The sequence below is a fragment of the Paenibacillus sp. sgz302191 genome (assembly GCF_057749925.1).
The window spans coordinates 1-115,343 of record NZ_JBYLHY010000016.1 but is presented as its reverse complement, the minus strand read 5'-3'; the positions used below and the strand labels follow the sequence as shown (position 1 = coordinate 115,343).

The window sequence follows — 115,343 nt, the reverse complement described above, 5'->3', positions numbered from 1 at the left end:
CAGGCGGCTGGTGGAGATGGCGATCGCCACTTTGCTGACCGACCGGGCGCTGCTGCTCATCGGGGAGCCCGGAACGGCGAAATCGTGGCTTTCCGAAAATCTCACGGCAGCGATCCACGGGGAATCTTCCAAGGTCATTCAGGGCACGGCGGGGACGAGCGAGGAGCAAATCCGCTACTCCTGGAACTACGCGATGCTGCTCGCTCAAGGACCGTCGGATCAGGCGCTGATCAAGAGCCCGATTTTCCGCGCTATGGAAACGGGCGGCATTGCCCGGTTCGAAGAAATTTCGCGCTGCGCCTCGGAGGTGCAGGATGCGTTAATCTCGATCTTGTCGGAGAAGACGATCTCGATTCCCGAGCTGGGCAGGGAAGTGTCGGCAGCACGCGGCTTTTCCGTTATTGCTACGGCTAATACGCGCGACCGCGGCGTGAACGAGATGTCGGCGGCGCTCAAACGGCGCTTCAACATTATCGTTCTGCCGTCGCCTTCGGATATCGATACGGAGGTGGAGATCGTCCGCAAGCGCGTCGGTGAAATCTCCGCGAGCTACGAGCTCCGGGCCGCACTGCCGGACGAGGAAGCCGTGCGCAAGGTGGTTACGGTTTTCCGCGAGCTGCGGAGCGGGATGACTTTGGACGGCAAGGAGAAGGTGAAAGGGCCGAGCGGGGTTATTTCGACGGCGGAAGCCATTTCGCTGTTAACCGGCAGCATGGCGCTTGCGGGCAGCTTCGGCAGCGGGCAGATCAGCGAGGAGGATATCGCCGCCGGGCTGCAAGGGGCTATTGTGAAGGATGAAGAGAAGGACCGCCTCGTCTGGAAGGAATATTTGGAAAATGTAATGAAAAAGCGGGGATCGACATGGAGAAATCTGTACTACGCGTGCTCGGAGATGAACAATTAAGCCGCGGGCAGGGGTTCCACGTATTCGGGATACGGCATTTATCTCCTGCGGGCGCTTATCATTTGCTCGCCTTTCTGGACGAAGTGAAGCCGACGGCCGTCCTCGTTGAAGGGCCCGCCGATGCGAGCGGGTACATCGGTCAACTGACAGCGCGGGGCGTCGTGCCGCCGGTGGCCATTTTGGCTTATACGGACCAACTGCCGGTACGGACGCTTCTGTATCCTTTTGCCGATTATTCGCCGGAATATCAGGCTTTTCAGTGGGCGGCGCGAAACAAGGCGCACGCGGCTTTCATCGATCTGCCGTCGGAGACTTCACTGGCGCTTTATGAGCAAAGAAAAAGGCGTTCGGCAGGGGACGATGCAGCGGCGGACGAGAGCGGCGGTGATTTCAGCTTTGCCCGGTACCAGAACGGGCTCTACCGGCAGCTTGCCGAACTGGAGGATGAACCGGATTACGAATCGTTCTGGGAGCGGCATTTTGAACATAACGCGAACAAGGATGCGTACCGCAAAGCGGTGTACCAATTTTCGGCGCAGATGCGCGGCTTGACCGAACGGGAGGAATGGCGGTCCGTACCGGCCGATGCCGCCTACAACGAGATTCGCGAAGCTTATATGAGGCGCAAAATAAAGGATGTCATCGAGTCCGGGCACAAGCCCGAGAACATTGTTGTCATTACGGGCGCTCATCACGCTTCGGCGATGGATTTCCGGCTCCCGTGCATGAGCGATGAAGAGATGGCAAGCCTGCCCAAAGCTTCAACCAAGCTGACCTTGATGCCTTACTCGTACTATAAGTTGTCCACACACTCCGGTTATGGAGCCGGGAATCAGGCCCCCGCTTATTTTGAGCTGTTTTGGCAGTGCTTGCGGCAGGGGGATTTGAACAGGCTGCCCTCTTTGTACTTTTCCCAGGTAGCGGCGCACCTTCGGGAGCACGGAACTTTCCGGTCGACGGCTTCGCTGATCGAAGGCGTGCGGCTGGCCGAGGCGCTTGCCGCTCTGCATGACGGCAGTTTGCCGACCTGGAAAGACTTGCGCGATGCGGCGACCGTCACGCTTGGCTACGGAGAGTTCTCCGCCATCGCGGAGGCTCTGGCCAGGACGGACGTCGGCACGGCAATCGGAAGCTTGCCGGAAGGAGTCAGCCAAACGCCGGTTCAGGATGATTTGAACCGGGAACTGAAGCGGCTCAAGCTGGAGAAGTACAAATCGGCGGTAGCAGCGGCGCTGGAGCTGGATTTGCGCGAAAATCGCAGAGTGCAGTCCGGGGAGGCGGCGTATCTCGATTTGCACCGCTCGGTTCTGCTGCACCGCCTGGAGCTGCTGGGCATCAGCTTTGCCCGGAAGCAGAAGGTCAACCAGGACTCGGCGTCCTGGGCCGAGCACTGGGTACTGTATTGGACGCCGGAAGCGGAAATTCAAGCGGTGGAATCCACGTTGAAAGGCGAAACGATCGAGCTTGCGGCCGCGTTCGTGCTGAAGGAGCGGCTCGAAGGCTGCAGCGATATCGCGGAGGCTTCCCGCATGATCCGTCTGGCCTGCGATTGCGGTTTGACGGAGCTGATGGAGCAGGCCAAAGCCGCGCTGCAGCGGCTCGCCGTGGATGCCGGAAGCTTCGAGCAGATCGCTTCCGCGGCCTACGAGCTGTCCGTATTGATCCGCTACGGATCGGTGCGGCGCATTGAGACGGAGACGCTGGTTCCGCTGCTTCAGCAGTTGTTTTTGCGGGGAACGCTGCTGTTGGTCGATGCTGCGGCATGCAACGATGACGCGGCCCATGGCATGGTCAAAGCGATTCAGGCGCTGCACGGCATTTCCCAAGACCATTATGAAGCGGTCGACGATGAGCTTTGGCTGAAAAAGCTGCTGGAGCTTTCCTCACGGGACGACCGCAATGCGAAGCTGTCGGGGTTCGCTTTTGCCATCCTGCTGGAGCGGAACGTGATTTCCGATGAAAAGTGCGCGCAGGAAGTTTCGCGCAGGCTGTCGCCCGGCATCCCGGTCGATCTGGGAGCGGGTTGGTTCGAGGGGCTGTCGATGCGCAACCGGTATGCGCTGTTGTCCCGGGTCTCGCTGTGGCAGCAGCTCGACACCTACATCGCATCGCTGGAGAAGGAGCCTTTCCAGCGTTCCCTCGTGTTTCTCCGCCGGGCTTTCGGCGCGTTTGAGCCGAGGGAGAAAGCGGCCGTCGCCGAAATGATGGGCGACATTTGGGGCGTCAGCCCGGACGAGACGGGCGCCGTGCTGCAGCGTCCGCTGAGCGAGGAAGAAAAGGAGACGCTGGATGAGCTCAACGATTTCGATTTTGGAGACTTGTAGCCTATGAAAAAAGCAGACGAAGAACAATTGAAACGGTGGCGGCTGATTCTGGGCGCCGCTTCCGAAGAGAAGCTGCAGTCGTACGGCGGCTGTAAGCTTGACGACGAGGCGGCGATGATGGATGAGGCGCTTGCCGCCATTTACGACGATACGGCGGGATCTTTCGCCGCTGACGCTGCCGGAAGCGGAGGATCGCGAGCGGCGGGATTGGGGCCGTCATCGCCCAGGCTGGCGAAATGGCTGGGCGATATCCGCACCTTTTTCCCCTCGGACATCGTTTCGATCATCCAATCCGACGCGATTGAACGCAAAGGGTTGAAGCAACTGCTGTTCGAGCCGGAGCTGCTGTCCCAGGTCAAGCCGGACATTCAAATGGTCGCTACGCTTATGGCGCTCAAAGGGAAAATCCCCGAGAAGACGAAGGAAACGGCCAGGCAATTGGTCAAGGCGGTCGTGGACGAGATCGTCAAACGGCTGTCCCAGGATTTGCGGCGGGCGGTGACGGGGGCGCTGAACCGCAGACAGCATAGCCCGCTGCCTTCGGTTACGGGGCTTGACTGGAATACGACGATCCGCAAAAATCTGAAGCACTACGACAGAGAGCGCAATCTGCTGCTGCCGGAAAAAGTGTATTTCTACGACCGTGCCCGCAGAAGCAAGGAATGGACGGTCATTCTGGATATCGACCAAAGCGGCTCGATGGCGGGCTCGGTCATTTACGCCTCGATTATAGGCTCGATCTTTGCGAGCATGCCGGCTTTGGATACGCGGGTGGTCGCTTTTGACACCGAGGTTGTCGATTTGAGCGAGCAATGTGCGGAGGACCCCGTCGACATGCTGTTCGGCATTCAGCTCGGCGGAGGAACGGATATCAACAAATCGATCGCGTATTGCGAACAATTTGTGGCTGAGCCGAAGAAAACGCTGTTCATTCTCGTATCCGATCTGTATGAAGGCGGCAATCGCAGCGAAATGCTGGCGCGCCTCGCAGATATGCACCAGGCCGGTGTGAAGGTCATTTGTTTGCTTGCATTATCCGATCAAGGCGTACCTTCTTATGACGATGCGGTAGCGAAGAAGCTGTCCCAATTCGGCATTCCTTGCTTCGGCTGTTCCCCTGACAGGCTTCCGGAACTGATCGAAGGCGCTTTGAAAGGGCACGATTTGAACACTTTGGCGGACAGGGTCAAGGCACAGCCGTCAGTCTAACACCAGGGTACTTCCAAGCGGCACCGCCGCATGCGGAAGTATCCTTTTTTTACCTAAGACGGAAGAACATAAAAAATGAACACAAATGATCTTAAAAATTGACATTACGCAAGCTCCGAAAACAAATTATGATTATAGCACAAACTTGATTTTGTAATCGCTTTATTTGGAAGGAGAAGCTGGAATGGCAGTAAGCTCAAAAACGCTCGTCAAAAAAGAGAGCTACAGGACGGGGCTGGGCGTGAGGTTCCCGAACAAGTACAAATTATTTTTCATGGCGCTACCTTTTCTTGTGTTGACCTTTCTATTTAGCTATTTGCCTTTGACCGGCTGGATTTATGCGTTCTATGATTATTTCCCCGGCATACCCTTGTCGAAGACGCCGTTTGTGGGGTTGAAATGGTTCCAATCCATCGTGTCCAATCCTACGCAGGCGGGAGAAGTGATGCGCGTCATGAAAAATACGATGGCGATGAGCACGCTCGGCATGGCGGTCTCTTTTTTGCCGGCTGTGTTTGCGATTATGCTGTCGGAAGTGAAGTCGCCCGGATACCGGAAGCTCGTTCAGACGCTCACGACGATCCCCAATTTTATCAGCTGGATTCTCGTCTATTCCCTGGCGTTCGCGCTGTTGTCGGTCGATAACGGGCTGGTCAATCATCTCCTGATCGAGCTCGGCATCACGGATAAGGGCATTAATTTCCTCGCCTCCAACGAGAACGTATGGTTTCCTATGATTCTCTGGTATCTGTGGAAAAGTCTCGGCTGGGGGGCGATCCTGTATTTGGCGGCGATCATGGGCATCGACCAGGAGCTTTACGAAGCCGCGGAAGTGGATGGCGCCAGCCGCTTTCAGAAGATTTGGAACATTACGGTACCGGGCATATTGCCGACCTTTTTTGTGCTCCTGCTGCTTTCCATCGGCAATTTTATCAATAATGGCATTGAGCAGTACTTCGCTTTCCAGAATCCGATCAATAAAAATTCGATTGAAGTGCTGGATTTGTACGTGTACAACATCGCGTTCAGCAATAATTTCCCTTTTGCAACCGCTGTCAGTATGTTGAAATCGATCATCAGCGTCATTTTGCTGTTTTTGGCAAACGGGTTATCCAAACTGTTCCGCGACGAATCTATTATTTAGTTGACGAGGGATGAGCATATGGCAATCAAAAGAAAGACGGCGGGGCACATTTCGTTCCATGTGATCAATTATGCGCTGCTGGGCATTTTTACGCTGCTTTGCGTGTTTCCGTTTTATTACTTGTTTATCAATACGATCAGCGGCAATGATTTGAGCGCTATGGGCTACATTACATTTTATCCGCAGCAGATTCATTTCGACAATTATGTTCAGGTTTTGAAAATCAAGGGATTAGGACGCGCTGCGCTTGTTTCCGTCGCCAGGACGGTGATTGGAACTATTTTGACCGTAGGGGCTTCGGCATTTTTGGGCTACCTGTTTACGAAGAAGGAAATGTGGGGGAGGCGGGTTTCCTACCGTTTGGTCGTGATCACCATGTATTTCAACGCAGGCCTCATCCCGTGGTTTATTACGATGAATAATTTGCACTTGACCAACAACTTTCTCGGATACGTGCTGCCGACGATCATTTCACCGTTTAACATCATTTTGGTAAAAACGTTCATCGAGTCGCTCCCGCCTTCGCTGGAGGAGTCCGCGTCGATCGACGGGGCGGGCTATCTGCGATTGTTCCGCAGCATCGTGTTCCCATTGATTACGCCGATTATCGCGACGATTACGATTTTTTCCGCGGTGGCGCAGTGGAATTCGTTTGTCGACACGGCTTTTCTCGTTACCGATTCGAAGCTGTATACGCTGCAATTCATCCTGTACCGCTACTTGAACGAATCGGCCTCGCTGGTCGCGCTGCTCAAGAGCACCCAGGATTTGTCCAGCATCAACTTGCAAAATATGCAGACGACGACATCGGTCAGAACGACCGTTACGATGATTGTGGTTTTGCCGATTTTGTTCGTGTACCCGTATTTCCAGCGGTTTTTCGTGAAAGGTATTTTGATCGGCGCCGTTAAAGGTTAATGGCGATAAAAGCTTGGGGCAGGGTTCTCCTCCGTGGAAAACCGGAGTTTTATTTAGATGATTAACGATCATAGGGAGGAAAGAAATGAAGATCAAGTCATTGAAAAAGGCAGCGCTGTTCACACTTGCGAACGTATGCGTCTTCAGCATGGCTGCCTGCAGTTCGGATACGGCGAGTCTAGCGCCGTCCAGCTCGGCAAGCTCCGGCGCCTCGTCCGGTTCGTCGGCTCAAAAGGAGCTGTACAAGATCGACGTTTTCTCGGAGACGGCGAATTTCGCAGGGCAGCAGACCGGATGGTTTGCCAAGGTGGTGAAGGACAAATTCAATATCGAGCTTAACATTATCGCCTCGAACCTGGACGGCGGAAGCAACAAATTTGCCACGCTGATGGCGTCCGGCAATTTGGGAGACCTGATCATTTTCGGCGATGACAAGGGGGATTTCCCCAATGCGATTAAAGCGGGTCTGGTGTATGACTGGACTAAAGACGGTTTGCTGGACAAATACGGCAAAGATATCGTGGCCGGCTATCCGAAGGCGATTGAGAAGAACAAGGTTTCCTTCGGCGGCGGCAAAGCCGTTTACGGCATCGGGAACCAGGCGGCCGTGAAGCAGGCCGGACCGTCCGAAGGCAAGGAACTGACATGGGGGCCCGATTTGCGCTGGGATTTGTATCAAAAAATCGGCGCGCCTCCGATCAATTCGCCGCAGGATTATCTCCCCGTGCTGAAAAAAATGCAGGAGCTTGAACCGAAAAACGAAAAGGGCAAGCCGACGTACGGCTTCTCTTTGTGGGCGGATTGGGACACCAACTACAAAATGACGCTGGCCAAGCAGTTTGCGGCGATGAACGGCTATGACGAGATCGTGAATACGAATATTTTGATCGCTGCCGACGAAGACAAATACTATGACATGCTCTCTGAAGACAGCTGGTATATGAAATCGCTTAAATTGTATTTTGACGCCAATCAGATGGGGCTGGTCGATCCTGACTCGCTGTCGCAAAAATTCGACGATGTCGCAGGCAAGTACAAGGACGGCCGCGTTTTGTTCTCCTGGTTCCCTTGGTTAGGCGCCGCCAACTACAACACGCAAGAGCGGATCGATCAAGGCAAAGGCTTCGCGCTGGTGCCTTTCAAGGGCGAGAAGGTTTACTCCTACGGCTTCAATCAGTACGGGAATAGCTGGGTGATGTCGATCGGGGCCAAAGCCAAATACCCTGAGCGCATCATGGAGTTCATCAACTGGATGTACACGCCGGAGGGCGCGATGCTGTCTGCGGGCGGCGGCACATCTGTGCCTAACGGACCGAAAGGGCTTACTTGGGATGTCAAAGACGGCAAGCCTTTTGTCACCGATTTCGGCTGGAAAGCTTACCAGGACCCCTCGACGCAAGTTCCCGCCGAATATGGCGGCGGCACGTTCAAAGACGGCATGAATCAGATCAACTTCGCTGCGGTGGCTCCGACATTGATCAATCCGGAGTTCAACGAGCCTTACGACCACGGTCTGTGGTCGACTACGCTGAGCAGGAATCCGAGCAAGCTGGACAGCGACTGGAGAGCCAAGATGGGTGCGCTCACGGCGAAGGAATATTTGCTTAAAAACAATATGATCGCCGTTGCGCCGCAAGGCTTTACCGGCAAACCGCCGCTTGTCATGGACAAAACGCTGGAGCAAAAAAATACGCAAATCGGTACCGTCATCCAGCAGTATTCCTGGAAGATGGTATTCGCCAAGGATGAGGCGGAGTACAGCAGGCTGAAGCAGGAAATGATCAGCAAGGTCAAGGGCCTCGGTTACGACGAAGTGACGGCGTTCTCGATCAAGAAGGCGCAGGAACTGTTTGAGGCGAGGAAGACGGCAAAATAGCTTGCAATGACTGGCAGATGGGATCGACAAGACTCATCTGCCAGAATAATGTTTGTACCGCGCAGCCCCGGCGTGCGGTGCTTCGCTGCATGACGGCGGCCGGTCGGCCGCATCAAGGGAAGTTTTTTTGAAAGCGCGTACATGATATGAAAGGAGGTGAATGGCATTCAAGCGAGTGCGGGTAAGCCCGATCCAGTAAATCTATTTTGAAGGAGGCTGAAATTAATGGTGAAAAAGTATGCAAGTGCAGGTCTGGTTGTCATGTCGCTGATTGCATGTTTGGGTGCGGCGCTTGTGAGCGCGCCGTCCAAGGCCGAGGCTGCGGGCAGCGAGCCGTATCAATGGCGCAATGTCGTTACCGGCGCCGGAGGCGGATTTGTTCCGGGTATTATTTTTAATGCGAAGCAAAAAGATTTGATTTATGCCCGCACGGACATCGGCGGGGCTTACCGCTGGAATGCGGCCACAAGCAGTTGGGTATCGATTTCCGACTCGGTAGGCTGGGACGATTGGAACAAGAACGGCGTGGACGCGCTGGCGACGGATCCGGTCGATCCGAACCGCGTGTATATGGCTACGGGCACTTATACGAATGCCTGGGACACGAACGGCCAAATTATGCGTTCTACCGATCAGGGGAACACCTGGCAGTCTACGGCGCTGCCTTTCAAGGTCGGCGGCAACATGCCCGGGCGCTCCATGGGCGAACGGCTTGTGATCGACCCTAACAAGAACAGCATTCTTTTCTTCGGGGCCAGAAGCGGGAACGGTCTCTGGAAAAGTACGGACTACGGGGTCACCTGGTCCAAAGTGACGAGCTTCACTAACCCCGGTACTTATATTCAGAACCCGGGCCAGGAATACGGCAGCGATATCGTCGGATTGTCCTGGATCACCTTCGACCCGAGAACGGGTTCTTCCGGCAATGCTACCCAGACGATTTACGTTGGCGTGGCGGATAAAGCGAACAGCGTTTACCGCAGTACGGACGGAGGCGCTACGTGGACGGCGCTTGCCGGACAGCCGACAGGGTATTTGCCGCATCACGGCGTGCTTTCCTCCACAGGCAAGCTGTACATTACTTACAGCGACGGCGTCGGTCCGTACGACGGCGCGAAGGGCGAGGTATGGAAGTTCGACACGGCGACAAGCACGTGGACGAATATCAGCCCTGTTGCCAGCAGCAGCAGCGACGATTACTACGGCTACGGCGGCCTTGCCGTGGATGCTCAGCATCCGGATACGCTCATGGTGGCGACCCTGAATTCGTGGTGGCCGGATGCGATCATTTACCGCAGCACGAACGGCGGCTCCAACTGGACCCGGATTTGGGATTGGAACGGCTACCCGAGCCGTACGCTGCGCTATACCCAGGATATTACCGCAGCGCCTTGGCTGACTTTTGGCCTCGCGCCTAATCCGCCGATTCCTTCTCCGAAGCTCGGCTGGATGATCGGCGATCTGGAGATCGATCCGTTTAACTCCGACCGCATGATGTACGGCACCGGCGCGACGATTTACGGCACGAACAATTTGACGACGTGGGACAGCGGCGGCACGGTGAATATATCGGTCATGGCCAAAGGCATCGAAGAGATGGCCGTGCTTGGATTGATCAGTCCGCCGTCGGGGGCCAATCTGGTCAGCGCGATCGGCGATGTGTCCGGCTTCCGCCACAATGACCTGACCGCGGCGCCGTCGACGATCTTTACGAGCCCGACGTATGCGACCTCGACCAGCATCGACTATGCGGAGCTGAGCCCGAACATCATGGTGAGGGTCGGCAATATCGACAGGGTGAAAGAGACGGCGGCTAAGGCGCTTGGCATTTCGCAGGACGGCGGCTCGAACTGGTATACGGTGAATTCGGAGCCGGCCACGACGCTAGGCGGCGGTACCGTAGCTTTGGCGGCGGACGGCGGCTCCATCGTGTGGAGCACATCGGATGCCGGCGTGTTTTATTCGAAAAACGGCGGCAATTCCTGGACGGCCAGCAGCGGTGTTCCAGCCAAATCCATCGTGATTTCCGACCGTGTGAACAAGAATAAGTTTTATGCTTTCTCCGTCGGCAAGTTTTATATCAGTACGGATGGCGGAGCGACCTTCACGCAGACGGCGACGACGGTGCTGCCGACCAACAATGTGGCGGGCATGCAGCCGAACGAAGCCTCGATTAACTTCAAAGCGGTTCCGGGGCGCGAAGGAGACATCTGGTTTGTCGGCGGCAACAACACTGAAGGCAAGTACGGCATGTGGCACTCGACCGACTCCGGCGCCAGCTTTACCAAGCTGACGAATGTGCAGGAAGCGGATGTCATCGGTTTCGGCAAAGCGGCGGCCGGGCAAAGCTACATGGCTTTGTACGCGGTAGCCAAAATCGACGGTGTACGCGGCGTGTTCCGCTCGGACGATGCTGGAACGACCTGGGTGCGGATTAACGATGACCAGCACCAGTATGCGCGGATCAATATGTGCATTACCGGGGATCCGAGGGTGTACGGACGCGTGTATTTAGGCACGAACGGCCGGGGAATTCTGGTCGCCGATCCGATTGGCACGAGCAATAACAATTCCACGATATCGCCGACGACGGCGACGTTTGACAAAAAGACCGCCAACCAGGCGAACATTCAGGTGACGATGACCTTAAACGGCAATACGCTGTCCGCGATCAAAAACGGAACGACGGCTCTTGTCGCGGGAACCGACTATACCGTATCCGGCTCGACGGTTACGATCTCGAAGACGTATTTGGCTGCGCAGCCTGTAGGCACGACGAACTTGACGTTCCAGTTCAGTGCGGGGGCTACGCAAACTTTGGCGGTAACGGTAGTCGATACGACGACGACCGCCGGTTCCACGATATCGCCGACGACGGCGACGTTTGACAAAAAGACCGCCAACCAGGCGGACATTCCGGTGACGCTGACCTTAAACGGTAACACGTTGTCCGCGATCAAGAACGGAACGACGGCTCTTGTCGCGGGAACCGACTATACCGTATCCGGATCGACGGTTACGATCTCGAAGACGTATTTGGCTGCGCAGCCTGTAGGCACGACGAATTTAACGTTCCAGTTCAGCGCGGGGGCAGCGCAATCTTTGGCGGTAACGGTCGTCGATACGACGGGCGCAGCATCGGGGTCGATCAAGGTTCAGACGTTTAACGGAACCTTGGGCGCCTCAACCGTTTCAATCAATCCACGATTGAAGCTCGTCAACACAGGCACGACGGCGGTCAATCTGGCCGACGTCAAAATCAGGTACTACTACACGATTAACGGGGATATCGCGCAAAACTTTTTCTGCGACTGGTCGACGGTCGGGGGCTCCAACGTTACGGGAACTTTTGTTAAGCTCGCATCAGCCAAAGCTACCGCCGACTACTACTTGGAAGTAGGCTTTACAAGCGGAGCGGGAAGCCTCGCAGCCGGGCAGAGCATCGAAATCCAGGCGAGATTTTCCAAGACCGATTGGAGCAATTACACGCAAACCGACGACTATTCCTTGAACTCGGCGGCCACCGCATATGCGGACTGGAACAAAGTGACAGGATACGTAGCGGGCAGCCTGCAGTGGGGCATCGAGCCGTAACTGCAAGCACGGCGCGGAGCGACAGAGCCATAGCTGCAAGCATGGCGCGGAGATAAGGGGCTGGCCCACGTGCAGCATAAGCTGCCGAGGGCCAGCCCCTCGCGCTTTGCAGAGCGCTGGCCCGGGCCCGGAGCCGTGAGCCCGGGGGCAAGGCCCCGTGGCCTCCGCCCGGGACGCTGTGGAGAATTGTACCAGCGGGCCTGGAGCAAGGCCTCCCTCGGTTCTCTGCCCGTAACGCTGTGATACATCGTTACAGTGGGTGCGGAGGCAAGGCCTCCCGTGGCTCACCGCCGTGACGCTGAGAAACACCGTTGCAGTGGGCCCGGAAGCAAGACCCTCCGCTGCTTCCCGCCCTAACGCTGTGACACATCGTTAGCGCTTGTGCCCGTAGGCGCAAACTTGTCTGGAAGTGCTGGCTACACGCAGAAAGCCTGCAAAAGTGCATCTTTTTGCTCCTGGATGAGCCGGATTTTAATAATTCCTGCAAATCTGCAGTTTTTTCGCAGGAATTTGGGGTTTAGGCCTGTCCCGAGCGGAAATTCCTGCACATTTGCAGGCTTTTCCTCCACATGGGCCGTTACCTTGGAAAAAGCCTGCACTTTTGCAGTTTTTGCGGGCTGTTCAGCTGCTTCACCAGCGGTTGCATCGACTTTGGGGGCGGCTCACCTTGAGGAGAGTTAGCCATGACCTGCAAGGCCAACGATGGTGGAGGAACGAAAGTTGTTGCTGAGTGATTTGACGGCCTCGAAAACATCTTTATAGCAGTCGTGCGCCCCCCAGTTCTGCTGAAATTCAGCAAACTAGTGGGCTCGCAGCCTTTTCGTGTATGCTCTCGCTTATACGAGAGAGGGACTACCGGGGGTTTCTGAGACTACTGGGTGTTTCTGAGACTATTGGGGGTTTCCGTGCCTACCGGGGGCTTCCGAGACTATTGGGTGTTTCCGAGACTATTGGGTGTTTCCGTGCCTACCGGTGGCAATCGTGACCACCAGAGGCTTCCGCGATTAGCGGCGCCCTAGCCGCTCACGCAGCATATTTCCGCCATTCCGCATCTCCTACATCAGACTCCCTAGCCGCAGCACGACGCCAGTTTCGCAGGCGTCTTTCTTTGGCCGATTCCCTTATGGGATAGCGGCGTGTTTATGCTATACTAAATGGGTAGCGCTTACATAATTTTGAAAAAGAGGCGGGGTGATCGGCGCGATGATCAGCATGATGAACGGTCGACGTTTAAGGAACGCGCCAGCTTGTTTGATGATTTTGCTGCTGGTCGCTCTATTTTCATCGGCGTGCAGAAGCGCGGATCCGAAAGATGCGGGCCAGGAAGCTTTGGCCGCGTCCAAGCAGGCGGCGGTTCGCGCTGCCGAGCCTGTCGAAATCAGCATGTTCGTTGATTTCCCATGGTGGCCCTTCAAGGATTGGAGCGGTCCGATTCCCGAGGAAATTACCCGCAGAACGGGCGTGAAGCTGAAAATTTCCGTCGCCTCGGATGACCGGGAGCTGCCGTTCCTGATCGCTTCGGACAATTTGCCCGAGCTGGTGTTTACGGATAAGGAATTGTCGCGGCTGTCCAACAATAAAATGAGCTATGACTGGAACAGTCTGATTGCGCAATATGCGCCGGACTTTACGATAGATAAACGGCAAAGTGCGCTTTACACGCAAGCTAACGGACGGTTTTATACGCTGCTAAGCGGCCATTCGTTTCAGCAGGACATGGAGGCGAACGAGGCGGCGCTGCCCGACGGGCCGGGGCTGGCGATCCGCAAAGATTTATGGGCGGCGTTGGGTTCGCCTCCGTTGGAGACGCTGGACGATTTGGAGCGCGTGCTCGCTCTCGTCAAGCAGACTTGGCCGGACATGATTCCGCTGGTGTCGGACGATGTACGGACATTCGGCTATTTCAACGCCCAGTTCGGGCAGGTGAGCGCCGATGACGAATTTTATAAAGATGAGAACGGAAGCGTCAATTACTACATCAAACAGCCCGGCAGGCTCGACTACTATACCTACATCAATAAGCTTTACCGGGAAGGGCTGCTAAGCGCGGATAATTTTACGTTCGGGGAGCGCAGCGGCAAGGCTTTGAATTTGGTGGAAGACGGCAGGGCCTTCGCGATCATCGGCAATGCGCTTCTCGCCGACACGATCAACGATCGTTTGGCCGGACAAAAGAAACGTTACGAAATGACGATGGTGACGGGCCCGCTCAGCAGCAAAGTGCGGTATTATGCCTATTCGCCTGGCTGGGCGGGGGTATTTATCACGCAGAAGAACAGCCATCTGCAGGAGTCGATTCGACTCATGAAGTTTCTTTTTTCCGAGGAAGGGCAGAAGCTGGCGGGGTGGGGGCTGGAGGGAAGAGATTGGAAACCGGGTCCGGCCGGATACCCGCAGTTCAACTACAATATATGGGATGAGGATCTTTTGGCGCGGGACGGTTTATATTGGTGGGGCAAAATGGCCGGCAGCGCCGTAACCGAGGGGCTCAGAAACGGTTCGCCGCAGCTCGCGGCCGCTCCTTTGAAGGCGGTGTTCAGGAAATACACGGTTTACGACCCGGCAATGGGCATGTTGAAGCCTACGGTATACTCGGATGAGCGAACGCTGCAGACGAAGCTGAACAGCATGGTTGCGGGCGAACAGTTGAAAATTTACCTGGCCAAGTCGGAGCAAGGGGTACAGGACGCGTATCATGACATGCTGAAAAAAGCGAACGAAATCGGCGTGCAAAAATACGAGTTTTGGGCCAACAAGCAGTACCAACTGGCATTATCCAAGTTGAAGGAATGAACATATGAAGCGTAAATTTCGCGGGTTTTCCAACGTCGGGATATTAAAAAAGGTCATTATCGGCTACATATGCATCGTTTTCGTTCCGATCTGCGTATTCGGGGCGGTCATTTACCATTTGTTCAACGCGGAGGTTCTGAAAGATTACGTGGTCGGGCGCCAGCAAATGCTGCAGCATGCATATACGAACCTACGGGTCAGCATGACGCAAATCGAAGGGCTGTACAATGTGATCGAATACGATCAGAACATGATTCAATATTTGAGCGGATTTTACGATTCGGACTCGGAGCGCATTTACAATTATGTCAACAACATCGGGCCGCTGCTTACTTATATCCGCAACAGCAATCCTTCGGTCGATTCGATCAAAATATACAAAAGCGACATCAAGTTCATCTCCTTTAAACCTGACATTATGAACATCAGCGAAATGCAGGAGGAATCGCAAATTTTGCCCAAGCTCGCATTCACAGGCCAATGGGTCTACGAAAAGTCGGACGGCGTTCAAGTGCCAAGGCTGAAATTTTATCAAAAAATTTATGATCACGAATATGTAAATGTGCTCGGAATTTTGGAAATTACGATGAAGGACAGCATGATCGCTCAATTCCTCGAAAGCGTGAAGGCGGGTAGCTCCAATTACCAATGCTTGCTGGGCAAAGATAACGGTGCGGTCTACTGCAGCGATGACTTTCAAAACCATGTAAGCGCGAGCGAAATGAAAGCGATTACGGAAGAGATCGCGCGCAATGGCGCCAATTATTATAATGTGTCGGACAACAGCCGGGTTGTCAACACGTTGGTCATTGAGGAATTGGGCATGAAAGTGCTGGTACTGAGCAATGCCAGGGAAGAGTTCGGGCGGATCAAAAACGAGCTGACCTACACGGTCGTTATCATCGTTTTTCTGCTGTTCGTGCTGTCGGCGGTTTATTATTTTACGGCAACTTCCATTACGCGGCGGATTTTGAAATTGGCGAAGCATATGCGGAAAGTGGGGGACAACAACTTTTCCCCGTATGATGACCGGGCGGGCGGCGATGAAATCGGCGTGCTCGTCTTCTCGTACAATTCGATGATCCGCCGTATCGACGAGTTGGTGAACACCGTGCACCGCTCGGAAATTCTCCGCAAGGAGGCGGCTTACGCGGCCCTGCAGGCGCAGATCAAGCCGCATTTTCTCTACAACACGCTGGAGTCGCTGCGCATGATGGCGGAGCTGAACCAGGATATGGAAGTCGCGGATATGTGCTACGCATTCGGCAGGCTGATCCGCTACTGCTTGTCCACGGACAATGAGCATACCCTGCTGCAGCATGAAATGGTCAACCTGGACAACTATTTGAAAATTTGCAAAATCCGCATGGGCGACAGGCTCAACTACGAATTTGAAATCCGGGCGAATATCGATCAGGTGATGTGTCCGAAGTTCATTTTGCAGCCGCTCGTCGAGAACAGCATTATGCACGGTATGTCCAAAAGCCGTAAGGGCAGTTTTTTAAAAGTGACAATGTTCGAGGAAGCGGGCTATTTGCTGATCATGATTGCAGACAATGGCCTGGGGATGAATGAAGCGCGGCTGAAGCAGATCCAAGACTTGCTGAACAATAAAACCGATCCGAAAAGCTTGCAAACGAACGAAGGCGGATTCGGCATTTGCAATGTGCATGAGCGGATCAAGGCTTACTACGGCGCGGGTTCGGGGCTGTTTTTGGAAAGCCGCGAAGGCGAAGGAACGACGTGCACCGTCAAACTGAAGATGCGGGAACGCCAGGCGTCGTAAAGCGAATGAAAGGGAGCGAATACGCTGAACATTCTGATAGTGGACGATGAACCGCTGATTGTCAAAGGATTGACGAACATCATCAAGCAAGGCTGCGGATTTGTGGGCGAAATCGGAACTGCGATGGATGGGCTTGAAGCGCTTGAGCAAATGGATGCGCTGCAGCCCGATCTTGTCATCACCGATATTTATATGCCCGAGATGAACGGTTTTGAGCTGATCGAAAGCATTTTGAACAAAGGAACGTGCAAAAGGTTCGTCATTTTGACCGGATACGACGATTTCGAATTGGCGCGCAAGGCGATTCGCCTGCAGACGATCGACTATTTATTAAAGCCGGTCAATAAGACCGAGCTGATGACGATTTTGGAAAAAGTATTCAGGGACATCCGCGAGGAGAAGCTCAGGCAGCGAAACCGGGAGCTGTCCAAAATACGGGAAATGATTTTGTACAACGTTCCGCTGGAAGAGGTTGCGCTCCAGGGCTTCGCGGCGGACGAATGGTTTCCGCATCCTTATTTTTTCATGCTTGTGCTGCAGTTCAAGGATGTTGCGGACCCTGACGTTTGCCTTGGAGCCGTTCATGAAACGCTGCCGGACAACGGGATCAGATACGAGTTCGTTTCCGCTTACAAAAATCAATTCATTCTTCTGTGCAACATGGCCTCCGGACTGCAGGAGCAAGAATTGGCGGCGCTCGGCCGGACATTGTCGGAGCAATCGCAAGAGGGCGGCCGCTTTGATATCGGCATGGTTCAAGCTGAATCGTGTTTTCCTCATTTGTATCCTTTATACGCGCAGGCGGAGAGGAGCTTGTTTTACAGCATGCACGCGCCTTCGGGCGCACCCGGCCGGCTGCCTGGCGACAGGCTGCAATTCGATGCGGCCGACCTGCATCATGTGATGGATGCGCTGACCGGCGCGAGCGGTTCCGCCGACTTTGCCGACCCCGCCGACTCCGGCGGCTTGCTTCAAGCTTATATGGGCAAACTCGCTTCCGACGCGAAGGACGATGCCGGGCTGCTCGGGAGCATTTACGCCGTCTTGGCATCCGAGATGAGCGTCTACATGCAAAATCACGGCATCGCCATGGAGTCCGTCCTGCCCGCCCGGACGGCGCCAACGGCCGCCACGATGAATGCGCGGCAGTTCGAAAGCCGTGTGTCGGCATTGTTTGACGCCGCGGTCCAAGCTTTGCGCCAGGCGAACGCCAAATCCAAATACTCCGAAAGCATAGAGAAAATACTGGACTACATCGCCGGCCATTACAAAAGCGACATGTCGCTCGAAAGCATCGCCGATCTGGTCTACCTGCATCCGACCTATGTAAGCATTTTGTTCAAAAAAGAAACCGGCGTTTCGTTCATCCGCTATTTGCACACGTACCGGACGAACAAAGCCAAGGAGATTATGATCCGGGACAAGGATATCGCCGTCAGCAAAGTTGCCGGCATGGTCGGATACGAGAATCCGGGCCATTTCTTTAAAATTTTTAAAAAGCTGACGGGCGTAACGCCGGGCCAATTCCGGGATTCGCCGTAATGAAAAGTTCCCTTCAGGGGACTTTTTTTTCGTTGTAGAAGGGAACTATGGTTTTTGCCTTTTACGGACAAAAGCGGCCAAGATTGGCCGCCATTCCGACTTACCGGAAATGTTCCAGTACGATTTTGCCGATTGTTTTTCCGGATTCGATTCTGGCATGGGCAAGTTTTAAGTTATCAGCGTTTATCGGCGACATTCGCTCAGTAACGGCAGTTCGAATGTTCCCTTCATCTATAAGCTCTGCTAACCGGTTCAGCAAAAGATGCTGCTCTTCGATATCCTCTGTTTGAAAAGTCGACCTTGTAAACATCGTCTCCCAAACAATTGTAACGCTTTTACTCTTCAATAAGCCCAGCGCAACAGGGTTTTCGTTTTCCACGATGAGACAGATCTTGCCTTGAGGGGCGATAACTTGCGTCATGTTGTTCCAATGTTGATCCGTGTTATTTAGGCACAAAATATAATCTGCATGGTCGAAGCCGATCTTCTGCAATTGCGGCAAAAATGCCTCGTAATGATTGATTGCAAAATCTGCGCCAAACTCCTTAACCCATTGAACCGATTCGGGTCTGGATGCCGTTCCGATAACAGTTAGTCCTGCCAAATTAGCAAGTTGCAGAGCTATCGACCCAACGCCTCCTGCGGCACCGATAATCAAAATCGATTTGTTTTTGTTAGCTTCGGGAGTCCAAGAAATGCCGAGCCTATCAAATAGGCTTTCCCAAGCAGTAATCGCCGTTAAAGGCAACGATGCAGCATTTGCAAAATCTAGCGTCGAAGGCTTTTTACCGACGATCCGTTCATCCACTAAATGAAATTCACTGTTGCCCCCTGGCTGAATGAGACTTCCTGCATAAAATACCTCATCTCCCGGCTTAAAAAACGTGCAATCCGGTCCCACCTGTTCGACAACTCCAGCTACATCCCATCCAAGTATATAAGGAGGCTCCCCAACTTTATTGTCGTAGGCACGTACGATTGGATCAGCCGGGTTGACAGAGATAGCTTTTACCTCGACCAGAATATCGCGCCCTGTTGGGAAAGGCTTCGGTACTTCTACATCTAACAGACTTTCCGGATGTTCGATTGGCAGATACTCATATAAACCGACGGCCCTCATCATTTCAGACTTTGTACTCAAATTTATCATCCCTTCTAAATATGGATTGCTCTTAACAACATCATTATATTAAAATTAGTAACATACAAAAAGTACGCAAATAATTGATATTAAGTATCAAAAAAAATACCTAGAGGGGATGTTCTGGATGTTAAATCCTTCAAGAAAACAATGTCCGGTTGAAACAACCTTGGATGTTATCGGCGGAAAATGGAAGGGAGTTATTATCTATCACCTGTTAAGCGGGACAAAGCGATTCAATGAGCTTCGAAGGATTTACCCCCAAGTCACTCATCATACGCTTACATTGCAATTGAGGGATCTTGAACGTGAAGGAATCGTTACGCGAAAGAGCTATAACCAAGTGCCCCCGAAGGTGGAGTATTCGTTAACGGAGTTTGGGAAAACGCTGGAGCCTATTATTTTGTTGATGAAAGAGTGGGGAGATCAATACGATCAAAGAGTAAATCAAAGTCATCAAGCGGAGAGGAATGAGGCTGAACAACTTGATTTATTAACCTGAGCCGTGTTTCACCGGGTTCCTTGAACAGCTCCGTATGTCACAAAAAATTCATGAAAGCGCGTAACATGAGGAGGACAATGGAAGCAAATTTTTAGTATGATTGATCGTATTACAACGGACTAAAGACTTAGTCTCCAAGGGGGAGTGACGTGTTGAAAAAGGGAGAATTTTGGCGATTGACGATCCGTAAAAAACTGCTGTTTACTTCGCTGTTTATGCTGCTGCTGCCCGTTTCCGTTTTGGGTTTTGTCAGCTACGAAGTATCTTCCACCGAATCGGACGCATTGATCCGCAGCAACTTGCAAAACATGGTTAAAATGGGTCTGGAACTGACGACGTCTTTTGAACAAGCCTCGAAAACGGGAATGATTTCGAAAGAGGAAGCCCAGGAGAAAGTCAAGGAAATGCTGGTCGGAGTAAAGAAAGACGGAAAGCGTACGATTAACAGCACGGTGAATCTCGGTCCGAACGGTTACTTTTTCGTTTTGAATTCGCAGGGCGATTTGCTGGCTCATCCTTCCCTGGAAGGCCAAAATATTTTAAACAAACAAACGTCCGACGGCTTTTATTACATAAAAGATATGGTTCAAAAAGCGCAGTCCGGCGGAGGTTATACGATCTACAACTGGCCTTTGCCCAATTCCTCCAAGGAAGCGGAGAAAATCGCCTATTCCGCAGTCAGTCCGGATTGGGGTTGGGTCATTTCGGCCGGCTCCTATATGCAGGACTACACTTCGGGAGAAACGCACATTCTGAACTCGATTCTCATTACGTTAATCGTCTGCTGGGTGGTCGGCGGAGTCATAATGACGCTGTTCGCGCTTCATATTTCGAGGCCGCTTACGCGTCTGGCGCGTCAGGCCGAGCGGATAGCCGATGGGGATTTGAGGCAGGCCGATTTTAAAGTCAAAAATAAAGACGAGATTGGCGAGCTCGCCGCTTCTTTTGAAGGGATGTACAATCACTTCCGGGAAATGGTGGCGGGCCTCTTGTCCAACTCCGACAAGCTGGCCGACTCGTCCCATGAGCTGAGCCAGTCCATCGGAGAGACGTCCAAGGCCAGCAATCAAATTTCGGCGTCCGTTCAGGAAATGGCTTCCAGCAACGAGGTTCAGGCACGCAGTGTGAATGAAAGCTCGACAGCGATGGAAGAAATGGCCGTCGGCATTCAGCGGATCGCGATGACGTCGGCAACGGCTTACGAAGCGTCCGAAATGACGCTGAAGGAAGCGGAGCAAGGCAATCTGCTCATTACCCAGTCCTCCGAGCAGATGAACGCCGTCAGCCAGACGGTCAATCATTTGGCGGAGATTGTCTCCAAGCTAACGGAGCGCTCCCAGTACATAGGCGATATCGTCAAGGTGATTACGGATATTTCGGCGCAGACGAACTTGCTCGCTCTGAATGCGTCGATTGAAGCGGCACGCGCGGGAGCGGAAGGCAAAGGGTTCGCCGTCGTTGCCGGCGAGGTGAAGAAGCTGGCGGAACGGTCGACGGCGTCGGCCTCAGAGATCGCCGAGCTGATCGAGGCGATTCTCGAAGATGTCAGCCAGGCGGGTGCGGCGATGGATCAAGGCGAGCAGGAAGTGGCGGCCGGCGTTCAGGCGATCCGGCATACGGGTGAGGCTTTCGTCCGCATTCTGGACGCCACGCGGAGCGTCGTGAACCAGGTTCAGGAGGCTTCGGCCGCCGCCGAGCAAATGTCGGCCAGCTCGCAGGAAATTTCCGCCTCCTTGCAGGAGATCGAGCGGATGGCGAATCAGGCGAACAATTTGGCGCATGTGATTTCCTCTTCCACGGAAGAGCAGCTGGCGGCGATGGAGGAGCTGACTTCTTCGGGAGAATCGCTCAGCATCATGTCGTCCGAATTGCAAATGATGGCGCATCGGTTCAAGACGTAAGGGAACACCCAAGCGAAAACCCAAACGAAAACCCGAGCGAAAACCTATGCGGAATCTAAGCGAAACCTAAGCGAAACCTAAGCGAAAACCCAAACGAAAACCCAAACGAAAACCCAAGCAAAAAACCCAAGCCTCGGGCTCTCTGCCTGATGCTTGGTTTTTTTTGCACGCGAGCGGTGGGGCTGCCGCATGACGGCGGTTAGGTCAATCACATGCTGCCAGGGCCGCTATCCCATGTCGTTTTGCAGCCGCTTCATGAAGTCTTCCGCTGCGCTGTAGCCTTGCTGACGAAGGTACCAGTTGTTGGCGGCGGCTTCCACGAGACCGGCCACATCCCTGCCGGGCTGGAGCTGAATTTCGATATGGGGGATTTTGATATCCATATATTCCGTGAACTTTTCTTCCAACTCCAGGTCGTTGTTCAAGGTGTTGTCCTGCCATTTGGTCAGCTCGATATCGAGCACGATGCGGGTTTCGTCCTGAAACGCCTTTCTTCCGTAAAGGCGGGATACGTTGATCAGTCCGATGCTGCGCAGCGCAAGGAATTCCTTCGTCTTTCCGTTGTGGGTGCCGAGAATCGTCTCCGGGCTGATTTTTTTCAGCACGACGACGTCGTCGGCGACAAGCCGGTGCCCGCGGCGGATCAGCGTATGCGCGGTTTCGCTCTTGCCCACGCCCGATTTGCCGCGCAGCAAAATGCCGATGCCCGACACGTTGACGCAAACGCCGTGAATCGCGATTTCCTGCGCGAGCGATTTGCTTAAATAGATGTCAACCAGTTCTTGGAATTTGGATGTCGGGGCCGCCGTCCGCAGCAGAGGGATTTTTTCCTCCTCGCAGTATTTGGTTAAATATTTGAGACCTTCCTGATTCCTCGTCACGACAAAACAAGGCGGATGGTACTTGACGATATTGCCGATATGCAAATTTCGTTCCTGTTCGCTTAATGTATGCAAGTAGGTGATTTCTTTTCTGCCGAGAAGCTGCACATGCTCCTGTGGAAAGAAGTCGAAATAGCCGACAAACTCCAGACCGGGGCGGTGCGCCCGCGTTCTGACAATCGTCCGGTGCAGCTCCGAGTGCCCGGTGAGAATTTCCAGCGAAAAGCGATCGACCAAATCTTTAACGGTAACAGGCTTCAACATTCGTTCCTCCTATAGACGATAACTTCTACCTTCTAAATAATTCGCTCATTTGCAGAGCGAATCCTTTTTTTTTGAAACCGCTTTACTTATGGTCCTGCTGCCCGACTCGCCGGCTCGGGGGACTCGTCGCGACGTTCTGTTGGCGCAGCCGGAAACAAATTTCGGGGTAGGGAAGTCTTCCGCTCCGGTTGAGTTTTCGGTAAGCTTAAGATATGTAGACGAACATATTTTTTATAGCTGAGGAGATGTAGAATTGATGAAATTAAATAGTGATTTTTACAGCAGATTTAATGAAAAGTTTGTCACCAAGATAAAGAATACGCCTCAATTAATGAAAGAATTAATGGAAACTGATTTTCCGGATGAAGAGACGCCCATCGATCACTGGGGATCCGATTCATTAGGGGGAGCCGAATTTTTTGTCGATAATACGAATCAAATAGTTAGAATGATCAGCCTCGATTACGAGGATTCCGAGCGGTTTGGCGAAGATGATGAAGAATTGCTTAAAGATGAAGACAGACGCCGGGAGCAATACGAAATGACGATAAAACAACATAAAGAGAGCAATTCTCAGTTTTTTGTTGATATTGTTGATTTGATAAAGGATGAACTGAAGTTTACCGAACCTCCATACATTGCAGGGGACGATAGACAAGTTTTTTGTGATTTTATGCCCGAGCCTACCAGCCAGGATAATTCTATATTCGATGCTGCGGAATCCTTTTTTAGCAGTGATGCGAACATCAGTGCTTATTGGATGCTTCATGATCGAATCGCCTTTGTTCAATATGCGGAATCCGATGGGGACGGGGACATTCAGATTTATGTTACGATAGGCGTTATCTGTAAATTGTAAGGTTCAGGGCGAAACATGGGAACCTGGGCTTGGCGGGGTGAAAAACTGCAAAAGTGCAGGAATTTTCCGTGAAAGGGGCTCGTTTTGGCAAAAAGCCTGCAAAAGTGCAGGAATTTTCGCTGAAAGTGAGTCTGAGCCCATGTATTCGCTGAAAAACCTGCACATTTGCAGGAATTCTTCGTGGCCAGCGATCAAGGACGTAAATTCATGTATTTTTACAGGTTTTCTACGTGCAGGCAGGCAAATTGTGATGGATTCGGCTCAGGCGTGCGGGTTTCAGGGTGGTCAGACGTTTGCAGGTTTTCTACGTGCGGGCAGGCAAATTGTGGTGGATTCGGCTCAGGCGTGCGGGTTTCAGGGTGGTCTGACGTTTGCAGGTTTTCTTCGTACAGGAAGGCAAATTGTGGTGGATTCGGCTCTGGCGTACGGGATTCTGGGTGGTCAGACTTTTGCAGGTATTTACCGCGCTGCCAAGCAGGTATGCCGATACCGGCAGGCGAGTTTTTCCACAGTCCGACTTCCGCAGCTTTCCGCGCAGGCCGGGCTAAACGGATCAGGGAACGGTCGGGCGATGATTTTGCGCAGATCGCGGTTTCTTTTTGTGAATTTTGCTCGGTTTTTGTCGTTTTTTCTTGTTCGGGTTCGCGAGGGATGCTAAGCTAAAAAGATAAAGAAGCGGCATGTGGAGATTGAACGATGAGAGGATTCTTTTTGCTGACGGTTGCGCTTGGACTGTTCCTGTTTGCGTGTCCGGCAAGCGCCAAGGATGAGCCCGTCCGGTCGACCGGCACGGTGGACCTGTCCGGCACGGACGTCGCTCGCATGAGCAATATGGCGCTTGAAGGCGACTGGGAGTTTTATTGGGAACGGCTTTTGAGCCCCAAAGATTTGCAAAGCGGCGACCGCCCGCAGCCCGTGTACGCCCATGTTCCGTCCCAATGGGGGGCTTACCGGATCGGGGGCAAGGTTTTGCCCAATCAAGGCTATGCGACTTACAGGCTGATCGTCAAAATGCCGGAGTCCGGGGAGCAACCATCGATGGGGCTGTACGTGCGCGGCGTTGCAACCGCCTACCGGCTGTGGATCAACGGGCATGAAGAAACGGGCAACGGTGTCGTCGGAACGTCTCGGGAATCGATGGTGCCCGTCAATTACCCGAAAGTCGTCTATTTTCAACCGAAACCCGGCGATAACGAGCTGGTGATCCAGGTGTCCAACTTTGTTCAGCGCAAGGGAGGCATTTGGGAATCGATCCGTCTCGGCAATGCGGACTCTATCGGCCGCGAGCGCACCACCCGGTTTTCTTCGGAACTGTTCGTTGTGGGCGGCCTCCTCGTGATGGGCCTTTACCATGTCAGCCTATACTTGTTCCGCAAAAAGGATTGGTCGCCGCTCTACTTTGCCGGGCTGTGCTTTGCCGTATCGGCCAGAATCGTGCTGCTGGGCGAAGCGACGGGGCTTTACCTGTTCCCCGGCATCGGCTGGGAGACCGCCGTGAAAGCCGAATATATTTCCGCATTTTGCGGGCTGCTGATGCTCGTCTTATTTATCCACAACGAATATGAGAGAGGCAAGCGTTCGTTTGCGGTAACGGCCTCGTATGTCGTGCAGGGGTTGTTCATCGCCCTTGTTTTGTTGACACCGGCCCGAGTTTATACGCTGCTGATGCTGCCGTATCATTTGTTGGTGGCGGTGCCCATCCTCGTTTATACATTGGTCATATACGTGCGGGCTTTTATGCAAAAGAAAGAAGGCTCCGCGTATAATTTGGTCGGATTTGCCGCATTCGGCCTGTCCGCCGGCCTTGATATTTTGTTTTTCAATCAGGTGACGGCGATCGGAGATTTTACACCGTACGGAATTTCGCTCTTCCTGTTTACGCAATCGCTCAATATTTCGTCCAAATTTTCAAGAACGTACCGTCATGCGGAATCGTTGACCGTACAGCTGCAATCGATCAACGAATCGCTGGAGCGGACGGTGGAAGCGCGGACATTGGATTTGCAGCTGACGAACCGCCACCTCGAAGAGGCGAACGAAGAGCTTTCCCGCATGGCCAAATTCAGGCAGCGTCTGCTATCCGATATTTCGCATGAGCTGGGGACGCCGCTTACGACCATCAGGGGGTACTCCAGCGCCATGCTGGACGGTGTCATTACGGACGATTATTTGAAATATATCCGGCGCATTTACGAACGGACGTATCTCATGGAACGGCTGATCCATAACGTCACGGAATTGATGAAGCTGGAAACGCGGCAAGTCCGCTTCGATTTCCAGCAGATGGAGGCGGTGCCCTTTTTGCGCAAGCTGTATCATCTGTATGAATCGGAGCTGCCGGATCATGCGGTGCACGGGGAGTTCCGGGAATCCGGCGAAGCGGCCGATCGGGGGCTTGCGGCTGTCATCGCCGCCGATCCGATCCGTATCGAGCAGGTGATCGCCAATCTCCTGTCCAATGCGCGCAAGTATACGCCGGCCGGAGGGCGGATCACTTTTGAAGTCGAGGCTCATTATGCCGGCCGGCCGGAAGGGGAGGTCACGGTGCGGGTGATCGATACCGGGCCGGGTATTCCTGCGGAAGCGCAGGATCTTGTATTCGACCGGTTTTACCGCGTGAACGAAGGGAAGACGGCGGGATCGCGGGGGAGCGGCCTGGGGCTTTCCATCAGCAAGGAAATTATTTTATATCATAACGGCCAAATGGGGCTGGCACATGCGCCGGAAGGCGGGAGCATCTTTTATCTCACGCTTCCGGTGCAGTGGATGGATCAAGCGCAGGCTGACACGTTGAGAGGAGGCGCAGGAGATGGGAGATCAGGTTCTGTTCGTGGAGGATGACGCCGATATTCGGGAAATCGTAACGATGTATTTGCACAAAAACGGCCTTGCCGTGGATGTTGCGGGCGACGGCGCATCGGCTTTGCGGCTGTTTCATGAGAAATCGTACGATCTGCTGCTGACGGACATTTTGCTGCCCGACCTGCTTGGAACCGAGTTGGCGCAGCGCATTCGCAAGCAATCCAGCCTGCCGATCATTTTCATCAGCTGCAAGCAGGATCCGCAGGATGTCGTGGACGGGCTTGAGCTCGGAGCCGACGACTACATCACCAAGCCGTTCGAGCCGAATGTCGTCGTCGCCCGCGTGAAGGCGCAGCTGCGGCGATTCCGCGCCGGGATGCAGGAATCCGGTCAAAGAACGAGGCTGGCCTGGCAGGACCAATGGCTGCGGATCGATCCGGACAATTACGACATTTACGTGGACCGGCAGCGCATCACCCTGTTCGCCAAGGAGCGGCAGCTGTTGTTGTTTTTGGCCAACCGGCCCAATCAGGTGTTCAGCGTCGAGCATTTGTACGGGCAGATTTGGGGCTGGGACAAAGCCAGCGATTTGCGGACGGTCATGGTTCACATTCGGATGCTCCGCAAAAAAATCGAGCGGGACCCGGCGGATCCCCGGTACATTGTGACCGTACGGGGCTTCGGCTACAAATTCGTATGGGCAAATCCTTAATCGGAACGGGAGATGGGCGAATGGAGCGCCGGACTGGCGGGAGGCTATGCATCATGCTTTGCGGAGCCAAAAAAATATGGGATAAGGACGGCGCCGGTACAGGCCCCTACCCTGCGGAACAAGTGTACATCGGGGCTTTGCACAAGAAGTGCCAGGCGTACGCCAAGCTGTTTTTCCCGCAGTGGGCCATACTTTCGGCGAAGCACGGCTTTCTTTTTCCGGAGGACCGGGTTCCCGCCAATTATGACACGGCGTTCGGCACGGAGAGTCCCGATCTTATTACTATGGCTGAGCTGCGGTCCCAGGCGGAGGAGAAGGGGCTAGATCAGTACGGAGAAATTGTGATGCTGGGCGGCAAAAAGTTCACAAAAATCATTCCGGAAGTGTTCGGAACGAACATAACGGTCACCTATCCGCTCCTCGGCAGCAAAGGTATCGGCCATATGCTGCAAAAGCTTGATCAGGCCCTTGAAGCCGGGCGGGAGTTGTAGCTTGTCTTGTGTTTTTGCCGTGCGCCCCGCCCCGGCCCTACGGCACAAATAACGCCCCGCGCGGTGCGCAGAGCGTTGGGCATTCTCCAGATATGTAGAGAAAGCTATTTGTGAACGCCGCATTTTTTTGCCAGCGTCGGCCAGGTCGAAACGAACATGTTTTCCCACTTGTCTTCGGGCAAAACTTTGATCCATCTTGCGATTTGATCCAAACCCATTTCGCACAGTGTGTCCATGACTTCCTGCTTCTCTTCGATTCCCCGTGTTGCCAACATGTTAAACCACCTCAATCGCATAGTTTCAAACAAATTATGTATATGCGGGATAGGATGCATATGTGACGAATTGCAGAAAAAATCCAACAAAATGATAAGTTTACCGCGCTGAAAAGCGGAGCGCTTTCCGTTATCGTAGTTAGTGAGAAAGGGAAGGGCTTTGGAGGCCTGACCCGCTAACAAAGGAGCGGAACGCGATGCAGCGGCATACGGAAACTTATGAACAAACTCTTGCGCATGTAAATACACACTCGGCGCCTTCGCAGCTGCGCATTACCGATATTCGCTTCGCCGATATCACAGATGCGCCCATGCACTGCAGTCTGATCAAGGTGTACACCAATCAGGGAATTGTCGGTTTCGGAGAGGTGCGCGACGGCGCGGACAAAGTGTATGCCCAAATGCTCAAAAGCAGGCTGCTCGGCGAGAACCCGTGCCAGATCGACAAGCTGTTCCGGCGCATCAAGCAGTTCGGCGGCCATGCCCGGCAGGGCGGAGGCGTGAGCGGCCTGGAAATTGCGCTGTGGGATATCGCCGGCAAAGCTTACGGCATCCCCGTGTACCAGATGCTGGGCGGCAAATTCCGCGACCGCATCCGTATGTACTGCGACACGGACGCAGGCGCCAAAGACAGCGGAACGGCAATGGGCCAAGCGCTGAAGCTGCGGATGGAGCGGGGCTTTACGTTCCTGAAAATGGACCTCGGCATCGGCCAGATCATCCACGAGCCCGGAACGCTCAGCGCTCCGCTGGGCTATTTGCAGGAGATGCAGGAAGCGGCGCGGGCTTATTACGCCGCCAGAAAAGCCGGCGGCGAGGCGGATGACGAGTACCGCAGGCTGCGCAGCCGGAATTACGATGCGTTCAACGTCGCGCATCCGTTTACGGGCATCCACGTCACGGAGAAAGGACTGGAGCTGCTGGAGCAGTACGTGGCCGAAGTCAGAGCCGTTATCGGGTACGAAGTGCCGCTGGCGATCGATCATTTCGGCCACATCGGCGTGGAGGACTGCATCAAGCTCGCCCGCCGGATCGAGAAGTACAATCTCGCCTGGCTCGAGGATATGATTCCGTGGCAGTATACGGATCAGTACGTGCGGCTGGCGCGCGAGAGCCGCATCCCGATTTGCACGGGCGAGGATATTTTTTTGAAAGAGAATTTCAGGCCGCTGCTGGAAGCGGGCGGAGTTTCCGTCATTCATCCCGACCTGCTTACGTCCGGCGGCATCCTTGAGAACAAAAAGATCGGCGATATGGCGCAGGAGTACGGCGTGGCGATGGCCGTGCATATGGCCGAAAGCCCTATCGCCTGCATGGCCGCCGTCCACAGCGTAGCGGCGACGGAAAATTTCCTCGCGCTCGAATATCACTCCGTCGACGTGCCCTGGTGGGACGACCTTGTGAACGGGCTGCCCAAGCCGATAGTGAACCAGGGCTACATCGTCGTGCCGGACAGCCCGGGGCTCGGCATTGAATCGCTCAATGACGAGGTCATCCGCGAGCATCTGCACCCGCGCATCCCGGGCCTCTGGGAGCCGACCCCGGAATGGGACCACTACTGGGGGAACGACCGTTTGTGGAGCTGACGGGCTCCGCGGGGACGATGCGAAGGAATCGGAACGAGACGGGCCGTCTTGCAGGCGGCCTTTTTTTTGCTATTCACTTTTGGAAGCCTCATGCCGATATACCATGTAAAGATATACCATTTTTATGATGTTAACTTGGAGGTACGCGTAGGATGAGGCTCAGACTCAGCAGATGGTTATTGATCGCACTTATTTTCATGGTGGCAAGCAATTCGTGGTTAACATGGACTGCAGAAGCCGCGGATAGTATTTCCAAACTGGTGCTCAGCAAAAACGAACTGACGCTGCAGGTCGGAGATACTGCGACTCTCACAGCGACTGCGGTGTATACCAGTGGAACGACGGAAACGGCAACGGTCAAAACGGACTGGAATTCCGGCTCTTCGGACATTGCTACCGTATACGCCGGCGTAGTGACCGCCAAGAGCGAAGGAAAGGCCGTCATTACCGCGACATATTTGGGCAAAACGGAAATCGTCAACGTTACGGTTACGAAAAAAGTAAAATCGCTCACCAAAGATAAGCAATCGCTGGATTTGCGGCTCGGCAAAAGCGAACAGCTGCTGATTACGGCGTATTACGACGACGGCACAACGGAAGATGTGACGAGCAAAGCCGACTATTCGATTAGCGAAAGTTCGATTGTCACCGTGACGAACGGTCTGGTGAAAGGGCAAAGCCCTGGCTCGACGCTGGTTACGATTAAATATGCGAACCAGACGTTGACCCTGCCGGTTGACGTTGAGATCGTAAAGCGCGTCGATGCGGAAAAATCGAACGTGTCCCTGCTTTTGAACGGCACCCAGAAAATCAAGCTGATGGCGACTTATCCGGACGGCACGGTTGCCGACGTATCGGCTGACGCCGAGTGGACCTCGGACAAAGAATCGGTTGCCGACGCCCTCAAAGGCACGATTACCGGCTATGGAGCCGGTACGGCGACGATTACGGCCAGCTACGGCACGAAGTCGACGACAATCAAGGTCGATGTCGATGCTACGCTGAAGCTGGATTTGGACAAACAGGACTTGCTGCTCAAGAAAGGTACGACAGGGAAGCTTAAATTGACCGCAACTTATGCGGACGGCACGATAAAAGACGTAACGGATATCGCGGAATGGACTTCGAGCAACAGCAACGTGTATGTGACCAAAGGTATTCTTAGCGCAAATAGCATAGGCGAAGCGGTGATCACCGCCAAATACGGGGACAAAAGTGTAACGGCCAACGTTGACGTCGAAGTTCCTCGCAGACTGGAAGTGAACCAGGATCAGGTATCCATGCAGGCGGGCAAAACGCAGCAGTTGACTTTGACCGCAACTTTTGCCGACGGAACGACCAAGGATGTAACGAACGATGCTGCGTGGACGGTGGACAACGATTCCGTCGCTTATGTCAACAAAGGGAAAATCACCGCGTACAAAGCCGGATCGGCCAAAGTGACGGCTACATACAGCGGTAAGACGACAACCACGAAAGTGGAAGTGGACATCCCGAATCAAATCAAGCCGAGCAAAAAAATCGTCAACCTCCAGGCGGGCGGTTTCGAACAAATTACTTTGACCGCTGTGTACAAAGACGGAAGAGAAGAAGACGTCACTTCAAAAGCGGACTGGACCTCCAGTTCCGACACGATCGCGGAAGTTAGCGGCGGGTACATCACGGGGCTTGCTACAGGCTCGGCCACGGTAACGGCCAAATACGGCAGCCGGACCGCAACTGTTCAAGTATCTGTCGGAGTGTTGAAAACGCTGGTGGCCGACCAAGAGAAACTGATTTTGAAAAAAGGCAACACGGCCTCGGTTAAATTGACTGCCACCTACACGGACGAAACAACAAAAACCGTAACTTCGGATGCAATCTGGTCAACTTCGAACGCTAATATAGCTACCGTTTCATCCGGTACCATCAAAGCGATCGCTTCGGGCGAAACGACGATCATGGGTCAACTGGACAGCAAGACCGTTACAATTACGGTTCAAGTGGATATGGCTAGCGCGCTTGCGGCAAATCCGATGAACATTGTGATGGATCTCAATGAAACAAGATCGATCGTACTGACAGCAACGGATCTGGTCGGGGCCGATCGAGATGTGACTAGCGAAGCCGATTGGAAAACGAGCAACAGCGCAGTCGCGCAAGTGTCCAAAGGGAAAGTAACGCCCGTTGCCAGAGGCAAAGTGACGATTACAGCTACATTCGGGGGCAAAAGCGTCAGCATTCCGGTCGAAATCGGCGTCATTTCAAATTTGGAGGCGGACCAGCGCTTCGTTGCCCTGAAACGCGGCGGGCAGGTGCAGCTTAAACTGACGGCAACTCTGTCGGACGGAACGCAGAAAGATGTGACCAATTCCGCAAGCTGGAAATCGCAAAATTATAAAGTTGCCGATGTGAAAAACGGATTGGTGTCGGCCATCGGTTCCGGTAAAACGCTGCTGACCGCTACCTTCGGCGGCAGGACGATCACGGTTCCCGTTGAGAACGACGTGCTGAAATATTTAAAAACGGATGTCGTCAAAGTCGAGCTTCAGGAAGGTAAAACCTATCAGGTAAGCGCCTTGGCTACGTACAACGACAGCTCCGAGGATGATGTTACCAAGCCTGCTTTATGGACCTCATCCAACATTATGGTCGCCGATGTCAAGGACGGGGTGATCAAAGCTACTGGTAAAGGCACGGCAAAAATTACCGTGACTTACTCCAATATGAAAACGACGGTTCTCGTGACCGTCACGAAATAAAAGATAAGGCTTCTTGGCCCTGTATGGGCTGGGAAGCCTTTTTTTGTCGCTGCATCGAGTCGGGGGAAGGTGGTTTTTATGGGGCGGCGCAGCCGAGGGGGATGAGGTGGTTTATTGGAGGAAAAACCTGCGAAAGTGCAGGTTTTCTCTGTGGAAATGGTCCATTTTGGCGAAAAACCTGCAAAAGTGCAGGAATTTTCACTGAAAATGGATCAGAATCCATGTGTTCGGTAAAAAACCTGCACATTTGCAGGAATTCCCCAATGCAGGCGCATCAACGAGCAAAAAGATGTACTTTTGCAGGTTTTCTGCACGCCATGCTCACTGGCGCGTCTTTTTGCGCTGCCGTGAACTTATGTTTATTTTTTATAAAAAACAGTAGTTTCCGTGAAAAGACGGCCGTGGGTTTCCGTTTTATACTCGAACTACACCAAAATGGAGAGGGGTAGTTGAAGTGAAGAAGTTTGTATCCGTATTCATCATGTTAGCGGTGGTGCTTGTGATGGCAGCCTGCGGCAATGGAAGTGGCAGCAGCGGCAGCAGCGGGGATGCCGGGAAGGCGACGGCAGCGCCCGAGTCCACGAAGGCGGCGGCCGAAACGAAGACCGCGGCTAAAACGGAGGGCAAGGTGGGCATTTCGATGCCGACGAAATCGTCGGAGCGCTGGGTGAGCGACGGTGCGAATATGGTGAAGGAATTCGAAAAGCTCGGCTACAAAGCCGATTTGCAGTACGCGGAGGACATCGTGGAAAACCAGGTGTCGCAGATCGAGAACATGATCACCAAAGGCGTGAACATTCTCGTCATCGCACCGATCGACGGCGAATCGTTGACGGACGTGCTGAAAAAAGCGAACGCCGCCAAAATCAAGGTGATCGCATACGACCGCCTGATCAAAAAGAGCGAATTCGTCAGCTATTACGCGACTTTCGACAACTTCAAAGTAGGAGTGCTGCAAGCTTCCTACATCGAGCAAAAGCTCGGCCTCAAAGACGGCAAAGGTCCGTTCAACATCGAGTTGTTCGGGGGATCGCCCGACGATAACAACGCATACTTCTTTTTCGACGGGGCGATGTCTGTGCTGAAGCCGTACATGGACAGCGGCAAGCTCGTTGTACGCAGCAAGCAAACGTCGATGGAGCAAGTGGCTACGCTTCGTTGGGACGGTTCCGTCGCTCAATCGCGAATGGATAACCTGCTCAGCAAAAATTACTCGTCCGAAAAAGTGCACGCCGTCCTGTCCCCTTACGATGGCATCAGCATCGGCATTATTTCGTCCCTGAAAGGCGTCGGCTACGGCGGTGCCGATAAACCGATGCCGGTCATTTCCGGCCAGGACGCGGAGCTCGCTTCCGTGAAATCGATCATCGCCGGCGAGCAAACGCAAACCGTGTTCAAAGATACGCGCGAGCTCGCGAAAAAAGCGGTAGCTATGGCGGATGCTGTGCTTCAAGGAAAAGAAGCCGAAGTCAACGATACCAAAACGTATAACAACGGCGTGAAAGTCGTACCTGCATACCTTTTGGAGCCAGTATCTGTGGATAAGTCCAACTACGAGTCCATCCTCGTCGGCAGCGGCTACTACAAAAAAGAGCAGCTGCAAAAATAAGGGGCAGCGTCTTGACAGGATGCGGCGGCCGCCAACTGCAGGTTGCCGCCGTGTCCGTTCAAGGGGCTCACCCGCCCCGCAGCGTGAGCCTGCGCCCCCGCACCCCTTGCGGTGGCGCGCGCTCTGACCGGGCCCCCGTCACCCGCACTCGGTCTTCGCGCCCTTTTGGCCCGGGCCGAGACGGTCCCGCGGAACTATGTCACACGAAGAAAGTTTGGTGAAAAGCATGAGCAGGACGGATTCGATTTTGGAGATGCAAAACATAACGAAGACGTTTCCCGGCGTGAAGGCGCTGGAGAATGTCAATTTGCAGGTCAGGCACGGTGAAATTCACGCCCTGCTGGGAGAGAACGGCGCCGGCAAATCGACGCTGATGAAAGTGCTCAGCGGCGTGTATCCGCACGGCTCCTATAGCGGGGATATTCGGTTCGACGGCAAGCTCGTGGCATGCAAGGACATCAAACAAAGCGAACAACTAGGGATTGTCATCATTCATCAGGAATTGGCGCTGATTCCCTATTTATCTATAGCGGAAAATATTTTTCTCGGCAATGAGCAGAGCCGGCGCGGCATTGTCGACTGGAACGAAACGATCGTCCGAACGCGGGAGCTGCTGGACAAAGTCGGTCTGAACGAATCGCCGAATACGCTCATTTCGAGCATCGGTGTGGGCAAGCAGCAACTGGTCGAGATCGCCAAGGCGCTGTCGAAAAAAGTGAAGCTGCTCATCCTGGATGAGCCGACGGCTGCGCTCAATGAAGAGGACAGCGACAATCTGCTGAACCTGCTGCTGGAGTTCAAGAAGCAGGGCATCGCGTCGATACTCATTTCGCACAAGCTGAATGAAATCTCCAAGGTGGCCGATTCGATCACCATTTTGCGGGACGGGCAAACGATTGAGACGCTGGACGCAAGGAGCAGCGAGGTGACGGAGGACCGCATCATCAAGGGCATGGTGGGGCGCGATTTGACGCACCGCTATCCCGTGCGGGAGCCGAGAATCGGAGAGCCTTTTTTTGAAGTGAAGGATTGGAATGTGTACCATCCGTCGCAAGAAGACCGCAAGGTGCTTGACCGCATCAATCTGCATATCCGGCGCGGCGAAATTGTCGGCATTGCGGGCTTGATGGGCGCAGGGCGCACGGAACTGGCGATGAGCATTTTCGGCAAGTCGTACGGCAAGAAGATCAGCGGGCACATTTACAAGGATGGGCAAAAAATAACCGTTAATACCATTAATCAAGCGATCGGGCACGGAATCGCCTATGTGACGGAAGATCGGAAAAATTACGGATTAATTTTGATCGAGGACATTAAACGCAACATTTCGCTCGCCAGCTTGAAGCAGCTTTCCAAAGGTCTGGTCGTGGACGAAAACCGGGAAATCGTGGAAGCGGAGAAATACCGTTCGCTCATGAACATCAAGACGCCAAGCATCACGCAAAAGACGGTGAATCTGAGCGGCGGGAACCAGCAGAAGGTCGTCTTGGGCAAATGGATTTTGGCCGGTCCGGATCTGCTCATTCTCGATGAGCCTACGCGCGGGATCGATGTCGGAGCCAAATATGAAATTTACACGATCATCAATCAGCTGGCGATGGAAGGCAAGGGCATTCTGCTCATTTCCTCCGAGCTGCCGGAAATTCTCGGGATGTGCGACCGCATTTATGTGATGAGCGAAGGGCGTTTGACCGGCGAACTGCCCAGGGAAGAGGCGACGCAGGAGAAATTGATGCGATATATGACCGGAGCGGGAGGAGAAGCGTAATGCAAACGCTGGGCAAATTGTTCAAAAGCAACATCCGGCAGTACGGGATGATACTTGCTTTACTTTTAATCACCTTATTGTTTCAAATTTTAACGGACGGCATTTTGTTAAAGCCGTTAAATGTTACGAATCTGATTTTGCAGAACAGCTATATTTTGGTGCTGGCCATCGGGATGCTGCTCGTGATCATAACGGGCAATATCGACCTGTCGGTAGGCTCGGTCGCCGCTTTTGTAGGAGCGGTTTCGGCCATTATGATGGTGGAGATGAAAATGCCGTTTGTGCTGGCACTCGTCATTTCGCTGTTGATCGGGGCGCTGGTGGGGGCCTGGCAAGGTTTTTGGGTCGCCTACGTGAAAATTCCGTCGTTCATCGTAACGCTGGCAGGCATGCTGCTGTTCCGCGGCTTGACGATGATCGTCCTGAAGGGGCAATCCATTGCGCCGTTTCCGCAAGCTTTTCAAAAAATCAGCTCCGGCTTCCTGCCCGATCTTCCCGGCACAAGCACAATCCACCTGCTGACGCTGATCATCGGTGCTGTGCTGTCGCTAGTTTTCGTGTGGAAGGAATGGAAGGCTCGCCGGACGCAAATCAAATACAGCTTTGAAGTTATGCACGGAGGGCTGTTCGCTGCGAAACTGATTGCGATCGTCGCCGTCATCAACGTGTTTACTTATGTGCTGGCTACGTACGAAGGCATTCCGAACATTCTTGTTCTGCTTTTTGTCCTCGTCGTCATCTATACGTTTGTGATGAACCGCATGGTGATGGGCCGGCACATTTATGCGCTGGGAGGCAGCGAGAAGGCGGCGAAGCTGTCCGGCGTGAAAACGAAGCAAGTCACGTTTTGGGTATTCGTTAACATGGGCGTGCTGGCGGCGCTGTCAGGGCTTGTTTTTGCGGCAAGGCTGAATGCGGCCACGCCGAAAGCGGGCGTCAACTTCGAGCTGGATGCCATTGCGGCCTGCTTTATCGGCGGCGCTTCGGCGACCGGAGGGATCGGCAGCGTCATCGGAGCGATCATCGGCGGCCTGGTTATGGGCGTCATGAACAACGGCATGTCGCTTGTCGGCCTGGGCATTGACTGGCAGCAGGGCATCAAAGGGCTCGTCCTTTTGCTTGCCGTAGGCTTTGATATTTACAACAAGTCGAAAACCGCTTGACCGTCTGACCGCATGTGCAAAAATCATCCTGCGTGCGATGGGGCCGCTTGCTATAATTGAGGCATAGAAGGATCAAGCGAGGTGGATGCGTTGAAAAAGCTCTTGATGATCTATGCTGCGCTCATTGCAACGTTTTTGCTGTTTTTGTATGTGTACGATTTTCGCGAGGCTTCGCGGCGGTCGGCGGATTCGATGTACAGCGGGCTGCACGGCGATATCGGGGAAAAATACGTCATGGTCAACTTCCAGTCCGGCATCGATTACTGGAAAAGCTGTCTGAAAGGCTTTGAGGATGCGGCGAACGTGCTGAACGTATCCGTCGAGTACCGTGGTGCTACGCAGTACGACGTCAATGAAGAGCGAACCGTGCTGGAGCAGGTGATTGCCAAAAAGCCCGCAGGCATCGCCGTATCCGCGATCAATCCCGACGAGCTCATCGTCTCGATCAATAAAGCGGTGGAGGCGGGCATTCCGGTCGTGCTGTTCGATTCGGGGGCTCCGAAGAGCAAAGCCTACTCGTTTTTGGGCACGGACAATTACGACGCGGGCGTCAAGGCGGCGCGTCAAATGGCGGCGTTGACAGGCGGCAGCGGCAAAGCCGCCGTCATCACGCTGCCCGGCCAGCTCAATCATCAGGAGCGGACGCGAGGTTTTCAGGATACGATTCGTACCGAGTATCCGGGCATGCAGATCGTTGCCGTGGAAGACGGCAAAGGCGATCAGTTGGTTTCCGGCGGCGCGGCCCGGGAACTGCTCGGCGAATATCCCGACTTGGCCGGGATATTCGCCACGGAAGCCAACGGCGGCGTCGGCGTCGGCGCTGCTGTCCGCAGCGCGAACCGGCTGCCGCAGGTGAAAATCATCAGCTTCGACACCGACAAGGGGACGCTGGATATGGTCAAAAACGGCGTCATCTCGGCGACGCTGGCGCAGGGAACGTGGAACATGGGCTACTGGTCGCTCATGCAGCTTTTTCACCTGAAGCACGAAATCGTGCAGCCGATCGCCGACTGGCAGCATTCGGGCGTTCCGCTTGTGCCGACCTACGTCGACACCGGCATTTCGATCGTTACGCAGCAGAACGTGGACAACTACTATGCGAAATAACGGCGGACAGTCCCGAAACAATGTAAAGCGGTTGCAAACGGTGCGCTGGTTCCAGCTGAATAACTGGCCGATCCGGTATAAATTGATCATGCATTTTTTGCTGATCAGCATGCTGCCCGCCATTTGCCTGGGCGTGCTGATCGACTGGGCGACCGATACGATTATCGAAAAGCAGGTGAACGACCACACCTCCCAACTGATTGGTAATGTTAACAAGTCGCTGGAGTTTTACGCTGGCAATTTGCAAAATATGACCTATTTCATTTCGTTCAACCCGCAAATCAAGCGGTTTTTGTACAGCAGTGTCAAGCAGCCCGAATCGGAAATGTACGATATGCGGAAGTTTTTGCAGGGCTTTACGACGTTATATACCGAAGTCGCGGGTGTTTTGGTGGTGAACGCGAACGGCGAATACATCAGCAATGAAATGTATGCGCGTACAAGCCGCAGTTTGACGGAGGAGCAGTGGTACAAGGAAGCCGTTGAGGAAAAAGGGATTTTCAAGCTGCTCGGCCATCCGGCCGGCCGGAACGTTACAACGCATGTCAACTACAAAGACGAAGATGTTGTCTCAGTCGTCAGGGCGATCGTGGACCCGGAAACGCAAAATGTCCAGGGCGTCGTGCTGATCGACCTGAAGCTGCGCGTTATTGCCGAGACGGTCAAGGACGTCCACCTCGGCAAGTCGGGTTACCTGACGGTGATCGACGATCAGGGCGACAGCATCTACACGCCGCCGCACCCGATCGTCGGCCGGATCGATCTGAAATGGACGCAGGACAATCCGTCCGGTGTATTTTCCAAGGTGATCGACGGGCAGCGGGTGCAGTTTATTTTCCGCAAATCTCCTTTTACGAACTGGACGACCGTCGGCGTATTTTCAACGAAAGAAACCGTTATGGAAGTGCGGGAAATCCGGCTGTATCTGATCATTTTCATCTTTGTCGCCTGTCTGCTGGGCATCGCCGCTTCCTCCTACTTGTCGTACACCATATCGAAGCCGATTTGGCAGCTGATGTCTTTCATGCGGAGGGCGGAGGACGGGAATTTGTCGATCCGCTTCAAAGACGGGCGCCAGGACGAGGTCGGCATGCTGGGCCGCAGCTTTAATGCGATGCTTTTGCAAATTACGAAGCTCATCGGCATTGTGGAAGAGGAACAGCGGAAAAAGCGGGAGGCTGAGCTGCGCAGCTTGCAGGCGCATATTAAGCCGCATTTTTTGTACAACACGCTGGATACGATCCAGTGGCTCTCGCGCAAAAGCGGTGCGCACGAGGTGACGGAAGTCGTGGAATCGCTGTCCCGGCTTTTCCGCATCGGCCTCAGCAAAGGCAATGAAATGATCCCGCTGGCCGAGGAGATCGCGCACATCCAGAGCTATCTGACGATTCAAAAGACGAGATACCGGGATAAGCTGAACTACAGCATCGATATTGACCCGAGGCTTGACAACTTGTATGTGCTGAAAGTGATTTTGCAGCCGATCGTGGAGAACGCCATCTATCACGGCATCAAGGAGCGGCGGGGCCCCGGCAGCATTGCGATCCGCGCTTACCTGGAAGACGAGCGGGTGGTGATGGAAATTGCCGACAACGGCGCCGGCATGCCGGAGGAAACGCTCGCCAGATTGCGCCGATCCCTGTCCGGCTCAGCCGCTGCCTCCGCTTCCGCCGCCGTGGGGGATTCGGTTGCTGCGGCGTCCGGCGAGGGATACGGGCTGCTCAACGTGCAGGAGCGGCTCCGGCTCGCATACGGCGAAGCCTATGGCGTTCAAATGACGAGCGAGCGCGGGCAGGGAACGAAAGTGACGATCATTCATCCCGTCATTCGAAGGAGGGAGGCGATGTGAGCATGCGGCGAGCATGGAAAGTTCTCATCGCGGACGACGAACCGAACATCCGGGAGGGCATTCGCGACTGCGTCGACTGGCCGCGGCTGGGCCTGGAGGTTGCCGCCGAGGCGGAGGACGGGGAGGAGGCGCTGGAGCTGGCTTTGGCGCATCGGGCGGACATTTTGCTGGTCGATCTGAATATGCCCATTATGAACGGCATGACCTTAATCGGCCATATCAAGGAGCAGCTTCCCGCGTGCAAAATCATCATCATCACCGGGCACGACGAATTCGCCTACGCGCAGGAAGCGATCCGGCTTAACGTCGACGATTACATTCTGAAACCGGTCAACCCGCAGCAGCTCTGCGAGGTGCTGGACAAAGCGGCGAAGCGGTTGGAAACGTCGCTCAAAAACGAGGAGCATCTGCTGATGGCCTCCAAACAGATTGAGCGCAACTTTTCGCTGCTCCGCGAACGGTTTTGCCTGGAGTGGATCGAAGGCGAGCTCAGCGAGGGCGAAATCGTGGAGCAGCTGACTTTCCTGAACATGCCGGCGGCCGCTCCGGCGATGATCGGTGTCATCCGCTGGCCGGGCGTTTCCAGAGGCAAGGAACTGCTGTCCGAAAAGGACCGCCAGCTGTACCTGTTCGCGATTGAAAATATCGTGGAGGAGATCTTGCAGCCGTACGACGGGATGGTAAAATTCCGCGATCACATGGGGATGCCGGTCGTGCTGCTGTGGCAAAAGGCCCCGGAGAGCGTCGCACTGCAAATCGATCGGGCCATTTCCGCATATTTGAAAATAAGCACCGTCTCGGCCTTCCTTCCCGTAACCGGCGATGTGACTTCGCTCGCTTCCGCCTACCAGCAGGCGAGGGCCGAGGCCTACAAGGAAACCCGGCTGTCCCCGTTCGTCCGCTCGGCCAAAGAGATCATCGGCAGGCAGTTCGCCAATCCCGACCTGACCCTCGAAGGAGTGGCGAGCGATTTGAAGGTATCGCCGGTGTACTTGAGCCGCGTCTTCAAGCAGGAGACCGGGATCTCGTTCATCAGCCTGCTCACTCAGACGCGCATCAAGCACGCCATCCACCTGCTCACTGCGACGGACCTGCCTATCGTTGCTATCGCCGAGCAAGTCGGCTACGAGTCCCAGCACTATTTCAGCACGGCGTTCAAAAAAGTCGTCGGCCTCCCGCCCAATCAATACCGCAAGGAGGGGGCGGGGGTTTAAAATGGGGGAGGCACAGCCGCCAGAGGGGCCGTGCCTGGCTTGGCGCGAAGAAAGCCTGCAAAAGTGCAGGCTTTTGCCCCTTCATGCGCCTGCCTCGCGCAATTCCTGCAATTGTGCAGGCTTTTCGCTGCGCGAAGGGGCTCAGGTCCCCTTTCGCCGAAAATTCCTGCACATTTGCAGGCTTTTCGCCAAAACGAGCCATTTGCGCGGAAAATTCCTGTACTTTCGCAGGTTTTCCCCGTCGGCGCGGCCTGCCAAGCCGGGACCCCGGACATTCGCAGACCGCCTGGAAAAAGCACAGCTCATCGGCTGTGCTTTTTTGATTTTATTTTATCGAATGCGACAAACGTTCCTACTAATCGACATTTTTCGATAAAGCCAATCCAGCTTGAAAGTAGTATTCTTGTTGCTGTGGGTATTTTTGTCATAGAAAGGAGTATTTTCTGGAACTGAATCGTTCCTGGGTTGGAAATTGGAAATCATTCGAAGAAGGGATCGTGTTCAAAGTGCTTAAAAAAATTTCAATGTTTTGCCTTGCCCTCATTGTATCCGTTGTTCTGGTGCCGATGGGTAGCATTGAGGCTGCGTCACAAAAACCCGGTGGGGAGAAGCGCTATGTCGTAACATTCAAAAATAAAGTAGATGCCAAAGTCATTCAAAAATCAAAAGGCAAGCTAAAAAGAGAACATAAACGCGTTCCGACGGCGGCTATTACGCTGGATGCGGCAGAGGTCGAGAGCCTGAAAAAAGACCCGTCCGTCGCATCGGTGGAGCCGGATATTTTGCTGCAATCTACGGCTCAAACCGCGGATTGGGGGATTACCGCAACTCAAGCGACTTATGCCTGGAACAACGGTTTTACCGGGAAAGGCGTTAAGGTAGCCGTACTCGATTCCGGCATTTCGTTGAATCATGAGGATTTAACGGTTGCAGGCGGGGCATCATTCGTTGATTATACGACCTCATATGACGACGATTTCGGACATGGCACGCATGTAGCGGGAATTATCGGCGCAAAAAATAACGATGTCGGAGTCGTCGGCAAGGCGCCGGATGCATCGTTATACGCCGTAAAGGTGCTGAACTCGCGCGGAGCGGGTTATTTATCCGATGTGATCGCCGGTATCGATTGGGCCATTGACAATAAAATGGATATCGTCAATCTCAGCTTTGCGACAAGCGTGGATTCACCGGCGTTGCACAATGCGGTTGATAAAGCATATTCCAGCGGCTTGCTGGTGGTGGCATCGGCAGGCAACGCGGGGAATGCGGACGGATCGGGAGATACGATCCAGTATCCGGCCAAATACAGCTCGGTAATATCGGTCGGGGCCGTCGATCAGAACAACCAGCGTGCACCGTTTTCATCGACGGGCAGCGAGTTGGAAGTTGTTGCGCCAGGAGTCGGGATCACGAGTACGTATCTGAGTAATGGATACACATCGCTCAGCGGTACGTCGATGGCTGCGGCTTTTGTGACGGGGGAAGCGGCGTTGTTGAAGCAACAAAACTTCACTGAAGCAAATGCAAAATTACGTAGTTTGTTGGATGTGCATACTTCTGATCTGGGGATTATTGGTAAGGATGCAGTATATGGTTATGGTTTGCTTAATGTCTCCAGCACTTCGAATGTTGCCGTCAACAATCAGTCAGACCCTGATGTTACAAGTAGTGTCTATAATAATGTATATGGGAATTTTTTCGCAGCTGCAGTTGGACCAACCGTAAAATTAAGGACAATGTATTCTGGTCAAGCGGATTACTCAGTGTATGATGTTACAGCAAATTGGCCGAGCCTACAGAATGCAAAATCAATATCGTATGTTGATAGCTCAGGCTCAAGTTGGCCTAAATATTATGTTTTATATAATGATAATACAGTAAAAGTAAGGACAATGTATTCTGGTCAAGCGGATTACTCAGTGTATGATGATACAGCAAATTGGCCGAGCCTAGAGAATGCAAAATCAATATCGTATGTTGATAGCTCAGGCTCAAGTTGGCCTAAATATTATGTTTTATATAATGATAATACAGTAAAAGTAAGGACAAGGTATTCTGGTCAAGCGGATTACTCAGTGTACGATGATACAGCAAATTGGCCGAGCCTACAGAATGCAAAATCAATATCGTATGTTGATAGCTCAGGCTCAAGTTGGCCTAAATATTTTGTTTTATATAATGATAATACAGTAAAATTAAGGACAATGTATTCTGGTCAATCGGATTACTCAGTGTATGATGTTACAGCAAATTGGCCGAGCCTACAGAATGCAAAATCAATATCGTATGTTGATAGCTCAGGCTCAAGTTGGCCTAAATATTATGTTGGTTATCTAGATCAAAATCCAACCATTTCCCTTTCGTCAATTGGCAATCAGACTTCCTATAAGAGTGGTACGGGTAACACAATTATACTAAGTGGATCCATATATGACTACGACAACGACAACGTCACCATCAGCGCAACAATCGGTGGTGTAACCAAATCAACAACCATATCTAATACATCAACCTCCCAACCATGGACACTACAATGGAACGTCGTAACAGATAACATTCCCGTCGGTTCCTACAGCAACATTGTAGTAACAGCAAACGACGGACTCTGGGGAACAGCCAGCGCCACGTACACAGGCACAATAATCGTAGATAACGTCCCTAATGTACCAAGCAGCCTTATCCCGGGAAATACTTCAGCGTCGACTCCAACGCTTATTTCCGGAGTGACGCCCGTATTGAATTGGACGTTCTCAGATCCCGACGCCGGTGATATACAATCCGCTTATGACGTTCAAATCTACAATGCTGCTGGCACGACTTTGCTTAGCGATTCCGGCTGGGTAACGTCTTCAGCAACGTCCTATACGGTTCCATCCAACATACTAACCAGAGGCACGACATATGGCTGGAGAGTGGCCGTCAAAGATAACAAAGGCGGAGCTTCATCGTACTCGCCGCTTTATTACGTAAAGCCGAATACATTACCTATTGCAACGCTTACTTCGTACGCAAACGGTCAACAAGTGAATGATAACGTGCTAACATTTACGTGGACATATGCTGATGCTGACGGTCAAGCTCAAACCAGCTATCGGGTACAGGGCTCTAAAGATAACTGGGCTACAGTCGGATACGATTCAGGTATCGTGAGCGGTTCGGCTCTAACTCATACGACTGCGGCCATACCTGACGGTACATGGAGCTTTAAAGTTACGGTCAATGATGGTATGGAATGGTCCGTCGCGGCGCAACGCACAGGGCTAGTTATTCCAAACGCCTATGAACCGAATGATACGAAGGCTCAAGCTTTTGTGATCAATTATAATACGGCATATACCTCGTCTATAAACTCAGCTGCTGATGTCGATTTCTATAAGTATGTCGCCCCGACAACCGGGATCGATCGCATGGTTTTAACGCCGCCAACGGATAAAAACTATGATGTATATATTTATGATTCCAATATGAATATTGTAGCTGCCGGGGTAGCGAGTGGAGCAGGAATCGCGGAAAACGCCATATATCAAGTTACTGCAGGAGCGACATACTACGTGAAGATTGTGGGGGCAAACGGAGACTACAGCACCACGAGCCCATACTCGTTTAAAGTCAGCAAGTTTACACTTAATTACAATACGAACTACCAGTTTGATGCTAACGGAAATATAACCGGCAAGCAAACGAGCAGTAATTAGGGGGTGTCACCGTTGAAGAAAATTATGCACCGAATCCTGTTACTGGTCTTGATGGGCTTATGTATATTGAACAGCTTACCCTTCTATCAGTTAAGCCCTTCGACATATGCAGCGGAAAAAGAACGGCAAGATGAAGCTTTGATGCCAACGGCGTCTGCAAGCTCGGACCAAATGAAACAGAGGCTGGAGGAAGCCTACTCGGTAACGGATCAGGAAATCCAAAACCTGTTGAATCTGGGATATACGTTGGAGGAAATCGAACAAGCCTACCAAAGCGGCGAAAATAAAGGAAATGTGGAAGAAGCTCTTGAACGAATAAGACCGCATATCATCAATAACTCGGCAAAGGCAGAAAGTATCGTTCTCAATGAGGCGGAGACTATAGGCGCCGGCACAAAAGAAGCGCTAGCTGTACAAGCTGCGGATACTACTCCCCCGCCTGTTCCAGACTATTCGTATGTAAACCTGAAGCCTGACGATGCGCCGTTCTCAGTTGGATTAAATCAGGAAAACGTATCAACTTTGTCGGGTGGGCTTTCAACTAGCAATAAGGAGTTTACTCTTCCTGGCCGTAATGGATTATCGTTCACATTAACAAGAACGTACGATTCTGCCGATTCTGCATTATCAAGTATGGCTTTGTCAAGCGAAATAGAGGTTCGTGAGACACCATATAACGAAAAGTTGTTCCCGATTGGAAAAGGTTGGAGCTGGAATGTCTCATCCATTGAAACCACTATTGAAAGCGGAAGATATGTAAGAAATTATCTTCATTTAGGAGGTTCGGGTACTTACAAAATAGATGATAAAAATAATATAGTTGGCTACCCATGGAAGGATCTTACTTTGAATACGGATCCTATGACGATTTCCGTAGGCGGGCTATATTCATATTGGAAATTAAAATCTATTAATGGAATTAATCAATATTTTTCAGCTTATGGACAACTCATTCAAATATCGGACTCTTATAACAATTACATTCAATTTTTCTATGAAAGTGACGGAGCCCGCCGCCTAACCAGTATTACAGATAGTGCGGGTAATACGATTTCAATTACTTATAATGAGTTGGAGAGTAAAGTCCTATTAACAAAAGGCAATCAAACAATCACTTATAAATTAGGATGGCAAAATGGCAAGACAATTCTTGCCTCGGTTACTGATCCAATGGGAAGGGTGACGACCTACGATTATAGCATTAAACCGATTAAATATAGTTTATTTAGTACTACACCTCTCATGGATAATTCAAATGCATTGTTAACCGGAGTCACCCATCCAACGGGGTCCAAAACCGTATACGAATACGAAACTTCTCCCGTGTCCCGGTACATGCAGATCAAAACGACGAGTGCTGTTGGTGCGGTAGCGGTACTCCACGGCGTCAACCAGTTCTATCGCGTCAAATCGCGGGAAGATCAGGTATTCTTTTCCGACGGTTCATCCCAGTCATACAATCGCAAAGATATATCCTATATCGGCGACATGGGCAGCACGGACAATGCGGATATCCCGAACTTCTCAACGACGATCGATGACGGGTTATCCCAGACTACTTTTTCGAACAAAAAGCATTATATCGATGTCGATACGCCGGACGTATTTTACAACACGAATGTAACGGCTGTTGCGAAAGATCAGGGCGGTACCTCGTATACGAATTCGACCGACTACACCTACGACGAAACCCGCAGACTGCCGGTGCCGAATATTACAAAAGTAACCAAATCGCAGCAAGGAGCGGCTTCAACATTTGTTGCGCAGGCGTCGAGCGTATACGACGATTACGGCAACGTAACGCAGTCAACCGATCCGGCAGGAGTCGTTACGACTCACGGCTACGACGCGAATCATCTGCTCGTGAGCACATCCAAGCCGATCTACACCGGTCAAACGCAATATACGTTATTGACTCGGGACGCCGCGCATCCGGCAACAATTATTTCGCAAAAAGTGTATGACGGCAGTCCGTCCGGCCCTTTGCTGACCGAGATATATAACGAGAATTTCGATGCTTCGACCGGAAATGTCGGGCAAATTCGCGTCAAGAACGGCACCTCTAACGATACGATAACTCAAATTCAATACTCGCCGGCTTACCGCGGCGCATATCCGACCCAGACGTCAACGACGGTACGCGATGCGGATAATAACGTATCGACCATCGTCCGGCAGTATGAATACGACCCGAATACAGGGAAACTGACCAAATACACGGACGGCAAAGGGAATCAGACTTCGTACCAATACGACGCTCTGGGGCGGGTAACATTGGCCACACATCCGGATGGCAGCACGGTTTCGCTGCAATATGACGATTTAAATAATTTTATCCGGATAACCGATGAAACCGGGATTCAATCGTATGTGAAATGGAACCCGATCGGCCTGAAAATTGCGGCAGGCATTAACGACCAGCTTATCAAAGCAACGTTCCATTACGACAAAAACGGGAGAATGGATTGGAGCCAGGATGCGCGGGGCAACCGAACCTTTTATGGTTACGATCAATGGAGCCGTCAAGCTACAGTAACAGCGCCGGATGGCTCCATTTCAACCGCCAAATACGACGACATTGCCAACACCAAAACGGCAACCGATGCCCTCGGTTACAGTGTGAGAGATTACCTGGACATCCTGGGGCGTACCGTCAAGAAGGAAGAAACCAAGACGGTTAATGGCACTGCCAAAACCAATGTTTTAGCCACGATGGTGCCGGATAACGCAGGAAACGTGCGGCAGCTTACGGATGGTTTAACACCGGCGAACAGCACGTACTTCCAGTACGATGTCATGAACCGTCTAACGAGCGTGAAAAATGCCAAAAACGAAATGACATCCTACCAGTGGAATCCGCTGGGCAGTCTGCTGCTAATCACCTATCCGGACGGAAAAACAAAGGCGAAAAAATACGATGAAATCGGCCGCCTCATTCAAACGTCGGATGCTACCGGCAAAATCGAAAAAATGTACTACGATGCTGGCGGCAATCAAATCGGTACTCTTGACCGCAACGGCACGAGGTTTAAAAACACGTTCGATAACCGGAACTTTTTGCGCCAATCCGATGCTCTGGACGCCCAGGGGCAGCCAGTACCCGGCGAATCTGTTTCGTATGGATACGACCTGACCGGCCGTCGTACAAGTATGACGGATGTTACCGGAACTACAAGCTACGAGTACGATCCGACGCTGGGTACGTTAAATAAAACTACCTATCCGGATGGTAGAATGTTAAAATATGGGTATGACGCTCAGGGAAACTTATCGAATCTAAACGATCCGTTCGGTTCCAACGTATACTACGGATACGATTCGCGGAACCGGCTGAAGACAGTGGGTCCGACGCAGGGCGATCGGGATGCCCAGTATGACTATTACAGCAATAATCTTTTGAAAAATATCACGCAGGGGAACGGTGTCAGCTCCGACTTCACCTACGATGGACTCAGCCTGAGCACGTTGACCGAAAAGAAATCCGACGGGTCGCTGCTGAATACGTTTAGCTACACCTACGACAACAACGGCAATCAACTTGCCAAGACGGAAAATGGCTCATCATTCGCGTTTACCTATGACCAGCTTAACCGCATTGCTTCGTCGTCCCAGTTCGGTGAAACGTTCGGTTATGACAACCGCGGCAACCGCACGAGCATGACAACGAACAATCCATTCGACAGCCCGAATTCAACGTATACCTACGACAAAAGAAACCGACTAAGCAACGTTGCAACGAAGAGCGGCGGCAATGTGACGTATACATATAACGGGGACGGGCTGCTCTGGGAGCGCACGGAGAACGGGCTAAAGACGCACTACTATTACAACGGATCGCAAGTCATAGCGGAAGAGAAAGAGATTCCACAGCTCACCACGCAAAAGGCAGATCATACATCGACATCGATCAGCTATACCGGAACGTGGACCCAGCAGGCGGACGCCGGAGATTACAACGGTTCTGTTAGCTACAGCAGCGCAGCGGGCGCCAGCGCCCAGTTTACTTTTACAGGCACTTACATCTCGGTAGGAGCTCGAAAAAGCGACTCTTCCGGCAAAGCGGACATAGTTCTGGACGGTGTGACCGTCGCTGCGGATGTGGATTTATACGCCAATCCGAAGCAGCCCCAAGCAGCGATTTACACAAACAATGCCTTAACTGCGGGCTCCCACACGATCAAGTTGGTTGTAAAAGGGACGAAAGGAACGTCATCCGGCGGAACGAACGTTAATCTCGACTATTTCGAATACGGCACCAGCAGCGGCGTTCAAAAACAGCAAATACGCTATATCCGCGGCAACGGCCTGGTAGCCCGCGAAGACGCCAAAGGCAAAGCCTACTACGTACAAAATGGCCACGGCGACGTCGTCAACCTGATGGACAGCACAGGAATGACAAAACTGAACTCCTACTCCTACGACATCTGGGGCAACATCGTCAACCAAACGGAAAACACACCACAGCCGTTCAAGTACAGCGGCGAACTGTTCGATGATACGACAAGCTTGCAGTATCTAAGAGCCCGTTGGTATGATCCGTCAATGGGGCGGTTTATCAACTCAGACACGTATGAGGGGCAGATAAATAATCCTCTGACGTTGAACCTGTATACTTATGCAGGAAACAATCCTTTGATTTATACTGATCCAAGTGGTCATGTGTGGAAATGGGTTGGCGATGCGTGGACTACTGTAACGGGTTTTGCGGGTTGGTATATCAGCAGCTATGGGGAAACGCTTAATGATATTGGCGCACCTGAAATGATTGATAATTTAAATGCCTTTGGTCCGGCCGGTGCGGAACTGGGAATGGGTCTAAAAAGTGCCGGTTATGCTCTGGAGTATGCAGGTGGAGCTATTAGAGCGTATAACTCAGCCAGGGCAATTAAGTCTTCCATTCAAGTCGTAGAAGCGGGCGAGAACGTTTGGGGATTTGGTTGGTCAACAAGAGGACTTAAAATAGACGAATTATTGGGTAATAATTTGGGGAGAACCTTTCCAACTGTAGATAAATTAGAGAACCGTGTTGTTACTAGTGTGAAAAGTTATGATATTGCTAATAGTTATAAAAAAGCTGGTTCTTGGCTTAAACAAATAAAAAATGATATAAATAAGTTAAGAGATATGTCAGATTCGATTACTGGAACTGATGTAAATGGAAACGAGTTTACATTGACTAGTTCAATGTACGATTCCAAAGAGTTAAATATAGCTATTCCTGATATTGAGTTATCAAGTTCACAGATTGATACAATAAAAGCCGCTATTGAATATGGAAGTCAGTATGGTATTAATGTCAAAACAACAATAATAAAGTAGTTATTGAATGGGGGAGTATCTCGTTTGCGATATTATCATGTTATTACAGCTTATATGAATAAAAAGAACGAAATATTTTTAAATGTTACTGCAACAAATAGTATTGGAATCAATGCTGCAACAAATAGGGTAATTACAATTGTCAATCCATATACAGAAGAGTCTTTGGGGCAACAACTTGAACATGCGATATATATATCTTTGGAAAGCCCAATGTGGGAGACGAATATGGCTGGAAAAGTTCAGGATATTCTAGGGTTTAAGTCGAGACCCTTATTTCAGAAAGAACATACACATGTTATTATTGAGTATTTAAAGGAAAAAGAGTTAATTACATTCTCCCCAACAAAAATTGATGGAGGTGGGTACGTTAGTATAGACTCTTCAAAACTACAAGCAACATACCCAGCTTCAAGTCAAATTTTAGGCGAAACCCTACTTAAAGCATTTAACTTGTGTATTAGAAAATGAATGTTAATGTAGCCACAATTGACCACCTTGCGACTAATCCTCGCAAGGTTTTTTCTTTGTCCACCGCTGCATCGCTAACAATCCAATTAACGCAAAATACCGCTATACCACGATGGCGCGGCGGTAAGCTATGAATCATAAATCTCCTTGTGCTTCTGCCCTGCTCAACGCGCTATGTGGGCTTATTCAGGCATGTATGTGACAGGGAAGATACTTGTAAATATGTTTGAATTGAGGTACGGGGCATAGTAAATATCACTTTTCATACAATTTCGTGGCTTTACATGATAGACTGTTTCACCGCGACAGGCTAATGAAATTTGAAATTTTAATCAGTAGCAGGAGCGGCAATATGCCGCTTCTTTGCTTTAGTTTTTTTCATGGTATTTATTCCAGATAGCATTGAAAGCCATTAAGCGGCATTCTGAGCGGCGGTACATTCATACAAGTCAAATCCTGCAATTGGAAAGAAAACAAGCTTACAGTGTCACAGGGAGCGTTCAGAGCAGGCTTGGGAGGAATATTCCAGTTGTTCTACTCCGATTCTTACTCGTGGACAAACAATAATGTTCACATTTTAGACATATTTTCGTGGTATTCATGAGCGATTCTCCAAAATCACTTGATGAAGTGGCTTCATCTCTCTATATGAAGTGTAAGACTTTAGACTCGATGAATTCTCAGTAGAATCGACCATCTAGAAAGGCAGTAATGAACGAAGCGTTCAAGAAGGCAAACCAACATTTGGGAAGGAGGACGCAAGAGGCGAATTATTATTATCCTTCTTAGGAAAGTGGTAACTATTCAAAAAAGGTAAAGGAGTAAAGCGACAACATGGTAACAACAGAGCAATTTTTTACGGATTTTTTCGATGACAGGCATATTCATTTTCGATGCTTAAAGAGAGGGAGTAAACCAATTGATGCCTGTGGACTCTACAACTCAAATTTCACTCGTATCCTCAAGCAAAGCAACGAGCAAGGCTATGAAATTTTCTTCGTGGTGAATAGCGGTGGATACAAGGCAGAACACATCCAGCGTATCAATGCTGTATTTGTGGATTTGGATTGCGGCAGAAACCAGAATAGGGAGTATCATCCGCTGGATGTGGTTTGGCAGTACAAGCAGAAGAAATTAAAGGAGATTTTCGACTTCCAGTTCCCTCCATCTTATTTGGTGGAAACTAGGAACGGTCTGCATGCTTACTGGCTTGTTCAAGCGGATACAACGCTGGAGCAGTTTAATGAATGCGAAGACCGATTAATCCAACATTTCGATGCGGATAAGCAAGTTAGGAATGTGAACCGATTAATGCGCGTTCCTGATTATTATTGGCGCAAAGACCCTGCGAATCCATTCATGGCGACGATTCTTGCCCGACATGACAGGCGTTACGACATACAGGATATTATTGAAGCCCTGTCTACTGGTTCTACGGATGCCGCCGTGCAGAGGGAGGCGGGTTTTCAGACCAGTGATAAGAAGAAAAATGATCTAACTTCTATTATCACTGTGCCGAAACCCGCCGCGAACCATCTCCTTGAGGTTACTCCTGTAACGCCGAATTGGATGCTTACTCAATACAGACAAGCGAAAGCCATCCAACAGCGTATAGACGCTAAACAGGTCAGATTGAATAGCCATGATGACGTATATGACTATCTGAAGAAACAAAGCCTATCCCGATTTCTAGGCGTAAGAGAAGGCTCGTTTTCTTGTTTGTTTCATAAAGACACCAACCCAAGCGCGAGAATCTATGTTGCTGAGGAATCAGGGCATCAGATTTATTATTGCTATAGCGCTCATTGCAAGCTGAATGCTGGAGGAAGGAACGGCAAAAATATCATTCACTTGACTGAGTTACTAACGAATTTCAATCGCTATCAGGCATTGCGTTACTTACGGGATGTTTACCAGATTACCTATTATGAAACGGAATGGCAAACAGAGCAAAAAGCAATTTTGGAGGAAAACCAGCGATTCATCATGAGTGAGGAGTTTGAACAATTTTACAAAGAGGTTTACGACCGTATCCAGAATTACAGACCGCAATTATACACACTGAACGGGATAGCACGAGACTGTATTGTGACTGAGACATTTACCGCACCTAACGGTAATCCTCTGTTTTTCGCGAGCAATCAGTATATCGCAAATCGTTTTGGCAAGGACATACAAGCGGCGGCAAAGCAAATCGGTTTGTTTACGTATTTGGGATTGATAGAGAAAGTGTCCGATTCCCAAGTACCCGAATTTTTACTCAAGACAGCTAGAAACGAAGCTTCGAAGAAAAACCAGAAGCAAACGGTACAATTCTACTCGATTCCATCTTATGGAGAGTTGTCTTTAGCATTCAGCAGGGACAAAGCCAAACAGTTTCTGGAAAAAGGGTTCACCATGAAAGGCTGGAGTAGGGAACTGCTGTTGCGGACATTAGGAGAAGCCGAAACCAACCGTGTATATCCGAAAATGGAAGGCAAGCCGCTGTCAGCAAGTAGCGAGGAAGCGAGTAGGGAAATCGAGCAACTTGCCCTATCACTAATTGCGTCCCAAGGATGGACAACGGAAAAGGGCGTCGTAGAAAGGATGGACGGGATAAGCAAAAACGCTAGGGAAAGGCAGATGAAGAAACTGCTGCCTGAACTTCTCGACAAGTATGGGCTGGTAAAAACAAGATTGAATAAGGAAATGAAGAGCCGATTCCACATTGAAAGTAAAGGCTATCCGTTCATTATTCACAAACGGGGATTCATAGAAACAGCCCAGTTCAACCTTGATAAAGAAAATGTATCAACCCAAAAAGAAAGGGCAATTCATCCAGTAATTATTCCACGAAGGATATTGCATGAGAAGGCAATCAATTAGGCTAAGGTGAGACAGAGGCGAGGAATGGAGAAGGCTCGTCGTGGCTGGTGTGTTCCAGAAGCTACGGCTTGTTGTGTGACGATAGCGATACGTGGAATTGCTGAAAAGGTTGATTTGTAAGGCATACTTTGCTTCCGTGAGCAGGGTCGAAATGACTGCTCATTATCCACAAATGCCTAATGACTTCACCACTGTACCGTGAAGAAGGACGATAACGTTTCGATACAGACCGACAGCACTAACGAGTTTTGGCATATTTGTGTGAGAATCTATTCTTTCTTGGATTCTTGCAAAGGCTCTAATACCAAAAGATCGTGCAAATCAATTTCCAGTGTATTGCAGATGATTTCTAACGTGTCGAGGTAAATTCGACTTCCTTTTTCGGAACACAAATCGCTGATGGTATTGGAACGAAGTCCTGTTAATTGAGCAAATTTCCGCTGTGACAAATTCCGTTCTGCCAATATCTCTTTCAGTCTAATTCGGATGGGCATTGAAAAACTCCTTACTGTAGCAAGTCTATAGAATAAAATGTACACAAAATATGGACTATGCGCAACGGTAAAGCAGGAAATAATAACAGAACACCTCACCATTATTCATTTTCGCCATTGAACGCAACGCTAAAGCGATGTATAATAAGAATGCAACGTTTTAGCGTTGCGGAAATTACGATTATCGTAACGGTGGGAGGAAATTGGAATGAACGTCATCGGTTATGTGCGCGTTAGCACATCAGGACAAGTCAAGGATGGTTACAGTTTATCTTATCAGCAAGAAGAAATTGAATCCTATTGCCAGCAGCAAGGCTGGAATTTGCTGCACGTATTCAGTGATGAAGGTATCAGTGGCGCAAAAGTAGATGAGGATACTTTGGAGGTTGATCGTCAGGGTTTCCAAGACATGCTGTCCCTCATCGCAACTCAATCTGTTCATGCTGTAGTCGTTTTGAACACTAACCGTCTATGGCGCAGCGATATTGTCAAAGTGTTGGTTCATCGGGAGTTTAAGAAACATAATGTCGATGTAAAGTCCATTGAGCAGCCGACCTACAGCATTTATAAGAAAGACCCTTCCGACTTCTTGATTAATGGCTTGATGGAATTGTTAGACGCCTACCAACGCTTAGAAATTGCTATGAAACTGGGCAAAGGCCGCAACAAGAAAGCCAAGGAAGGCGGTTATGCAGGAGGACGGGCAGCATTTGGCTATACGGCAAAGAAGGGTTCTAAAGCTATTGAGATTGACGAGAGACAAGCTGCTGTTGTACAACGTGTATTTGAATTAAAGGAATTATGCCCGACATGGAGTTTGTCGGAAATTGCAAGTCAACTGAACCTTGAAAACTTAACCACCCGGCAAGGAAACTCCTTTACCAAAGTCCAAGTCAAACGTATTCTTGACCGCAAAGATTTCTATAGCGGCATGTACCGTTATGCCAATGTTCAAGCGGTTGGCAAGCATCAAGCCATTATATGAAAGGTGGTCATAGGATGGAGGCTTTGGCTGAAAAGTACCGTCAATTAGTGCAGCAAGAAGATACCTATTCCAAGCAGATCAGAACGACTGAAATGTGCATGAATGCAATCTTGGATTACACGTTCCAACACGGCAAAATATTCAATAAACTGACTGTTGAGGACATTATGACCGCCATCCATCAGATTGAATTACATACGCGTACAGAGCTTCTTTATCTGAGGCTTGAAAAGGTTCTTCTAGTTTTAGAAATGAAAGGCGATACGAGCAATTAGCATTGATTAACAAAGACAAAAAACGGGAATGGTTAGCACCTCGCTAGGCATTCTTTTTTTAAACATCGCAGGACTACATGTGGTATAAACGGCGGTTGCTATGTGTCGGCTACATGTGGGGGAACGAATGAATAAACATACATCGGGAGGAATACATATACATGCCAGTAGTTGACCAACAAAAAGGAAAGGCGCGAGTAAGGGGAAGAAAAACCAAAGTGGAAGCAAGCGGTATTCATCCACTGGATTATTACTTTGACATTTTCATCAAAGCCAAGGAGATTGAGGGCATTAGACAAAGCACGATACGCACACATAAAGACAGCTATAAGTATTTCCATAATTGGCTACTGATCCATCATCCAAGGCTAATCATTGAGCAATTAAGCGCGGACATCATTCGACAATACATCCATTACATGATGTTTGAACTCGAAAAATACAGCGGCTATGAAAGGCTTGCCCAAACGTATAAAGGCAAGGTAGGTCTGTCTATTGGCACGACTAATTTGCGAACCAGAAACATGCGGACATTTCTCTTCTTTCTGCATCGTGAAGGGTACATCAAGACGGATATTGCATCGCTTATTAAAGAGCAGCGAATGCCACAAGAATTTGTCCCTTCCTTTACGAAGGAAGAAATGCTGCTATTGCTGAACGCTCCTAATCAGCAAGAATATACAGGGTTTAGGGACTATGTGATGATGTATCTCATGCTCGATACAGGTATGCGAATTGGCGAAGTGCTGAAAATGAAAGTGTCTGAAGTTGATTTTCAAGACTGTACGATTACAGTAATTGCCGAAAATTCAAAGAGTCGAAAGGCGAGGCAAATCCCTTTTGTAGCAAGGACAGGAGAATTGCTGAAGAGCTTACAGGAAGAAAACGGGCAGCAGTTTGGGAAGCCATGCGAAACGTTTTTCCTTTCAAGTTATGGCGAACGGCTATCCAAAAACCAAGCGTATTACAGGATTAGGGAGTTTGGAAATATGGTGGGCATTTCCAATAAGCGAGTTTCAGGACATGTGTTTAGGCACACGTTCAGCCGCATGTATGTGAGAGAGGGCGGCGATCTATTTAGCTTGCAAAGCATCCTTGGACATCACGACATTAGCATGTGTAAGAAATACGTACAGTTTACGACGAATGATCTGAAATGCATCCATGACAAGTTTAGTCCAATGGCTATACTGACGGATGCAGGAATTGTATAATTATTCAAGAAGGCGATGGACTACATGTGGGTGTTGAAATCGCTGTCATCAGGGTACTACATGTGGGTTGACGGATATAGAAGAGTCAGCCCCTTGGCTTTACTGGGTTTAAGAGCAGAAAAAGCCCGACTCCTACTCCTACGACATCTGGGGCAACATCGTCAGCCAAACGGAAAACACACCACAGCCGTTCAAGTACAGCGGCGAACTATTCGACGATACGACAAGCTTGCAGTATCTAAGGGCCCGTTGGTATGATCCGTCAATGGGGCGGTTTATCAACTCAGACACGTATGAGGGGCAGATTGATAATCCTCTGACGTTGAATTTGTATACGTATGTGGGAAACAATCCGCTAACTCGTGTAGATCCTTCTGGTCACTGTTTGGGGTCAGATACTTACTGCGACTACATAAGCAGTGCTTGGGAAAGTGCAACTGATGCCCTATCAAACGGTTGGAATTCGGTTAAAGGTTGGGTTGGTCTTGGTGTGGATCTTACCCCTGGGTATGGAAGCGCAAAAGCCGTGGTGGATGTTGTTAGCGGTTCAGATTTCATAACAGGCGAAGAACTGACTGGTATTCAGCGTGGTGTAGCCGCACTTGGAATAATTCCTGAAGGCAAACTTATTGTAAAAGGAGCAGAAGGGTTAGTTGAGGTTGGCGGCAAGGTCTACAAGTTCTTTAAATCGAACGCTGGCGAAACAATGCTTAAAGAAATTGAAGGTAAGTCAAGATTATACATGCCTAGCCCTAAGCATGATCCAGTCAGCGGCTGGGGAAGTCCTAATCCAATTCCTAATAAAGAGATTGGCCAAAGTCTGCTTGATACAGCATATTCATCTCAAAAAAATAAGCAACTGTATAATGTTTACGATGGAAACCTCATTAAATTCCAACCTGATGGAGAACTGGGGTGGCATCCGTATTTAGTTAGTAATCCGGCAGCGGAGGTCCCTGCTGATGTATTGCGTCAAATGGTGGACGCTGGCGTAATATCAAAAGCTGAGTACAAAAAGTATATTAAAAATAATTAGGGGGAATAGCGGGTGCTTGACGACAAGGAGAGTATTGCCATTAAATATACCCTCAAAGAAAATCCGTTTCACGAGACAGGTATTCTTAACGACTCGTGGGGGGCATTTGAACTCTGGGTTAATGGCAAAGATTTATGCAGGTTTCGTAAAAATGATGTCGAGACCCCCTATGTTTGGAATCTGATTTATTTAATTGAATATTTCTGTGAAAACCTTGACTCGATTTTACATGATACTAATTTCCCCTTTGAAATACAAAGTGATAACACCCTGGAAATGCTTTCAGTAGTGGAGCATCTTATTGATAGTGATGAGGAATGTTTTGATTTTGAAAAAAAACAAGATTGGACATTCACACATTCATGGTTTTCTCACAGAGCAGGTTCATACCTTCCCAATGTCTATTTCAGAAGAAAAGGAGACTACATTGAGATATGTTGGGATAATACTAGTGTTTATAAAAATGAAGGTGTGAGCTTCACTAGCCCACATACAGGCATTGAATACATTCCTTTTGCTGATTTTAAAACAGTAATTATTAATTTTCTAACCGAAATCTTTAAAGAATTAGTTTTGTTAGATCCATCGCATGAGCAAGAATGTAACAAGTTAAAGAAAAAGATGACATCTACTTCTATCTAATTCTAAACCCAAGTGAACTAAAAACTCACTTGGGTTTCTTTTATCCGTTGCTCTATCATTGCTGAGTACTAGTCTTAAAGCGCAGCGGGTCAAACGAAGGATCAAAACCTATGCCTCCGGTAATCCTCACAGCCTCATTGTGCCTTATGCTGGGATAAACGGCTTACCCCCATTGTTTCTTTGCAGTGATGGCTTGCAGTCTTCAAATTCTTGTCGGAGAGTCGAGCTTACCCCTTCGGAATTTGCTAGTAGAGCGAGTACGACCATAACAGTAGCTCAAAGTAGGAGTATCCTAAAGGATATAGGTTTTGATGTTCCTTCAGTAATAAAAGGAAAAGATGCTTAGAATCTGCGCTTCGTTCCACTCAAAGAATGATCTCGACACAAATCAAAAAATTTATAGAGGCCGCAAAAAAAATTAACGGAGAGTGACTAAAATGGGAAGCATACGAGCATTTAGTGTAGCAGAATTTGAAGAAATTGAGCCTCTAAAATGGGTTACCAAAGGGAGGGCGTGCGAAGATATTAAGATAGGCGAATTACTCGCGTGTAACCTTCCAAACGGAGAGAGAATACTATTGAAAGTCGAGAACATTATGGCTTATAAAAAAAGTATCCCAGAATTAAATTCGGGGTTGACAGGAGCGTTAACTTTGTTAGCACAAAAGGACTTTCATATCTTGAAGGAAATTAATATGCTGTATAAAGATCAGTAATAATTAAAGAATCCCCGAGCAGAGCTAACAATTCTCTCGGGGGTTTCTTTTTTGTCTGCCGGGCTAAAGCCAATACGAAAAATAGCTCAACATATGCGCCGCGTCGGATGCTTAAAAGATGCTTTGATAATTTCGGTATTGATAACACGATCACAGAGCATTCTTGTCAATCTCATGATGAATCATACTGTTGTATCAGTTTAATCTTTACATTTAGGGCTTGGTGATGCTTAACGCATTGCCATCTTAAGCAAAAAGTATGTGAAAGACAAGTGCACTTGAAAAAGTGATAATGCCACATCAATTAACGTTCAGACCGATTCAACGAGACGGAATATGTTTTGATTGTTCTGAGAATAGAAGAAGCTGTATAATATTGGATAGAGCAGCGGTGCAATCTTCTGGTTGCATCGTTTTGTTTTGAAAAGAGCGGTTTATTGACCAAGATACGTATGAGGGGCAAATTGATAACCCTTTAACTCTCAACTTGTATACTTATGTTCAGAATAATCCATTGACGCATACTGATCCTAACGGGCATTGGCCGATGCCCGCATCTTATTGGGCATGTGCACAGAATCATAGCAGTTGTGCTCTTCAAAGAGAAGTTGAAATGGCTATAAGTAACGAATTTATTAGTGATATTAAAACTTTACTTAACGAAGATGCTTCAATGGCTGATAAGGTTCACTAGCGGGTGCAGGGTTCATTCCATATGGAAAGGTACTTCAAGGTGGTAAACTTTGGATAAGGCTTTCAAATGGGGAGAGGTATGCCCAAAAGGCTGTTGATATTAGCGAAGACGCGATTAAATATAGTAAAAACCTAGCTTGCAATTGCTTTGTAGCTGGGACAAAAGTCCAGACAGAAGATGGGGAGAAAAATATCGAAGACATTGAGATCGGAGATAAGGTTCTTTCCAAGAATGAAGAGACGGGAGAGGTAGCATACAAAGAGGTTACGGCTACGTTCAATCACGAAACGAATGAGATTTACAAGATCCATGTGGGCGATCAAGTGATTGAATCAACTTTCAACCATCCATTCTATGTAGATGGAAAGGGATGGACGTTTGTCAAGGACTTGAAGGTCGGAGACTTGCTTGTTCAGAGTGATGGAAATACACTCAAGATTGAGAGTATCGAACTGAAACATAAGCGAGCTATAGTTTACAACATGGCAGTTGCTGATTTCCACACTTACTTCGTCAGTGACCTTGGAATTTGGGTTCATAATACCGGAGCGTGTGATATAATAAGTCCATTTGATTTGGTAGGACGTCAAACTAGAGATGAAATGAGTAAAAACCAAATTAAAAAATTGACTAAATCTATGCAAGAAAATGGTTGGGATGGTCCTCCAATCAAAGCGTATGTAGTAGATGGTAAGACAATTATTGTTGATGGACACCATCGTGCGGCGGCCGCAAGGCAAGCTGGGCTTAAAAATGTACCAGTCGAGTATATTACTGAAGAGGAATTGAAAAACACATGGAAAGTAACACCTGATGAATTAGTAGAACAGACTTATGAAGCAGGAGGCAGATAGAATGGGGCTAGAATCCTATAACTTTTTACTATACCCCAAAAAGAATACAGCTAAGCTTACTGATGACGGTTGGGAGACTTTTGGTGAAGATTCCGTATTATTTACAAATGTCACCACAGTCCTTGAATCGAATCTGAACGTCAATGTATATATCCCTAAAGATAAATGGTCGACTGACGATTCGGAGTGTTATTATTCTTACAGGGATGAAACAAGCATTATTGAAATACAAATTAATTCAGGTGAAAAATCAGAAAAAGTTGATGAGATTTCAGTAAGGTTTGCAGTTTGTAACCCGGAGGGCACATTTGAAAAAGCAATAGAACTATGCAGGGAAATGGCAATGCGACTTGAATTGAATGTTTTAGACATGAAATTGCATGAGAATTTAGATTTTAGTAATGAGTTGCAGTTGTTAAGAAGCAAAAAGAAGTTTATTGAAAAGAGAGAGAAATTTTTTTCAACTTTCGGTTTACCCGTTGGAATTGTTACCAAGCCGCTATATTGTGGCGAGGTATTTGATGTATTAAAAGGTAAAAAGTAATTCTGGTTTGGTTAGCGAAGTAATATCTCAAAGTTTTAGTCAAGTATCAACCGCCTTGCAACTATTGCTTGGCGGTTTCTTTCAGTCGTGGCATCTTTAAAAAGAGCGGTTTATTGACCAAGATAGCTATGAGGGACAGATTAATAACCCTTTAACTCTCAACTTGTACACATACGTGATGAATAATCCGTTGACAAAGTTTGACCCAAGTGGACACAGAACTGTAAGCCCTGACGAAATGTCTAAGGCTGCCTCCATAATAGGAGCAATTGGTGACTGGTTCGTAGAGAAATATGAGGAATACAAAGAATGGAAAGCTGAAAATGACGAGTGATACTATAACGGAACAGTAACTGAGGAAGAACTACAGGATTGGGCACTCATGGGGGTTTCAGGACCTAAGTCTTTTAAATGGGGGAATTCCAAGAGTGGTCCTACTTATGGGCATACATTTATTGATCATGGTGCTAAAATAACACCAAGACAACTTATTGATAGGGCTAGATCGCTTGAACATCAGGTTGGACAGTTTCTAGATGAACAGGCAGCCGCGGATTTCGTTGCAGAAGTTGCTAAAAAAGGTGAGGGAGTGTAGAAAGTTCCACTTCCAAGTTCAATTAAAGGTAGAAGTTTTTTACCTGATGGTACAGAAGTAACACCTGATATGGCAACAGTTGTTGTAAAGAAAGATGGTAGTGTTAGAACAGCGTTTCCTTATAGTAGTTCCTATCCTACATCAAAACAATAATAACATCGTAAAGAACTAGATTAATGTATTGGAGAGAATATATGGAAAACATTTATCCGCGGTATGTTACACATGAAGCGATAGTGAGCCTTACTAAGAAACTGAAGCTAAAAACTTTAGATGCTTATTCACAGGATTGGGAATATGAAAGTTCAGATTCTTCGAGGGTATCTGAGTTTGTTTCATTTTATGAGAATAGTATTTTAAGTGAGGGAGAGAAGTTTGCATTAATGATCCTAATAATCTCTTCGTTAAATGATAGTATAGAAGAGGGTTTAGAAATTATCGATTTATGGAAAAAGGTTAGTAGTCATCTTGTTAAAGAATATAAAATTCACTATAATACCATTCAGTATTGGGCGTTAGAGGATGAAGATTTAGATGATTGTTTTGCTATAACATACCTTATTCGAGATCTCGCTAAAGCTTTACCGGAAAATCGAGCGCAAGCAGCTAGACGTGCTGGTATCGAGAATGTTCCTGTGACAAAACTATCAGAACAAGAACTTAAAGATCTATACAACAGGACTCCGCAACAACTTCTTGACGAATACTATGGTGGGTGATGCTTAGATGGGATTAGAATCATACAATTTTTTATTAGTTCCCTTCGATAGTCAAGTATCTATTATTGATGATGTGGTTGAATATCACGGTGGTGTAAGGGCTTCATTTACTCAAGTGAGAAATGCTATTGTTGCAATCCCTTATGTAAAATCCTACATTCCAAAGGATATTAGTAAAGATAGCGATCCAGAGTGTTATTTCTTTTACTCCGACGTGGAGGGTATTATAGAGATTGAAATCAACGCAGGGATAATCGAGCCCGCAGGGGTTGAGGAAATTTCAGTACGGCTTGCAGTGACAAGCTCTAATAATATTTTTGATAAAGCCTTGCAGTTATGCAATTCCCTTGCCAGTACACTTATAATGAAGACTATTGATATGAGGCTGCGGGAGATAATAAATTATTCTGATGAGCTACAACTAACTCGATGCAAAAAAGCTTTTGAGCAAAAAAAGGTGCAATTCTATACCACCTATTCTCTGCCGTATGATATATTAAAAAAGCCAATTCATTGCGGGAAATCCTTTTTCGATGAATTAAGGAAAAAATAGTATTTAAGTTCAGCCACCTTGCGACTAACCCTCGCAAGGTTTTCTTTTTCTGCCGCGGCATCACTAACAACGAAAAGTTCGGCACAGCAAAGCAAAATAAAACTAAACATGTCATTTTCCTCTGTACTAACAACTTCCCTTCTGTGGAATCCTACGTTGTTAAAGAAGCTACATGTTTGGAAGTACAAGCCGGGGGGCAGAAGTTTAGAAGAATTAGATTTATTGACAAATTTAGAAGAGCTAACTGTAACTCAGTCTATGATTACATCTTTAGAAGGCTCTGGAAATTTTACTAGGTTGCATAAGATAGAACTTAACAGCCTTACGAAGCTACAAGATATTCATGATCTTCAGAGAAACTCACATACAATTAAGCAAGTAGAGCTAGATTCGTGTAAAAATGTAAATTTGGATATCCTCGGTGAGTTGATCAATTTGGAGAAATTATCGTTAATCAATTGCGGTGAGTTACCCTCACTTAGCTTTGTGAAAAAACTTCCAAAACTCAAGTTTTTGGTATTTTCAAAAACTAATGTTATCGATGGCAATCCCTCTTCTTGTGAGGGGATCGACTACGTAGGATTTGATAACAAGAAGCATTATACTCATGCAATGAGCGACTTTGTGAAATAGCTTTACGTTATAAGCGCTGGGAAAATAGCTAAAAGGTTGCTTCCCCAGCGCTATTTTTATCTGCTTAGAAGCCTCAAAGCACAGCGAAAGGCGCAATACTAAACCCCAAAATACCTCTTGTTGGTTCTGCATCAGATTTACGAAGAGCAAAAGGAGGTCAATAGATGTTAAAAAACTTTAGAGACACTGAAATAAAGCTTAAAGAATTGGGTATTACGAGTAGATTTGGTGCTCAATCAGAAAAGTCCGTTGTTGCAATTGAAGAACATCTTGATTTCCGCTTTCCCCCAGAGTATAGAGAGTTTCTTATAAAATACGGAAGATTAGACTTTCCACATATGATAAGTTACTCACTCTTAACCAACAATCCTAAATCTGCTGAAAAAGGGAGGATGGTTAACTTTTATGACTTGCAGAACGATGATTATAATAATTTAGTGAAAATCATTGATACGTACCTCGGTCGAATGCCCAAAGGTTTAATTCCGATTGCAGATTGTCCTGGTGGAGATCAGCTTTGCATTAGAGTTAATAAGGAAGTATGGGGCAAGATTTATTTCTGGGATCATGATCAGGAAACTTTCGATCCCTCAGAAGATGAGTTATGGAATAATGTTTATTTAGTCGCAGACTCATTTATAGAATTTATCTTAAGCTTCCAGATAGCGGAGGAGGATAATGTACCCAAAGATCTTGGTATTGTTAAAGTTACAGCTACTCCCGAATTCTTAGCATTAGTAGAGAAATTTAAGAATAAAAAGAAAGAATAGTAACCATTGTTGGGCGGTGAATAACAATGAATTTTACTGTGTGTGCGTATAAAAATGCTGACGGTACTGTAGTTTTAAATCCACTAGCTCTAAATGCAATTGGTGCAGGCGCTTCAACCAATCAAGTAATGCTTTTGGAACCCCAACCTGATTACAAAGTAGTTGGTGAAAGACTGAAAGAAGCTTTTGAGTTTTGCGAGAAAGAACCGTATTTAAACGATCGTATTTCTGGGAATTTACCTACTCTGCTTGGATTTAAGAACCGTAGTAAATTTGTGAAGGAATATTTGCACGTAATTGTCAGTATGAGCAATGACCTGGGAACTATTATATTTACTCCTATGAAAAGAGAAGGAAGTGGCTATGTGAACAACGGTCAAACCAAAGTAGAATTGCTTTTGAATGCAACTCCTGAACAATTAGGAGAGACCCTCTTCAAAGTATTTGAGTCTTGCAAATAAGCACTAGCGACTAGCAAATCAAAATAGAATTGGAGTCCGTAGCCGTGAGTAAACAAATAAAATAAACTCTGAGGAGGAAATATGTTACAGAGACACTCTATGGTGCTGTGGGCAAAACCCAGAAAAGAAGATTTCGATACCTCTGTTATGAGAGCGTATAATACAATGGAAGCACTCAGAGAGTTTGGAACTGAGCTTAGCCCCACGTATCTAACTGTTTTTAAGAAGAAAGATGCGAAACCTTTTGAATGGAGCTATGAAAGATTTAGGAATGTGGTGGAAAATGGCGTAAATAAAGAGGGCAAAGAACTATTCCCCGAATTAGGGTATTCGTTTAGTTTCTTTTCCTCGCTTAATGAAAATGATTCTGCTGGTATACGTATGACTGTGGGAGTAACTGACTCAAATTTCGTCAATACACTTAGTAGTAAATCTTCCAAAGTCATTACCTTTATACGACAATCCTCATGTAATTGAAAAATTATCATCGACATTTAAGAAATGCACTATGTCTTTTGAGCCTTTCTGGGGCTGTATAGTTAATAATGTAAATTCCAGAAAGCTTGACGAGTACCTTGTAAATGGTATACCCACTTCAATACATTGGATTAATTACTGGGGTGGTGACGTAGTAGGACGATTAGATAAGGAGAAAATACAGCAATCGCTAGTATATCAGTTAGGGAAACTGAACGATGGCTATTTCGTCCAGTTAAAGGAAACACCCATTAATGATGAAGCCGTGGATGATGTAGAGCTCCAAAACAAGTTAAACAAATACTTCGGTTTTTAAATTCGCCTATAAACATCGCCTTGCGACTAATTAGGAGGAAAACCTGTGATTATCATTAAAAGCCATGCGAATGATCCGATTATTATTAATGCAGACTCGTTCGAAGGCATTAATCTTAGTAACACAGAATTGCATAGGGCGATTCTTAACAAACTTAATATGACACGAGCTAATTTGGAACACGCTAATTTGCGTGGTGCTGAGATGGATGAGACGGTACTCGTTGAAGCGAATTTATCCAATTCGTTGCTCATGGTATCAGTAATGAGGTCTGCGCGACTACAAGATGCGAATCTTGAAAATTGTAAGCTTAATGCGGCTAATTTAAATTACGCTGATCTAACAGGGGCAAACTTAGCTGGTGCAGATGTATGGCAGTGCGATTTTTCTTATGCTAAACTTCTTGGGACAAATATGAATTGCACAAGGTTAAATGAGTCAATATTAACAGGTGCTGAGTACGACGAAAAAACAATTTGGCCTTCTGGGTTTACCCCTGAAGTTTTCGGTGCAATTAGAGTAAGCTGATTCAAATAATATAACTCTCTCCCCAAGCGAGCTAACAACTCCCTTGGGGCTTCTTTTTGTCCGCCGCGGCATTGATAACATATTTCAAGTACAGATGAATCGGTTAGTATGAGTCGTTCTTTCAACAGACTTATCAAGGGCAGGCCATCGTTTGTATGATGCGAAAGCTGATCAATATCGTGAATAAGATGATGAAGAATTTGACGGCATATATCGTGCCTGTTTCGAAACTGAATACAGGGTGATAAAATAAATTAACAAGAACCATTTTAAGGGGGATCTCCCAAAATGCTGAAAAAGCTTGAGGGTAATCATGCAGAATTGTTTAAGGCGTGGATTGACGACAATGAGGATACGATTGTAGATATTGAAGGCAAGCATTATTTGGTTAAACCGTTGAAAAATATTGTCCAAGAGGAAATTGAGAGCGACGAGGAACTGAAAGCTTTAATTATGCAAGCGAAACAGGATATTGCCAATGGCGAAGTATATTCTTCTGAAGACATTTATGATTTTGCAGGAATGAGTAATGTTAATTAACATCCGGAAATCATTGTTACATCCATTAACATATCTTAAGATAGATAGCTGTCTTGGGATATCAATACAATTTGTAAGTGGGGTTGATGCATTGAAGGTGATTTTTTTAGATATTGATGGTGTTATGGTAACTTCGAGGCATTTAATCCAAAGTAAAAAATATTTTGGGCATGAATTTGATCCTGAATGTGTCGCTAACTTAAAAGAAGTTTTAGATATTACAGGAGCCAATATCGTCGTAACCTCTTCTTGGAGAGAGGGGAGAAATTTAAATCAACTACAATCCATTTTTGGAATAAATGGAATCTATAGAGTTATAGGAATGACGCCAATAATCGAAGGTGTGATTCGTGGAAGTGAGATAAAGGAATACTTATTAAATGCAGCAGGTACGGAATTGGAAGTGAAGAAATTTGTTATTTTAGATGATGAAGAGGAAATGGGAGAATTGGAAGAATTCTTAATTGAAACAGATTTTAGAAGCGGAGTGACTTCACAAATTAAAGATGAAATTGTGAAACAACTCATCACATAATAATTAAAACATTTTACCTATATAATATGGGAAAAGAGTATAATAAGCTGATACCAATGTACATTAGGATTGAACATCGGAACAACTTTATGCAAAAATGGAGTGTAAGATATTGATGGTAATACAAACATATTTACTACGGCCGTTTGCTAAGATTACGGACCTGACCGATGCCATAAATAATCCGCACAAGTACTTTATTAATATTGAGAACCATCAAGAAATAGAAGAAATTGAAAATCAAGTAGATTTACATTATGTAAGTGGTGTTATATGCATAAAATATAATCATAGTACAATACTTGACTTTTCCCATTGGGATTTAGTCGACCAGTTATGGTCATACATTGTTGATATGGTAGAGGGATTCGAATCACTTGGAAACGCAGAAGCTTATTTCCCTGACCAACCCATCAAATTAGAATTTAAAAGGATTAATTCAAAGCTAATGTTGGTTTCCTTGGGGGAATTTAAATATACAGTGGAAAGCTCGGTTTTTTTAGAGAAGTTATTAGACTCCGCTAACATATTTTTCACGTCGATGCACCAATACTTCAATATCAAAACTTACTCTAGACAGTTACAAAAAATCGAACTGCTGCAAAAAAACTGATTTTCATGACACATTGTAACTAACATTGGAAAAGTTATTTAAACGTAAGACAAACATCATCCATTGCTATCCGCTAAAGGATATGGTAATGTTTTATTAGATCATTTTTGCTAATACTAAAAAAGACCGCTTAAGTGCGTGAACACTTAAACGGCCAGACAACGAAGCTGTGGACACCCACGGCGCGCATAGTTTACAACCTAAGCGAGAAACCACCGATCAGGAGCCAACCTAATTACGGTGGTTTTTTCGCTTGTTCACTTTTCTTTTTATCCATTTGGCAAGCTTCCGGGAACTAAACCACAGGCTTAGCAAAGTAGCTGTCCATTTCAGGATATCAAGCAGTGTCACAAGTGTGACCAGGGCGATCACCTCCTTTGCAAAGAGGCTGCGCCGTGGTCATTTTTTCCACCGTTCGTTATCATGCTAGAATTATATCATAGTTTGCTAGATGTTGTGTATTTATTGGTTGGAGTTCCTAATTTTGAAAAGTTGAAGCTTACGTTTCGCCAACCTCTACGTCCTCGCCCTCACTTCAATCCCTTCCGCGTCACGAACTCGGCGGCGCGCAGCACCTCGCCGATTTCCTCGTCGGAAACGTCCTTTTCCCCGTAGCGGACCTGGTTGTATGCTTCGGTTACCGCGAGGACCGCTTGCTCGGGCAGTGTATTTCTCTGCCGTAGTTCCGATCCGGTCTCGTTCGGCGTCAGCGCCTTGTCGAACGGGTACCCTTGGCTCGCGGCTTCGCGGATGAGCAGGGCGTACAAGTACCGCACCCGTTCCCGGTTGCTTGGCAGCTGCGCCCATTTCGGGCCGTCGCGCCTGTCGCGGTGCAAGCGGCCTGTCACGCCGTTCCACCACTGCCGCGAAATTTCTTTCCACTCGAACAGGCTTTCCTTCTCGTCGGTGTATCCGTCCGCGGCGCCCGCCGCCGCTTTGTCAAAAAGGCTCCGCCCCAGCAGCCTGCGGATCAAGCCTGCTGCTGCGGGCACGAGTCTGCTCGCGATGAGATACAACGCGAGCCCGATGATGGCCGCGATGATGATATAGCCGCCGATAAGCTGCACGTAGTGCATCAGCGTGTCCAGCCATGTCGGCTCGCTTGCGGGCGGAGCCGGAGGGAGCTGCGGCAGCTGCCGCTCTTCGGCGGGGAGGGGCTGCGGCGTCGTATCACCTGGTATCAAGCGAAGCAGCCAGCCGAGGAAAGCCCGCGCGGCGCCGAGCAAAGCATGCCCCGCCTGCTGAAAATAAGCGATCCCCACGATAGTCGCGATGAGCAAAATAAGCCATATCCGGTTCTGGCGCCGCACGGAGCCCGAAAGCGCAGCCTGGGCTTGGTCGGAACCGGCGAGCGTCGCTCGCAGGAGCTGGGAACGGTTGATAACAAACAGAAAAATGACGAGCGAGACAAATCCCGTTCCGTTCGCCCAGCCCGTATAGGGTTCCGTTAATGGAAAACGGCTCATCAACGGCACGCCGACAAAGTAGACGATGAACCCGCTAAGAAAGGCGCCGTATGGGAACAGGCGGCTCCATGCCGTTTTGGGAAATTGGCTGCCCCGGTAGACGAGCAGCAGCCCGGCAGCAGAGCAAGCCCAGCCGTGCCAGCCTGCGCCTTGCACGGCAACGGCGATGGAACAGCCCACCGCCACACAGAACATATAGTCGTAAATGCGCCGCGATAATAGTTTTGTCATGCCTCCCGCCCAGCCGGCCGCGTAGAAGGCGACGAGCATCAGCAGCGTTGCGGCAAGCGGCGTGCCGGCGATATAGACTTGCAGGAGCAGCACGGCCGGAAAAAAGACGGTCAATTCGACCGCGCCGAGGAGGGCGGCCATACCGAGTCCGGCCCCAATTCGTTTAGCTTGCTGCATGATCGCCGGCCACCTCCTCCGCGTCCGAATCGATGATGCCATGTTCCAGAGGCACAACAAAGACGCTGTGTCCCGCCGCTTCCAGCATGCCGATCTGTTCCGCGATTTTGTCGGAGACGAAGGGGGTGATCAGCACGACATCCGTCGCCGTCCCGCCCAATTCGAGTCCGAGTCCGTTCTCCAGGAAGTCGTGAAAAGCCCGGCAGCAGGCGACGGCAAGCTTCGCCATCGTCTCGTACACGTACTCCAGCTGCGGAGCGCCGCCTTCCGGAGCTATAAAGACGGGCGTTCCCGGCTTATCCGGCGTATAGCTGTTGCAGCCGAAGCCGATGGGAACTCCCTGAAGCGCGGCATGCCGGGCGAGGGTGGCGGCGTAGGAGATGCCTTTTTCCACCAGCTCGGGATCGGTTACGGCGTCCCACATCGTCTCTGTAATCTGCGTGTTGACGACGATCAAAAGACGCGGGTCGGCCGTGAACTCGCGGTTGTACACCTGAAGCCGGCCGCTTCGCGCCGTCGCTTTCCAGTGGATGCTGCTCATCGTATCGCCGTAGCGGTATTCGCGGACGCCGGAGGACAGGAACGGATCCTGGATGATCCATCTTTTGACGATCACGTCACCCTGCCACCTGCTGGAGGGGAGCGGGATGTCGCGGTAATCAAGAAGCTGCGGATATACGAGCAACTCCAGGTTTATTTTTTGTGTCTTCGCCGCAGCTTCAAGGCCCATGATGTCGCCGACGGATATAGCGGCGGATTCCAGCTTGTACCAGCCGCGCCGGGCGCAGCGAATATGGTGGCGGCGGACGATTTTCGTGTACGGCATCATGCTGAACAGGCTGCGGTGATTTTGAAAAATCGCGCCGCTGCTGACCGCGAAGTTCGTCTGCTTGCCAAAATGCAGCCCCGCATGGATCATCGATTCCAGCCGGAGCCATGGCACGGGGAGCGGCTTGCGGTTGACGATTGTCTCGATCATTTCGACTTCATCGCCTACATGGCAATGGGTCTTGTTGAACTTTCGTTCCACGCGCAGCCCGGCAAAGCCGAAGCGGTTGAACAAACGGTGCTGCAACAAGCAAAGGGCGGCGGCGATGACGATGATCCAGCTGATCCCCATCGGCTACCCCAGCTTGACTTCCGTCGGCACCGGCGTTTGCGCCATAATTTTGCGCAAAATTTCTGCAGCCGGGTTGTCCTGCTGGCGGGTTCTGGCTTTCAGCAAAATGCGGTGCGACCATACCGGCTCGGCCAGCGTTTTGATATCGTCCGGCAGCACGTAGTCGCGCCCGCGAAGCATGGCGAACGCCTGTGCGGACTTGAACATGGCGCGGACGCCCCTTGGACTGACGCCGAGCGCCACGTCCGGGTGCGAGCGGGTTTGCTCGGCGAGCTGCACCATGTACTTCAGCAGCTCGTCGCTTATCCGCACCTGCGCGCAGGTGCGCTGCGCTTCCGCGAGCTCCGCGCGGCTGACGACGGGCGTTAGCTGTTCCAGCGGATCGTGCTGCTGATACAGCTTCAAAATGCGCAGCTGCTCGTCCAGGGAAGGATAGCCCAGCGATATTTTCATCAGGAAGCGGTCGAGCTGCGCCTCGGGAAGCGGGAACGTCCCCTGGTTCTCGACAGGGTTTTGCGTAGCGATAACGAGGAACGGAGCTTCCAGCGCCCGCGTTTCGCCGTCGATGCTTACCTGCCGCTCCTCCATGCATTCCAGCAGGCTGGACTGCGTTCTCGGCGTAGCCCGGTTGATCTCATCGGCCAGCACGATATGGGCGAACAGCGGGCCCGGGCGGAATTCGAACTCGCCGAGCTTTTGATTGTAGAAGTTGATGCCGCTTACATCGGAGGGGAGCAAATCCGGCGTAAACTGAATTCTTTTGAATGTGCAGTCGAGAGAACGCGCCATCGCTTTAGCCAGCTGCGTTTTCCCGGTGCCGGGGACATCCTCCAGCAAAATATGCCCTGAAGAGATGAGGGCGATCAGCATGAGCTCGATCGTGTCCTCTTTTCCGACGATGACTTTGCCGATGTTTTCCTTGATCCGTGCGGCCGTGCGCCCGATTGTTCCGATATCCATGAGTGACAGTCACCTCTGTATAAAGAAAATCATTCCAGTTTCTAGTTTCGCACAAAATCAGGCAAAAGAGTACGGGAGATGTTCCGGAAAAAGTTGGATGAAATCATGGGGGAAGTTGTGAATTCGCAGGCCAGTGAGTACAATGATGGTGGGATTGCCGGTGCTCAGGGAAGACTTTCTGGCCTCGCTGATGAGCCGCAAGTTTGATCATGAAATGTAACCGAACTTTGATAATGGAGGAATGTCCATGTTTTCCGAACTTGAGAAGCAGGCGCTATATAAAGCGATTTACACACGGCGGGATGTACGGACTTTTTTAACCCATAGTATTCCCGACGAAGTCATTCTGAAGATCCTGAATGCGGCTCATCACGGTCCGTCCGTAGGCTTTATGCAGCCTTGGAATTTTATTATGGTTACCTCCGACAGCATAAAGGAGCGATTGGCTTGGGCGGCGGATAAAGAAAGAAGGGCCTTGGCCATTCACTACGAAGGCGAACGGCAAGACCAATTCCTGAGCCTGAAAATCGAGGGCATCAAACAAGCGCCACTGACAATATGCGTGACTTGCGATCCTACGCGGGGCGGCTCCCACGTGCTCGGCCGCAATTCCATTCCGGAAACGGATATCATGTCCACAGCGTGCGCCATTCAAAATATGTGGCTGGCCGCTTGCGTGGAAGGCTTGGCTATGGGATGGGTCAGCTTTTATAAAAAGAACGATATCCGGGATATATTGAACATCCCTTATCACATCGACCCGGTTGCTTTAATTTCAATCGGTTATACGGACAATTATCCGGATAAGCCTATTCTGGAAACGGCAAATTGGGAAAACAGAAGGGAGTTAACCGACTTGATCTATAAAGATACATGGGGAACCCCTCATGCTTTCAAATAAAATAAGCCGCTTAAGTGCGCTCTTCCGCACGAGAAGCCAGGCTATATTTTTTTCGCAATACACTGGCAATGTACCCGCTTAAACCACCAATGCACGCCGGAAGCACCCAGCCTAAACCTACGTTATACATGGGGAGATACTGAGTGAAGTAATGATTCATGACTTCGATTCGTGCTCCGGCAGCACTCAGACCGTCAAATAAACTAATGATAAAGGTGAATAGCAAGGTACCTTGATATACTTCCGGCTTGCCGTTGAATATTTGGTGCAGGAACGTCAGGAATATTAATGAGATCGCAATCGGATACAGGGTCATTAGAACAGGGACTGAAATCTTAATTAATTCCGTTAATCCGATATTGGCGACTAATGTGCTGAAAACGGACAAAATAACAGCCAATTTTTTGTAAGAGACCTTCGGAAACAAGGCATGGAAAAAGGAAGAGCATGCAGTGATCAATCCTACACATGTAGTCAAACATGCCACTGTAATCATTAATCCTAACAAAACTGCACCATAAGAACCAAAGTAATAGCTCGAAACTTTTGCCAAAATTTCAGCTCCGTTACTTAAATGTCCCAATTTTTCAACACTGGAGGCCCCCATGTAGGAAAGTGCGGTATAGATAAGGATTAAAAGTAAACCCGCAATAACCGTTGCTTTTACGCAAGTAGCTAAAATTTGTTTTTTGGAGGCGGCTCCTTTTTCTTTAATCGCATTTACAATGATGATCCCGAACACAAATGACACAAGGGCGTCCAGCGTTAAATAACCTTCCTGGAACCCTTTATAAAATACGTTGGATGCGTACTCTTGAACAGGCGCTTGAAGGGCGCCGATTGGATGAATAATTGCTGTTACTACGATAATTCCGATAAAAGTCAATTTAATAGGGGTTAAGATTTTCCCGACTACATGGACAATTTTTAAAGGATTCAGCGATAACAAACATGCCACCGTAAAAAACAGGATGGTGAAGATAGCCAAAGGAATGGTAGTTGCCTGACCTGATAAAAAAGGTTTGACCCCAATCTCGAACGATACATTGCCGGCTCTGGGAATGGCAAAAAAAGGGCCGATCGCAAGGTAAAGAATCGTTGTGAAAACGATGCCGAATAACGGGTGTACACGACTGGCTAAAGACTGCAAGTTGTCTTTGCCTGAATAAACAAATGCTGTGACAGCCAGCAAGGGCAATCCGACCCCGGTAACTAAAAAGCCTGTGTTGGCAATCCAAACATACTTTCCGGATAATTGGCCAAGCATAGGTGGAAAAATTAAATTGCCTGCTCCGAAAAACAAGGCAAATAACATTAATCCAATGATCATGACGAAAGAAAATGGAATTTTTTGTGACACGCTGCTAATCCTCCTGCTTGTCCCTTAATTAGTCATAACTTTGAGGCGGGACTTCTGTCTATACTGTTGAACAGTATATACCACATTGCAGCCGGATGCATCTTGTGGATTCAAACATGGAAGATGTTGTGAATTCGCAGGTCAGTGAGTACAATGATGGTGAGAAAGGCCTAGGTCTTTATGCTTGGGAAGCGGGCTTTCCCGCGAAAGCTTTTGGGAGGACGACGATCATGTACAAATTGATTTTGGCGGACGATGAAGAGGATGTCAGAGAGGGCGTTGTCCAGGAAGTGGATTGGGCGTCCATCGGTTTTGAGGTCGTCGACAAAGCGGAGAACGGGCGCGAGGCGCTGGAAATGGTCGAGCGGCTGCAGCCTGACGTCGTTGTGACGGATATACAGATGCCCTTTATGAACGGGCTGCAGTTTGCGGAGATTGTCCGGGAGCGGTTTCCGACGATTAAAATCATTATTTTGACCGGGCACGACGAGTTTGAATACGCTCAAAAGGCGGTCAAGCTCCATATCGACGAATATGTGCTGAAGCCTTTTTCCGCGCAGGAGCTGGTTGGCACGCTGCTGAAGGTGAAGGGGCAAATTCAGGAGGAGGTGGCGCACCGCGAGGACGTGCAGCTGCTCAAAGAGCACTACCGCAAAAGCATGCCGGTGCTCAGGGAAAACTTCCTGGCCTCGCTGATGAGCCGCAAGCTGCCGCGCGGCGAAATCTACGAGAAGGCGAGCACCTACGCTGTCAGCCTGGAGGGCGGCAGCTTCGTCGCAGCCGTCGTCAGCATCGACGGGGCGCCGATCGGCGAAGACGATGCCGTGGACCGCGACGAGCTTGCGAAATCGGTATCGCTGCAATATTCCGAGGACCAGGCGCTGAAATATTTTGCGCTGCTGAACATCTCGGAAGAAATTGCCACGAAGCGGGGGCTTGGCCTCGTGTTCATGCATAACGACCAGGTGACCGTGCTGGCCGTCCACCGGACGGCGGATCGCGCCGCCGCGCTGCAGCAAACTTTGAAAGTGCTGGATGAAATTCGCCAGAACGTGGAAAAGTACCTGAAGTTCTCGGTAACGTCCGGAGTCGGCACAGTGATGAACGACGCCGCCCAATTGAGCTATTCTTACAAGGATGCCGTGCAGGCGCTCGATTACAGAATTATTCTCGGCACCAACCGCATCATCTGCATCGACGATGTGGAGGCGCGGAACGTGGAGAAGGTGCGTTTTGACGATCTCAAAGAACATGCGCTGATCCGCTGCATCAAGGTCGGGACGAGCCGGGAGATCAAGGAGACGATCGACGAGCTTTTTCACGGGGTGGAGGCCGGATTTTCGGTGAAAGATTACCAGATCTATTTGCTGGAAATTTTGACGTGCATTTTGAAAGCGGCGAAAGATTCGAACCTTGACGTCGACGAGGTGTTCGGGGGAAATTTTGTGCCGTTTACGGAAATCAACAAATTCACTTCGCTGGAAGAGGCCAAGCATTGGCTTGTCGAGCTGTGCTCCGGCATGATGAGCCATATCGCGAATGACCGCCAGTACACCTACAGGCATCTCGTGGACAAAGCCAAGGAATACACGAAGAATCATTATCACGAAGGGGATATTTCGATCCAAAAGGTGTGCGGCTATTTGCATATCAGCGCGGGTTATTTCAGCAGCATTTTCAAGAAAGAAACGAAGATGACTTTTGTCCATTACTTGAACCATATCCGCATGGAAGCCGCGAAGGAACTGCTGCGGACGACCGATATGAAGGCGCTGGAAATCGCGGAGAAGGTCGGCTATGCCGATGCGAACTATTTCAGCTTCAGCTTCCGCAAGCATGTGGGCGTTTCCCCGAAAGAGTATAGAAACAGTTCCAGAGGGGGTTAATTTTTGATCAAACGAATAGGGCTCTTCCTGAAGGCGATGTATACCGTACTGCTTGACACCATGAGGGTCAGGAGCATCCAGTTTACGATTACATTGTCTTTTATTTGTATGACGGTGCTGGTGATGCTGACCGTTTCTTTGGTGCTGTACAACAAATTTTCGAAGACTGCGGAGGAGAACGCTTTTCTGAACACGCAGCAAATTATCGAGCAGGTTCAGCTTAATCTGGAAAATTACATTAAGGGCATGGCCGATACGTTCGAGGTCGTCGATGATAAAATCGCCCAAAGCCGGGGCATCCCTTCGGACAAGCTGCTTGACGCGCTGAATACGATTGCGAGCACGCGGGCGGACATTGTCTCCATCGATTTGTTCGCGGCCGACGGGCAGCTCGTGACCGGAATTCGCGGGACGGACATGCGCAGCAATACGCGGCTGACCGAGCAGGGCTGGTTCAGGTCGGCTTTGGAGAATCCGAACCATTTGACTTTTTCGCTGCCGCATATTCAGAACCTTTTTAAAGGGCCGTATAAATGGGTGGTTTCCATGAGCAAAGGGGTGAAGATCAGCAGAAACGGGCAAATGACCGACGCCGTGCTGCTGGTCGATGTGAACTTCAAGACGCTCGACGACGTGTTCCGCACGGTAAGCCTGGGCAAAAAAGGTTACGTTTACATCATCGACGAATCCGCGGGAAGTATCGTGTATCATCCTCAGCAGCAGTTGATTTATATCGGTTTGAAATACGAGAATGTCGAGCAGGCGCTGAAATTTTCTTACGGCAAATATATGGACGAAGCGGACGGGGAGAAGCGGCTTAACGTCGTCAGGACCGTGAACAATATCGGCTGGAAAATTATCGGGGTATCCTATCTGGATGAAATCATCACGACGCGCAAGGAGATCAGCACGTTCATGATTTGGCTGCTGCTCATCGTGATGGTGTTCGTGCTGCTCATTTCCGCTTTCATGTCCGCGCGCATTACACAGCCGATCAAACGGCTCCGGAGATCGATGGAGATGGTGGAGAAGGGCGATTTCGACACGTATATTCACGTCCGTGGCGCCGCCGAGGTCGAGCACCTGTCGCGCCGCTTCAATCTGATGGTCAGCCGGGTCCGGGAGCTGATGGACCAAAGCATCCGCGAGCAGGAGGCGAAGCGGAAGAACGAGTTGGATGTGCTGCAGTCGCAGATCAATCCGCACTTTTTGTACAATACGCTGAACTCGGTCGTGCGGATGGTCGGCAGCGGCAAGAACGAGGAGGTGGTGACGACGATTACGTCGCTCTCCAAGTTTTTTCGCATCAGCCTGAGCAAAGGGAAGGCGATCATTACGGTGCAGGAGGAAATCGAGCATGTCCGCAACTATTTGATCATCCAGAAGATGCGCTACAAGGACAAATTCGACTACAGCATCGAGGTTCAGGAGGAGGCGCTGCCTTACAAGACGCTGAAGCTGATTTTGCAGCCGATTGTGGAAAATGCGCTCTATCACGGCATCGAGTATATGGCGGACGAGGGTTTTATCGATATATCGGTGCGTCTGGAGGACGGTAAAGTTTGGTTCAGAATTCGCGATAACGGAGTCGGCATTCCCGAGGCGAAGCTCAAGCATATTTTGAGCGGGCATGCGAAAAGCGATCAAGGCTCCGGCGTCGGCCTGCGCAATGTGCACGAGCGGATCAAACTCTATTTTGGCCCGGACTACAGCATTACGGTGGAGAGCGAGCTGGAAGAGGGGACGACGGTGAATATATGGATTCCGATGGTGCTGGAAGATGAATAGGGGGCTCCTTTATGGATAAAACTTTAAAAGTCGGACGCCTCGCGATGCTTGCACTCATGCTGGCTGCAGCTTCCACCGCTTCCTGCGACAAGCAGATCGACATTGCGCCCGTCCAGTATAAGAAGCATTTGGAGGTTGTGTTGAGAAGCCAGGAAGGCGATTATTGGAAAACGGTCAAAATGGGGGCGGAGGTGGCCGCCAAGGAGTTTGAAGTCACGCTGGATTTCCGCGCTCCGGGGGACGAGACTGATGTGCTCGGACAGATTGCCCTGGTGGAGCAGTCGATCGAGTCGAAGCCCGATGCGATCGTACTGGCGGCCAACGATTTTAAGGGATTGGTTGATGTCGTCGACCGTGCGGCGGGGCAGAGCATTCCGGTCGTGACGATCGATTCCGGCGTCGATTCCAGCCGCGTCAAGAGCTTCATCGGCGCAGACAACTATGAGGCCGGGCAAATGGCCGGGCGGCAGCTCGTCAAGCTCGCCGGAACGAGCTGCCAAATCGCCATCGTGAGCTTGAAGCAGGGCGAGCAAAATGTCGAGCAGCGGGAGCGCGGCCTTCTGGACGAAATATCCAAATACCCGGAGATCAAGGTGCTGGAGAAGGTGTACAGTCTTTCGAACCGGGAGCTGGCTGCCAACCAGACCCGCGACATTATCCAGCGGAACAGCCGTATCGACGGCATCGTAGCGCTGAATGAAAGCTCGTCCATCGGAGTGGCTGACGAAATTCAGAAGCTTGGCCTGCAGGGCAAGGTGAAAATAATTGCGTTCGACAGCACATCGGAGGATTTGGAGCTGCTGCAGGAGGGCGTCATTCAAGCGACGATCGTTCAAAACCCGTTCAGCATCGGATATTTGGGTGTGAAAAACGCCGCTGAAGCAGCCTCGGGCATGAAAGTCCCGAGCCATGTGCCGACCGCGCTCAAGGCGATCGATCTGGACAATATGTTCTGGTCGGACAATCAGAAGCTGCTGTTTCCCTTCGTAAAGTGATGAGGATTTCGATAGAAAATGTGAGGATATTGCATTTGTTTCAGGGGAGCGATCCCGTATAGTGAGAATGTAAATAAAAAACATAGTTTAAGGGAGGCTCTTACCTTGAAAAAAATGATTACCCTTGCGGTAGCGGGCGCTCTGGCCGTAACCGCGGCAGGCTGCGGCGGCAAATCGGCGGCACCGTCTCCGGCAGCGACAACTCCGGCTGCGTCCGGCGGCGCAGCGGCAACAGCATCGGCGGCTCCGGCGAAAGCGGATACCGGCAAAAAGCCTAACATCGGCGTGGCCATCTATAAATTTGACGATACGTTCATGTCGGGCGTTCGCGCTGCGATCTCTGACGCTGCCAAAGATAAGGCGAATGTGGAAATCGTGGACAGCCAGAACTCCCAACCGACGCAAAACGATAAAGTGGATCTTTTTATCACGAAAAAGGTAAACGCTCTTGCCATCAACGCGGTTGACCGCACGGCGGCAGGCGTTATTATCGACAAGGCGAAAACGGCGAACATTCCGGTCGTATTCCTGAACCGCGAGCCGCTCGCCGACGATATGAAAAAATGGGATAAAGTGTACTACGTAGGCGCCAAAGCGGAGCAATCCGGAACGATGGAAGGACAACTGCTGGTCGACTACTTCAAAGCGCATCCGGAAGCGGATAAAAACAAGGACGGCAAAATCCAGTACGTCATGCTCAAAGGCGAGCCGGGCCATCAGGATGCCGAACTGCGCACGAAGTTCTCCGTTCAGGCGATCACGGACGCAGGCATGGGCGTAGAAAAAATCGCCGAAGACACAGCTATGTGGGACCGCGTCAAAGCGACTGAGAAAATGGCGGCATTCCTGGCGGCGAACGGCGACAAGATCGAAGCGGTAATCGCCAACAACGACGATATGGCTCTGGGCGCCATCGAAGCCTTGAAAGCCAAAGGCTACTTCAAGGACGGCAAAACCATGCCGGTCGTCGGCGTCGATGCGACGGCTCCCGCTCTGCAGGCGCTCGGCGACGGCACGCTGCTCGGCACCGTGCTGAACGACGCCAAAAACCAGGGCGCGGCAACGACCAAAGTGGCCACCGTTCTCGCTAACGGGCAAACGCCAAGCAAGGAAAATACGGGTTACGACATTACGGACGGCAAATACGTCTGGATTCCTTACAAAAAAATTACGAAAGACAACATGAACGAAGCGAAATAAGCTTCATCTTAGCGGGCAAGGGAGCAATGTATGCTTACGTTGCGCCCTTGCTTTTGCTTTGCCGCAAAACCTGATTTGGGGCTCCCTGCAAAGCAGCCGAAACAGGCTTTTCAAAGGAGGCATCGCTTTGTGGGGACTATTTGGGAGATGGTAGGGGGAATTGCCATGACTGAGAATCAATACTTGCTTGAAATGAACAATATCTCCAAGGAATTTCCGGGCGTGAAGGCGCTCGACGGGGTAACTTTGCAGGTTCGCCCGGGCAGCGTGCATGCCTTGATGGGCGAGAACGGAGCGGGCAAGTCCACACTCATGAAGTGCTTGTTCGGGATCTATTCGCCGGACGGCGGGGAGATCAAGCTGAACGGGGAAACCGTCGGCATTCACAATTCCAAGGACGCGCTGCAAAACGGAATCTCGATGATCCACCAAGAGCTGCATCCGGTACCGTACCGCAATGTTATGGAAAATATTTGGCTGGGCAGATTTCCTTACAAAGGAATCGGACCTTTTCGGTTTATCGATCACAAAAAGATGCGCAAAGATACGGAAGCTTTGTTCGAGCAGCTGCAAATGGATATTCATCCGGAAACGATCGTAGGCACGTTGTCGGTATCCAAGATTCAATCTTTGGAAATAGCAAAGGCGGTTTCGTTTCACTCCAAAGTTATCGTTATGGATGAGCCAACTTCATCATTGACAGGAAACGAAGTGGAGCAGCTTTTCCGCATCATACGCGATTTGAAGAGCCGCGGCGTTTCGATCATATATATATCCCATAAAATGGAAGAAATATTGACCATTTCAGATGAAGTCACGATTATGCGCGACGGCAAGAAGATCGGCACATGGCCCTCTTCCGAGCTGACGACCGATTTGATTATATCGCGGATGGTCGGACGCGACCTCAAAGAGAGATTCCCGGAACGCAGCAATGTGCCGAACGGCGTATTGTTGAAGGTGGACCGGCTGACGTCTCCGATTGCCAAGTCGTTCCGCGACGTTTCCTTCGAGCTGCGCAAAGGTGAAATTCTCGGCGTCGGCGGCCTTGTCGGCTCCCAGCGTACGGAGCTAATCGAAGCGTTGTTCGGCCTCCGGTCCGTTGCCTCGGGGACGATTTCCATCCACGGCAAGTCGGTAAAACTGAAATCGCCGATCGACGCGATCAGGCACAAAATCGCCCTGCTGACCGAGGAGCGGCGCGTAACCGGCATTTTCCCGGTGCTGTCCGTGCTCGAAAATACGGTCATTGCCAACCTTTCCAGATACATGTCGCCACTGGGACTGATTGACGACAGGAAGCGAAGAGAAGAGGTCAAGCAAAGCATTGAAATGCTCAGAGTGAAAACTCCGAATATGTATGCTTTGATCAAAAATTTGTCGGGGGGCAATCAGCAAAAGGTGCTGCTGGCCAGATGGCTGCTCACCGAGCCGGACGTGCTGCTGCTGGATGAGCCGACCCGGGGTATTGACGTAGGCGCGAAGTTCGAAATTTATTCGATCATTGCGGACCTCGCCAAACAGGGGAAAAGCATTATCATGATCTCTTCTGAAATGCCCGAGCTGCTCGGGATGTCAGACCGAATCATGGTCATGAGCGAAGGACGCCTTACCGGCATTGTCGACGGAAAACAGGCAACAGAACAAGAGATCATGCGCCTTGCTGCACAGCAATAGGCATAATGAAGGAGGCCGAGCTGTCATGAGTTCCATCACCGAAACGTCAGCCAATAAAAAAGTCAGTGCATTCATTACGAAATATGTGATTTATATCGTACTCGCCGTCCTTGTCGCAGCGATTGCGATTTATGACCCGCGCTTTTTGTCCGTGGATATTTTCCGGGACATTCTGCTTCAATCGTCGACGCGCGTCATTATTGCGTTGGGCATCGCCTTCATCCTGATTACCGGAGGAACCGATCTATCCGCCGGGCGCATCGTCGGGATAACGGCGGTCATTTCCGCCTCGATGCTGCAGATGCCGGATTATGCGCGGAAGTTTTTCCCGAATTTGCCGGAGCTGCCGCTTATCGTTCCGATTTTGATCGCCGTTGCGGTAGGTTTGATCATCGGACTGCTGAACGGGATTATCGTCGCCAAGTTTAACGTGCCGCCTTTTATCGCAACGCTCGGCACGATGGTCGCCGTGTACGGGGCCAACTCGCTTTACTTCGACATGGAGCCCAACCAGTCCCAGCCGATCGGCGGTCTGCGGGCCGACTTCAGCAAGCTGGGGACGGGCTTTATAGGCAGCAGCGGTCCCTATTCGATACCGTATATTGTCATTATCGCCGTTATCGTTTCCATCATCGTCTGGGTTGTGTTCAACAAAACCAAGCTGGGCAAATACATGTACGCCATCGGAGGCAACATTCACGCGGCGAAGGTTTCGGGCATCAACGTAGGCCGCTACCTCATTTATTTGTACGCCATCGCGGGCGCTTTGTACGGTTTGGCAGGCGTGCTTGAAGCAGCCAGAACCGGCGGAGCGACGAACAACTATGGCAACATGTACGAGCTTGACGCGATCGCGGCCTGCGTAGTCGGCGGCGTATCCACCTCCGGGGGCATCGGCACGGTCCCGGGCGTGCTGGCAGGCGTATTGATTTTCAGCGTAATCAACTACGGCCTCACTTTTATCGGCATCAGCCCTTACTGGCAGCTCATTATCAAAGGCTTGATCATCGTCGCGGCCGTCGCGTTCGACATGCGGAAATATATGAACGCCAAATGACAGAGAGATTCCAGGCACTATGAAAAAAGACCGACTCCCGGGGCGTCTCGGCTTGCCGAAACGAACCCGCGGGAGCGGTCTTTTTAATTATTGCGCGAGCACAAATTTTTCGATCACGTGTCTGACTCCGTCGTCGTTGTTGCTCCGCGTAACATAGTTCGCGAGTGCTTTCAGCTCGGGCAGCGCATTGTCCATCGCTACGCCGAGGCCGGCGACTTGCAGCATCTCCCGGTCGTTCCAGGCGTCGCCGAGCGCGATGACCTGATCCATCCCGCAGCCGATGTGCTGCGCCAGGAATTCGATGGCATGGCCTTTGGTGCCTTCCTTGTGCATGAATTCCAGGTAATTCGGCTTCGATTTTGTGATATGCACCTGATCGCCGATCAGCGGCAGGAGCTCTTCGCGCAGCCGATCGCATACTTCGGGCTCGTCGACGATGAGCAGCTTGGGCTGGGGAATATCGATCCACTGCCGCAAGTCCCCGATGATGTAAGGCGTTTTGGACAATTTGACGTAGTTTTTAATTTTATCGTTGTCTTCTCCTGCATAAAGCTGGTCGCCATGGTACAGTTGAAGGTGAAGGTTACGTTTTTCGCAAAAATCGAGCAAAAACCGGGCGCTTTCCACGGGAACCGTCCGTTCGTAGAGCACTTGCTCGTCCAGCAGGTTTTTGATCAGGGCGCCTTGGTACGTAATAATGGGGACGTTGAGCCCGATGCGATTGGCGATTTTGGCCGCGGAAGGAAAGCTTCTTCCCGTCGCGATCGTTACCGTTACGCCCTGTGCGACGGCTTGATGCATCGCTTCGACGGTCTCGGGGGAAATCGTCAAATCATCCCGCAGCAGCGTGTCGTCCAGGTCTGTAGCAATTAATTTATAGCTCATAACTGTTCTCTCCGTTCCGATCCGTATTCTCTATCTTGAAAATCTTCTATAAGCATACCGGAATCTGCTCAGTTTGGCATCATTTTTTTGATACAATAAGCATGAAAAAGGAGGGGATCGCGCGATGTCACCCGGCTATGCGGAGAAGTTGGAAGGCTATACAGACGGGCTAGAAGCTAACACAGACAAGTTGGAAACATACATGGACAAGCTGGAAGTCTACACGGACGAGTTAGAAACCTACACCGACAAGCTGGAAGCTTGGCTGCGGATGCACGCCAATCCGGCGGACGCGCTGGAAATGGCAGCTTATATGCGCAATCAGTTCCCGTTTCTCGGGATCAGGAAACCGCAGCGGGCAGCGCTCGTCAAGCAGTTTTGGAAAGAGCACGGGGTTCCAGTAGGAGCGGAGGGAGTCCGGGTCGCCGAGCAATTGTGGGAGCTGCCGGAAAGAGAGTTCGTCTACACGGCGATGGAACTGCTCGCCAAAGTGCGCAAGGAAACGCCCTCTAGGCATATTGACATGCTGGAACGGCTGATCGTGACCCGATCCTGGTGGGATACGGTCGATATGATCGCGGACCATTTGGTCGGCGCCCATTTTCAAAGATTTCCGGAGTTGATACCCGCCTATGTGGACAAGTGGCTTGACTCCGGCAACATCTGGCTGCAACGAACTGCGATCCTGTTCCAGTTGAAATACAAGCAGCGCACGGATACCGGGCTGCTGTTTGCATGCATCCGCAGGCTGGCGGATTCGCAGGAGTTTTTCATCCGCAAGGCGATCGGCTGGGCGCTGCGCGAATATTCAAAAACCGACGCCGCGGCGGTGCAAGCTTTTGTGGACCGGACGGAGCTTTCTCCGTTAAGCGTCAGAGAGGCGTTGAAGGTCATCCGGAGGAACGAGTAATTGTTCCGGTTGTGTGGTCAAGGCCGTTTTGCCCGGTGGGGGTGGGGGATTGCTCCGGCTGTGCAGTCAAGTCCGTTTTGTCTCGATAGGAGATGAGACGGGCTTTTTTTGCATGCCGGCGGACAAAGCCTGCAAAAGTGCAGGCTTTTTCGATGGATACGCCTCGTTTGGAGGAAATACCTGCGATTGTGCAGGAATTTTTGCCCGGAACGGGGCTAAGCCCTAAATTTCAGCGGAAAAACTGCAGATTTGCAGGAATTTTCCGAAGCAAGGCTTTTGACGTGCAAAAGCCTGTATTTTTGCAGGCTTTTCTGCGCAATGTTCATTGCGCGTTGCCTACTACGTATTGCGCACTACGTAGTGCGCGCGGCCGGCAGTGTCTTGCCAAGAATTGTTTCGACACTCTTACGTCAGCTTTAGGGGGGAGTTTCTCACCAAGAAATGTTTCGATGCTCGTAAGTCGGCTTTGAGGGGGCGGTAGTGCTGCGGGTCAAGGAGGGCATCTGGTGAAGATGCGAAGTTATAAGGAGTCATTTGGTGAAACAATGTAATTGGGAACGCACTTTCTACATGAGCAAAAGGAAAATTTATGTAATATAATATAACATTAATTCCGTTTTTGAGATTTTATTGTTATTTATATTTACATTAACATGACATTGTATTAAGATTATTGAAAATTAAAGGAGGAGACGAAGGATGGCTAGCACAACGAATACGGATCTGGTAGCTCTTTTGCCGAAAGTTGATCTCCATTTGCACCTGGACGGAAGTGTAAAGCCGGAGACGATTTTGGACATTGCCGCGAAGGAAGGAATCGAGATGCCGGCGCACGACACAGAAGGGCTCCTGCCTTATATGCGTGTCGGGGATGATTGTTCGAGTCTCAAGGATTATTTGAGCAAATTCGATTTTACTACGCGCTTTTTGCAGTCTTCGGATGCGTTGGAACGGGTTGCTTACGAGGTGGTGGAGCAGTGCTCCGAGCATAATTGCAAATATGTGGAGGTCCGGTTTGCGCCGCAGCTTCACCGGAAGAACGGAATGTCCGCCGAAGAGGTGATCCATTATGTAGCCCAAGGCTTGAAGCGCGGCGAGAAGCAGTTCGGCATCAAGGCCCGGGGCATCGCCATTTGCATGAGAAATCACGCGCGCGAGCAAAACCTGGAAGTGATAGAAGCCGCGGTTCCTTACATCGGAAAAGGGGTAGCGGCCGTCGATTTGGCAGGGGACGAGGCGTCGTATCCGCCGGAATTTTTCCGCGAGGTGTTCGCGGTTTCCCATAAAAAAGGAATTCCGATCACGATACACGCCGGGGAAGCGGCCGGGGCGGGCAACATTTACGAAGCGGTCACGCATTTGGGCGCAGCCAGAATCGGCCACGGGGTCAGGTTGAAGGAGAGCTCTTCGATTTTCGACATGGTCGTGGACCGCCGCGTTCCACTCGAAATGTGCCCGATCAGCAACATTCAGACGAAGGCTGTAACGGGATGGGATGCTTACCCGATCCGGGAGTATTTTGACAAGGGGATCAAGGTGACCGTCAATACCGACAATCCGAGCGTATCGGGGACGGATATTACGAAGGAATACCGGGTGCTTTCCGAAAAATTCGCATTTACCGGCTCCGAGTTGGGCGTCATTATTATGAACGGCGTGGAAGCGGCATTTCTTGAAGACGGCGAGAAACTTGCGCTGAAGCGGGAAATTGAGGGTGAATTGCACGAATTGGGCGTGTTTGTCAAATGAATAGAAGAACGTGAACTTGCTCACCGGTCGGCGGGCAGGTTCTTTTTATGGGTTAAAGCTCGCTTGGCAAGCCGTTGAGATACATATTTATACAATCTGTGTTTTGCTTTAGCACGGATATTGTTTTCGGGTTTGGCGATTTATAAATAGTCGGATAATCGATTTCGTTGTACGCTTCCCTGATTGGAAAAGCAAGTTGTTCATAGTCCGGGGAGAATTCGGCATGTACGCCAATTTTGTTCCCCCGTGCATCCAAGCGGACCCATTTCTTTCTGGAATGAAGGAAAACGGCATTAAGCGCATGGAGGCAGTACCCCGTATCCGGCGTATCGCCGATGGTAAGCCGCTGATAACAAAACCCGGCAGGAATCTTTTTACTCCTTAAAATAGCACCTAGCAAATTTGACTTAGCGTAACAGATACCTTCTTTAAAATAAAGCGCTTCTGATGCTTTACACGTGATTCGCGAACTTTGAATGTCCCATGAATGAAATATTTCATCCCGGACAAATTCATAAGCCTTTTTCACAAAATCATCTTCGTTTAACGCTTGTGAATAAAGCTCGGATGCTTTTTCTTTAATGGAAGGATGGCTGTAATCAACTTCCTCGGTTTCGGCCAAAAAGTCTTCCAAATCGTTCGATTCGAATATCAAATTCATCTCGTATCTGCCTTCCTGCTGAAAGTATAGTTGTTCATTTGCTAGATTGTATTATTATGCATGATGATGGAAATTTATTCAACAGATATATAGTTCTGTGTATCTGTATAACTATATTTTCTTGTAGTTTTTTGTTGACGAAAAGAGCCCGTCTCTAATATAATTGCTATAGCAATTAGTTGGCAGAGGAGAATCGCAAAATGGAAGGTCAGCCGAAACTATGGAATCGCGATTTTGTTGCTGTGTGTTTCAGCAGCTTTTTTTTGTTTATGACGTTTTACATACTGGCCGTTACGCTCCCGATCATAGTCACCGATACGCTGCACAAAGGGCAAAAGGAAATCGGGCTGGTGATGACGGTATTTATTGTTTCCGCGGTCATCTGCCGGTCGCTGACGGGCAAATGGCTGGATGAATGGGACAGGCGTAAGCTTGTGATCGTTTCGCTGGCTATATTTGCCGGCTGTACGGTCATCTATCCGTTTATTTCCGAGTACAAACTTTTGCTGGGCTTGCGGTTTTTGCACGGCATCGGCTTCGGTATGGCGGCGACGGCTACCAGCGCAGTGGCGGTCGATCTTGTCCCGGAACACCGCAAAGGAGAGGGAGTCGGCTATTTCAGCCTGTTTATGAGCCTCGCTATGGTCGTGGGACCTTTCCTGGGGCTGACGATTATGCAGACGCATAATAATGCGATTTTGTTTGGCGTATGCATCTTGTTCGTCGCTTTGTCCTTGTTGTGCGGCATTAGCCTTCGCATCCCTGCTCCGGCCATAGCGGGAAGGGCGGGACTTGCAACGGGCTGGAAAAAGTTCATCGAGCCGCGCGCCCTGCCGATCTCGTTGACGGGCAGTGTACTGGCTTTTTCCTATGGGGCCATTACAACGTTTCTCTCGGTTTATGCGAAAGATATCGGCCTTGGCGTTTATGCCAGCTATTTTTTCATGGTTTTTGCCCTGATGATCGTTATTTCCAGGCCGTTTACAGGCAGGCTGTTTGACCGTTCGGGCCCGCATATTCTCGTATACCCCGGCGTAGCTCTGTTCGCGGTCGGCATGATTGTGCTGAGCGTGGCGAATGGGCCGCTCGCCTTTTTGGGCGCGGCGGGGATGCTCGGGCTCGGGTTTGGAGCATTGCTGCCGAGCTTCCAGACGATCGCCATCCAATCTGCCCCGGCGCACCGGCGGGGACTGGCGACCGGCACGTACTTCCTGCTGTTCGACTCCGGCTACGGCATCGGTTCGTCCGTGCTCGGCACAATAGCCGCAAGCTCCGGCTACCATGCGATGTATTTCTTTGCAGGCCTGGTCGTCGCTTGCGCCGCGATTTTCTATTACGGCCTCTTTCACCGCAAACAGTCGTCCGTCAAAGAGCCCGCACCTGCTCTCGAATAAAATAAAGACAAACAAGCCATTACTAAGCACGGCAGCCGCTGTGTTCAGTAGTGGCTTTTTTGCGCACCGGTTAGCCGCCGCCCCATTGAGCTTAAAGAAGCTGCGGCCAGGTTAGCCGAGTTGGTTACGAAAGCTGTGATTGCCCCAGCCTGCTGCCGCAAGCGGCAAGCGTCGGGCCAACGTCCATTTTCAGTGCGGGGATGATTTTTGGTGTTGACAATATACCTATGGGGGGTATACTATAAATACACGAAGAACAATATTGCAAATGAGGTGCGAAACGATGGACGCCAATGCGGAGTTGAAACAGGCATCTTTTCAGATAACGGGCATGACCTGCGCGGCATGCGCCAACCGGATTGAAAAAGGGCTTCAACGAATAGACGGAGTCAGCGAGGCTAATGTGAATTTTGCGATGGAGAAGGCGGCGGTGACGTTCGATCCCGGCAAGGTGGACGCCGCCGGCATGGAGCAGACGATCGCCAAGCTGGGCTATGGGGTCGTCAAGGAAGCGGTAGACTTCGACATTACCGGCATGACTTGTGCGGCCTGCGCCGCGAAGATCGAGAAGGCGCTGAACAAAATGCCTGGCGTGTCGAAAGCCGCAGTCAACTTCGCCATGGAGACGGCGCGCGTGGAGTACAGCCCTGCGGAGGTATCTCCGGCCGACATGCAGCAGAGGGTAGCCAAGCTCGGCTACGAGGCGATCCTCAAGCAGGCCAAAGAGGAGGCCGGCGAGCATCGCGCGGCCGAGATCAGGAAGCAGAAGCGCAAGCTGTGGATTTCCGCCGTGCTCTCTTTTCCGCTGCTGTGGGCGATGGTCAGCCACTTCTCGTTCACGTCCTGGATCTGGCTGCCGGACATTTTGATGAATCCGTGGGCGCAGCTTGCGCTCGCGACGCCGGTTCAATTTTACATCGGCAGACAGTTTTATGTGGCCGCGTACAAAGCGCTGCGCAACAAAAGCGCCAACATGGACGTGCTCGTTTCCCTCGGCACCTCCGCCGCTTACTTTTACAGCTTGTATCTAACTCTCGAATGGGCGTTGAGCACGGATGCACACCGGCATGCGCCGGAGATGTATTTTGAAACGAGCGCGGTGCTGATCACACTTGTTATTTTGGGCAAATTGTTCGAAGCCCTCGCCAAAGGACGGACGTCCGAAGCGATCAAAACGCTGATGGGCCTGCAGGCCAAAACGGCGCTGGTCATTCGCGACGGAAAAGAACTGAGCATTCCGGTTGAGGAAGTCGTCGTGGGCGATGCCGTCATCGTCAAGCCGGGCGAAAAAGTTCCGGTCGACGGAGTCGTGCTGGAGGGCTCCTCATCGGTGGACGAATCGATGCTGACTGGTGAAAGCATGCCAGTCGGCAAACGGGCGGGCGATACCGTCATCGGTGCAACGATCAACAAAAACGGCATGCTGAAAGTGCGCGCGGCCAAAGTTGGCAGAGACACGGCTCTTGCCCAGATCATCAAAGTCGTCGAAGAGGCGCAGGGCTCCAAAGCTCCGATTCAGCGGATTGCCGACGTCATCTCCGGCGTGTTCGTTCCTATCGTCGTAGCCATAGCCGTCATCGCGTTTGCGGTTTGGTACCTGTGGATCGTCCCGGGCGATTTTGCCGGAGCGCTGGAAAAAGCGATAGCCATTCTCGTCATTGCGTGCCCTTGTGCGCTCGGACTGGCAACGCCGACGTCCATTATGGCCGGTTCCGGCCGGGCGGCCGAGCTCGGTATTTTGTTCAAAGGCGGCGAGCACCTGGAGTCGACCCACCGCATCGATGCCGTGATTTTGGATAAAACAGGCACGGTGACCAAAGGTAAGCCCGAATTGACCGACGTTCTTACGAAACTGGAAGAGTCCGAATTTCTCCGGTTGGTAGGCGCAGCCGAAAAAAGCTCGGAGCACCCTCTGGCCGAAGCAATCGTCCAGGGGATTCGCGGCAAGGGCGTTGATCTGCCCGATGCCTCGGAATTCGAGGCGATTCCCGGTTTTGGCATCCGGGCAACCGTTGACGGAAGGGAGGTGATGATCGGCACGCGGAAGCTGATGGCCCGGCATAACATCGACGCAGCCGCCGCGCTTCCCGTCATGACGCAGCTTGAGCAGGCGGGCAAAACCGCCATGCTGGCAGCCGTGGACGGCGTTTACGCCGGAATGGTGGCGGTGGCCGACACGATTAAAGAGACGTCCAAAGAAGCCGTATCCCGCTTGAAGGGGCTGGGCATACAAGTCATCATGATCACCGGTGACAACCAGCGCACCGCGGAGGCGATTGCGGGGCAGGTCGGCATTGAGCGCGTGCTGGCCGAAGTGCTTCCCGAAGGCAAGGCCGAGGAAGTGAAAAAGCTCCAGGCGCAAGGACTCCGCGTGGCGATGGTCGGCGACGGCATCAACGATGCGCCTGCACTCGCGATGGCCGATATCGGCATGGCGATCGGCACGGGCACCGATGTGGCGATGGAAGCCGCCGACGTTACGCTTATGCGGGGGGATTTGAACAGCATCCCCGATGCGATTGAAATGAGCCGCCGCACAATGGGCAACATCAAGCAAAATCTGTTCTGGGCGCTTGGCTACAACACGCTCGGCATCCCGATTGCCGCAATCGGCCTGCTCGCCCCTTGGGTGGCCGGCGCGGCCATGGCGCTAAGCTCCGTTTCCGTCGTGCTCAACGCCCTCCGGCTGCAGCGGGTGAAACTGTAACGGCCCTCGAAGCTTGACAAAAACGCCCCCGGTCCCGGCCTTGGCGTTTGACAATAAGGTCCCCCGCCCCGGCCCTGGGAGCTTGACAATAAGGCTCCCTGGCCTCGGCCCATTGGCGCTTGACAATATACCGTATGGGGGTATGATAAAGAGAATACCCGGGAGGGAGGTGCCTTCTATGGAAACGGAGCTGGAACAAAACAACGGAGCAAGCAGCTGCCACGACGATCAGGCCCGCAAGAGCCATCACTCCGACAAACTGAAATCCGATCTGATCAAACGGTTGAACCGGATCGAAGGCCAGGTGCGCGGCGTAAAGGGGCTTATCGAAAAAGATACCTATTGCGATGATGTGCTGCACCAAATCGCGGCGATTCAGTCGGCGTTGAACGGAGTAGGCAAGCTGCTGCTCGCAGGACACCTCAAAAGCTGTGTCGTCGAAAGAATTCAAGAAGGCGACATGGACGTTGTGGATGAACTGCTCAAGACGATGAATACTTTAATGAAATAAAAAACATTTGCGCGAAGGAGCGATAACTATGTCTAACGTTACATTGAAAGTAGAAGGAATGTCCTGCAACCACTGCGTGAACTCGATAGAAAAAGCGATGAAAGAGATCGGCGCCGAAGGCAAAGTGAACCTTGCCAGCAAAGAAGTCGCCGTACAGTATGACGACAGCAAGCTGACGCTTGCGGCAATTAAGGAAGCGATCGAAGAACAAGGATACGACGTAGTTCAATGAGCAATAAAACCGGCGCGCTCTTTATTGCCGTAATACCGAACTAAGGAGCGTTCCCATAGTTGACAACGAGCCAGCCCGCACTAGTTTGTTTCAAGTAAAAAATATGAGGCAAGCTGTCTGTAAATTTACCGTCCCATTCATGTAAAACAAAACGCCGACTTCCATCTTTATCCACATAGCCATCGTTGTTTACCGTATATTGTACCGCTGTGCCGCCAAGTTTTTTCTGTATAGCTTGTTTCGGCGACCTGGAATATACGAAAAAATATAAAAGGATATACACGATAAGAAAAAGTATACCGGCAGCGAGAATGGTTTTATAAAGAACCTTAACCATGGTATTTAGCATGTTGACCTCCAAATCTTCGCACCGCGCGCAGCTTTCAGTGCGCAGTTCCCATTCTTCGCGCAATGCGCGGCGTTTCGCTGCGTGTCGGCGGTAATTAGCGCCAAGCGGTGCCGACGGCAGCGGGGGACGATAGCCGTTCTGCCGCGGTGCGCATTTGGCGGTCATCCGTGACTGGAACGCTCGCAGTTCCGCCGCTGCCGAGTCCCTAATCGAAAAAAGCACGAATCGCCAGAGGGCTTGTCCTCATGCGGTGCGTGCTTTTGTGTTTGTTGTAATGAACCGATCCGCCGCATTTAACGGGTAACATGGAGAAAGCCTGCAAAAGTGCATCTTTTTGCCCACTGGCAAGCTTGAAACGAAAAATTCCTGCAAAAATGCAGGTTTTTCGGCTCGCGCACGGCCTTAGATCCATTTTCACCGGGAATTCCTGCACAATTGCAGGCTTTTCCCCAAAATGGGTCACTTTCACCGAAAAAGCCTGCACTTTTGCAGGCTTTTCGGGTTTCTCGGCCCTGGAGGCTACTAAGCTCTGTAGGGTTTCCCGGCCCCTGGAGGTTGCTAAGTTCTGTACGGGTTTCTCGGCCCCTGGAGGTTGCTAAGTTCTGTACGGGTTTCTCGGCCCCTGGAGGTTGCTAAGCTCTGTACGGGTTTCCCGGTCCCCGCAGGTTGCTAGCTCTGTGCAGGTTTCCTTGCCCCAGCAGGATGCTAGCTCTGCGCGGGTTTCCCGGTCCCCCACGTGCCCCTTAGCCCTAGCGGGCTTCCCGCATCCGGGCTCGCCACCCGCCCGTGCTGCGCCAGCCGCGGCGTCCGCCTATTGAATGCTTCCGGAAACAGAGCCCCCGGATGCGAGTTCCGACGTGCAATATTTGCAGCGCGACGCTTGGGCCGGAATGTCGGACAAGCAGTGCGGGCACTGTTTGGTAGCCGGCGCTTTTTCCTTCGGTTCTTCTTTTTTGCGGAATTTGCTCAGCTGCTTCACGACCATGAAAATGACAAAAGCGACAATCAGAAAATCAAGAAAAGTAGAAATAAATTGCCCGTAGTTAAAGGTAGGCGCGCTTTTTGCCGCGGCGTCCGCCAGCGTAGCGTAATGTTTGCCGTCGAGAGGGATGAACAAATCGTTGAACTTCACCTTGCCCAGCAGCAGTCCGATCGGCGGCATGATCAAGTCGTTCACGATTGAAGTGATAACTTTGCCGAAAGCGCCCCCGATAATGACCCCGACCGCCAAATCGACCATATTACCTTTAAAAGCAAAATCTTTAAATTCCTTTAGCATCATAAACCTCCGTATCACTGGTGTTGAATGCATTGTAGCACAAACTTGGACGGCCTTCAAAGCACAATTGCGGCGGGTATTTTCATTTACCGGCCATATCTGTCTATAATGAATGTAATACTACACTCAGGGGTCCGGCGGGCGAAACTGCTGACTCCCAGCTTGAATGGAACAGGAGAGAGGCCTTATGTCTGCTCGCCGCTTGCGATGGAAGGAGACGCTGCTGCTGTCGAATTTGTCGATGGAGAAGAAGCTGATTGTCGTCTTCGTATTCCTCATTATTTTGCCGATTACACTGACGGGGTATATTTCCTATCAGAACTATTCCACGTCGATCAAAAAAAATACGAGCCTCTACGCGTCGCAATTAACGGACAATATTACGAAGCGGCTGGACGATTATATCGGGGATATGGAGCAAATCTCGCAAATTCCGCTCTATTTGACCTCCTTCCAGCAGCTGCTGGAGGACAAGACGGAAACGCTGACCCAGAAGCAGGTCGAGATGGAAAATTACATCCGCATTATGAACAACATCAAGCGCGGCACGAATTCCATATACATTTTCGATAACGATAATAACAAATACTACAACATTATGACCGGCGGCGTCAGGACGGACCTGGACGAACGATCCGGCGAGTGGCGGCGGCTGGCCCAGAGCGCCGGGGGTAAATCCGTGTTTTTGAGCACGCAGCAGTTGGCGAACTGGCAGACCGGCAAATTTGCTTTCACGGTGCTCCGGGAAATCCGCGATTTTTATACCCAGGAATCGATCGGAACGATCGCCGTCGACGCCAGCATCAGCGTCATTCAAAATGTCGTCAGCGATTTGGAAAACGCCGCGCACGGCAAGGTGCTTATTATCGATGCGGACAACAGCGTCATTTACGATACCGAGCAAAAGCGGATTACGGAAAAAATCAAAGACGATCCGGTCGTGAATCTGGCTGTCGGCACATCGGGCGATTTTATAAAAGAAATTGATGGCATTAAATATTTATGCATTTATTCGCAATCGCTGAAAACCGGCTGGAAAACGATCATCCGCATCCCGCTTGCCGAAATTACGAAAGATGCCGTGTATACGCAAAACATAACGCTGCTGGTCACCTGCATCATTATGGCGTTCGCTCTGTTTATTTCGATTTTGATCTCTTATGCGCTTACAAAGCCGATGAAACGGTTAATGCGGTTAATGAAAAAAGCCGAGAACGGCGATCTGGACGTCAGCTTCCAGGTGCAGAGCAGGGACGAGGCGGGGCGGCTCGGGCTGCATTTTAACAGCATGCTTGCGCGGATCAAAGAGCTCATCGGACAAGTGTACGTGATCGAGGGCCGCAAAAAGGAAGCGGAACTGGCGGCGCTGCAAAACCAGATCAATCCGCATTTTTTGTACAATACGCTTGAGACGATCCGGATGACGGCGGAAATCAATGACGATGAGGAAGCCGCTGAAATGATCGCTGCGCTGGGCAAGCTGTTCCGGTACAGCATCAACCCGATGAAAGGAACGGTCGCGCTGCACCAGGAGTTCGAGCACCTGCAAACCTATATTCAAATGATCAATTACAGGTACCGCGACAAGTTCCGTCTCGCTTTGGACGATTTCCAGGCGATTCGGTATTATCCCGTCATTCCGCTGCTTTTTCAGCCGATTGTGGAGAACGCCATTGTCCACGGGCAGACCGAGGATGACGAGCCGATCGACATTCATGTTTCTTATGAAATCGCGGGCCACCTGCTGACCTTGCGAATCGAGGATAACGGCAGCGGCATCGAGGCCGACAAGCTGCGGCGTCTGAACGAGAAGCTGAAGCAAGGCTTCTTGCATGAAGCTGCGCCCCAGTCTCCGCTACCGCTACTGACTCCGTCTCCACTACCGCCACCGTCCCAGTCTCCGTCCCCGTCTCCGTCCCAGTCTCCGGCCAGAGGGATTGGCCTATTGAACGTGGACGAGCGGATCAAGCTGCATTACGGCGCCTCGTACGGCCTGGAACTGTTCAGTCAGCCGGGAGAGGGGACGACCGTCGTAATTTCGCTGCCCTATAACATACAGATCTGAAGGGAGGGACCGGCATGAAAATCATGATCGTGGATGACGAGGAAAAAATCAGGCTCGGCTTGTCCAAGCTGATCGAAAAAGCGTCGCCTCATTACGAAATTGCCGGCTTGTACGCCGGCGCTTCGGATTGCCTGGCCGCCCTGGAAACCAATAAGCCGGATGTAGTTATCACCGACATCAAAATGCCGGGCATGACGGGGCTGGAGCTCGCCAAATTGATCAAGCAAAGGGACCAGGACATCAAATGCGTCATTTTGAGCGGGTTCGGCGAATTTGAGTATGCCCGTTCGGCCATCTCGTCCGGGGTGTCCGCTTATTTGCTGAAGCCCGTAGACAAGCAGGAGCTGTACGAGTTGCTGGCGGGGCTGCACCAAAGCATTCAGGCGAAACCGGCCATGCTTTCCGGCAAAGACGATACGTTTTTGCGGCAGGCGCTGCTCGGAACGGGAGACAAGCAGGCGGCTGCGCTCGCGCTCAAGGACTCGTATCCGGAGCTTGTTCATATGCCGGCATTTGCCGTTGCCGCGGTTGTGACAGATTCCGCCCCGCCGAAAACGGCTTTTCGCAGCGGCTTTCAGCCGGAGCTCGCCGCCAAATATGAAATCGTGACGATGGATGACCGCACCACGGCTTTGATCGCCGCATTCGAGGATGCGGATCATGCAATTGAAGCATGGGAAGCCCAGCTCGGCAGCATATTAACGAAGGAGCGGGCTTTTTCCGCTTCGGTCGGCATCGGCAGGCTGTGCGCGCACTGGAGCGAATGGGCCGAAAGCTACCGGGAAGCGCTGGAAGCTACGGAGTACAATTTTTACGGTACAGGCCGGTCCACGGTCACCCGGGCGGAGCAGGTCGCGTTCGGCAATCTGCACAAGGTGGAGTCGTACCGGAAAAGAGTGCTGGAGAGTATGGAAATTTTCGATCTGCCCAGCGTCGAAATCCATTTGCGGGACATGCTGCGGGAAATTGCCAACATCAAAATTCGCATGCACCACTTGATCGAGCTTGTGGAGACGCTGTTTTATGCGCTGAACAAAGAAGCCGGCAAACGCCGGGAAACCGCGACTCAGCCGGAGCTTTCCATAGACTGGGGGATGGAACTGAAAAAATGCTTTACCTACAACGAGGCAAAAGCGTTAATCGAGCTGCGGCTGCTGAGCGGGCTGAACTCGTTGATGAACGAAAGAAGCAGTCAGGGAAGCATGACCGTTTTTCAAATCAAAAAAATTATCGAGCAGGAGTACGCGGAGGCGCTGGATTTGAACAGTTTGGCGAAGCGGGTGTTTTTGACTCCGAGCTATTTGAGCAAATTGTTCAGCCAGGAGACGGGGACGACGATCATCGAGTATATCATTTCCGTGCGGATGAACAAAGCGAAAGAACTGCTGAAAGATCAGATTCATTTGAAAACGTACCAGATCGGCGAGCTCGTCGGCTACCGCGATCCGGCTTATTTCAACAAACAGTTCAAAAAAGTCGTCGGCCTGACGCCCAAAGAGTACCGGGATGTTGTTAGCTAATTGTTAGCATAAAATTTCTGAAATACGCAAAAATAATACAATAAAAACAAAAAAACTACATATCAATCTGCCCTGCTCAGAAATATAATTAACATGAAAGCGATAACAAATGAGATTTTCATTATTTCAAGGGGGTATTCAAATTGAAAAAGTGGCTCACAACCGGAATGGCGTTAGTATTGACCGTATCCGTGGCGGCGGCATGCGGCAAATCCCAGGGAGACGGCGCGGCTTCGACTTCTCCTGCGGCAACCGGCAATGCGGCGGCAACCGCAGCTCCTGGCGCAGGCGGCGCAACCGATAATATCAAAGGCAAAATTACAGTGGTCACCCACCGCACGGATTTGGTGGACACCAAGTTCAAAGAGTGGGAGGCGGCTTTTAAAAAGAAATACCCGAAAGTGGAAGCGGTTGAAGTCGAAGCGATCAAAGACTACGGCCCGACGATGAAAGTCAGATTGTCCACCGGCGAGCTTGGCGACGTGAACATGATTCCCGACGGCGTTCCCAACGGCAAACTGGGCGATTATTATGCGTCGCTCAACGACCTTGGCCTCAACGACAAAGTGTACTTCTCGGATATTAAAGCGTCGGGCGGCAATACGTACGGACTTCCGAGCGGCGTGAACACGAACGGTGTCGCTTACAACAAGCAGGCTTTCGCCAAAGCGGGCATCACCGACGTTCCGAAAACGCTGGACGAGTTGTACGCCGACGCCGAAAAGCTGAAAGCTGCGGGCATTACGCCGCTGGCGACGAACTTCAAAGACAAATGGCCTCTAAGCGAATGGGACGTCATCGCCTTTGAAATTTCCGGCGACCCTGAATTCCGCGGCTCCATGACCAAGACGGACGCTCCTTTCGGTCCGGGAACTCCATACGAAAAATCGCTAACGATCCTGAAAACTTTCGTTGACAAAGGCTACACCGAAAAAGATTTGATGTCCACCGATTGGGAATCGTCCAAGAAGGACGTAGCCAGCGGCAAAACGGCGATGTATTTCCTTGGCAACTGGGTCGTGCCGCAAATTATCGAGAACGGCGCCAAATCCGAAGATATCGGCTTCTTCCCGCTGCCGTACGATAACAGCGGCAAATACAATGCTAACATGGGTCCCGACTACATGTATGGCGTAGCGAAAAACAGCAAAAACATCGAAACAGCCAAAGCTTTCGTCAAATTCATGGTGGAAGAATCCGATTACGCCGACTTTGCGGGCATGATCCCTCCCGACAAGTCGAAGCAGCCTAAACTGCCTCAATTGCAGCAATTTATGGCGCTGAAACCGAATTCCCTGCAAGGCAAGCCGGATCCGGACGCTTACGGCAACATCGCCAACAAAGCGCAAATCGACTTCATGGGCGGAGCTTACGTGCAAAAATTGATTCTGGGCAAAGACTTCAAAGCCGGTCTTGACGAGCTTAACAAAAAATGGGCCGACGCAAGAAAAGCGGTCGGACAATAAATTGGTTAGCTTCGGGTAAATAACAAAAATAGATTGTCATGCGCTCCATGATGATCTATTTTTGTTGCCGGTTTGGCTTTCTATCATTCGGGTAAAGAAGGGATTGCTATGATCAACCTCAGCTATAAAGCGCAGCGCCGGGTCATTTTGGTATCGTTTTTGACGATTCCGCTCATTTTGCTTGCTACATTTACGTTTTACCCTGCATTGAGATTAATTCAATTAAGCTTTACCGACTGGGACGGATTCAGCTTGAATTACAAGTGGGTCGGCTTTGCCAACTACAAGGAAATTTTTTCGAATAAGGAAATTTTCGGCGTTTTCAGCCACAACCTTTATTATTTTATCGGCGGCATTATTCAAAATATGATCGCCTTGTATTTTGCCATCGTCCTGAATACGAAGCTGAAGGGCCGCAATGTGTTCAGAGTGCTGCTCTTTCTGCCTTACATTTTGAACAGCGTGGCGACGGCCTACATGTTCCAGTTTATTTTCAATTCCGATCACGGCACGCTGAATACGCTGCTTGAATGGGTCGGTCTTGGCGCTTATAAGCAAAGTTGGCTCGGCAACATGTCGCTCGTCAACGTTTCGCTGGCCTCGATTTCATTGTGGAAATATATGGGTTTCAACATGGTCATTTACTTGGGCGTTTTGCAGTCGATTCCCGGGGACTTGTACGAGGCCGGCAAAATCGACGGGGCCAATTCGTTTCAAAGCCTGCTCTACATCACACTGCCCAACATCCGCAAAATCATCGAGCTCAACATGCTGCTGACCGTATCGGGGGCGCTGGAAGTGTTCGATATTCCTTATGTCATCACCGGCGCGGCGGCAGGCAGCGATACATTCGTCACCAAAGTGAACGATGTTGCGTTCAAATTCAATAATTTCGGGCTCGGCTCGGCCATGGCGATCGTGCTGCTCATTATTGTTTTCGTCGTCATTACCGTTCAACGTAAATTCATTTTGCGCGGGGAGGAATAAACAATGAATCGGAAACCCTCTGCCGTTCTGCTGGACGCGTTGAAATATTTGACGCTTGTCATCGGAGTGCTCTGCGTGCTGGTTCCGCCTTATGTCATTGTCGTGAATGCTTTTAAAACCGGCAAAGAATATGCCGCAACAAGCCCGTTCAGCTTCCCGGAAAGCTTTTTCAACTTCGCCAATTTCATCAAAGTGATCGAGGTCGGCAAACTGGGCAGCGCCTTTATGAACACGGGAATTATTATCGTTTCGTCGCTTGCGATCAATATTATTTTGGGCACGATGGTCGCCTACGCCCTGGGCCGGTTTCAATTTAAAGGAAGAGGCTTGATTTTGGCCGCTTACCTGGTAGCTACGTTTATCCCGCTTATTACGACGCAGGTGGCCACTTTCAGCATCATTCAAGGTCTGGACCTGTTTAATACGAAAAGAGCGGCCATCCTGCTGTACGCCAGCACCGACGCCGTGCAAATTTACTTGTACCTGCAATTCATCAGCAAAATCCCTTATTCGCTGGACGAAAGCGCGATGATGGAAGGGGCGTCGCTGTTCCGTATTTACCGTACGATCATTTTCCCGCTGCTGGGACCGGCTACGGCTACCGCGGTGATCCTCAAAACGATTCAAATTTACAACGACATGTATATTCCGTGGCTGTATATGCCTTCGCAAAAGCTGGGCGTCGTCTCGACATCGCTCATGCGCTTCGCAGGCCCGAACAGCGCCCACTGGGAGCTGATTTGCGCAGCGATTTTGATCATCATGATTCCGACTATCATCATTTATTTGATTTTGCAGCGGTTTATTTTCTCCGGCATCGTCAGCGGATCGGTGAAAGAGTAATATAGAAAAATACGGATTGGGTGTGTGGGATTTGGACTACATCAAGGGAATGACATGGGGCTGGGTGGGGACACGCGGCACATGGGCTAACGAAACCGCTGACTTTTCACTGGAACAGATGGCCAAGCTTGGCGTGAACTGGACGGCGATCGCACTTTCCGCCCTTCAGGATCATCCCCAGGCGACGAGCATTCATTATAAAAACGAGCCTACCGTGACCGATGAGGAAGTGGTATGGGCTATTGAAAAGGCGCATCGCTTAGGGCTGAAGGTATGCCTGAAGCCTGTCGTGAACTGCGCCAACGGCGTGTGGCGGGCTCACATCAACTTTTTCGACTACGACGTGCCCTGCGAGCCGAAGTGGAGCGACTGGTTTGCCAGCTACAACGAGTTTATTTTGCATTACGCGCGGATCGCGCAGGACACCGGCTGCGAAATGTTTTGCGTAGGCTGCGAGATGGTGCAGACGGACCGCAGGGCGGAGGAGTGGAGAGCGCTCATCGCCAAAGTAAGGGAAGTCTACACCGGCATCATCACCTACAATTGCGACAAGTACCAGGAAGAACGCGTGACCTGGTGGGACGCCGTCGATGTCATTTCGTCCAGCGGGTACTACCCGATCGGCTCCTGGGACGAGCGCGTCGCCGCGCTGGAGGCTTTCGCCGCGAAGCACGGCAAGCCGTTCTTCTTCATGGAAGCTGGCTGCCCCAGCCGCCAAGGTTCGGCCGACCTGCCGAACGATTGGGGCCTCGCCGGCCCCGTCAGCCTGCAAGAACAGGACGAGTACTACCGCGTCATGTTCGAGAAGATCGGCAGCAAGCCGTGGTTCCACGGCTTCATGCTGTGGGACTGGCCCGCCGCGCTGTACGGCGAGGGAGAAGCTGCAGGCAATGACGACTATTGCATGTACAAAAAGCCGGCGAGCGAGACCATCGAAGCTTTCTACCGCCGCCGGTAGGGCTTTCGGCACCGGTGTCGGGGTCGGGGTCGGCGCGGTGCCGAACCCGGCAATCTTACGACCCTTGGAATGACTGATTTAGCAGTATAAACAGAAGAATCCCCCACTCGCATATGCAGGTGGGGGAGGTTTTTAGACATCTTCTGTTTCGTCAAGTCCTATGTTGTCAGGGTCATCAGGATCATAATCAGGATCCTGTTCATCTGGCAAAGCTGTTTCTGAATTGAATGCTCCTTGATCCCGAACTGTACCATTATCATCTTCGTATGCCGTCCAATTGAATGTAACATTTGACGGATAATAATACGCTGCATTCGTATTGTCATTACTATAGCCATACGCAACGTTTGTTTCTAGATACATTTGATCCGTGTTTACATGGTTTAATGCCGTTTGAGCCTTTCCTTCCTCAGCCCCCATATCGTTGACATTGAATGAGTTCTCAAGTGGAGTTAAATTCCAACTCTTATCCCCAGGTCCTCCCAATCTTCCATTCCAAAGATGCCCTCGTACCTGATCCCCCATTTCAAATCTTTCGTTGAGTAGATCCCAACCAGCAGGATCGACGGATGGCGCATTCGAGCCAGGACCCAATGTATTTCCAGAAACGATTGCTTCAACATGAGATGACCGGCCATTGTTTTCAGTATGTTCAGAGTGGTGGACTTCGAGTTCACGTTGAATAATCGGGGAAGACGTCATAAGCATTTTACCTACAGCACGATTGCCATATTGCCGTTGAAGTTGAGCAACTGTGCCGAGGGTAGGCGTGGTGATTCTAGGCATAGATATAGATGTAACCCTGGAATCCTTTTGATTCCTCTGTCCGTGGGTAAACATTGTTTAAGCCCCCTCACTACCATGATTTTTCCCTAATCATACTATTTTTTAATTCCAAGAAATAGTATTTTACCATGTAAATATTAGAAAAAATTGGGTTAAAAATCTCAATCATACATTCAAAAATAAAAAATCCCTCGGGCCTCTTGTCGCTGGTGAGTGTTAATAAAATATATTTACAAGCGCTGCGTGGCACCATAGAGGATGAAATTTGTCTTCCTTTTCACACCGCGCGCAGTGCGCGGTGTTGCGCTGCATGACGGCGGTCGGTCGATCACATTCCAAGGTGGAACTGGTGCACTTACTGGCAGCGCATCCTGCAGAAAAACCTTCACTTACCAGGCTGCTCAGAAACACATACGCCAGAGCCGGCCGAACTAAACTGCCTGGTTGCGCGAAGAAAACCTGCAAAAGTACAGTTTTTGCTCGATGGATGCGCTGGCTACGGAAAAATTCCTGCAATTGTGCAGGCTTTTCGCCGCGAACACGGGCTCAGACTCATTTTCATCGAAAATTCCTGCACATTCGCAGGCTTTTCGTCAAAATGAACCATTTCCACAGAAAATTCCTGCACATTCGCAGTTTTTTTTGCGCACTAGCGACGAAACCGGCGGCGGGTGCGTTAGATCCAGTAGCCCACCAAAAGGGAACCAGCGCGGTCACGCCCCGTAACACTCCTGGCGCGTGTAACCCACCGACGGCTGGCCCGCCTTGGCTGCTTCGTCCAAGCCCCACCTGCCTCCCTGGCAAAAATGACGGAGTGCCAAGATTTTCTCGGCACTCCGCTTCCTCAGCCCCTCACTCCTGAAATCTCTCAATGATTTCAAAACACGCCCGGCTGTTATGGTAAGGGCACTTCCAGGCGTTCACCTTCTGCTGGCCGGCATAGGGGACGCCGTCCCTGGACAGCTTGCCGTGCCACTCCCCGTTGGCACGGTCGATGACATGGGCTTCGATGAAGTCCCATGTTTTTGCGGCTGCCGCCAAGTACTTCTCGTCGCCGGACGCGCCGAAGGCGTTCGCGAAGCCGACGACGGCTTCCGCTTGCGGCCACCAGTCTTTGTCCGCATCGATGATGCGGCCCTCGCCGTCCGCCTCGTTCCATACGGCGCCGTCCGTATCGCGGCCGCGGCTGTACACGGCCTCCGCCATCTCCAGAGCGACCTCCCTGACGGTCGCGATAAGCTTGTCATCTCCGGTGGCATGGGCGGCTTCATCCAGCAGCCAGCTGCCCTCGATGTCGTGGCCATAGGAGATTTCGCCGCAGGCGGCGTTCCATTTTTCATCAAAAAAGAGGGAAAATGCCCCTTTGGAACGGTCGACGATCCGTTCGACGGTCACTTCGATCAGTTCCATCAGCTTGCCGCGCAGATGGGGGAAATCCCACGCCCGCAGCAAGTTCGTATAAGCCTCCATGATATGCAGGTGGGAGTTCATCGATTTGTCGTCGCCGCTGGAGTAGATGTCGAGCTTCGCTTCGCCGCGTTGAAGCGACCAATTTTGCGAAAAAGCTTCAAAATAGCCCTTATTTGCGCTATCGTAGCAGTAGGCTTCCAATTCCGCATAAAGCTTTTGGGCACGCTCCAGAGCGTCCTTGGCGCCGGAGGCCAGGTAGAACTCCGATAACGCGTACAGCGTGAACGCTTGTCCGTAAATATGCTTGCGGGTCTCCAGCGGACGCCCTTTGTAATCGACGGTCCAATAATAGCCGCCATATGCCGCATCGTAGAAATAGGTTGTTATGTAATCGTAAGCGCGCTGTGCTAACTGCAAATAACGTTCGGTATGAAAAAGGCGGTATGCCTTGGAAAAAGTCCAAAGAATGCGGGTGTTGAGGACAAGCCCTTTTGCCGCCCGGTTCCGAACTGTCATGTCGTTGTCGATCTCGCCGAAAAAGCCGCCGTTTTCCGAATCTACGGTATTGTCGGCCCAAAAAGCCAGCAGGTTCTGCACCTCTTTCCGCATGCTGTCCGCTAGGTCGGATTTTGTCATGGTAGAAGTTGTCATCGATCGGTTCTCCAATCTTTTTGAAAATAAGTAGTCACAATTTATTGTGTTATGATAATATTATGCTAACAAATAAAAGGGAGTCAACTTGCAATAGTTGCAGACCGTGTAGAATGGGTGAACGAATTTGTCGGAAAAAATTACGATGCAAGATATAGCCGACCGGCTCGGCGTGTCCAAATATGTCGTTTCCAAAGCGCTTTCCGGAAAGTCCGGCGTCAGTGCGGCCACACGTCAGAGAGTGCTGGTCATGGCGGGGCAGCTCGGTTATTTGGCGCAGAAGAAGCCGGCCGCGCTTGAGGCGGATCAGGAGAGAAGAGGGGGATTCAAAGGGATCGAGGAAGGGCGGAGCACTGTGCTCGTGCTTATGCCCAATATTCGCCACCAGACGAGAGATTCGAACTATTGGGGCAAAATATTGGACGGCATTTCCAAGGAGCTGGAAAACCGCGGCGCGGACATGCTGACGCTGACGCTCAATTCGGCGGAAGGGCTTAACGGCAGCCTGCGCCCGCAAAGTCTGGCGGGGGTTATCGGCGTCGGTGAAATATCGCGCGCTTTGCTGCTTGAGGTGCACCGGCTCGGCTTGCCGCTCGTGCTGCTGGATCATGACGATCCTTTTATTTCCGCGGATCAGGTTTTTGCCAACAACCGCGAAAGTGCCTATCGCATCGTCCAGTATTTGCTCGGTCTCGATCACCGCAGCCTGCAGTTCGTCGGCAATACGACGTTTTCCAAAAGCTTCCGCGAACGCTGGCATGGTTTCCGGGAAGCGCTTGAGGAGGCCGGGGTTCCGTACCGGCCGGAGCCGTTCCAACAGCTGCTGCATCTCGAAGAACTGGAAAGCCAGCTGCAGGAGGAGCAGATCCGCGAAGCGCTTCGGCCGCACCTCGGACAAAGCACGCTGCCGTCCGCGTTGGTCTGCGCTAACGACCGGATCGCGTTCGCGGCGATCTCGGCGCTTCGCTCGCTCGGCGTATCCGTCCCGGAAGAGGTGTCCGTCACGGGATTCGACAACATCGATCCCGATTACCCGAACATGCCGGAGCTTACGACGGTGAATGTAACCAAGGAGACGCTCGGCAAACGCGGCGCGGACGTGCTGTTCTGGCGCAGCGCCAACCGGGAGCTGCCCGCCGAAACCATATTGATCCGCGGTGACGTCCTGATCCGCAAATCGGCGGTTTCCCCGCGCATCCACGATCTGCCTCACGAGAACCGAATTTCGGGCATATAACTTCACGAAAAAAACCTTTCCTGCACGGTGTACGAAGTACGACGGCTAGGAAAGGTTTTTTCTTCTATAGTCCGAGCAGAAATTGGATGATCTTGTCGGATACGCCGGGAAGCTGCTCGTGTCCGAAGTCCGGGAAAACGTTCACCGACTTGCCGGACCTGATTTTGTTATAAACGGCGAATTGCGTCGACGGAGGGCAGACCCGGTCCATTAAGCCTACGGTCAGCTGAACTTCGCCTTGAATGCGGTTCGCCAAATGCTGGATATCGATATAGCCCAGCTTGGTAAATATTTCGGCCTCCCGCTTATGCTCCGGATCGAAAGAGCGAAAATATTTGGTGATCTCGTCGACCGCGAGATCCATTTCCCAGCATCTTTGGTAATCGCTGAGGAAAGGGTACACGGGCGCCAGCCGTTTGATGCCCGGCTCCAGAGCGGCGCAGGCCAGCGTCAGCGCCCCGCCTTGCGAGTAGCCGAACGCTCCGACGCGCTGCGGGTCGACCTCCGGGAAGGACATGGCGATTCCCGCTATTTGCGCGCAGTCGAGAAATACCTGGCGGAAGAACAGGTTGTCGGGATGATCCTCCAGGCCGCGAATGACGTGGCCGTAAAGGGTGTTTCCCCGCACGCCGCCGGAGTCTTCGGAGCGGCCTCCTTGCCCTCTGACATCCATGGCGACGATCGAATAGCCAAGCGCTGCATACACGAGCTTATCGCTCCAATCTCCGGCATCCCCCCAGTATCCGTGGAACTGAAGAATGCAGGGATGGGGGCCCGCAGCTTGCTTGGGTCTTGCATATTTGGCATGAATGCGGGCTCCGCGCACACCCGTGAAATATAAATCGAAGCATTCGGCAAAAGGAACCTGAAATTCGCTTTTTACAAGCTCAACCTGGGGATCGACCGCTTTCATTTCCGCGATGGCCCTCTCCCAATAGGCGTCAAAATCGGCAGGGCGGGGATTCGTCCCCCGGTACGTCTTTAACTGCTCCAGGGGCATGTCAACCAAAGGCATGGGAAGATACCTTCTTTCTATAAAAGATGATCTGTCCTGATGCTAACATACCCGAAGTTTTGATGCAATAGTTGTGCTAATTTATCTTGATATCCATAACAAACTGCTAACTATTTGATTTCCGCTCGCCGAGATCGTCGATTACACTTCTTTCAGCACGGCAGCAAGGCTGTCGAGAAGAGCGGCATTGTCATCGGAAGTGCCGACGGAAATGCGGACATGCTCCGAAAATCCCCACGCGCCGCCGTAGCGGACGATGATGCCTCTCGCCATCAGCTTGTCGTAGATGGTTTTCGCTTCGGGGCCAAGCTGAACCCAGACGAAATTGCTCATGCTGCGGGTAAAATGTACGCCCAGCCGCTGCAAGCCGTCGTACAACTGCTCGCGGCCGCGCGCATTGGCTTCGCGCGTTGCTTCCAGATGGGCCTGATCCGCAACCGCCCCGATCGCACCCGCTTGAGCGAGCGCGTTCACATTGAACGGCTCCTTCACCTGCCGAATCGTGCGGATGATGGCGGGGGAGGCAATGCCGTATCCGACGCGAATGCCGGCAAGTCCGTATATTTTGGAAAAAGTCCGCAGGATCACGAGGGAGTATCCTTTGCTTACAAACTCCAGGCCGTCCGTATAATCGTCCGCATCGACAAAATCGCTGTAAGCCCCGTCAAACACGGTGAGTACGCGCTCAGGCAGGGCGTCCAGCAGACGCTTGAGATCTTTTTGAGCGATATATGTGCCTGTCGGATTGTTGGGCGAGCAGATGTAGACGATTTTCGTGCGCTCCGACACCGCGGCAAGGATATCGTCAACATCGTATGGGTAGTTTTCACGCAAAGGCACGGAGACAACGCGGGTATTCATCAGATCGGCGCCGAATTCGTATTCGCTGAAAGTAGGGGAAGGGATGACGATTTCATCGTCGGGCTCCAGGAACGTTTCGGAAACCAAGGTAATGAGCTCGTCGCCGCCATTGGTCACAATGACCTGCTCGCTCGTTACATTCAGCTTGCCGGCGATCGCTTGACGCAAATCCGCCGCATCCGCGTCCGGGTACCGGTGAATGTCGGCGAGGCACGCCTGGATCGCCTCCACGGCCTTGGGCGAAGGGCCCAGCGGATTTTCGTTGGATGCCAGCTTGATCACCTTTTCAATGCCCAATTCCCGCTGCACTTCCCAGATCGGCTTGCCGGGCGAATAAGGTTTCATGCGTTGCAAAGCTTTGCGAGGCTGTACTTGTTGAGAAAGGAAAGACTCGGACATGGGAACACTCCTTAGTAAAGAATACTTTAATACGACAATTTAATAATACATCAACGCGTTACCTAAGTAAAGTTCGGCAATGAACAAGCTGCGAATTCAATGGGAATGGTAGTATAATTTGATTGGATAGACATGGAAGGGCAGGGATGTCATGGTGTTGAGCAAAATAAGGCTGGGTATACGTTTGAAAATACTTCTCGGATACATATTTATCATCGCCAGCATATCCGTTTCGTTTGTCTTGGTGAACAATCAGGTCCTGTCGATGCAGTCTGACAGAAATTTTGTCATCGATCACGATCTTGCCATCCATGACGAAACGAACCGGATCGAGAAATTCGTCATGGATATGGAGGCCGGCCAGCAGGGGTATTTGCTTACCGGCGACGCGGACTATTTAAACTTCTACAGCGAAGGCGCGCGCGGATGGCGGGAATCTTACGCCAAGCTTGCCAAGCTTGTGTCCGACAATACGAACCAGCTTCAGCACCTGTCATCCATTCGGATATTCATCGAGCACTGGATTCGCGAATCGGCGGAACCGCTGATCACTCTCAAAAAAGCGGATAAAAACGAGGAAGTGCTTAATTTCTATAAACAGGACTCAGGCAAAAAAAATACGCAGCAAATTCGCGACCAGTTGGAAGATTTTCGCAACAAGGAGAAAGAAACGACCAAAGATCGGGCTAACCGTTTGGATACGAGAAACCAGATTTTAACGTTCTGGATATTCGCGATCATTGCAGCCATGGTGCTGATTTCCATCACGATCGTTTTGCTGATCTCACATTCGATTGTCGGGACCATCAGGCAGGTGGCTCGAACGATCGCCAAAATCGCCCGGTCCAAAGGGGATTTTTCCCAAAGAATACAAGTGGGCACCAATGATGAAGTCAGGGATTTGGCCGAGGCGACGAATCTTCTCTTGGACAATCAGGAAGAGGGCCGCTGGCATCAAATCAGACTGACGGAAGTGATCAGCATGATGCAGGGCGTTTCCGATATGCGGACGATGGGGCAATTGTTCATCAATAAAACGGCCGGATTGTTGGATGCATCCTACGGTGTTTTCTACATTCGGTCCTTCAAGGGCAACAAAGCGCAGATGGTCAAATTGGCCTCTTTTGCGGCTGCGGCCGAGTCGGTCGGGGCGGAGGTCATTCAACTGGGAGAAGGGCTCGTCGGCCAAAGTGCGCTGGAAAACCGCTTTTTCCACCTGACGCAAGTTCCGGACGGCTACATATCCATTGCCTCGGGGCTCGGTTCGGGCAGGCCGCGCAGCATTTTAATCGCACCGGTGGAATACAACAATGAAGTCGTTGCCGTGATCGAACTGGCTTCTTTTCAGGCGTTTACAACGGAGCAATTGAGCCTGCTTGACGACATTTTGGAGGAATTCGGCACTACCGTACATAGCGTGGAAAGCCGGGCGGAGATCGAACGGCTGCTCAGAGAGTCGCAAGTATTGACCGAGGAGCTGCAAACACAGGCGGAAGAGCTGCAGACGCAGCAAGAAGAGCTGCGGATTACGAATGAACAGTTGGAAGAGCAGATCCGCTATGCGGACGAAAGAACGATGGAGCTGGAACAGATCAAGTCGGAGCTCGAGGAGTACGCCAAGCAGCTTCAGCAAAGCTCGCAGTACAAGTCGGAATTTTTGGCCAATATGTCGCATGAGCTTCGGACACCGCTGAACAGCATGCTTATTTTATCGCAAATGCTCGCCGATAACGGGCAGGGCCGGCTGACGCCGGAGGAGCAGGAATACGCCCGCGTCATTCATTCCTCCGGCCAGGATCTGCTCGTCTTGATCAACGACATTCTCGATTTGTCCAAGGTTGAGGCGGGCATGCTCGATATTCATGTCGACAGCGTTCTTCCGGCCGTGTTTGCGGACGTTATCCACACCCAATTTGCCGCGCTGGCCGAACGGAAAAATTTGGCGTTCATCCTGGAGCTGGACCCGGCCGTGCCGGGCGTCTTTTACACGGATGAACAAAGGCTTCAGCAAATTATCAAAAATTTGCTTTCCAACGCGATCAAATTCACGCATCAGGGCTCGATCCGCATGAATATCGGGTTATGCGAGCCTGAGCGGGCCGCATTGCTGCTGCCGGCATTCGAGGATACCGAGGTCGTCGCGATCTCGGTTGCCGATACGGGGATCGGCATACCGGAAGACAAGCGGAAGCTGATCTTCGAAGCGTTCCAGCAGGCCGACGGAACGACGAACCGCCAATACGGCGGCACCGGCCTCGGACTTTCCATTTGCCGTGAGCTGGTGCATCTGCTGGGCGGCTGCATTGCGCTCGAAAGCGTCGAAGGAAAGGGCAGCATATTCACCGTCTATATTCCTTCATTGAGATCGGAATTACGCGATTTCGCCGCAGTGCGCAGAGAAGTGGCGGCAACCGAACGAACCGTTGTCCAGCCCGTTCCGCATCCGGCCGTGGAGACTGTTATTCAGGCGGCGCCTGCGGTCTCGTCGGAGACGAGCTCTTTTCAAGGAAAAAGAGTGCTTGTCGTAGACGATGACGTGCGCAACGTTTTTGCGCTGACGAATGCGCTGGAGAACGAAGGGATGATCGTTACTGTCGCGCATGACGGACAAGAGTGTCTGGAACTTCTGGAGCAGCTTATCCCTATCGATCTCGTGCTGATGGACATTATGATGCCGGTTATGGATGGCTACGATGCGATGAGGGCCATCAGAAGGCATCCGAAATACGAGCAAACTCCGATTATTGCGCTGACCGCCAAGGCGATGAAGCAGGATCGGGACATTTGCCTGGAGGCGGGGGCGTCGGATTATATCAGCAAGCCGCTTCATTTAAACCAGTTGTTTTCCTTGATGCGGGTGTGGCTGACAAACTAGAACAGAACAGCAGGTGATAACTAGAGAGATGGATGACTTTTATTCGGATGAGTGGGATGTTTTTATGGAAGACGAGAGGGAAGCGATAGAAATCGATTTGCTGCTGGAAGGCATTCACCGGTTTTACGGGTACGATTTTCGAGGTTATGTGAGAAGCTCCATACGCCGCCGGATTCAGAACCGCATGCGCCTGGAAAAAATGCCGACCGTTACCGCGCTGCTGGAAAAAACGCTCCATGACCGCCGAATGGGGGAACGCCTGATCAAAGATTTCTCCATCAATGTTACGGAGATGTTTCGCGATCCCGGCTTCTTTCGGGCTTTTCGCAGCAAAGTTGTACCTTATTTGAAAGAACTGCCGGGTATAAGAATATGGCATGCCGGCTGCTCGACAGGGGAAGAAGTGCTGTCCATGGCGATTCTTCTTGAAGAAGAGGGGCTGCTCGGCAGAGCGCGAATCTATGCGACGGATATGAACGGCATTGTCATTGACAAAGCCCGGTTAGGGGCGTATCCGCTATCGCGCATGCAGGCGTATACCAAAAATTATCTTCACGCAGGGGGCAACCGCGAGTTTTCCGCTTACTATTCGGCCGATCACGAATATGCTTATTTTGCGCCGGCGCTAATGCAGCAGGTTACTTTTTTTCAGCATAATCTTGTAACGGACTGCTCCTTCAACGAATTTCATGTGATCATCTGCCGCAATGTGCTCATTTATTTTGATATGGCCTTGCAAAACCGGACCTTGGAGTTGTTTTACGAGAGTTTGAGCACATCGGGCTTTTTGGGGTTGGGGAGCAAAGAATCGCTGCTGTATACCGGCAAGGCTCCGAACTACGAAATCATCGACTCTATGGAAAAAATATATCGAAAAATCAGATGAAAAAGCCCGCCTGGTCCGGCGGGCTCGATGTATTTACTTCTTCAAATCCAACCGGACGTCGCGTCCGTCGTCTTGGACGGTCAGTTCTTTGCCGGCCGATTTCAGGTTGTTTGCGTATTTCACCCAGGCGTCCAGCATGATCGCTCCGTCTTTCCAGTCTTTGACTTCACCGAATACGGTAAAGCCGTCGCCGCTGCCGGTCGCCATAAAATCATTGGTCGTAACTTTGAATTTACGGCCCGTATTGAATTTGCCGTCTACATAGACAGGCGTTCCGTCTACGAGGGTAATTTTCGAATATTTTTGCCCGTCTGGCTTGGTGTTATCCCATTCCACTTTGAGCCCGGAGAACTGAATGGCGGGAAGCTTGGAGTATTTGTCGGTCACTTCCAGCGCTTTTTTGATCTGTTCCGCCGTCATCGTGCCTGTAACGTTGTAATTGCCGAAGGGCAAAATCTCGAACATTTTGCCGTAAGTCAGATTGCCCTTGTCAACGTCGGCGCGAATGCCTCCGATATTAGTGAAGGCGATGTCGGATTGTTCGGATGCGCGCATCGCGTCCGTGATGCTGTTGCCGAGCTGGGTCGTGCCGTCGCGTTCCACACCGCCATTTGCGGCAAAGCGGAACGATTTGCGGGTAAGCGCGTCGGCGGCGACAACTTCAACTTCGCCCGATTTCGCGGAAATTTTACTTTGATATTCTTTGACCGTTTTTTGAATTTCGGCGTCTGCGGTCGTCAGGTTGGTGTAAGTTTCAAGCAGACCTGCACTGGAGGAAACGACTTTCTTCGTTTTTTTGTCGACGAACAGTTGGATGTGGCCGACCGCGTACAGCCAGCTTTGCGCCTCGACGACCGGAATTCCGTTGACAATTCCGGCTACGCGCATATGAGAGTGTCCTCCGACAATCGCATCCAGCGTACCGTTGCCGGTACCGTTCGCCAGATCGGCCATCTCGCTCATAATTTTGGCCGATTCTTTGTCCTGCTCTCCCGGAAGGTGAGACGTCACGAGAATGATGTCGCAGCCTTTTTGGCGAAGCTCGGCGGACAGCTGTTTAGCGAGCGGAACAGGGTCGGCAAAAGTCAGCCCCTGAATGTTCGTCGATTTGGTAGTCGATTTGGTTTGCGGCGTAGCGAATCCGATGATGCCGATTTTCAAGCCGTCTTTTTCGACGATGACGTAAGGCTGTGTCCAATCCACGCGCTTCCCGGTCGAATCTTCGATGATGTTGGCGCCGAGAATAGGGAATTTCGCTTTTTTGATATTGCCGATCAGGGTATCGCGGCCGAAGTCGAACTCATGATTTCCGATTGCCGCGGCATCGTATTCCACCTCAGCCATCGTGTCCATAACGGATTGCCCGTTCGTCGTGTTGGAAATCAGCGTTCCCTGCCATGCGTCCCCGCCGTCGACAACGACAGTTCCTTTCGAATTGACGGCCCGGAAATCGGAGACGATGCCGCCGAGCGTTTCGATGCCGCCTTGGCCTTGGTTGCGTTTTTTATCGAAGCCAACTTCGATTTTGCCGTGAATATCGTTCGTGGATAAAATATCGACCACTTGGAACAAGAGCGGTTTGAGCGCTTTAACCGCTTCGTCGCGCGTAATTTCCGCATCCGGGTTAAACTTGCCGTCCAGCGTAGGCGCAAAAATACCGCTCAAAACCGCATAGGCGACATATGGGCGGGATTGCTTGGCGATGGTGTCTTGATCCGCAAAATAGTTCAATACATTTTCATTGACTTGGGGAGTTTTGCCGCCGGTCAGCACTTTGACGACCAGCTCGGCCAATTCCTGACGGGTGACAGGCGCGTTCGGATGGAACGTTCCGTCGGCGAATCCACTGATCAGCTTGGCGGCGACGGCGTTGGCGACCGCTTGCTTTTGCCAGCCCGCAAGGTCCGAGAAGGATGCCGCTCCGGCGTCCGCTTTGCTCAATTTTGCCGCGCGGTCGATCATGGTCACTACTTCGGCTCTTGTCGCCGTGCGCGTGCCGCGGTAATCGGCGTCGCCGTAGCCTTCGATCGCACCCTGCTCGACAGCCAGCTGCATATCGCTTTTTAACTTGACGTCCTTGGATGCGTTTGTTTCTGCGGCGAATGCCAAACTTCCGGTAATCGAACTTGATAGAATTGCAGCTAATGTCAGAGCAGTTAAACGAGTCTTAAACGTACGTTTCATGAATATCCTCCTTATACTCTTGCAAAATGGGAAATCCACCCACTAGTATAAGGGAATTTGATAGAATAAGAGAAGTAAATTTTATTATAAGATTGCACAAAAAAAGCCGCTTATTAACCAAAGGTTAAGTGGCTCTTTTGTCCGTATGGATTTCGAAGTGATAAATCGTATTGCGCGTCAGCACCCGAAACTCGATCCCGTCCCAGTCAATCGCCTGCACGCGGGTCGTTTTGAACGGTATATATTTGTCGATTCCGGATAAAACCATCGGGGAGCCGATCTCGGTCGGCTTGATTTCCGTAAACGTCTGGCCTTGAATTTCGTCAAAATTGAACTTGTCGGAACGATGTTTGGGTGTGACGCCATCGACTTCATAAATTTGAAGCAGCTTTAACAACCTCACGCACCCTCGCCTCCTTGTTCTTTTCTCCAGTATACACCGTCCTGCCTCAAATGGCGAAATGTGCGCGGCGCGGCGTGGCATTGGCGGCTATCCCGGCATGTCTGGCGCTTTTTCTATAAAATGATTAAAATAGAGACAAAATTGCAAATGGAGGTTAGGACAATGGCTGTTTTGAAAATAGAACACGTTGGCGTCATGGTCGCAAATATGGAAAAATCGATCCGCTTCTATGAGGAAGTCGTAGGATTGAAGCTTAAGGACACTCTGCTGCATTCGAATGGCGTGGTCAAGCTTGCGTTCCTCGGTTTTGGGGCGCGCAATGAATCGGAAGTCGAACTGGTCGAAGGCTACAATGCGGGACTGCCTCAAGAAGGCAAAGTTCACCACTTGGCCTTTTCGGTCGATGATGTTGAAGCTGAGTATGAAAGAATCAAAGGTCTTAATCTCGAGCAGGTGGATGCGGAAATCACCACTCTTCCCAACGGTTCCAGATACTTTTTCTTCAACGGGCTCGACGGGGAGCGCATTGAATTCTTCCAATCTACGAGATAACCGGTTTAAAAGTTGATAGATTTGGGCATTCTATTTACTAGAATCTTAGATTTCAGTAAAGAGGTGCCCTTTTTATATGAAAAAATTATGGTTGTTCTCTATGATATGGATCGCGATTACCAGTTTTATATTTGGATGGGTTCGCCATGTGAACGCACAAGGGGACAACGATGCGCAGCGGCTGCTGGAAGCAGTCAGCCCTTACATGGCCAGCGAAGGGCGAATGACCTTTAAGTATACGGGTTACTATGGAGATTGCACATCCGGCGGCGAGGAGCAGCAGCTGCAAGTGGGGAAAAAGCTGTCCCAAGCGTTTGATCTCCCGCAATCGGCCGCTCTCGGCGAATCCAACGGGCATCCGGTCTATTCTTCAAAAAGCGAGGTTGCGGAGGAAGCGCAATCCATCCTGACCGTCGCGGCACCGGCCAACCAGCCGGCTTGCTATGTCGTTCTTCGTCTTGAATCCGCCAAGCTCACGGACCCGGCAAGTCTTCTCGTTTGGCAGGAGCAAACGTCGGGAAAGCTTAAAGAGCTGAATATCAAAGGCCAATGGAATGTAATGATTCAGGGCCATGTCGATCAGCAAATGATTCAAGGCGATCCGCAGCAGCTTGCCGCGCGGTTGGCGCGAACTTTTAAAGCGACAGAAGTAGAGCGATACGAGGACCCGAATACGCTAAGCGTGTCAATGGCGACCAATCAATTGCAAGCGTCTATTAAAAGCGGCAGCAAGACGATCAATCTGCAAGCCGCCCTTCATCAAGAATCGACAACGGGAAGCTGGAGGCTAACGGTCGGCACGCCGGTAATCACGATGGAATATTAAATAGCAGCGAATCCCGCCGTCGGATATGACGGCTTTTTTTCGTTTCAGAGGCAATTTCATATTTATAGTTGCGCGATCAAAATATCTGTGCTATATTGTAATTCCTGTCTGAAACGGACAAGCACGAATATGATCTGGACTTGTTGATTATCTTCATGGATGGATAAAAAAATGCTTGCAAAAGAGATTCAGACATGGTATATTACATCTCGCTGCTCCGGTAACACGGCAGCAAACGAAAGAAATTGTTCTTTGAAAACTGAACAACGAGTGAAGAAGCAAGGTTGAGAAATCGACCAAAACAAGAGATTGCAAAATCTCGTCAGCTTTGAAATTGAGCTATTCAGCTTTCAATAAAGGTAACACCTTTTTGGAGAGTTTGATCCTGGCTCAGGACGAACGCTGGCGGCGTGCCTAATACA

General features: G+C 50.7%; 93 protein-coding genes and 1 pseudogene (1 of these 94 running past the window's edge). 75 read left to right on the top strand and 19 right to left on the bottom strand.

Features of this window, described 5'->3' with window-relative positions:
• From AC3G2T_RS22540 to AC3G2T_RS22495, 10 genes are all read left to right on the top strand, one after another.
• Window positions 1–904 carry the 3' portion of an ATP-binding protein gene (locus tag AC3G2T_RS22540; RefSeq protein WP_474685727.1) on the top strand. The gene continues 188 nt to the left of window position 1, outside the view, so 904 of the gene's 1,092 nt are visible here — the last part of the coding sequence; its start codon lies beyond the left edge, outside the window; the stop codon is at window positions 902–904.
• Window positions 862–3,228: a DUF5682 family protein gene (locus tag AC3G2T_RS22535; RefSeq protein WP_488436991.1), complete on the top strand. Its 2,367-nt coding sequence runs from the start codon at window positions 862–864 to the stop codon at window positions 3,226–3,228. The genes AC3G2T_RS22540 and AC3G2T_RS22535 overlap by 43 nt, the downstream gene beginning before the upstream one ends.
• Before the next feature lie 3 nt (window positions 3,229–3,231).
• Complete coding sequence (locus AC3G2T_RS22530) at window positions 3,232–4,437, top strand: VWA domain-containing protein (protein ID WP_488436990.1); 1,206 nt, start codon at window positions 3,232–3,234, stop codon at window positions 4,435–4,437.
• 184 nt (window positions 4,438–4,621) lie between these two features.
• Window positions 4,622–5,581, top strand: a complete 960-nt coding sequence (locus AC3G2T_RS22525) for an ABC transporter permease (RefSeq protein ID WP_474685721.1) — start codon at window positions 4,622–4,624, stop codon at window positions 5,579–5,581.
• 18 nt (window positions 5,582–5,599) lie between these two features.
• Window positions 5,600–6,499, top strand: a complete 900-nt coding sequence (locus AC3G2T_RS22520; RefSeq protein ID WP_488436989.1) for a carbohydrate ABC transporter permease — start codon at window positions 5,600–5,602, stop codon at window positions 6,497–6,499.
• Between the two features lie 85 nt (window positions 6,500–6,584).
• Entirely contained in the window at window positions 6,585–8,375 is a 1,791-nt protein-coding gene (locus AC3G2T_RS22515) for a type 2 periplasmic-binding domain-containing protein (protein WP_474685717.1), read from the top strand.
• Window positions 8,376–8,600: 225 nt separating this feature from the next.
• A complete protein-coding gene (locus tag AC3G2T_RS22510; RefSeq protein WP_488436988.1) occupies window positions 8,601–11,969 on the top strand; it encodes a X2-like carbohydrate binding domain-containing protein in 3,369 nt (1,122 codons plus the stop codon).
• Between the two features lie 1,203 nt (window positions 11,970–13,172).
• A complete protein-coding gene (locus AC3G2T_RS22505; RefSeq protein WP_488436987.1) occupies window positions 13,173–14,762 on the top strand; it encodes a type 2 periplasmic-binding domain-containing protein in 1,590 nt (529 codons plus the stop codon).
• A gap of 4 nt (window positions 14,763–14,766) precedes the next feature.
• Entirely contained in the window at window positions 14,767–16,548 is a 1,782-nt protein-coding gene (locus tag AC3G2T_RS22500; protein ID WP_488436986.1) for a sensor histidine kinase, read from the top strand.
• A gap of 39 nt (window positions 16,549–16,587) precedes the next feature.
• Window positions 16,588–18,090 (top strand): response regulator, encoded by a 1,503-nt coding sequence (locus AC3G2T_RS22495; protein WP_488436985.1) that lies wholly within the window; start codon window positions 16,588–16,590, stop codon window positions 18,088–18,090.
• Window positions 18,091–18,190: 100 nt separating this feature from the next.
• Here the strand turns inward: AC3G2T_RS22495 and AC3G2T_RS22490 are convergent, their stop codons facing one another.
• Window positions 18,191–19,240: a zinc-binding alcohol dehydrogenase family protein gene (locus AC3G2T_RS22490; protein ID WP_488436984.1), complete on the bottom strand. Its 1,050-nt coding sequence runs from the start codon at window positions 19,238–19,240 to the stop codon at window positions 18,191–18,193.
• Between the two features lie 118 nt (window positions 19,241–19,358).
• Here AC3G2T_RS22490 and AC3G2T_RS22485 point away from each other — a divergent pair, with 118 nt between their 5' ends.
• Both AC3G2T_RS22485 and AC3G2T_RS22480 read left to right on the top strand, forming a co-directional pair.
• Complete coding sequence (locus AC3G2T_RS22485; RefSeq protein WP_474685705.1) at window positions 19,359–19,733, top strand: winged helix-turn-helix transcriptional regulator; 375 nt, start codon at window positions 19,359–19,361, stop codon at window positions 19,731–19,733.
• Window positions 19,734–19,882: 149 nt separating this feature from the next.
• Complete coding sequence (locus AC3G2T_RS22480) at window positions 19,883–21,634, top strand: methyl-accepting chemotaxis protein (protein ID WP_488436983.1); 1,752 nt, start codon at window positions 19,883–19,885, stop codon at window positions 21,632–21,634.
• A 227-nt stretch (window positions 21,635–21,861) separates the two neighbouring features.
• On the opposite strand, the gene hprK is transcribed toward AC3G2T_RS22480, so the two are convergent.
• Window positions 21,862–22,776, bottom strand: a complete 915-nt coding sequence (gene hprK, locus AC3G2T_RS22475; RefSeq protein WP_474685789.1) for an HPr(Ser) kinase/phosphatase — start codon at window positions 22,774–22,776, stop codon at window positions 21,862–21,864.
• A gap of 259 nt (window positions 22,777–23,035) precedes the next feature.
• Here hprK and AC3G2T_RS22470 point away from each other — a divergent pair, with 259 nt between their 5' ends.
• The 5 genes from AC3G2T_RS22470 to AC3G2T_RS22450 all read left to right on the top strand — a co-directional run bounded on the left by AC3G2T_RS22470 (window position 23,036) and on the right by AC3G2T_RS22450 (window position 27,643).
• Window positions 23,036–23,638 (top strand): hypothetical protein, encoded by a 603-nt coding sequence (locus AC3G2T_RS22470; protein ID WP_488436982.1) that lies wholly within the window; start codon window positions 23,036–23,038, stop codon window positions 23,636–23,638.
• A 139-nt stretch (window positions 23,639–23,777) separates the two neighbouring features.
• On the top strand, window positions 23,778–24,296 hold the full coding sequence (locus AC3G2T_RS22465) for a hypothetical protein (protein ID WP_488436981.1): 519 nt from the start codon (window positions 23,778–23,780) through the stop codon (window positions 24,294–24,296).
• A 38-nt stretch (window positions 24,297–24,334) separates the two neighbouring features.
• The gene (locus tag AC3G2T_RS22460; protein WP_488436980.1) at window positions 24,335–26,479 is read left to right on the top strand and encodes a sensor histidine kinase; all 2,145 of its coding nucleotides are present in this window, start codon (window positions 24,335–24,337) and stop codon (window positions 26,477–26,479) included.
• Complete coding sequence (locus AC3G2T_RS22455; protein ID WP_474685695.1) at window positions 26,448–27,152, top strand: response regulator; 705 nt, start codon at window positions 26,448–26,450, stop codon at window positions 27,150–27,152. Before AC3G2T_RS22460 ends, AC3G2T_RS22455 begins: the two co-directional genes overlap by 32 nt.
• A 20-nt stretch (window positions 27,153–27,172) precedes the next feature.
• Window positions 27,173–27,643, top strand: a complete 471-nt coding sequence (locus tag AC3G2T_RS22450) for a DUF6884 domain-containing protein (protein WP_488436979.1) — start codon at window positions 27,173–27,175, stop codon at window positions 27,641–27,643.
• A gap of 104 nt (window positions 27,644–27,747) precedes the next feature.
• Here AC3G2T_RS22450 and AC3G2T_RS22445 read toward each other — a convergent pair whose 3' ends face one another.
• Window positions 27,748–27,918: a hypothetical protein gene (locus AC3G2T_RS22445; protein ID WP_474685691.1), complete on the bottom strand. Its 171-nt coding sequence runs from the start codon at window positions 27,916–27,918 to the stop codon at window positions 27,748–27,750.
• A gap of 197 nt (window positions 27,919–28,115) precedes the next feature.
• On the opposite strand from AC3G2T_RS22445, the gene AC3G2T_RS22440 reads away from it, so the two are divergent.
• The 13 genes from AC3G2T_RS22440 (at window position 28,116) to AC3G2T_RS22380 (ending at window position 53,308) form a co-directional block, all read left to right on the top strand.
• Window positions 28,116–29,504 (top strand): mandelate racemase/muconate lactonizing enzyme family protein, encoded by a 1,389-nt coding sequence (locus AC3G2T_RS22440; protein WP_488436978.1) that lies wholly within the window; start codon window positions 28,116–28,118, stop codon window positions 29,502–29,504.
• Window positions 29,505–29,656: 152 nt separating this feature from the next.
• Window positions 29,657–32,245 carry an Ig-like domain-containing protein gene (locus AC3G2T_RS22435; protein WP_488436977.1) on the top strand — a complete coding sequence of 863 codons (2,589 nt, stop codon included), beginning with the start codon at window positions 29,657–29,659 and terminating at the stop codon, window positions 32,243–32,245.
• Between the two features lie 454 nt (window positions 32,246–32,699).
• Window positions 32,700–33,854 (top strand): multiple monosaccharide ABC transporter substrate-binding protein, encoded by a 1,155-nt coding sequence (gene chvE, locus AC3G2T_RS22430; protein WP_488436976.1) that lies wholly within the window; start codon window positions 32,700–32,702, stop codon window positions 33,852–33,854.
• 226 nt (window positions 33,855–34,080) lie between these two features.
• On the top strand, window positions 34,081–35,622 hold the full coding sequence (gene mmsA / locus AC3G2T_RS22425; RefSeq protein ID WP_488436975.1) for a multiple monosaccharide ABC transporter ATP-binding protein: 1,542 nt from the start codon (window positions 34,081–34,083) through the stop codon (window positions 35,620–35,622).
• Complete coding sequence (mmsB, locus tag AC3G2T_RS22420; protein WP_488436974.1) at window positions 35,622–36,785, top strand: multiple monosaccharide ABC transporter permease; 1,164 nt, start codon at window positions 35,622–35,624, stop codon at window positions 36,783–36,785. Before mmsA ends, mmsB begins: the two co-directional genes overlap by 1 nt.
• A 90-nt stretch (window positions 36,786–36,875) precedes the next feature.
• A complete protein-coding gene (locus tag AC3G2T_RS22415; protein WP_488436973.1) occupies window positions 36,876–37,892 on the top strand; it encodes a substrate-binding domain-containing protein in 1,017 nt (338 codons plus the stop codon).
• Window positions 37,882–39,741, top strand: coding sequence for a cache domain-containing sensor histidine kinase (locus AC3G2T_RS22410; protein ID WP_488436972.1), 1,860 nt, complete (start codon window positions 37,882–37,884; stop codon window positions 39,739–39,741). The genes AC3G2T_RS22415 and AC3G2T_RS22410 overlap by 11 nt, the downstream gene beginning before the upstream one ends.
• A gap of 2 nt (window positions 39,742–39,743) precedes the next feature.
• Entirely contained in the window at window positions 39,744–40,955 is a 1,212-nt protein-coding gene (locus AC3G2T_RS22405; protein WP_488437016.1) for a response regulator transcription factor, read from the top strand.
• Window positions 40,956–40,994: 39 nt separating this feature from the next.
• Entirely contained in the window at window positions 40,995–41,408 is a 414-nt protein-coding gene (locus AC3G2T_RS22400) for a hypothetical protein (RefSeq protein WP_488436971.1), read from the top strand.
• A gap of 44 nt (window positions 41,409–41,452) precedes the next feature.
• Window positions 41,453–44,653, top strand: a complete 3,201-nt coding sequence (locus AC3G2T_RS22395) for a S8 family serine peptidase (RefSeq protein WP_488436970.1) — start codon at window positions 41,453–41,455, stop codon at window positions 44,651–44,653.
• 141 nt (window positions 44,654–44,794) lie between these two features.
• On the top strand, window positions 44,795–49,972 hold the full coding sequence (locus tag AC3G2T_RS22390) for an endonuclease toxin domain-containing protein (protein WP_488436969.1): 5,178 nt from the start codon (window positions 44,795–44,797) through the stop codon (window positions 49,970–49,972).
• 24 nt (window positions 49,973–49,996) lie between these two features.
• Complete coding sequence (locus AC3G2T_RS22385) at window positions 49,997–50,443, top strand: hypothetical protein (protein ID WP_488436968.1); 447 nt, start codon at window positions 49,997–49,999, stop codon at window positions 50,441–50,443.
• An 834-nt stretch (window positions 50,444–51,277) separates the two neighbouring features.
• The gene (locus tag AC3G2T_RS22380) at window positions 51,278–53,308 is read left to right on the top strand and encodes a hypothetical protein (RefSeq protein WP_488436967.1); all 2,031 of its coding nucleotides are present in this window, start codon (window positions 51,278–51,280) and stop codon (window positions 53,306–53,308) included.
• Window positions 53,309–53,577: 269 nt separating this feature from the next.
• Here the strand turns inward: AC3G2T_RS22380 and AC3G2T_RS22375 are convergent, their stop codons facing one another.
• Entirely contained in the window at window positions 53,578–53,802 is a 225-nt protein-coding gene (locus AC3G2T_RS22375) for a helix-turn-helix domain-containing protein (protein ID WP_488436966.1), read from the bottom strand.
• A 208-nt stretch (window positions 53,803–54,010) separates the two neighbouring features.
• On the opposite strand from AC3G2T_RS22375, the gene AC3G2T_RS22370 reads away from it, so the two are divergent.
• The 20 genes and pseudogenes from AC3G2T_RS22370 to AC3G2T_RS22275 all read left to right on the top strand — a co-directional run bounded on the left by AC3G2T_RS22370 (window position 54,011) and on the right by AC3G2T_RS22275 (window position 67,502).
• Window positions 54,011–54,787, top strand: coding sequence for a recombinase family protein (locus AC3G2T_RS22370; RefSeq protein ID WP_488436965.1), 777 nt, complete (start codon window positions 54,011–54,013; stop codon window positions 54,785–54,787).
• A gap of 14 nt (window positions 54,788–54,801) precedes the next feature.
• The gene (locus AC3G2T_RS22365) at window positions 54,802–55,062 is read left to right on the top strand and encodes a hypothetical protein (protein WP_488436964.1); all 261 of its coding nucleotides are present in this window, start codon (window positions 54,802–54,804) and stop codon (window positions 55,060–55,062) included.
• Window positions 55,063–55,223: 161 nt separating this feature from the next.
• Window positions 55,224–56,276: a tyrosine-type recombinase/integrase gene (locus AC3G2T_RS22360; protein ID WP_488436963.1), complete on the top strand. Its 1,053-nt coding sequence runs from the start codon at window positions 55,224–55,226 to the stop codon at window positions 56,274–56,276.
• A gap of 127 nt (window positions 56,277–56,403) precedes the next feature.
• Window positions 56,404–56,658: pseudogene (locus AC3G2T_RS22355) on the top strand (RHS repeat-associated core domain-containing protein); the annotation flags it as partial.
• Between the two features lie 108 nt (window positions 56,659–56,766).
• Window positions 56,767–57,312 (top strand): pre-toxin TG domain-containing protein, encoded by a 546-nt coding sequence (locus AC3G2T_RS22350; protein ID WP_488437015.1) that lies wholly within the window; start codon window positions 56,767–56,769, stop codon window positions 57,310–57,312.
• Between the two features lie 12 nt (window positions 57,313–57,324).
• The gene (locus tag AC3G2T_RS22345) at window positions 57,325–57,954 is read left to right on the top strand and encodes a hypothetical protein (RefSeq protein WP_488436962.1); all 630 of its coding nucleotides are present in this window, start codon (window positions 57,325–57,327) and stop codon (window positions 57,952–57,954) included.
• A 437-nt stretch (window positions 57,955–58,391) separates the two neighbouring features.
• Complete coding sequence (locus tag AC3G2T_RS22340; RefSeq protein WP_488436961.1) at window positions 58,392–58,670, top strand: hypothetical protein; 279 nt, start codon at window positions 58,392–58,394, stop codon at window positions 58,668–58,670.
• Between the two features lie 708 nt (window positions 58,671–59,378).
• Window positions 59,379–60,218, top strand: coding sequence for a polymorphic toxin-type HINT domain-containing protein (locus AC3G2T_RS22335; protein ID WP_488437014.1), 840 nt, complete (start codon window positions 59,379–59,381; stop codon window positions 60,216–60,218).
• Between the two features lies 1 nt (window position 60,219).
• Window positions 60,220–60,762 carry a hypothetical protein gene (locus AC3G2T_RS22330; protein ID WP_488436960.1) on the top strand — a complete coding sequence of 181 codons (543 nt, stop codon included), beginning with the start codon at window positions 60,220–60,222 and terminating at the stop codon, window positions 60,760–60,762.
• 382 nt (window positions 60,763–61,144) lie between these two features.
• Complete coding sequence (locus AC3G2T_RS22325) at window positions 61,145–61,357, top strand: hypothetical protein (RefSeq protein ID WP_488436959.1); 213 nt, start codon at window positions 61,145–61,147, stop codon at window positions 61,355–61,357.
• A gap of 194 nt (window positions 61,358–61,551) precedes the next feature.
• Complete coding sequence (locus tag AC3G2T_RS22320; protein WP_488436958.1) at window positions 61,552–62,076, top strand: hypothetical protein; 525 nt, start codon at window positions 61,552–61,554, stop codon at window positions 62,074–62,076.
• A gap of 7 nt (window positions 62,077–62,083) precedes the next feature.
• A complete protein-coding gene (locus AC3G2T_RS22315; protein ID WP_488436957.1) occupies window positions 62,084–62,629 on the top strand; it encodes a hypothetical protein in 546 nt (181 codons plus the stop codon).
• 156 nt (window positions 62,630–62,785) lie between these two features.
• Window positions 62,786–63,262, top strand: a complete 477-nt coding sequence (locus tag AC3G2T_RS22310; protein WP_488436956.1) for a hypothetical protein — start codon at window positions 62,786–62,788, stop codon at window positions 63,260–63,262.
• A gap of 164 nt (window positions 63,263–63,426) precedes the next feature.
• Window positions 63,427–64,032 (top strand): SMI1/KNR4 family protein, encoded by a 606-nt coding sequence (locus AC3G2T_RS22305; RefSeq protein WP_488436955.1) that lies wholly within the window; start codon window positions 63,427–63,429, stop codon window positions 64,030–64,032.
• 26 nt (window positions 64,033–64,058) lie between these two features.
• A complete protein-coding gene (locus AC3G2T_RS22300; RefSeq protein WP_488436954.1) occupies window positions 64,059–64,493 on the top strand; it encodes a contact-dependent growth inhibition system immunity protein in 435 nt (144 codons plus the stop codon).
• An 81-nt stretch (window positions 64,494–64,574) separates the two neighbouring features.
• Window positions 64,575–64,970, top strand: a complete 396-nt coding sequence (locus AC3G2T_RS22295) for a hypothetical protein (protein ID WP_488436953.1) — start codon at window positions 64,575–64,577, stop codon at window positions 64,968–64,970.
• Between the two features lie 361 nt (window positions 64,971–65,331).
• Window positions 65,332–65,814 carry a pentapeptide repeat-containing protein gene (locus AC3G2T_RS22290; RefSeq protein WP_488436952.1) on the top strand — a complete coding sequence of 161 codons (483 nt, stop codon included), beginning with the start codon at window positions 65,332–65,334 and terminating at the stop codon, window positions 65,812–65,814.
• Between the two features lie 288 nt (window positions 65,815–66,102).
• Window positions 66,103–66,354, top strand: a complete 252-nt coding sequence (locus AC3G2T_RS22285) for a hypothetical protein (RefSeq protein WP_488436951.1) — start codon at window positions 66,103–66,105, stop codon at window positions 66,352–66,354.
• Window positions 66,344–66,889 (top strand): HAD domain-containing protein, encoded by a 546-nt coding sequence (locus AC3G2T_RS22280; protein WP_488436950.1) that lies wholly within the window; start codon window positions 66,344–66,346, stop codon window positions 66,887–66,889. The genes AC3G2T_RS22285 and AC3G2T_RS22280 overlap by 11 nt, the downstream gene beginning before the upstream one ends.
• Before the next feature lie 112 nt (window positions 66,890–67,001).
• A complete protein-coding gene (locus AC3G2T_RS22275) occupies window positions 67,002–67,502 on the top strand; it encodes a hypothetical protein (RefSeq protein WP_488436949.1) in 501 nt (166 codons plus the stop codon).
• A gap of 530 nt (window positions 67,503–68,032) precedes the next feature.
• Here the strand turns inward: AC3G2T_RS22275 and AC3G2T_RS22270 are convergent.
• Genes AC3G2T_RS22270 through AC3G2T_RS22260 form a run of 3 tightly spaced genes read right to left on the bottom strand, consistent with a single transcriptional unit; the run spans window position 68,033 to window position 71,456 of the window.
• Entirely contained in the window at window positions 68,033–69,376 is a 1,344-nt protein-coding gene (locus tag AC3G2T_RS22270) for a DUF4129 domain-containing protein (protein ID WP_488436948.1), read from the bottom strand.
• The gene (locus AC3G2T_RS22265; RefSeq protein WP_488436947.1) at window positions 69,363–70,496 is read right to left on the bottom strand and encodes a DUF58 domain-containing protein; all 1,134 of its coding nucleotides are present in this window, start codon (window positions 70,494–70,496) and stop codon (window positions 69,363–69,365) included. The genes AC3G2T_RS22270 and AC3G2T_RS22265 overlap by 14 nt, the downstream gene beginning before the upstream one ends.
• A gap of 3 nt (window positions 70,497–70,499) precedes the next feature.
• Window positions 70,500–71,456 (bottom strand): AAA family ATPase, encoded by a 957-nt coding sequence (locus AC3G2T_RS22260; RefSeq protein WP_488436946.1) that lies wholly within the window; start codon window positions 71,454–71,456, stop codon window positions 70,500–70,502.
• Between the two features lie 78 nt (window positions 71,457–71,534).
• Here AC3G2T_RS22260 and AC3G2T_RS22255 point away from each other — a divergent pair, with 78 nt between their 5' ends.
• Complete coding sequence (locus AC3G2T_RS22255; RefSeq protein ID WP_488436945.1) at window positions 71,535–71,663, top strand: hypothetical protein; 129 nt, start codon at window positions 71,535–71,537, stop codon at window positions 71,661–71,663.
• A 40-nt stretch (window positions 71,664–71,703) separates the two neighbouring features.
• Entirely contained in the window at window positions 71,704–72,357 is a 654-nt protein-coding gene (bluB, locus tag AC3G2T_RS22250; protein ID WP_488436944.1) for a 5,6-dimethylbenzimidazole synthase, read from the top strand.
• A 10-nt stretch (window positions 72,358–72,367) separates the two neighbouring features.
• Here the strand turns inward: bluB and brnQ are convergent, their stop codons facing one another.
• Window positions 72,368–73,687, bottom strand: a complete 1,320-nt coding sequence (brnQ, locus tag AC3G2T_RS22245; protein WP_488437013.1) for a branched-chain amino acid transport system II carrier protein — start codon at window positions 73,685–73,687, stop codon at window positions 72,368–72,370.
• Window positions 73,688–73,947: 260 nt separating this feature from the next.
• Between brnQ and AC3G2T_RS22240 the strand changes: the two genes are divergently transcribed.
• From AC3G2T_RS22240 to mglC, 6 genes are all read left to right on the top strand, one after another.
• The gene (locus AC3G2T_RS22240) at window positions 73,948–75,603 is read left to right on the top strand and encodes a response regulator transcription factor (RefSeq protein ID WP_488436943.1); all 1,656 of its coding nucleotides are present in this window, start codon (window positions 73,948–73,950) and stop codon (window positions 75,601–75,603) included.
• 36 nt (window positions 75,604–75,639) lie between these two features.
• A complete protein-coding gene (locus tag AC3G2T_RS22235; protein ID WP_488437012.1) occupies window positions 75,640–77,391 on the top strand; it encodes a sensor histidine kinase in 1,752 nt (583 codons plus the stop codon).
• An 11-nt stretch (window positions 77,392–77,402) separates the two neighbouring features.
• On the top strand, window positions 77,403–78,386 hold the full coding sequence (locus tag AC3G2T_RS22230) for a substrate-binding domain-containing protein (protein WP_488436942.1): 984 nt from the start codon (window positions 77,403–77,405) through the stop codon (window positions 78,384–78,386).
• A 105-nt stretch (window positions 78,387–78,491) separates the two neighbouring features.
• Window positions 78,492–79,586, top strand: a complete 1,095-nt coding sequence (locus tag AC3G2T_RS22225; protein ID WP_488436941.1) for a galactose ABC transporter substrate-binding protein — start codon at window positions 78,492–78,494, stop codon at window positions 79,584–79,586.
• 165 nt (window positions 79,587–79,751) lie between these two features.
• Window positions 79,752–81,263 carry a sugar ABC transporter ATP-binding protein gene (locus tag AC3G2T_RS22220; RefSeq protein WP_488437011.1) on the top strand — a complete coding sequence of 504 codons (1,512 nt, stop codon included), beginning with the start codon at window positions 79,752–79,754 and terminating at the stop codon, window positions 81,261–81,263.
• A gap of 25 nt (window positions 81,264–81,288) precedes the next feature.
• The gene (mglC, locus tag AC3G2T_RS22215; protein ID WP_474686527.1) at window positions 81,289–82,320 is read left to right on the top strand and encodes a galactose/methyl galactoside ABC transporter permease MglC; all 1,032 of its coding nucleotides are present in this window, start codon (window positions 81,289–81,291) and stop codon (window positions 82,318–82,320) included.
• An 87-nt stretch (window positions 82,321–82,407) separates the two neighbouring features.
• Here the strand turns inward: mglC and AC3G2T_RS22210 are convergent, their stop codons facing one another.
• The gene (locus AC3G2T_RS22210; protein ID WP_474686529.1) at window positions 82,408–83,205 is read right to left on the bottom strand and encodes a Cof-type HAD-IIB family hydrolase; all 798 of its coding nucleotides are present in this window, start codon (window positions 83,203–83,205) and stop codon (window positions 82,408–82,410) included.
• Window positions 83,206–83,329: 124 nt separating this feature from the next.
• Here AC3G2T_RS22210 and AC3G2T_RS22205 point away from each other — a divergent pair, with 124 nt between their 5' ends.
• Both AC3G2T_RS22205 and add read left to right on the top strand, forming a co-directional pair.
• On the top strand, window positions 83,330–84,115 hold the full coding sequence (locus AC3G2T_RS22205; RefSeq protein WP_488436940.1) for a DNA alkylation repair protein: 786 nt from the start codon (window positions 83,330–83,332) through the stop codon (window positions 84,113–84,115).
• Window positions 84,116–84,814: 699 nt separating this feature from the next.
• Window positions 84,815–85,864: an adenosine deaminase gene (gene add, locus AC3G2T_RS22200; RefSeq protein ID WP_474686533.1), complete on the top strand. Its 1,050-nt coding sequence runs from the start codon at window positions 84,815–84,817 to the stop codon at window positions 85,862–85,864.
• Between the two features lie 52 nt (window positions 85,865–85,916).
• On the opposite strand, the gene AC3G2T_RS22195 is transcribed toward add, so the two are convergent.
• Window positions 85,917–86,525, bottom strand: coding sequence for a transglutaminase-like domain-containing protein (locus AC3G2T_RS22195; protein ID WP_488436939.1), 609 nt, complete (start codon window positions 86,523–86,525; stop codon window positions 85,917–85,919).
• 200 nt (window positions 86,526–86,725) lie between these two features.
• Here AC3G2T_RS22195 and AC3G2T_RS22190 point away from each other — a divergent pair, with 200 nt between their 5' ends.
• From AC3G2T_RS22190 to AC3G2T_RS22175, 4 genes are all read left to right on the top strand, one after another.
• A complete protein-coding gene (locus AC3G2T_RS22190) occupies window positions 86,726–87,919 on the top strand; it encodes an MFS transporter (RefSeq protein WP_488436938.1) in 1,194 nt (397 codons plus the stop codon).
• A 283-nt stretch (window positions 87,920–88,202) separates the two neighbouring features.
• A complete protein-coding gene (locus AC3G2T_RS22185) occupies window positions 88,203–90,626 on the top strand; it encodes a heavy metal translocating P-type ATPase (RefSeq protein ID WP_488436937.1) in 2,424 nt (807 codons plus the stop codon).
• A gap of 178 nt (window positions 90,627–90,804) precedes the next feature.
• Window positions 90,805–91,137, top strand: coding sequence for a metal-sensitive transcriptional regulator (locus AC3G2T_RS22180; protein ID WP_474686541.1), 333 nt, complete (start codon window positions 90,805–90,807; stop codon window positions 91,135–91,137).
• A gap of 28 nt (window positions 91,138–91,165) precedes the next feature.
• Entirely contained in the window at window positions 91,166–91,369 is a 204-nt protein-coding gene (locus tag AC3G2T_RS22175) for a copper ion binding protein (protein ID WP_474686543.1), read from the top strand.
• A gap of 40 nt (window positions 91,370–91,409) precedes the next feature.
• Here the strand turns inward: AC3G2T_RS22175 and AC3G2T_RS22170 are convergent, their stop codons facing one another.
• The 3 genes from AC3G2T_RS22170 to mscL form a co-directional block, all read right to left on the bottom strand.
• A complete protein-coding gene (locus tag AC3G2T_RS22170; protein WP_474686545.1) occupies window positions 91,410–91,718 on the bottom strand; it encodes a hypothetical protein in 309 nt (102 codons plus the stop codon).
• A gap of 205 nt (window positions 91,719–91,923) precedes the next feature.
• Entirely contained in the window at window positions 91,924–92,187 is a 264-nt protein-coding gene (locus AC3G2T_RS22165) for a hypothetical protein (RefSeq protein WP_474686547.1), read from the bottom strand.
• A gap of 342 nt (window positions 92,188–92,529) precedes the next feature.
• Window positions 92,530–92,997, bottom strand: coding sequence for a large conductance mechanosensitive channel protein MscL (gene mscL / locus AC3G2T_RS22160; protein ID WP_474686579.1), 468 nt, complete (start codon window positions 92,995–92,997; stop codon window positions 92,530–92,532).
• A gap of 187 nt (window positions 92,998–93,184) precedes the next feature.
• Between mscL and AC3G2T_RS22155 the strand changes: the two genes are divergently transcribed.
• The 6 genes from AC3G2T_RS22155 to AC3G2T_RS22130 all read left to right on the top strand — a co-directional run bounded on the left by AC3G2T_RS22155 (window position 93,185) and on the right by AC3G2T_RS22130 (window position 100,836).
• Window positions 93,185–95,062 carry a sensor histidine kinase gene (locus AC3G2T_RS22155; protein WP_488436936.1) on the top strand — a complete coding sequence of 626 codons (1,878 nt, stop codon included), beginning with the start codon at window positions 93,185–93,187 and terminating at the stop codon, window positions 95,060–95,062.
• Between the two features lie 14 nt (window positions 95,063–95,076).
• Window positions 95,077–96,582, top strand: coding sequence for a response regulator transcription factor (locus AC3G2T_RS22150; RefSeq protein ID WP_474686551.1), 1,506 nt, complete (start codon window positions 95,077–95,079; stop codon window positions 96,580–96,582).
• 143 nt (window positions 96,583–96,725) lie between these two features.
• Entirely contained in the window at window positions 96,726–98,048 is a 1,323-nt protein-coding gene (locus tag AC3G2T_RS22145; protein WP_474686553.1) for an ABC transporter substrate-binding protein, read from the top strand.
• Between the two features lie 108 nt (window positions 98,049–98,156).
• Window positions 98,157–99,035: a carbohydrate ABC transporter permease gene (locus tag AC3G2T_RS22140; RefSeq protein ID WP_474686555.1), complete on the top strand. Its 879-nt coding sequence runs from the start codon at window positions 98,157–98,159 to the stop codon at window positions 99,033–99,035.
• Between the two features lie 3 nt (window positions 99,036–99,038).
• Window positions 99,039–99,878 (top strand): carbohydrate ABC transporter permease, encoded by an 840-nt coding sequence (locus AC3G2T_RS22135; RefSeq protein ID WP_488436935.1) that lies wholly within the window; start codon window positions 99,039–99,041, stop codon window positions 99,876–99,878.
• 49 nt (window positions 99,879–99,927) lie between these two features.
• On the top strand, window positions 99,928–100,836 hold the full coding sequence (locus AC3G2T_RS22130; protein WP_488437010.1) for a glycoside hydrolase family 113: 909 nt from the start codon (window positions 99,928–99,930) through the stop codon (window positions 100,834–100,836).
• A 132-nt stretch (window positions 100,837–100,968) separates the two neighbouring features.
• On the opposite strand, the gene AC3G2T_RS22125 is transcribed toward AC3G2T_RS22130, so the two are convergent.
• Entirely contained in the window at window positions 100,969–101,676 is a 708-nt protein-coding gene (locus tag AC3G2T_RS22125; protein WP_488436934.1) for a DNA/RNA non-specific endonuclease, read from the bottom strand.
• 798 nt (window positions 101,677–102,474) lie between these two features.
• Window positions 102,475–103,683 carry an AGE family epimerase/isomerase gene (locus AC3G2T_RS22120; protein ID WP_488436933.1) on the bottom strand — a complete coding sequence of 403 codons (1,209 nt, stop codon included), beginning with the start codon at window positions 103,681–103,683 and terminating at the stop codon, window positions 102,475–102,477.
• A 127-nt stretch (window positions 103,684–103,810) separates the two neighbouring features.
• Between AC3G2T_RS22120 and AC3G2T_RS22115 the strand changes: the two genes are divergently transcribed.
• On the top strand, window positions 103,811–104,920 hold the full coding sequence (locus AC3G2T_RS22115) for a LacI family DNA-binding transcriptional regulator (RefSeq protein ID WP_474686563.1): 1,110 nt from the start codon (window positions 103,811–103,813) through the stop codon (window positions 104,918–104,920).
• Between the two features lie 64 nt (window positions 104,921–104,984).
• Here the strand turns inward: AC3G2T_RS22115 and AC3G2T_RS22110 are convergent, their stop codons facing one another.
• On the bottom strand, window positions 104,985–105,935 hold the full coding sequence (locus AC3G2T_RS22110; RefSeq protein WP_488436932.1) for an alpha/beta fold hydrolase: 951 nt from the start codon (window positions 105,933–105,935) through the stop codon (window positions 104,985–104,987).
• Between the two features lie 141 nt (window positions 105,936–106,076).
• On the bottom strand, window positions 106,077–107,195 hold the full coding sequence (gene hisC, locus AC3G2T_RS22105; RefSeq protein ID WP_488436931.1) for a histidinol-phosphate transaminase: 1,119 nt from the start codon (window positions 107,193–107,195) through the stop codon (window positions 106,077–106,079).
• A gap of 151 nt (window positions 107,196–107,346) precedes the next feature.
• On the opposite strand from hisC, the gene AC3G2T_RS22100 reads away from it, so the two are divergent.
• Both AC3G2T_RS22100 and AC3G2T_RS22095 read left to right on the top strand, forming a co-directional pair.
• Complete coding sequence (locus tag AC3G2T_RS22100; RefSeq protein ID WP_488436930.1) at window positions 107,347–110,070, top strand: response regulator; 2,724 nt, start codon at window positions 107,347–107,349, stop codon at window positions 110,068–110,070.
• Between the two features lie 28 nt (window positions 110,071–110,098).
• Window positions 110,099–110,956, top strand: coding sequence for a CheR family methyltransferase (locus AC3G2T_RS22095; protein WP_488436929.1), 858 nt, complete (start codon window positions 110,099–110,101; stop codon window positions 110,954–110,956).
• A gap of 33 nt (window positions 110,957–110,989) precedes the next feature.
• Here the strand turns inward: AC3G2T_RS22095 and AC3G2T_RS22090 are convergent, their stop codons facing one another.
• Entirely contained in the window at window positions 110,990–113,140 is a 2,151-nt protein-coding gene (locus AC3G2T_RS22090) for a 5'-nucleotidase C-terminal domain-containing protein (protein WP_488436928.1), read from the bottom strand.
• A gap of 124 nt (window positions 113,141–113,264) precedes the next feature.
• The gene (locus tag AC3G2T_RS22085; protein ID WP_488436927.1) at window positions 113,265–113,543 is read right to left on the bottom strand and encodes a hypothetical protein; all 279 of its coding nucleotides are present in this window, start codon (window positions 113,541–113,543) and stop codon (window positions 113,265–113,267) included.
• A 162-nt stretch (window positions 113,544–113,705) separates the two neighbouring features.
• On the opposite strand from AC3G2T_RS22085, the gene AC3G2T_RS22080 reads away from it, so the two are divergent.
• On the top strand, window positions 113,706–114,095 hold the full coding sequence (locus tag AC3G2T_RS22080) for a VOC family protein (protein ID WP_488436926.1): 390 nt from the start codon (window positions 113,706–113,708) through the stop codon (window positions 114,093–114,095).
• A gap of 76 nt (window positions 114,096–114,171) precedes the next feature.
• Entirely contained in the window at window positions 114,172–114,921 is a 750-nt protein-coding gene (locus AC3G2T_RS22075) for a YwmB family TATA-box binding protein (protein WP_488436925.1), read from the top strand.
• Window positions 114,922–115,343: the final 422 nt, after the last annotated feature.

Excerpts from the sequence above, each read along its gene's own strand:
- AC3G2T_RS22260 (WP_488436946.1), bottom strand. The coding sequence starts at position 71,456 with ATGGATATCGGAACAATCGGGCGCACGGCCGCACGGATCAAGGAAAAC.
- AC3G2T_RS22170 (WP_474686545.1), bottom strand. The coding sequence starts at position 91,718 with ATGCTAAATACCATGGTTAAGGTTCTTTATAAAACCATTCTCGCTGCC.
- AC3G2T_RS22095 (WP_488436929.1), top strand. The coding sequence starts at position 110,099 with ATGGATGACTTTTATTCGGATGAGTGGGATGTTTTTATGGAAGACGAG.
- AC3G2T_RS22285 (WP_488436951.1), top strand. The coding sequence starts at position 66,103 with ATGCTGAAAAAGCTTGAGGGTAATCATGCAGAATTGTTTAAGGCGTGG.
- AC3G2T_RS22155 (WP_488436936.1), top strand. The coding sequence starts at position 93,185 with ATGTCTGCTCGCCGCTTGCGATGGAAGGAGACGCTGCTGCTGTCGAAT.
- AC3G2T_RS22360 (WP_488436963.1), top strand. The coding sequence starts at position 55,224 with ATGCCAGTAGTTGACCAACAAAAAGGAAAGGCGCGAGTAAGGGGAAGA.
- AC3G2T_RS22500 (WP_488436986.1), top strand. The coding sequence starts at position 14,767 with ATGAAGCGTAAATTTCGCGGGTTTTCCAACGTCGGGATATTAAAAAAG.
- AC3G2T_RS22300 (WP_488436954.1), top strand. The coding sequence starts at position 64,059 with ATGAATTTTACTGTGTGTGCGTATAAAAATGCTGACGGTACTGTAGTT.
- AC3G2T_RS22235 (WP_488437012.1), top strand. The coding sequence starts at position 75,640 with ATGTATACCGTACTGCTTGACACCATGAGGGTCAGGAGCATCCAGTTT.
- AC3G2T_RS22195 (WP_488436939.1), bottom strand. The coding sequence starts at position 86,525 with ATGAATTTGATATTCGAATCGAACGATTTGGAAGACTTTTTGGCCGAA.
- AC3G2T_RS22230 (WP_488436942.1), top strand. The coding sequence starts at position 77,403 with ATGGATAAAACTTTAAAAGTCGGACGCCTCGCGATGCTTGCACTCATG.
- AC3G2T_RS22130 (WP_488437010.1), top strand. The coding sequence starts at position 99,928 with ATGACATGGGGCTGGGTGGGGACACGCGGCACATGGGCTAACGAAACC.
- AC3G2T_RS22520 (WP_488436989.1), top strand. The coding sequence starts at position 5,600 with ATGGCAATCAAAAGAAAGACGGCGGGGCACATTTCGTTCCATGTGATC.
- AC3G2T_RS22320 (WP_488436958.1), top strand. The coding sequence starts at position 61,552 with ATGGAAAACATTTATCCGCGGTATGTTACACATGAAGCGATAGTGAGC.
- mmsA (WP_488436975.1), top strand. The coding sequence starts at position 34,081 with ATGAGCAGGACGGATTCGATTTTGGAGATGCAAAACATAACGAAGACG.
- AC3G2T_RS22140 (WP_474686555.1), top strand. The coding sequence starts at position 98,157 with ATGATCAACCTCAGCTATAAAGCGCAGCGCCGGGTCATTTTGGTATCG.
- AC3G2T_RS22210 (WP_474686529.1), bottom strand. The coding sequence starts at position 83,205 with ATGAGCTATAAATTAATTGCTACAGACCTGGACGACACGCTGCTGCGG.
- AC3G2T_RS22305 (WP_488436955.1), top strand. The coding sequence starts at position 63,427 with ATGTTAAAAAACTTTAGAGACACTGAAATAAAGCTTAAAGAATTGGGT.
- AC3G2T_RS22470 (WP_488436982.1), top strand. The coding sequence starts at position 23,036 with ATGAAATTAAATAGTGATTTTTACAGCAGATTTAATGAAAAGTTTGTC.
- AC3G2T_RS22110 (WP_488436932.1), bottom strand. The coding sequence starts at position 105,935 with ATGCCTTTGGTTGACATGCCCCTGGAGCAGTTAAAGACGTACCGGGGG.
- AC3G2T_RS22505 (WP_488436987.1), top strand. The coding sequence starts at position 13,173 with ATGATCAGCATGATGAACGGTCGACGTTTAAGGAACGCGCCAGCTTGT.
- AC3G2T_RS22240 (WP_488436943.1), top strand. The coding sequence starts at position 73,948 with ATGTACAAATTGATTTTGGCGGACGATGAAGAGGATGTCAGAGAGGGC.
- AC3G2T_RS22270 (WP_488436948.1), bottom strand. The coding sequence starts at position 69,376 with ATGCAGCAAGCTAAACGAATTGGGGCCGGACTCGGTATGGCCGCCCTC.
- AC3G2T_RS22485 (WP_474685705.1), top strand. The coding sequence starts at position 19,359 with ATGTTAAATCCTTCAAGAAAACAATGTCCGGTTGAAACAACCTTGGAT.
- mglC (WP_474686527.1), top strand. The coding sequence starts at position 81,289 with ATGAGTTCCATCACCGAAACGTCAGCCAATAAAAAAGTCAGTGCATTC.
- AC3G2T_RS22180 (WP_474686541.1), top strand. The coding sequence starts at position 90,805 with ATGGAAACGGAGCTGGAACAAAACAACGGAGCAAGCAGCTGCCACGAC.
- AC3G2T_RS22460 (WP_488436980.1), top strand. The coding sequence starts at position 24,335 with ATGAGAGGATTCTTTTTGCTGACGGTTGCGCTTGGACTGTTCCTGTTT.
- AC3G2T_RS22090 (WP_488436928.1), bottom strand. The coding sequence starts at position 113,140 with ATGAAACGTACGTTTAAGACTCGTTTAACTGCTCTGACATTAGCTGCA.
- AC3G2T_RS22080 (WP_488436926.1), top strand. The coding sequence starts at position 113,706 with ATGGCTGTTTTGAAAATAGAACACGTTGGCGTCATGGTCGCAAATATG.
- AC3G2T_RS22380 (WP_488436967.1), top strand. The coding sequence starts at position 51,278 with ATGGTAACAACAGAGCAATTTTTTACGGATTTTTTCGATGACAGGCAT.
- AC3G2T_RS22370 (WP_488436965.1), top strand. The coding sequence starts at position 54,011 with ATGAACGTCATCGGTTATGTGCGCGTTAGCACATCAGGACAAGTCAAG.
- AC3G2T_RS22330 (WP_488436960.1), top strand. The coding sequence starts at position 60,220 with ATGGGGCTAGAATCCTATAACTTTTTACTATACCCCAAAAAGAATACA.
- AC3G2T_RS22410 (WP_488436972.1), top strand. The coding sequence starts at position 37,882 with ATGCGAAATAACGGCGGACAGTCCCGAAACAATGTAAAGCGGTTGCAA.
- AC3G2T_RS22515 (WP_474685717.1), top strand. The coding sequence starts at position 6,585 with ATGAAGATCAAGTCATTGAAAAAGGCAGCGCTGTTCACACTTGCGAAC.
- AC3G2T_RS22190 (WP_488436938.1), top strand. The coding sequence starts at position 86,726 with ATGGAAGGTCAGCCGAAACTATGGAATCGCGATTTTGTTGCTGTGTGT.
- AC3G2T_RS22490 (WP_488436984.1), bottom strand. The coding sequence starts at position 19,240 with ATGATAAATTTGAGTACAAAGTCTGAAATGATGAGGGCCGTCGGTTTA.
- AC3G2T_RS22135 (WP_488436935.1), top strand. The coding sequence starts at position 99,039 with ATGAATCGGAAACCCTCTGCCGTTCTGCTGGACGCGTTGAAATATTTG.
- AC3G2T_RS22150 (WP_474686551.1), top strand. The coding sequence starts at position 95,077 with ATGAAAATCATGATCGTGGATGACGAGGAAAAAATCAGGCTCGGCTTG.
- AC3G2T_RS22295 (WP_488436953.1), top strand. The coding sequence starts at position 64,575 with ATGTTACAGAGACACTCTATGGTGCTGTGGGCAAAACCCAGAAAAGAA.
- AC3G2T_RS22265 (WP_488436947.1), bottom strand. The coding sequence starts at position 70,496 with ATGGGGATCAGCTGGATCATCGTCATCGCCGCCGCCCTTTGCTTGTTG.
- AC3G2T_RS22465 (WP_488436981.1), top strand. The coding sequence starts at position 23,778 with ATGTATTCGCTGAAAAACCTGCACATTTGCAGGAATTCTTCGTGGCCA.
- AC3G2T_RS22075 (WP_488436925.1), top strand. The coding sequence starts at position 114,172 with ATGAAAAAATTATGGTTGTTCTCTATGATATGGATCGCGATTACCAGT.
- bluB (WP_488436944.1), top strand. The coding sequence starts at position 71,704 with ATGTTTTCCGAACTTGAGAAGCAGGCGCTATATAAAGCGATTTACACA.
- brnQ (WP_488437013.1), bottom strand. The coding sequence starts at position 73,687 with ATGATCATTGGATTAATGTTATTTGCCTTGTTTTTCGGAGCAGGCAAT.
- AC3G2T_RS22220 (WP_488437011.1), top strand. The coding sequence starts at position 79,752 with ATGACTGAGAATCAATACTTGCTTGAAATGAACAATATCTCCAAGGAA.
- AC3G2T_RS22440 (WP_488436978.1), top strand. The coding sequence starts at position 28,116 with ATGCAGCGGCATACGGAAACTTATGAACAAACTCTTGCGCATGTAAAT.
- AC3G2T_RS22175 (WP_474686543.1), top strand. The coding sequence starts at position 91,166 with ATGTCTAACGTTACATTGAAAGTAGAAGGAATGTCCTGCAACCACTGC.
- AC3G2T_RS22185 (WP_488436937.1), top strand. The coding sequence starts at position 88,203 with ATGGACGCCAATGCGGAGTTGAAACAGGCATCTTTTCAGATAACGGGC.
- AC3G2T_RS22450 (WP_488436979.1), top strand. The coding sequence starts at position 27,173 with ATGGAGCGCCGGACTGGCGGGAGGCTATGCATCATGCTTTGCGGAGCC.
- AC3G2T_RS22390 (WP_488436969.1), top strand. The coding sequence starts at position 44,795 with ATGCCAACGGCGTCTGCAAGCTCGGACCAAATGAAACAGAGGCTGGAG.
- hisC (WP_488436931.1), bottom strand. The coding sequence starts at position 107,195 with ATGTCCGAGTCTTTCCTTTCTCAACAAGTACAGCCTCGCAAAGCTTTG.
- AC3G2T_RS22205 (WP_488436940.1), top strand. The coding sequence starts at position 83,330 with ATGTCACCCGGCTATGCGGAGAAGTTGGAAGGCTATACAGACGGGCTA.
- AC3G2T_RS22120 (WP_488436933.1), bottom strand. The coding sequence starts at position 103,683 with ATGACAACTTCTACCATGACAAAATCCGACCTAGCGGACAGCATGCGG.
- add (WP_474686533.1), top strand. The coding sequence starts at position 84,815 with ATGGCTAGCACAACGAATACGGATCTGGTAGCTCTTTTGCCGAAAGTT.
- AC3G2T_RS22530 (WP_488436990.1), top strand. The coding sequence starts at position 3,232 with ATGAAAAAAGCAGACGAAGAACAATTGAAACGGTGGCGGCTGATTCTG.
- AC3G2T_RS22445 (WP_474685691.1), bottom strand. The coding sequence starts at position 27,918 with ATGTTGGCAACACGGGGAATCGAAGAGAAGCAGGAAGTCATGGACACA.
- AC3G2T_RS22125 (WP_488436934.1), bottom strand. The coding sequence starts at position 101,676 with ATGTTTACCCACGGACAGAGGAATCAAAAGGATTCCAGGGTTACATCT.
- AC3G2T_RS22435 (WP_488436977.1), top strand. The coding sequence starts at position 29,657 with ATGAGGCTCAGACTCAGCAGATGGTTATTGATCGCACTTATTTTCATG.
- AC3G2T_RS22325 (WP_488436959.1), top strand. The coding sequence starts at position 61,145 with ATGGGGGTTTCAGGACCTAAGTCTTTTAAATGGGGGAATTCCAAGAGT.
- AC3G2T_RS22315 (WP_488436957.1), top strand. The coding sequence starts at position 62,084 with ATGGGATTAGAATCATACAATTTTTTATTAGTTCCCTTCGATAGTCAA.
- AC3G2T_RS22535 (WP_488436991.1), top strand. The coding sequence starts at position 862 with ATGGAGAAATCTGTACTACGCGTGCTCGGAGATGAACAATTAAGCCGC.
- mmsB (WP_488436974.1), top strand. The coding sequence starts at position 35,622 with ATGCAAACGCTGGGCAAATTGTTCAAAAGCAACATCCGGCAGTACGGG.
- AC3G2T_RS22340 (WP_488436961.1), top strand. The coding sequence starts at position 58,392 with ATGGGAAGCATACGAGCATTTAGTGTAGCAGAATTTGAAGAAATTGAG.
- AC3G2T_RS22525 (WP_474685721.1), top strand. The coding sequence starts at position 4,622 with ATGGCAGTAAGCTCAAAAACGCTCGTCAAAAAAGAGAGCTACAGGACG.
- AC3G2T_RS22455 (WP_474685695.1), top strand. The coding sequence starts at position 26,448 with ATGGGAGATCAGGTTCTGTTCGTGGAGGATGACGCCGATATTCGGGAA.
- AC3G2T_RS22280 (WP_488436950.1), top strand. The coding sequence starts at position 66,344 with ATGTTAATTAACATCCGGAAATCATTGTTACATCCATTAACATATCTT.
- AC3G2T_RS22100 (WP_488436930.1), top strand. The coding sequence starts at position 107,347 with ATGGTGTTGAGCAAAATAAGGCTGGGTATACGTTTGAAAATACTTCTC.
- AC3G2T_RS22255 (WP_488436945.1), top strand. The coding sequence starts at position 71,535 with ATGTTCCGGAAAAAGTTGGATGAAATCATGGGGGAAGTTGTGAATTCG.
- AC3G2T_RS22405 (WP_488437016.1), top strand. The coding sequence starts at position 39,744 with ATGCGGCGAGCATGGAAAGTTCTCATCGCGGACGACGAACCGAACATC.
- AC3G2T_RS22510 (WP_488436988.1), top strand. The coding sequence starts at position 8,601 with ATGGTGAAAAAGTATGCAAGTGCAGGTCTGGTTGTCATGTCGCTGATT.
- AC3G2T_RS22365 (WP_488436964.1), top strand. The coding sequence starts at position 54,802 with ATGGAGGCTTTGGCTGAAAAGTACCGTCAATTAGTGCAGCAAGAAGAT.
- AC3G2T_RS22375 (WP_488436966.1), bottom strand. The coding sequence starts at position 53,802 with ATGCCCATCCGAATTAGACTGAAAGAGATATTGGCAGAACGGAATTTG.
- mscL (WP_474686579.1), bottom strand. The coding sequence starts at position 92,997 with ATGCTAAAGGAATTTAAAGATTTTGCTTTTAAAGGTAATATGGTCGAT.